The organism is Ruegeria sp. AF1, assembly GCF_056542125.1.
Genome location: NZ_JBQFZG010000003.1, coordinates 167,678 through 279,104, shown reverse-complemented (window position 1 = coordinate 279,104; position 111,427 = coordinate 167,678). Strand labels below are relative to the sequence as shown.

108 protein-coding genes, 1 tRNA gene and 1 pseudogene (1 of these 110 only partly in view) are annotated in these 111,427 nt (G+C 57.1%); 67 read left to right on the top strand and 43 right to left on the bottom strand.

Annotated elements, in window-relative coordinates; genetic code table 11:
* The first annotated feature begins 463 nt into the window (after positions 1–463).
* A pseudogene (locus ACR0BK_RS08215) lies at positions 464–1,908 on the top strand (IS1182 family transposase).
* Between the two features lie 414 nt (positions 1,909–2,322).
* Here the strand turns inward: ACR0BK_RS08215 and ACR0BK_RS08210 are convergent.
* Positions 2,323–2,721 (bottom strand): cupin domain-containing protein, encoded by a 399-nt coding sequence (locus ACR0BK_RS08210; RefSeq protein ID WP_480554290.1) that lies wholly within the window; start codon positions 2,719–2,721, stop codon positions 2,323–2,325.
* Between the two features lie 297 nt (positions 2,722–3,018).
* Entirely contained in the window at positions 3,019–3,930 is a 912-nt protein-coding gene (locus ACR0BK_RS08205) for a LysR family transcriptional regulator (protein WP_480518276.1), read from the bottom strand.
* Positions 3,931–4,051: 121 nt separating this feature from the next.
* On the opposite strand from ACR0BK_RS08205, the gene ACR0BK_RS08200 reads away from it, so the two are divergent.
* From ACR0BK_RS08200 to ACR0BK_RS08170, 7 genes are all read left to right on the top strand, one after another.
* Positions 4,052–5,107, top strand: a complete 1,056-nt coding sequence (locus tag ACR0BK_RS08200) for a dipeptidase (RefSeq protein ID WP_480482946.1) — start codon at positions 4,052–4,054, stop codon at positions 5,105–5,107.
* A gap of 34 nt (positions 5,108–5,141) precedes the next feature.
* The gene (locus ACR0BK_RS08195; RefSeq protein ID WP_480554289.1) at positions 5,142–6,737 is read left to right on the top strand and encodes an ABC transporter substrate-binding protein; all 1,596 of its coding nucleotides are present in this window, start codon (positions 5,142–5,144) and stop codon (positions 6,735–6,737) included.
* Positions 6,738–7,796, top strand: coding sequence for an ABC transporter permease (locus tag ACR0BK_RS08190; RefSeq protein ID WP_480554288.1), 1,059 nt, complete (start codon positions 6,738–6,740; stop codon positions 7,794–7,796).
* A complete protein-coding gene (locus ACR0BK_RS08185) occupies positions 7,793–8,704 on the top strand; it encodes an ABC transporter permease (protein ID WP_480474889.1) in 912 nt (303 codons plus the stop codon). The genes ACR0BK_RS08190 and ACR0BK_RS08185 overlap by 4 nt, the downstream gene beginning before the upstream one ends.
* Positions 8,701–9,549: an ABC transporter ATP-binding protein gene (locus ACR0BK_RS08180; RefSeq protein WP_209506685.1), complete on the top strand. Its 849-nt coding sequence runs from the start codon at positions 8,701–8,703 to the stop codon at positions 9,547–9,549. The genes ACR0BK_RS08185 and ACR0BK_RS08180 overlap by 4 nt, the downstream gene beginning before the upstream one ends.
* Before the next feature lies 1 nt (position 9,550).
* Positions 9,551–10,306 carry an ABC transporter ATP-binding protein gene (locus ACR0BK_RS08175; protein ID WP_480554287.1) on the top strand — a complete coding sequence of 252 codons (756 nt, stop codon included), beginning with the start codon at positions 9,551–9,553 and terminating at the stop codon, positions 10,304–10,306.
* A 209-nt stretch (positions 10,307–10,515) separates the two neighbouring features.
* Positions 10,516–11,256, top strand: coding sequence for an outer membrane protein (locus ACR0BK_RS08170; protein ID WP_480474891.1), 741 nt, complete (start codon positions 10,516–10,518; stop codon positions 11,254–11,256).
* Positions 11,257–11,565: 309 nt separating this feature from the next.
* Here ACR0BK_RS08170 and ACR0BK_RS08165 read toward each other — a convergent pair whose 3' ends face one another.
* The 8 genes from ACR0BK_RS08165 to ACR0BK_RS08130 all read right to left on the bottom strand — a co-directional run bounded on the left by ACR0BK_RS08165 (position 11,566) and on the right by ACR0BK_RS08130 (position 21,574).
* Positions 11,566–12,987, bottom strand: coding sequence for an AMP-binding protein (locus tag ACR0BK_RS08165; protein ID WP_480554286.1), 1,422 nt, complete (start codon positions 12,985–12,987; stop codon positions 11,566–11,568).
* Positions 12,980–13,825 (bottom strand): hypothetical protein, encoded by an 846-nt coding sequence (locus tag ACR0BK_RS08160; RefSeq protein ID WP_480554285.1) that lies wholly within the window; start codon positions 13,823–13,825, stop codon positions 12,980–12,982. The genes ACR0BK_RS08165 and ACR0BK_RS08160 overlap by 8 nt, the downstream gene beginning before the upstream one ends.
* The gene (locus ACR0BK_RS08155; protein ID WP_480554284.1) at positions 13,822–15,153 is read right to left on the bottom strand and encodes a hypothetical protein; all 1,332 of its coding nucleotides are present in this window, start codon (positions 15,151–15,153) and stop codon (positions 13,822–13,824) included. Before ACR0BK_RS08155 ends, ACR0BK_RS08160 begins: the two co-directional genes overlap by 4 nt.
* The gene (locus tag ACR0BK_RS08150; RefSeq protein WP_480554283.1) at positions 15,150–16,250 is read right to left on the bottom strand and encodes a BtaA family protein; all 1,101 of its coding nucleotides are present in this window, start codon (positions 16,248–16,250) and stop codon (positions 15,150–15,152) included. Before ACR0BK_RS08150 ends, ACR0BK_RS08155 begins: the two co-directional genes overlap by 4 nt.
* The gene (locus ACR0BK_RS08145) at positions 16,240–18,699 is read right to left on the bottom strand and encodes a PEP/pyruvate-binding domain-containing protein (protein ID WP_480554282.1); all 2,460 of its coding nucleotides are present in this window, start codon (positions 18,697–18,699) and stop codon (positions 16,240–16,242) included. The genes ACR0BK_RS08150 and ACR0BK_RS08145 overlap by 11 nt, the downstream gene beginning before the upstream one ends.
* Positions 18,696–19,607: a UbiA family prenyltransferase gene (locus ACR0BK_RS08140; RefSeq protein WP_480554281.1), complete on the bottom strand. Its 912-nt coding sequence runs from the start codon at positions 19,605–19,607 to the stop codon at positions 18,696–18,698. The genes ACR0BK_RS08145 and ACR0BK_RS08140 overlap by 4 nt, the downstream gene beginning before the upstream one ends.
* Positions 19,604–20,869 (bottom strand): hydroxymethylglutaryl-CoA reductase, encoded by a 1,266-nt coding sequence (locus ACR0BK_RS08135; protein ID WP_480554280.1) that lies wholly within the window; start codon positions 20,867–20,869, stop codon positions 19,604–19,606. Before ACR0BK_RS08135 ends, ACR0BK_RS08140 begins: the two co-directional genes overlap by 4 nt.
* A gap of 615 nt (positions 20,870–21,484) precedes the next feature.
* Positions 21,485–21,574, bottom strand: a tRNA-Ser gene (locus ACR0BK_RS08130).
* Positions 21,575–22,007: 433 nt separating this feature from the next.
* On the opposite strand from ACR0BK_RS08130, the gene ACR0BK_RS08125 reads away from it, so the two are divergent.
* Positions 22,008–23,990, top strand: coding sequence for a phosphatase PAP2 family protein (locus ACR0BK_RS08125; protein ID WP_480554279.1), 1,983 nt, complete (start codon positions 22,008–22,010; stop codon positions 23,988–23,990).
* Between the two features lie 184 nt (positions 23,991–24,174).
* The gene (locus tag ACR0BK_RS08120; RefSeq protein ID WP_480554278.1) at positions 24,175–25,383 is read left to right on the top strand and encodes a hypothetical protein; all 1,209 of its coding nucleotides are present in this window, start codon (positions 24,175–24,177) and stop codon (positions 25,381–25,383) included.
* An 8-nt stretch (positions 25,384–25,391) separates the two neighbouring features.
* Here the strand turns inward: ACR0BK_RS08120 and ACR0BK_RS08115 are convergent, their stop codons facing one another.
* Entirely contained in the window at positions 25,392–26,333 is a 942-nt protein-coding gene (locus ACR0BK_RS08115; RefSeq protein WP_480554277.1) for a YcaO-like family protein, read from the bottom strand.
* Positions 26,334–26,401: 68 nt separating this feature from the next.
* On the opposite strand from ACR0BK_RS08115, the gene ACR0BK_RS08110 reads away from it, so the two are divergent.
* Both ACR0BK_RS08110 and ACR0BK_RS08105 read left to right on the top strand, forming a co-directional pair.
* Positions 26,402–26,713 (top strand): hypothetical protein, encoded by a 312-nt coding sequence (locus ACR0BK_RS08110; RefSeq protein ID WP_480474903.1) that lies wholly within the window; start codon positions 26,402–26,404, stop codon positions 26,711–26,713.
* Between the two features lie 32 nt (positions 26,714–26,745).
* A complete protein-coding gene (locus tag ACR0BK_RS08105; protein WP_480554276.1) occupies positions 26,746–28,365 on the top strand; it encodes a hypothetical protein in 1,620 nt (539 codons plus the stop codon).
* Positions 28,366–28,371: 6 nt separating this feature from the next.
* Here ACR0BK_RS08105 and ACR0BK_RS08100 read toward each other — a convergent pair whose 3' ends face one another.
* The 3 genes from ACR0BK_RS08100 to ACR0BK_RS08090 form a co-directional block, all read right to left on the bottom strand.
* Positions 28,372–28,755 carry a carboxymuconolactone decarboxylase family protein gene (locus tag ACR0BK_RS08100; RefSeq protein WP_480474905.1) on the bottom strand — a complete coding sequence of 128 codons (384 nt, stop codon included), beginning with the start codon at positions 28,753–28,755 and terminating at the stop codon, positions 28,372–28,374.
* Positions 28,756–28,992: 237 nt separating this feature from the next.
* On the bottom strand, positions 28,993–30,081 hold the full coding sequence (locus ACR0BK_RS08095) for an aromatic ring-hydroxylating oxygenase subunit alpha (protein WP_480554275.1): 1,089 nt from the start codon (positions 30,079–30,081) through the stop codon (positions 28,993–28,995).
* Complete coding sequence (locus ACR0BK_RS08090) at positions 30,078–30,965, bottom strand: MurR/RpiR family transcriptional regulator (RefSeq protein WP_480554274.1); 888 nt, start codon at positions 30,963–30,965, stop codon at positions 30,078–30,080. Before ACR0BK_RS08090 ends, ACR0BK_RS08095 begins: the two co-directional genes overlap by 4 nt.
* A 68-nt stretch (positions 30,966–31,033) precedes the next feature.
* Between ACR0BK_RS08090 and ACR0BK_RS08085 the strand changes: the two genes are divergently transcribed.
* The 6 genes from ACR0BK_RS08085 to ACR0BK_RS08060 are packed head-to-tail and all read left to right on the top strand — an operon-like array spanning position 31,034 to position 38,620.
* Positions 31,034–33,487, top strand: coding sequence for an FAD-dependent oxidoreductase (locus ACR0BK_RS08085; RefSeq protein WP_480554273.1), 2,454 nt, complete (start codon positions 31,034–31,036; stop codon positions 33,485–33,487).
* The gene (locus ACR0BK_RS08080; protein ID WP_480554272.1) at positions 33,487–34,569 is read left to right on the top strand and encodes an alcohol dehydrogenase family protein; all 1,083 of its coding nucleotides are present in this window, start codon (positions 33,487–33,489) and stop codon (positions 34,567–34,569) included. Before ACR0BK_RS08085 ends, ACR0BK_RS08080 begins: the two co-directional genes overlap by 1 nt.
* The gene (locus tag ACR0BK_RS08075; protein WP_480554271.1) at positions 34,566–35,144 is read left to right on the top strand and encodes a dimethylsulfonioproprionate lyase family protein; all 579 of its coding nucleotides are present in this window, start codon (positions 34,566–34,568) and stop codon (positions 35,142–35,144) included. The genes ACR0BK_RS08080 and ACR0BK_RS08075 overlap by 4 nt, the downstream gene beginning before the upstream one ends.
* Positions 35,141–36,247, top strand: coding sequence for a mandelate racemase/muconate lactonizing enzyme family protein (locus ACR0BK_RS08070; RefSeq protein ID WP_480554270.1), 1,107 nt, complete (start codon positions 35,141–35,143; stop codon positions 36,245–36,247). The genes ACR0BK_RS08075 and ACR0BK_RS08070 overlap by 4 nt, the downstream gene beginning before the upstream one ends.
* Positions 36,244–37,347: a mandelate racemase/muconate lactonizing enzyme family protein gene (locus ACR0BK_RS08065; RefSeq protein ID WP_480554269.1), complete on the top strand. Its 1,104-nt coding sequence runs from the start codon at positions 36,244–36,246 to the stop codon at positions 37,345–37,347. Before ACR0BK_RS08070 ends, ACR0BK_RS08065 begins: the two co-directional genes overlap by 4 nt.
* Before the next feature lies 1 nt (position 37,348).
* Entirely contained in the window at positions 37,349–38,620 is a 1,272-nt protein-coding gene (locus tag ACR0BK_RS08060; protein WP_480474913.1) for an aspartate aminotransferase family protein, read from the top strand.
* Between the two features lie 223 nt (positions 38,621–38,843).
* Here ACR0BK_RS08060 and hemC read toward each other — a convergent pair whose 3' ends face one another.
* Positions 38,844–39,809, bottom strand: a complete 966-nt coding sequence (hemC, locus tag ACR0BK_RS08055; RefSeq protein WP_480554268.1) for a hydroxymethylbilane synthase — start codon at positions 39,807–39,809, stop codon at positions 38,844–38,846.
* Positions 39,810–39,915: 106 nt separating this feature from the next.
* Here hemC and hemE point away from each other — a divergent pair, with 106 nt between their 5' ends.
* Positions 39,916–40,950 carry a uroporphyrinogen decarboxylase gene (gene hemE, locus ACR0BK_RS08050; protein ID WP_480554267.1) on the top strand — a complete coding sequence of 345 codons (1,035 nt, stop codon included), beginning with the start codon at positions 39,916–39,918 and terminating at the stop codon, positions 40,948–40,950.
* 81 nt (positions 40,951–41,031) lie between these two features.
* Here the strand turns inward: hemE and ACR0BK_RS08045 are convergent, their stop codons facing one another.
* Positions 41,032–42,120 (bottom strand): CaiB/BaiF CoA transferase family protein, encoded by a 1,089-nt coding sequence (locus ACR0BK_RS08045; protein ID WP_480554266.1) that lies wholly within the window; start codon positions 42,118–42,120, stop codon positions 41,032–41,034.
* A 170-nt stretch (positions 42,121–42,290) separates the two neighbouring features.
* On the opposite strand from ACR0BK_RS08045, the gene ACR0BK_RS08040 reads away from it, so the two are divergent.
* The 6 genes from ACR0BK_RS08040 (at position 42,291) to uvrC (ending at position 48,978) form a co-directional block, all read left to right on the top strand.
* Positions 42,291–43,220 (top strand): ABC transporter ATP-binding protein, encoded by a 930-nt coding sequence (locus ACR0BK_RS08040; protein ID WP_480554265.1) that lies wholly within the window; start codon positions 42,291–42,293, stop codon positions 43,218–43,220.
* On the top strand, positions 43,217–43,978 hold the full coding sequence (locus ACR0BK_RS08035; protein WP_209598717.1) for an ABC transporter permease: 762 nt from the start codon (positions 43,217–43,219) through the stop codon (positions 43,976–43,978). The genes ACR0BK_RS08040 and ACR0BK_RS08035 overlap by 4 nt, the downstream gene beginning before the upstream one ends.
* A 114-nt stretch (positions 43,979–44,092) precedes the next feature.
* Entirely contained in the window at positions 44,093–44,890 is a 798-nt protein-coding gene (locus ACR0BK_RS08030) for a S49 family peptidase (RefSeq protein ID WP_480554264.1), read from the top strand.
* 171 nt (positions 44,891–45,061) lie between these two features.
* Positions 45,062–46,024 (top strand): calcium/sodium antiporter, encoded by a 963-nt coding sequence (locus tag ACR0BK_RS08025; RefSeq protein ID WP_480554294.1) that lies wholly within the window; start codon positions 45,062–45,064, stop codon positions 46,022–46,024.
* Positions 46,025–46,045: 21 nt separating this feature from the next.
* Complete coding sequence (locus ACR0BK_RS08020) at positions 46,046–46,825, top strand: SDR family oxidoreductase (RefSeq protein ID WP_480554263.1); 780 nt, start codon at positions 46,046–46,048, stop codon at positions 46,823–46,825.
* 290 nt (positions 46,826–47,115) lie between these two features.
* Positions 47,116–48,978, top strand: coding sequence for an excinuclease ABC subunit UvrC (uvrC, locus tag ACR0BK_RS08015; RefSeq protein ID WP_480554262.1), 1,863 nt, complete (start codon positions 47,116–47,118; stop codon positions 48,976–48,978).
* Here the strand turns inward: uvrC and ACR0BK_RS08010 are convergent.
* Positions 48,975–49,859, bottom strand: a complete 885-nt coding sequence (locus ACR0BK_RS08010) for a DMT family transporter (RefSeq protein WP_480554261.1) — start codon at positions 49,857–49,859, stop codon at positions 48,975–48,977. The genes uvrC and ACR0BK_RS08010 overlap by 4 nt on opposite strands.
* 174 nt (positions 49,860–50,033) lie before the next feature.
* On the opposite strand from ACR0BK_RS08010, the gene pgsA reads away from it, so the two are divergent.
* Genes pgsA through ACR0BK_RS07995 form a run of 3 tightly spaced genes read left to right on the top strand, consistent with a single transcriptional unit; the run spans position 50,034 to position 51,398 of the window.
* Positions 50,034–50,702, top strand: coding sequence for a CDP-diacylglycerol--glycerol-3-phosphate 3-phosphatidyltransferase (gene pgsA / locus ACR0BK_RS08005; RefSeq protein ID WP_480518324.1), 669 nt, complete (start codon positions 50,034–50,036; stop codon positions 50,700–50,702).
* 3 nt (positions 50,703–50,705) lie between these two features.
* Positions 50,706–50,951 carry a molybdopterin converting factor subunit 1 gene (moaD, locus tag ACR0BK_RS08000; RefSeq protein ID WP_480474923.1) on the top strand — a complete coding sequence of 82 codons (246 nt, stop codon included), beginning with the start codon at positions 50,706–50,708 and terminating at the stop codon, positions 50,949–50,951.
* 3 nt (positions 50,952–50,954) lie between these two features.
* Positions 50,955–51,398 carry a molybdenum cofactor biosynthesis protein MoaE gene (locus ACR0BK_RS07995; protein WP_480474924.1) on the top strand — a complete coding sequence of 148 codons (444 nt, stop codon included), beginning with the start codon at positions 50,955–50,957 and terminating at the stop codon, positions 51,396–51,398.
* 54 nt (positions 51,399–51,452) lie between these two features.
* On the opposite strand, the gene ACR0BK_RS07990 is transcribed toward ACR0BK_RS07995, so the two are convergent.
* From ACR0BK_RS07990 to ubiA, 3 genes are all read right to left on the bottom strand, one after another.
* On the bottom strand, positions 51,453–51,773 hold the full coding sequence (locus tag ACR0BK_RS07990; protein WP_267365430.1) for a hypothetical protein: 321 nt from the start codon (positions 51,771–51,773) through the stop codon (positions 51,453–51,455).
* A gap of 1 nt (position 51,774) precedes the next feature.
* Positions 51,775–53,694, bottom strand: coding sequence for an OmpA family protein (locus tag ACR0BK_RS07985; RefSeq protein ID WP_480474925.1), 1,920 nt, complete (start codon positions 53,692–53,694; stop codon positions 51,775–51,777).
* A gap of 64 nt (positions 53,695–53,758) precedes the next feature.
* Positions 53,759–54,721, bottom strand: a complete 963-nt coding sequence (ubiA, locus tag ACR0BK_RS07980) for a 4-hydroxybenzoate octaprenyltransferase (protein WP_209598711.1) — start codon at positions 54,719–54,721, stop codon at positions 53,759–53,761.
* Positions 54,722–54,732: 11 nt separating this feature from the next.
* Between ubiA and ACR0BK_RS07975 the strand changes: the two genes are divergently transcribed.
* The 8 genes from ACR0BK_RS07975 (at position 54,733) to pheT (ending at position 63,566) form a co-directional block, all read left to right on the top strand.
* Complete coding sequence (locus ACR0BK_RS07975) at positions 54,733–55,458, top strand: 16S rRNA (uracil(1498)-N(3))-methyltransferase (RefSeq protein WP_209506655.1); 726 nt, start codon at positions 54,733–54,735, stop codon at positions 55,456–55,458.
* The gene (locus tag ACR0BK_RS07970) at positions 55,455–56,300 is read left to right on the top strand and encodes a GNAT family N-acetyltransferase (protein ID WP_480494385.1); all 846 of its coding nucleotides are present in this window, start codon (positions 55,455–55,457) and stop codon (positions 56,298–56,300) included. Before ACR0BK_RS07975 ends, ACR0BK_RS07970 begins: the two co-directional genes overlap by 4 nt.
* The gene (locus ACR0BK_RS07965) at positions 56,297–56,824 is read left to right on the top strand and encodes a hypothetical protein (protein WP_480474930.1); all 528 of its coding nucleotides are present in this window, start codon (positions 56,297–56,299) and stop codon (positions 56,822–56,824) included. Before ACR0BK_RS07970 ends, ACR0BK_RS07965 begins: the two co-directional genes overlap by 4 nt.
* Positions 56,825–56,890: 66 nt before the next feature.
* A complete protein-coding gene (locus ACR0BK_RS07960; RefSeq protein ID WP_480494383.1) occupies positions 56,891–58,261 on the top strand; it encodes a glutamate--cysteine ligase in 1,371 nt (456 codons plus the stop codon).
* Positions 58,262–58,332: 71 nt separating this feature from the next.
* Positions 58,333–59,406 carry a phenylalanine--tRNA ligase subunit alpha gene (pheS, locus tag ACR0BK_RS07955; protein ID WP_480494381.1) on the top strand — a complete coding sequence of 358 codons (1,074 nt, stop codon included), beginning with the start codon at positions 58,333–58,335 and terminating at the stop codon, positions 59,404–59,406.
* Positions 59,403–59,972, top strand: a complete 570-nt coding sequence (locus tag ACR0BK_RS07950; RefSeq protein WP_480554260.1) for a hypothetical protein — start codon at positions 59,403–59,405, stop codon at positions 59,970–59,972. Before pheS ends, ACR0BK_RS07950 begins: the two co-directional genes overlap by 4 nt.
* Positions 59,973–60,284: 312 nt before the next feature.
* The gene (locus ACR0BK_RS07945) at positions 60,285–61,091 is read left to right on the top strand and encodes a CE1 family esterase (protein WP_480554259.1); all 807 of its coding nucleotides are present in this window, start codon (positions 60,285–60,287) and stop codon (positions 61,089–61,091) included.
* Positions 61,092–61,169: 78 nt separating this feature from the next.
* The gene (pheT, locus tag ACR0BK_RS07940; RefSeq protein ID WP_480554258.1) at positions 61,170–63,566 is read left to right on the top strand and encodes a phenylalanine--tRNA ligase subunit beta; all 2,397 of its coding nucleotides are present in this window, start codon (positions 61,170–61,172) and stop codon (positions 63,564–63,566) included.
* Positions 63,567–63,609: 43 nt separating this feature from the next.
* Here pheT and ACR0BK_RS07935 read toward each other — a convergent pair whose 3' ends face one another.
* Positions 63,610–64,494, bottom strand: a complete 885-nt coding sequence (locus ACR0BK_RS07935; protein WP_480554257.1) for a LysR family transcriptional regulator — start codon at positions 64,492–64,494, stop codon at positions 63,610–63,612.
* An 86-nt stretch (positions 64,495–64,580) separates the two neighbouring features.
* Between ACR0BK_RS07935 and ACR0BK_RS07930 the strand changes: the two genes are divergently transcribed.
* On the top strand, positions 64,581–65,213 hold the full coding sequence (locus ACR0BK_RS07930; protein ID WP_480554256.1) for a class I SAM-dependent methyltransferase: 633 nt from the start codon (positions 64,581–64,583) through the stop codon (positions 65,211–65,213).
* A 75-nt stretch (positions 65,214–65,288) separates the two neighbouring features.
* Positions 65,289–65,738, top strand: coding sequence for a YtoQ family protein (locus ACR0BK_RS07925; protein WP_480554255.1), 450 nt, complete (start codon positions 65,289–65,291; stop codon positions 65,736–65,738).
* Positions 65,739–65,785: 47 nt separating this feature from the next.
* On the opposite strand, the gene ACR0BK_RS07920 is transcribed toward ACR0BK_RS07925, so the two are convergent.
* On the bottom strand, positions 65,786–66,484 hold the full coding sequence (locus tag ACR0BK_RS07920) for a glutathione S-transferase family protein (RefSeq protein ID WP_480554254.1): 699 nt from the start codon (positions 66,482–66,484) through the stop codon (positions 65,786–65,788).
* 143 nt (positions 66,485–66,627) lie between these two features.
* Here ACR0BK_RS07920 and mscL point away from each other — a divergent pair, with 143 nt between their 5' ends.
* Positions 66,628–67,056 (top strand): large conductance mechanosensitive channel protein MscL, encoded by a 429-nt coding sequence (gene mscL / locus ACR0BK_RS07915; RefSeq protein ID WP_480474950.1) that lies wholly within the window; start codon positions 66,628–66,630, stop codon positions 67,054–67,056.
* A gap of 130 nt (positions 67,057–67,186) precedes the next feature.
* Positions 67,187–67,975, top strand: coding sequence for a mechanosensitive ion channel family protein (locus tag ACR0BK_RS07910; protein ID WP_480506817.1), 789 nt, complete (start codon positions 67,187–67,189; stop codon positions 67,973–67,975).
* A gap of 161 nt (positions 67,976–68,136) precedes the next feature.
* On the opposite strand, the gene ald is transcribed toward ACR0BK_RS07910, so the two are convergent.
* Complete coding sequence (ald, locus tag ACR0BK_RS07905; RefSeq protein WP_480554253.1) at positions 68,137–69,255, bottom strand: alanine dehydrogenase; 1,119 nt, start codon at positions 69,253–69,255, stop codon at positions 68,137–68,139.
* Between the two features lie 135 nt (positions 69,256–69,390).
* On the opposite strand from ald, the gene ACR0BK_RS07900 reads away from it, so the two are divergent.
* Entirely contained in the window at positions 69,391–69,849 is a 459-nt protein-coding gene (locus ACR0BK_RS07900; RefSeq protein ID WP_209506641.1) for an Lrp/AsnC family transcriptional regulator, read from the top strand.
* Between the two features lie 3 nt (positions 69,850–69,852).
* Here the strand turns inward: ACR0BK_RS07900 and ACR0BK_RS07895 are convergent, their stop codons facing one another.
* Positions 69,853–70,692: a CPBP family intramembrane glutamic endopeptidase gene (locus ACR0BK_RS07895; protein WP_480554252.1), complete on the bottom strand. Its 840-nt coding sequence runs from the start codon at positions 70,690–70,692 to the stop codon at positions 69,853–69,855.
* Positions 70,693–70,965: 273 nt separating this feature from the next.
* On the opposite strand from ACR0BK_RS07895, the gene ppk2 reads away from it, so the two are divergent.
* Positions 70,966–71,883 (top strand): polyphosphate kinase 2, encoded by a 918-nt coding sequence (ppk2, locus tag ACR0BK_RS07890; protein ID WP_209506639.1) that lies wholly within the window; start codon positions 70,966–70,968, stop codon positions 71,881–71,883.
* Positions 71,884–71,931: 48 nt separating this feature from the next.
* On the opposite strand, the gene ACR0BK_RS07885 is transcribed toward ppk2, so the two are convergent.
* Complete coding sequence (locus tag ACR0BK_RS07885) at positions 71,932–73,059, bottom strand: CAP domain-containing protein (RefSeq protein WP_480554251.1); 1,128 nt, start codon at positions 73,057–73,059, stop codon at positions 71,932–71,934.
* 297 nt (positions 73,060–73,356) lie between these two features.
* Complete coding sequence (gene rpsU, locus ACR0BK_RS07880; RefSeq protein ID WP_005614280.1) at positions 73,357–73,563, bottom strand: 30S ribosomal protein S21; 207 nt, start codon at positions 73,561–73,563, stop codon at positions 73,357–73,359.
* 111 nt (positions 73,564–73,674) lie between these two features.
* Here rpsU and ACR0BK_RS07875 point away from each other — a divergent pair, with 111 nt between their 5' ends.
* Both ACR0BK_RS07875 and ACR0BK_RS07870 read left to right on the top strand, forming a co-directional pair.
* Positions 73,675–74,367, top strand: coding sequence for a COQ9 family protein (locus tag ACR0BK_RS07875; protein WP_480554250.1), 693 nt, complete (start codon positions 73,675–73,677; stop codon positions 74,365–74,367).
* Positions 74,368–74,428: 61 nt separating this feature from the next.
* The gene (locus tag ACR0BK_RS07870; protein WP_480518350.1) at positions 74,429–75,415 is read left to right on the top strand and encodes an NAD(P)H-quinone oxidoreductase; all 987 of its coding nucleotides are present in this window, start codon (positions 74,429–74,431) and stop codon (positions 75,413–75,415) included.
* Between the two features lie 30 nt (positions 75,416–75,445).
* Here ACR0BK_RS07870 and ACR0BK_RS07865 read toward each other — a convergent pair whose 3' ends face one another.
* Positions 75,446–76,303 carry a DUF2189 domain-containing protein gene (locus tag ACR0BK_RS07865; RefSeq protein WP_480518352.1) on the bottom strand — a complete coding sequence of 286 codons (858 nt, stop codon included), beginning with the start codon at positions 76,301–76,303 and terminating at the stop codon, positions 75,446–75,448.
* A 193-nt stretch (positions 76,304–76,496) separates the two neighbouring features.
* Here ACR0BK_RS07865 and ACR0BK_RS07860 point away from each other — a divergent pair, with 193 nt between their 5' ends.
* A complete protein-coding gene (locus ACR0BK_RS07860; protein WP_480554249.1) occupies positions 76,497–77,480 on the top strand; it encodes a quinone oxidoreductase family protein in 984 nt (327 codons plus the stop codon).
* 141 nt (positions 77,481–77,621) lie between these two features.
* On the opposite strand, the gene ACR0BK_RS07855 is transcribed toward ACR0BK_RS07860, so the two are convergent.
* The 8 genes from ACR0BK_RS07855 to ACR0BK_RS07820 all read right to left on the bottom strand — a co-directional run bounded on the left by ACR0BK_RS07855 (position 77,622) and on the right by ACR0BK_RS07820 (position 82,934).
* Complete coding sequence (locus ACR0BK_RS07855) at positions 77,622–78,098, bottom strand: YHS domain-containing (seleno)protein (RefSeq protein WP_480486578.1); 477 nt, start codon at positions 78,096–78,098, stop codon at positions 77,622–77,624.
* Between the two features lie 192 nt (positions 78,099–78,290).
* Positions 78,291–78,560, bottom strand: coding sequence for a hypothetical protein (locus tag ACR0BK_RS07850; protein ID WP_480518356.1), 270 nt, complete (start codon positions 78,558–78,560; stop codon positions 78,291–78,293).
* Entirely contained in the window at positions 78,557–79,162 is a 606-nt protein-coding gene (gene plsY, locus ACR0BK_RS07845) for a glycerol-3-phosphate 1-O-acyltransferase PlsY (RefSeq protein ID WP_480554248.1), read from the bottom strand. The genes ACR0BK_RS07850 and plsY overlap by 4 nt, the downstream gene beginning before the upstream one ends.
* Entirely contained in the window at positions 79,162–80,442 is a 1,281-nt protein-coding gene (gene pyrC / locus ACR0BK_RS07840; protein ID WP_480554247.1) for a dihydroorotase, read from the bottom strand. The genes plsY and pyrC overlap by 1 nt, the downstream gene beginning before the upstream one ends.
* Positions 80,439–80,825: a hypothetical protein gene (locus tag ACR0BK_RS07835; protein WP_480474974.1), complete on the bottom strand. Its 387-nt coding sequence runs from the start codon at positions 80,823–80,825 to the stop codon at positions 80,439–80,441. The genes pyrC and ACR0BK_RS07835 overlap by 4 nt, the downstream gene beginning before the upstream one ends.
* Positions 80,810–81,328, bottom strand: a complete 519-nt coding sequence (locus ACR0BK_RS07830) for a hypothetical protein (RefSeq protein WP_480554246.1) — start codon at positions 81,326–81,328, stop codon at positions 80,810–80,812. The genes ACR0BK_RS07835 and ACR0BK_RS07830 overlap by 16 nt, the downstream gene beginning before the upstream one ends.
* On the bottom strand, positions 81,325–82,260 hold the full coding sequence (locus tag ACR0BK_RS07825; RefSeq protein ID WP_267366053.1) for an aspartate carbamoyltransferase catalytic subunit: 936 nt from the start codon (positions 82,258–82,260) through the stop codon (positions 81,325–81,327). Before ACR0BK_RS07825 ends, ACR0BK_RS07830 begins: the two co-directional genes overlap by 4 nt.
* 59 nt (positions 82,261–82,319) lie before the next feature.
* A complete protein-coding gene (locus ACR0BK_RS07820; protein WP_480554245.1) occupies positions 82,320–82,934 on the bottom strand; it encodes a scavenger receptor class F, member 2 in 615 nt (204 codons plus the stop codon).
* Positions 82,935–83,017: 83 nt separating this feature from the next.
* On the opposite strand from ACR0BK_RS07820, the gene ACR0BK_RS07815 reads away from it, so the two are divergent.
* From ACR0BK_RS07815 to ACR0BK_RS07790, 6 genes are all read left to right on the top strand, one after another.
* Complete coding sequence (locus ACR0BK_RS07815; protein ID WP_480554244.1) at positions 83,018–83,785, top strand: uracil-DNA glycosylase; 768 nt, start codon at positions 83,018–83,020, stop codon at positions 83,783–83,785.
* On the top strand, positions 83,782–84,381 hold the full coding sequence (locus ACR0BK_RS07810; RefSeq protein ID WP_480554243.1) for a metallophosphoesterase family protein: 600 nt from the start codon (positions 83,782–83,784) through the stop codon (positions 84,379–84,381). The genes ACR0BK_RS07815 and ACR0BK_RS07810 overlap by 4 nt, the downstream gene beginning before the upstream one ends.
* Positions 84,378–84,998: a LysE family translocator gene (locus ACR0BK_RS07805; protein WP_480554242.1), complete on the top strand. Its 621-nt coding sequence runs from the start codon at positions 84,378–84,380 to the stop codon at positions 84,996–84,998. Before ACR0BK_RS07810 ends, ACR0BK_RS07805 begins: the two co-directional genes overlap by 4 nt.
* Before the next feature lie 6 nt (positions 84,999–85,004).
* A complete protein-coding gene (gene moaB, locus ACR0BK_RS07800; protein ID WP_209506621.1) occupies positions 85,005–85,547 on the top strand; it encodes a molybdenum cofactor biosynthesis protein B in 543 nt (180 codons plus the stop codon).
* Positions 85,548–85,653: 106 nt separating this feature from the next.
* Positions 85,654–87,102, top strand: coding sequence for an efflux RND transporter periplasmic adaptor subunit (locus ACR0BK_RS07795; protein WP_480554241.1), 1,449 nt, complete (start codon positions 85,654–85,656; stop codon positions 87,100–87,102).
* A 5-nt stretch (positions 87,103–87,107) separates the two neighbouring features.
* Positions 87,108–90,509: an efflux RND transporter permease subunit gene (locus tag ACR0BK_RS07790; RefSeq protein ID WP_480554240.1), complete on the top strand. Its 3,402-nt coding sequence runs from the start codon at positions 87,108–87,110 to the stop codon at positions 90,507–90,509.
* Here ACR0BK_RS07790 and ACR0BK_RS07785 read toward each other — a convergent pair.
* Together ACR0BK_RS07785 and ACR0BK_RS07780 are read right to left on the bottom strand one after the other, a co-directional pair.
* Positions 90,506–90,925 carry an NUDIX hydrolase gene (locus tag ACR0BK_RS07785; protein ID WP_480474988.1) on the bottom strand — a complete coding sequence of 140 codons (420 nt, stop codon included), beginning with the start codon at positions 90,923–90,925 and terminating at the stop codon, positions 90,506–90,508. The genes ACR0BK_RS07790 and ACR0BK_RS07785 overlap by 4 nt on opposite strands.
* 4 nt (positions 90,926–90,929) lie before the next feature.
* Positions 90,930–91,730 (bottom strand): protein-disulfide reductase DsbD domain-containing protein, encoded by an 801-nt coding sequence (locus ACR0BK_RS07780; protein WP_480554239.1) that lies wholly within the window; start codon positions 91,728–91,730, stop codon positions 90,930–90,932.
* Between the two features lie 157 nt (positions 91,731–91,887).
* Between ACR0BK_RS07780 and ACR0BK_RS07775 the strand changes: the two genes are divergently transcribed.
* Positions 91,888–92,442: a YqgE/AlgH family protein gene (locus tag ACR0BK_RS07775; RefSeq protein ID WP_480474992.1), complete on the top strand. Its 555-nt coding sequence runs from the start codon at positions 91,888–91,890 to the stop codon at positions 92,440–92,442.
* Here the strand turns inward: ACR0BK_RS07775 and ACR0BK_RS07770 are convergent, their stop codons facing one another.
* Entirely contained in the window at positions 92,443–93,393 is a 951-nt protein-coding gene (locus ACR0BK_RS07770; RefSeq protein ID WP_480554238.1) for an L-threonylcarbamoyladenylate synthase, read from the bottom strand. It abuts the gene before it with no gap.
* A gap of 138 nt (positions 93,394–93,531) precedes the next feature.
* On the opposite strand from ACR0BK_RS07770, the gene ACR0BK_RS07765 reads away from it, so the two are divergent.
* The 7 genes from ACR0BK_RS07765 (at position 93,532) to ACR0BK_RS07735 (ending at position 100,036) form a co-directional block, all read left to right on the top strand.
* Entirely contained in the window at positions 93,532–95,235 is a 1,704-nt protein-coding gene (locus ACR0BK_RS07765) for an acyl-CoA dehydrogenase family protein (protein ID WP_480554237.1), read from the top strand.
* Positions 95,235–96,281 carry an MBL fold metallo-hydrolase gene (locus ACR0BK_RS07760; RefSeq protein WP_480554236.1) on the top strand — a complete coding sequence of 349 codons (1,047 nt, stop codon included), beginning with the start codon at positions 95,235–95,237 and terminating at the stop codon, positions 96,279–96,281. The genes ACR0BK_RS07765 and ACR0BK_RS07760 overlap by 1 nt, the downstream gene beginning before the upstream one ends.
* A gap of 4 nt (positions 96,282–96,285) precedes the next feature.
* The gene (locus ACR0BK_RS07755) at positions 96,286–96,738 is read left to right on the top strand and encodes a DUF6173 family protein (RefSeq protein WP_480475001.1); all 453 of its coding nucleotides are present in this window, start codon (positions 96,286–96,288) and stop codon (positions 96,736–96,738) included.
* 56 nt (positions 96,739–96,794) lie between these two features.
* The gene (locus ACR0BK_RS07750) at positions 96,795–98,636 is read left to right on the top strand and encodes a glycerophosphodiester phosphodiesterase (protein WP_480494341.1); all 1,842 of its coding nucleotides are present in this window, start codon (positions 96,795–96,797) and stop codon (positions 98,634–98,636) included.
* Entirely contained in the window at positions 98,623–99,162 is a 540-nt protein-coding gene (locus tag ACR0BK_RS07745; RefSeq protein ID WP_480483080.1) for a hypothetical protein, read from the top strand. Before ACR0BK_RS07750 ends, ACR0BK_RS07745 begins: the two co-directional genes overlap by 14 nt.
* A gap of 89 nt (positions 99,163–99,251) precedes the next feature.
* Entirely contained in the window at positions 99,252–99,386 is a 135-nt protein-coding gene (locus tag ACR0BK_RS07740) for an aa3-type cytochrome c oxidase subunit IV (protein WP_267364539.1), read from the top strand.
* A gap of 17 nt (positions 99,387–99,403) precedes the next feature.
* Complete coding sequence (locus ACR0BK_RS07735; RefSeq protein WP_480494339.1) at positions 99,404–100,036, top strand: hypothetical protein; 633 nt, start codon at positions 99,404–99,406, stop codon at positions 100,034–100,036.
* Here ACR0BK_RS07735 and ACR0BK_RS07730 read toward each other — a convergent pair.
* Complete coding sequence (locus tag ACR0BK_RS07730) at positions 100,025–100,357, bottom strand: AzlD domain-containing protein (RefSeq protein ID WP_209506607.1); 333 nt, start codon at positions 100,355–100,357, stop codon at positions 100,025–100,027. The genes ACR0BK_RS07735 and ACR0BK_RS07730 overlap by 12 nt on opposite strands.
* On the bottom strand, positions 100,354–101,064 hold the full coding sequence (locus ACR0BK_RS07725) for an AzlC family ABC transporter permease (protein ID WP_480554235.1): 711 nt from the start codon (positions 101,062–101,064) through the stop codon (positions 100,354–100,356). Before ACR0BK_RS07725 ends, ACR0BK_RS07730 begins: the two co-directional genes overlap by 4 nt.
* Here ACR0BK_RS07725 and ACR0BK_RS07720 point away from each other — a divergent pair.
* The 5 genes from ACR0BK_RS07720 to ACR0BK_RS07700 are packed head-to-tail and all read left to right on the top strand — an operon-like array spanning position 101,063 to position 105,798.
* Positions 101,063–102,001 (top strand): formate dehydrogenase accessory sulfurtransferase FdhD, encoded by a 939-nt coding sequence (locus ACR0BK_RS07720; protein WP_480494336.1) that lies wholly within the window; start codon positions 101,063–101,065, stop codon positions 101,999–102,001. The genes ACR0BK_RS07725 and ACR0BK_RS07720 overlap by 2 nt on opposite strands.
* The gene (gene mobA, locus ACR0BK_RS07715) at positions 101,998–102,654 is read left to right on the top strand and encodes a molybdenum cofactor guanylyltransferase MobA (protein WP_480554234.1); all 657 of its coding nucleotides are present in this window, start codon (positions 101,998–102,000) and stop codon (positions 102,652–102,654) included. The genes ACR0BK_RS07720 and mobA overlap by 4 nt, the downstream gene beginning before the upstream one ends.
* A complete protein-coding gene (mobB, locus tag ACR0BK_RS07710) occupies positions 102,651–103,142 on the top strand; it encodes a molybdopterin-guanine dinucleotide biosynthesis protein B (protein ID WP_480554233.1) in 492 nt (163 codons plus the stop codon). The genes mobA and mobB overlap by 4 nt, the downstream gene beginning before the upstream one ends.
* Positions 103,139–105,208: a molybdopterin-binding protein gene (locus ACR0BK_RS07705; RefSeq protein WP_480554232.1), complete on the top strand. Its 2,070-nt coding sequence runs from the start codon at positions 103,139–103,141 to the stop codon at positions 105,206–105,208. Before mobB ends, ACR0BK_RS07705 begins: the two co-directional genes overlap by 4 nt.
* Positions 105,205–105,798, top strand: a complete 594-nt coding sequence (locus tag ACR0BK_RS07700; protein WP_480554231.1) for a GNAT family N-acetyltransferase — start codon at positions 105,205–105,207, stop codon at positions 105,796–105,798. Before ACR0BK_RS07705 ends, ACR0BK_RS07700 begins: the two co-directional genes overlap by 4 nt.
* On the opposite strand, the gene ACR0BK_RS07695 is transcribed toward ACR0BK_RS07700, so the two are convergent.
* From ACR0BK_RS07695 to ACR0BK_RS07685, 3 genes are all read right to left on the bottom strand, one after another.
* Positions 105,795–106,790: a hypothetical protein gene (locus ACR0BK_RS07695; protein ID WP_480518397.1), complete on the bottom strand. Its 996-nt coding sequence runs from the start codon at positions 106,788–106,790 to the stop codon at positions 105,795–105,797. The two genes, ACR0BK_RS07700 and ACR0BK_RS07695, sit on opposite strands and share 4 nt — an antisense overlap.
* A 14-nt stretch (positions 106,791–106,804) precedes the next feature.
* Positions 106,805–107,275 (bottom strand): transcription elongation factor GreA, encoded by a 471-nt coding sequence (gene greA, locus ACR0BK_RS07690; RefSeq protein WP_480518399.1) that lies wholly within the window; start codon positions 107,273–107,275, stop codon positions 106,805–106,807.
* 234 nt (positions 107,276–107,509) lie between these two features.
* Positions 107,510–107,890 (bottom strand): VOC family protein, encoded by a 381-nt coding sequence (locus tag ACR0BK_RS07685; RefSeq protein WP_480518401.1) that lies wholly within the window; start codon positions 107,888–107,890, stop codon positions 107,510–107,512.
* A gap of 80 nt (positions 107,891–107,970) precedes the next feature.
* Between ACR0BK_RS07685 and soxR the strand changes: the two genes are divergently transcribed.
* The 3 genes from soxR to ACR0BK_RS07670 form a co-directional block, all read left to right on the top strand.
* Entirely contained in the window at positions 107,971–108,426 is a 456-nt protein-coding gene (gene soxR / locus ACR0BK_RS07680) for a redox-sensitive transcriptional activator SoxR (RefSeq protein WP_480554230.1), read from the top strand.
* Positions 108,427–108,562: 136 nt separating this feature from the next.
* On the top strand, positions 108,563–110,209 hold the full coding sequence (locus tag ACR0BK_RS07675; protein WP_480518405.1) for an electron transfer flavoprotein-ubiquinone oxidoreductase: 1,647 nt from the start codon (positions 108,563–108,565) through the stop codon (positions 110,207–110,209).
* Between the two features lie 103 nt (positions 110,210–110,312).
* Positions 110,313–111,427: the 5' portion of a tetratricopeptide repeat protein gene (locus ACR0BK_RS07670; protein WP_480554229.1), read on the top strand. Its footprint extends 598 nt past the window's final position; the window shows 1,115 of its 1,713 coding nt (coding positions 1–1,115); it begins with the start codon at positions 110,313–110,315; its stop codon lies off the right edge, out of view.

The following is a 111,427-nucleotide window of genomic DNA, read 5'->3' as shown; positions in this document are numbered from 1 at the left end:
AGCGACGCTTGCGCTTCCTGTCTCGATCCCATCATGGCTGATCCCTCCCTTTAGGAAGAATTGAATCAGCAACTTACCAACCGATCAAGCCCGAGTTTTTCAACAAAATAGGCCCGACCTTCGAATACTGGTCGGGCGAAGCGCCATGCTGATCGTGTCTGCTTTCGGGCTGACTGCTGTCCTCCGGACTAAAAATGCGGATGGCCGCAAAGTCCGCTCCTTGATTGCCGAAACCGAGCGCAGCGAAAGGGTAGTATAGATTTAGCTGAATTTCACACCGATGAGTGACCGAAAACGAAAAACCCTCTGCGATGCGACAAACCGTGTGCCGCACCTGCGAGCAAATGCTGCGTCAGCAAATACCCGAAAGGGCAACGGTAGCTTAGTCCGGAGGGTGTGTGAAAACTCCCCTATTTTGACCGGACTGATGGTATAATTTCCGTATTCGGTACGGAGGTTGTTGATGACGCAATTTATCGAGGGTCTGGACCGGCAGCAGGCGATGTTGCTGCCCGAATGTCTGGACGATTATGTTGATGAGAACAGTCCTGTCCGTGCCATTGATGCCTTTGCAGACCTGCTTGATCTTGCGGTGCTGGGATTCAATGCGATGCCAGCGGCAACTGGACGGCCTGGCTATCATCCTGGCTTGTTACTTCGGATTTATCTTTACGGGTATTTGAACCAGATCCAGTCATCGCGTCGTCTGGAGCGCGAGTGCGGTCGCAATCTGGAACTTGTCTGGCTGACGGGTCGGTTGAAGCCGGACTTCAAGACGATTGCCGACTTTCGGAAAGACAACGGCCCCGCGATCCGCAAGGTGTGCCAGCAGTTTGTCGCGCTATGCCGCAACATGAACCTGCTCGATGGGGATGTGGTTGCCATTGACGGTAGCCGGTTCAAGGCGCTGAACTCCAAGGCCAAGAATTACACGCGCGGTAAGCTGCGCCAGAAGTTGGTGAGATTGACAAGGCAATCGAGCGCTATTTGGGTGAGTTGGATCGCGCCGACGAAGTGTTTGAACAGACTGGCACGGTGCTGCCAGAGGCCCGCATGGAACGCACTTTGAGAAAGTTAGAGCATCTGCAAAAGGAGGCGGTGCGCTACAGATCAATCGGGCAGCGCATGGATGAGACCGGCGAAACCCAAGTCTCACTTAGTGATCCTGATGCCCGATCCATGGCAACAACGGCCCGGATGCCCCGCATTGTCGGCTACAATGTTCAAACGGCCGTCGAAGCCAATCACCACCTGATCGTTGCGCATGAAGTAACAATGCTTGGGTTCGACCGGGATGCCTTGTCGATGATGGCCGCGGCAGCAAATGATGTCATGACGACAGATCAGCTCACAGCAATCGCGGATAAAGGTTACTACAAGAGCGAGGAGATTGTCGCCAGCGAAGAGGCTGGTATCTCGGTTGTCGTTCCCAAACCCATGACATCAAACGCCGCTGCACGCGGTCAGTTTGACAAGGCTGACTTCGCATATGACAGCGGCAAGGATGTCTATGTCTGCCCGGCAGGCAAGCAACTGACCTACAGATTTACCGGCCAGCAAGACGGCAAGGCCATCAGAGCGTATTGGTCTGGGGCCTGCGCCGATTGCGTCATCAAGGACAAATGCACGGCCAGCAAGGAACGGCGCGTGCGTCGATGGGAGAAAGAGGATGTGCTTGAGCGAGTACAAGAAAGGTTGGACGCAGACCCAGCCCAACTGGCCGTCCGCAGCATGACCGTCGAGCATCCCTACGGCACGATCAAATCATGGATGGGCGCGACGCACTTCACGATGCGCAGGTTGAAAAATGTCGCCACCGAGATGGCGCTGAACGTACTCGCCTACAACATGACCCGCGTGCTGAAGATCATGGGCGTACCAGCGATCATCGCAGCTATGAACGCGTAAGAGCCCTCGTTTGCCCTGAAATTTGCGCCCAAAAGGCCCTATCCGTCTCAGATGGCTTCCGCCGACCTCACAATCCATCCTGTCCATCAAAATGATGATCCCAAGCCAAAAAAGGACACAAAAGTCAAAACCGATTGGACGCTCCGAGATCAACCAAGTTTCCACACACCCTCTCCGCAACGCGGAAGTCTAGTCGTAGAAACTATGAAGTCCGCTTGGCGCTTCAAATCTGACATCTCAATTGTGTTCGGCAACGGTGGTTATACCCTCCCGTAACCATTCTTCTAGGCCGAATATCAAACACTTAGCCTCGCAACCCGCGGGGCGTTTTGCATTGGAGCTTTGGCGCTGGAAGCACCGTGGAAGCAATAGGGGTTAGAAAACTGCACAGCTGGCCCCCAACAGTATTTTGCGTCACCTCGGTACAAGGTCCTCAAGTTCAGGCATCAGAACAACGCTTTCCTGTTCGTTCGGGTCCGTGCGTGCGATAACTGCAACTGCGGGTTCATTCCCATCGTTGAACGGAAGGTGCGGAGTGTTTGCCGGTATATAGATCAGGTCTCCTGCTTGCGTTTCCATAACGTGTTCCAGCCTGTCGCCCCAATACATCTTCGCTGACCCGGAAATCACATAAATCGCGGTTTCATGTGTCTCATGTTTATGCGCCCTGGCGCGCCCTCCGGGCGGGACCGTAAGCAGATGCATGCAGATAGCTTGGCTTCCTACCGTCTGTCTGGCGATGCCTTCGAAGTAATCGAACCCCTGTTTCCCGGTATAGGTTTCGCCGGGGCGCAGTTTCACACAACCCGCCATCTAGGTATTCCTTCCTAAGATTTGAGCGAGAGAATGATACGCCAGCTTCGCTAGGAAACGTAGGGAAATCAGAAGCGGGTTTTGGGCGGAGATCTAACGAGCCTTATGAACGAACCGCATACCGGGTGATACGGCCTGAGATACATAAGAACGAAGAAAGCCACGTCTGCGGACGTTACTCATAGCAAATTGTGCACGTAGCCATGACAGGTCCGCACCTCGAACACCTCCTTCAAAATCTTCCCTGTTGGGTGGTCAAATGGCGTGTTGCCAGTGAAGAACCTTGGAAAGATTTCATTATCTCGGGTCAGAAAAAGGGTCCGGAGGGGTGTTCAATCGCAGATGCCGCATGAATGCCCGTGCGATCCTTGGAACCGGTTTTTGATCCGAGACCACAAAATGGCCCCGGTACCGCATTGGAGATTCAAATCGGACAAATGCCAGATCGGGAGATCGGTAATGGTAGACGGGAAAGGGATTGATAACAGACAGCCCCAATCCTTCGCGCGCCATGTCGGCAGCGGCAAATGAGGTTGAAACTTCGGCAACGATCCTCGGTTTGGCCCGCACCTGTTGAAGCAACCGGTCCAGCTGCCCGCGCCGCCCGTGTCGATATGTCAGTGCGATCAACTCTTGCTCATGCAGGTCTGAAGGCGTCAGAACGGTGCGTTCAGACAGAGGATGTTCAGGGCGCATGACGCAAACGGCTGGTGACTCGCGAAATGGAATAAGTTTGATGCCAGCGCGGCTTTGTTCAATCCCGGTCACGGCAAGATCAAATCGATTCTCAAGCACGCCTAGCGTGACCATATCTGATGTTGTCACCTCAAGGTTTACGAAAAAACCGGGATTCCCGCGAATGAAACTGGCGATGAGGGAAACGATGTATCGATGAGCGTAGCTGGGTGGTGCAACGAGACGCAGTGTTTCTTGCACTGTTTCGCCCGGGCCATCGATCCTGTCCAAAGCCTCGAACAAAGGATCCAATCGCATATTCAGCCTTACGGCTTCTTGCGTCGGTCGCAATCTGCCTGCATCCCGTTCGAACAGTGTTCTACCCAACCGATCCTCTAGGCTGCTGACCGAGCGACTGACCGCAGACTGAGACAAGCCGAGCTGTCGTGCGGCGGCTGCTGTTGTTCCAGACTGCATGAGCGCACGGAGCGCCTGGTATTCCGGCAAAGAATGCCAGTTGCGAGGTTTCTTCATTGCTGGGCACCCGCATGATTCCGACTAGCTCTATGAGTAAAACTCATCAAGATTTTTTACAATTATGATGATTACGTCTGTTAGCGTGTGTCGAAATGACACTAACCTGGGTAAAGTGAGTTTGAGCACCTCCCCTCTTATCATTGATGGGCACAATGATGTTCTGTCAAAACTGGCCTCGTCAGGTGGTCTGCCCGAAGCGGGCCGTTTCCTGACCGGGCTCGAAGGTGCGATTGACTCTGTTAAATCCAAGGCCGGTGGATTTGGCGGAGGCTTCTTTGCCGTTTGGGTGCCTTCGCCTATCGATGCCGATGCAAAAATGGAAGAAATGGTCCAGCCCAGCTATGATCTGCCGCTTCCCAATCATATTGACGCTGAAGATGCTCTGCCCTCAGCGCTGGGGCAGATTGCGATCCTGCTGGAACTGGAACGTTTGGGGGCGTTGAAAGTGGTTCGATCGGTTTCGGATATCCGGAACAGCTTGGCACAAGGCCAGATGGCGGCCATTTTTCACATTGAGGGCGCCGAGGCGATTGATGCCGATCTGCATTCGCTTGACGTGTTTCATGCAGCGGGGTTGCGATCGCTTGGGCCAGTGTGGAGCCGACCCAACATTTTCGGCCATGGTGTGCCGTTTAGATATCCATCGGGGCCGGATACTGGCCCTGGATTGACAGATCATGGACTGCGGCTTGTGCAGCGTTGCAACGCGCTGGGGATCATGCTGGATTTGTCGCATCTCAATGAAAATGGTTTCTGGGATGTAGCGCGGTATTCGGATGCGCCTTTGGTCGCCACGCATTCGAATGCCCATGCCATCTGTCCGCACGCGCGGAATCTGACCGATGACCAGCTTCGCACCATCGCGGAAAGCGACGGGATGGTCGGGTTGAATTTTGCCACTGCGTTTCTGCGCGAGGATGGTCGGATGCTTTCCGATGTGCCGTTGACGCAGGTTCTGAAGCACCTTGACCACCTGATCGGGATAATGGGTGAAGACCGGGTCGGGCTTGGGTCCGATTATGACGGGGCAGTCGTGCCGGACGACGTGAAGGACGTCTCGATGCTGCCTCGATTGAGGGATGCCATGGTGACCCATGGATACGGCGAAGAGCTCATCAAGAAGCTCTGCCACGAAAACTGGTTGCGTGTTCTTGAGAAGACCTGGGGATCGTAACCGTTAGTGAAGACTTGATGACAGAGAGGACAAAATGAACGCATTTAACAGATTGCTTACCGGTGCGGCGCTGGGATTGGCGCTGGCCGTGACCTCGACTTCGGCAATGGCCGAAACGCCGCCGAACATGCTGGTTATTGCGCATCGTATCGACGATATCACGACGCTGGATCCGGCCGAAAGCTTTGAGTTTGCGGGTTCGGATGTCAGCCGGAATGTCTATCAGAAGCTGGTGAACTTCGACCCGCTCAATCTGGATGCCGGCTATCAGCCCGACATCGCTGAAAGTTGGGATGTGTCTGAAGACGGCAAATCGATTACCTTCAATATCAGGGAAGGACTGACCTTTCATTCCGGGAATCCGGTGACGGCCGAAGATGTTGAATTTTCACTGCGTCGTGCGATCATTCTAAACAAGACCCCGGCATTTATCCTGACCCAGTTTGGGTTCACGCCGGAAAATGTCGAACAAACGATTGTCGCGGATGGCAACACTCTGACAATCACAACGGACAAACCCTATGCGACATCCTTCGTTCTGAACTGTCTGACCGCTACCATCGGCGGCATTGTTGATAAGAAGACGGTGATGGAACACGACAAGGATGGCGATCTGGGCAACGAATGGCTCAAGACCAATACTGCTGGATCTGGTGCTTATAGCCTGGTCAGTTGGAAGCCCAATGAAAGCGTAACACTGAAGTCGAACCCTGATTTCTACTTGGGTGCTCCGGCCATGGAGCGTGTGGTTGTCCGCCACGTTCAGGAAAGCGCCAGCCAGCGCCTGTTGCTGGAACGTGGTGATATCGATGTCGCGCGCAACCTGAATCCAGAAGATGTTGCCGGTGCTTCATCCGTTGCCGGCGTAAAGATTGCAGACGAGCTTAAGGGCCGCCTGATGTATGTTTCGCTGAGCCAGAAACATCCCGAGCTGAGCAAGCCTCAGGTTCGGCAGGCGTTCAAATATCTGGTTGACTATGAAGGGATGCGCGACAGCTTCCTGAAAGGGCAATACACGATCCACCAGAATTTCCTGCCCCAAACCTATCTCGGTGCCTCTGACGAGACGCCGTTTAGCTTTGATGTGGAAAAAGCCAAGGCCCTGCTGGATGAAGCAGGTGTAAGCGGGCTTGAGATTGAAGTAGGTGTGCGTGAAGCGCAGGAACGGATCGAAATCGCCCAATCGCTACAGAATGCGCTGAGTCAGGTTGGCATCACGATGAACATCACCGTGGGGACCGCCAAACAAATTTTGGCGCGGTATCGTGCGCGGGAACTGGATGTTTACCTTGGCGCATGGGGGCCGGACTATCCCGACCCGCAGACGAACGCAGGTACCTTTGCCTATAACCCGGATAATTCGGACGAAGCCAATGCCACAGGATTGCTGGCATGGCGGAATTCTTGGGATACCGGCGGGCTGACCAAGAAAACGGATGCGGCTGTTGTCGAAAACGACACCGCGAAACGGGCTGACATGTACAAGGAAATCCAGGCCGAGTTCCGCGAGACTTCTCCGTTTGTCATCATGTTCCAGCAGATTGAGCAATCGGCCCTGCGTGAAAATGTGACGAATTTCTCAACCGGTCAGGCGATCACTTCGGCGTCGTATTGGCAGGTGACCAAGTAAATGGCACTGGCCGAAAGACCAACTGAGGGGCGCCGCTCGGCGCCTCTTATCCATTGGATCAAGAGTATCCTGAAAACTCTTGGCATCATCGCAATTACAATGCTAGGTCTGCTTTTCGTGACCTTCATCATCGGTCGCGTGATGCCGATCGACCCGGTGCTGGCAATCGTCGGTGAACGCGCATCGCAATCGACTTATGATGCGGTCTATCAACAGCTTGGTCTTGATAAGCCGCTGTTGGTTCAATTTGGATATTACCTTTGGGATGTTCTGCACGGTGATTTTGGCGATTCACTTCTGAATGCCCGCCCGGTTTCTCAGGATATTGCCCGCGTCTTCCCTGCCACGCTGGAATTGGCGACTTTGGGCGTTCTGATTGGAATCTTTCTGGGTGTTCCGCTTGGTGTGATCGCCGCAGTCAAGCGCGGATCATGGATCGATCAGATCGCCCGTGTGGTCGCGCTTGTCGGGTATTCAATGCCAATCTTCTGGCTGGGGCTCATGGGGCTTCTGGTCTTCTACGGGATACTCGGCTGGGTCGGTGGCCCGGGCCGCCTGGATATCTTCTACGAGGACATAGTGCCCTCACGCACTGGGCTGATTTTGGTAGACAGTGCCTTGGCCCAGGATTGGGATGTCTTCCGCAATGCGTTGTCCCATATCATCCTGCCCGCAGCTTTGCTGGGGTACTACTCGCTTGCCTACATCAGCCGGATGACCCGATCCTTCATGCTGGAACAGTTGTCAGCCGAGTATGTCATTACCGCTCGCGTTAAAGGGCTGTCTGAAAGACAAGTTATCTGGCGCCACGCCTTCAAGAATATCCGAGTGCAGCTGATCACAGTGATCGCACTCAGCTATGCCAACTTGTTGGAAGGATCAGTTCTGACCGAGATCATCTTTAGCTGGCCGGGGATCGGCAGCTATATCACGACGGCCTTGCTGAGCGCCGATATGAATGCCGTTCTTGGAGGAACCGTTGTGGTCGGGCTGATCTTTATCTGCCTGAACATATTCTCGGATCTTCTTTACCGTTTCTTTGATCCGAGGTCGAAATGAGCGACATGACCTTGCGCCAGTGGCTGCTGACCGACGAGCCGACTTCGCGCCGCCATGCCAGATTGGCCAGCTTCTACAAAGGCTGGCTGACTTTGCGATCAAACTCGATGGCAATGGTCGGGTTTGCGATCCTTGTCATCCTTGTTCTGACAGCGGTCTTTGCGCCTTTTCTCGCGCCGCATGATCCCTTTGTTCAGAGCCTGTCCAGCCGTCTTCTTCCCATCGGGGCTGAAGGGCACTTGCTGGGAACCGACAGCCTGGGGCGGGATATTCTGTCACGCCTGATCTATGGGGCCCGAATTACACTGTACATCGTGGCGCTTGTGGCGCTCATCGCACCGATTGCGGGGCTTCTGGTCGGGACGGTTGCGGGATATGTGGGGGGATGGACGGATGTAATCCTCATGCGCATCACGGATATTTTCCTCGCTTTTCCACGACTTGTTCTGGCGTTGGCGTTTGTCGCGGCGCTTGGGGCAGGGATTGAAAACGCGGTTCTGGCAATCTCGCTCACGGCATGGCCGCCCTATGCGCGTATGGCACGTGCAGAAACCCTGACCATCCGGTCAACCGACTATATCAACGCGATCCGCCTTCAGGGTGCCGGGCCGCTGCGCATCATCACCCGGCATATCTGGCCACTGTGCATCTCATCTTTGATCGTGCGGGTCACGCTGGATATGGCCGGGATCATCCTGGCCGCCGCCGGCCTTGGTTTTCTGGGGTTGGGGGCACAACCTCCAAGTCCGGAATGGGGTGCCATGATATCCGAGGGTCGACGTTTCATCCTTGATCACTGGTGGGTGGCAACGGTGCCGGGGCTAGCAATTTTCACGGTTTCGCTGGCCTTCAACCTATTGGGTGATGGCCTGCGGGACGCGCTTGATCCAAAGGACGGTGGCCAATGAACTTACTCGACATCGAAGATCTGTGGGTTCGTTTCCCAACCCGTCAGGGCGTGTTTGACGCCGTGCGTGGCGTGTCGTTTTCGCTCGGGCGCGAGCGTCTGGGGATTGTCGGCGAAAGCGGCTCGGGCAAGTCGATGACGGGACGGGCCATTCTGCGCCTGATCCGAAATCCGGGTATCGTCGAGGCCAAACACATCAATCTGGAAGGCCGAGACCTGATGAAGCTCAGCGAGCGCGAGATGCGTGAGGTGCGAGGCAAGCAGATCTCGATGGTGATGCAGGACCCCAAGTTTTCTCTGAACCCGGTGGTCACGGTTGGCGAGCAACTTATGGAGGCATACCTCCAGCACAATTCCGGCTCTAAGGCCCACGCGAAAAAGATGGCTATCGAGATGTTGGATAACGTCTCAATCCGTGATCCTGAGCGGGTGATGCGAGCATACCCGCATGAGGTGTCTGGGGGTATGGGGCAGCGCATTATGATTGCGATGATGTTGATTCCCAATCCCAAGATTCTGATTGCCGACGAACCAACTTCGGCGCTTGATGTCAGTGTTCAGCGGCAGGTGCTGAACATCATGGATGGATTGGTCAAGGAACGGGGGATGGGCCTGATATTCATCAGCCACGACCTGAATCTGGTGTCTGAGTTCTGTGACCGTGTCCTCATCATGTATTCTGGTCGGATCGTCGAGGTCTGCGAGGCTGACAAGCTGCATCAGGCCCAACATCCCTATACCCAGGGCTTGCTAAACTCGCTGCCGCGCCTTGATGAAAAATGCACCCACCTGAGTGTTCTCACACGCGATCCGTCTTGGTCCGAAGCCCCGAGCGTGAGGGGCTGAAATGAAGGCACTGGAAATCAACCATCTGAATGTCTGGTTTGGTCACGCGCACGACCGGGTCGATGCGGTGAAAGACGCAAACCTTGAAGTCGCGCAGGGCGAGAGTTTTGGCCTTGTTGGCGAAAGCGGTTCCGGCAAGTCGACAATTCTGAGGGCAATAACGGGGCTTGCACCGCAATGGTCGGGCACAATCCGCGTAGAAGGTCAGGCTATATCCGGGTCCCGGCGGGATCGGTCATTCTTTCGGACCGTCCAGATGGTGTTTCAGGACCCCTACGCGTCTTTGCATCCGCGGCACACTGTTGATCAGGTTCTCAGTGAAACAATTCATCTGCATGGGTTTGAAGATATCGATAAACGCGTGAGCGATTTGCTCAACGACGTCGGACTTGGGCGAAGATTCCGGTTTCGGTATCCACACCAGCTTTCCGGTGGTCAACGACAACGCGTGGCAATCGCAAGGGCCTTGGCAGGTGAGCCGGACATTTTGCTTTTGGACGAACCCACGTCGGCTTTGGATGTCAGCGTTCAGGCCGAGGTGCTCAACCTGCTGACTGACCTGCGCAAACAGCGCGGATTGACCTATCTGATGGTATCTCATGATCTTCCGGTTATCGCACATATGTGCGAGCAATTGGCAGTTATGAGAAATGGTGAAATAGTTGAGGTCATGTCCTCGGAAACTCTGCGTTTGGGGAACCCAAGCCACGAGTATTCCAAGCAATTGTTGACCGCATCTGTTGCCCCAAACCAGTAGCGACTTCGTTAGAAGCGGGATTTATCCTTCGTATGATCAGTTCGGGTGACGCACGACAGCGGCCTTTAGCATTTCCTGTGTGAACGCATCCTGTGATTAATAAGGACCGTGTTGGCGGTACAGCGATCGAGATATTGGAAAAGGCTACAAATTGTGCAACCGTGAAGTATGCAAGGAATGCAATATAAATTCTGGCAACGAGGTCACTGATGAAAAGCAAGGTGCAATACTTGGCGATAGCTTTTGCGTTACTGATCGCACCGCCTATTTCAGCCCAGCAATCTGACTGGTCTTTTGCGGGCACCGCTTATCTGTTCATGGCCGAAACGGATATTTCCCTTAGAACACCAAGTGGAACAATCGACGGCACGTTGAGTTTTTCAGACGCTCTCGAAAACCTGGACTTTGCGTTTATGGGCGGCATTTCCGCGTCTAACGGGCGCTGGTTGTTGCTTGCTGACTATAACTACACCGATTTGACGTTCAGTAATTCAACTCCCGGCCCAGCGTTTTCGAGTTTGGACACCTCCGCCACCACGCAATTTCTCAGCGGCTATGTCGGATACCGTGTTTATGAGACACCCGCGATCAGCGTGGCCCTTGCCGGCGGGTTCAGGTGGTTCAGCACGGAAACCACATTCCGATTGCAACCGGGGATCGTCGCCGGGCGAAGTGTGACGATCGACGACAACTGGACTGATCCGGTCGTCGCTGCCCGCGCACGAGTTCGGATTTCTGACAAATGGTCAGGGACCGGATTTGTGGATTACGGTGGATTTCGGAGCGGTAGCGAAACCTGGCAAGTTCTGCTGACCGCGGATTATGAAATCAATGACAGATGGCTGATCCGGGGCGGCTACCGCTATATCTCCTTTGATCATGAGATCAACGGCAATGATTTCAGGTTTGACCAGTCAGGCCCGTTGCTGGGGGCAACATACAGGTTCTGAAGATAACGTCAGGCGCATCCTTTGATACTAACCTGTTACGTGTTGGGGGTTGGACGATGACTTGGGGAAACGGATGGCGCTCGGATGGTGCCTGGCCATTGCGGATCGTGTTGACCAATTCTATGGGCCTGTCACGGAATTGTGCCGACCCTTTTACTTGGTATTTTGCCAAAATGGCGTGACATCATGGCATCAAAACCAACTCCGCAATTTCGCGCTGCAGCGGTGCGTGTAGCATTGCCGTTCGAATGTCAAAAAGTGTTCGACAGAGGTGTTCCGTTGGCACCTGCGTGGAATAACCCCGTCAAATTAGTTGCCCAATAAGCGGGCGAGTTTTACCCGATCAACTTTGGATCTGTGGCGCTTGTCCATTGGCATCTTCCTCACGTGGGTCACTTTGGCAATGCCAAGATCCTTCGCCAGCCTGGCCCAGTTTGACAACTGATGCGCGTCACCTTCAATGCATAAAGTGGAACTTCCATTTAGGCTCATGAGCGCGCAGTGCGTCACGCTCGGCCATTGCCGGGCAGCTATTTCGATGGCGAATGGAAAAGTGCGGCCAGCTGAGGTTGCCACATCGCTCGCTACTCTACCCCACAACCACAAACGACCTAGATCATCCAACCGCCCAGCGTCGCCGGTTCGATGCCAGATCGTAGTGTCGTCCTTGATCTTATTTTCCTTGGAGTGTGCGGGATCAAGATAGCCATCATTTACATGATCGCCCGCCACCTGTATTTCATCCTCTCGAATTCGGAGTTTGATTTGCGAAACCGGACACCCAACAAGTAGTCCCTTGCCCGCTGCCATTTCACGTTGGTCGGTTTCGGAGATGTCACGCGCATCAAGATGCGCAATCGGTTCAGCTTCGGTTGACCCGTAGACGCAGATCACTTCCAGGTCGAAATGGGCAAGAAGCCTTTCGACCAGGTCAGGGAACACCGGACCGCCGCCAGTGAAAACTGTGTGTAGGGAACCGATATCTGTACACTGTGTCAGTTTTTCGCATAATGACGGAGGGATCAGAAGCCGGGTAACGTGTTGCTTCGATATCCAATCCGCCAACTGTTCGGGAGAAAGCCGCTCCAGTTTGCTCATCTTCCAGTTCGGCAGAACAGTCATGCGCCCGGCCGCAAGGTTTATCAGGGTGAACACCGGGAACGCTACCAGATCCCGCTCTGCTTCATTACTGTCAAGAAGCGGTGCGATGGCATCATGTTGTGCCATCAGAAACGCATGACTGCGGGGGATGGCCTTTGGCTGACCTGTTGTCCCGGACGTAAAGGAAATGAGCGCCGTGTCACTGTCTTTTACAACAGCTTTCCTCAGGTCGCCCTTGGCATTGCCAGGTAGCAAAAGCCGCATCTTAATAAGTTCTGGCACAACAAACCCGAGCAGCGCAAAGAAACCCGATGCGCAAAAGGCCTTGGGTCGGGTCGCTCTCGCTGCATGACGCAGCCCAGCGAGTCCCATAGCTGGTTCAGGCAAAACCACCGTTGCCCCCAATGACCACAAGGCCGCAAGACTAGCGTATAAATCAGCATTGACCGGCATCGCCAACAAAACGCGATCGCCATGGCCAAGCCCCTTACGTCCCCACTTTCCGGCCAATTGCTGCGCGCGTAACTGCAACTCTCGAAAGGTGACCTCGCGACCGTTGCTCTCTACGATGGCCGTTCGGTCTGGAAATCGGTCGACGGCAACGGCAAAATGATCCAGCAGATTAATCATCCAGGCGCAACCCGAACAGGTTATACCGCCGGAATACCTTAGCCCCTTCGACAACGCTGCGGTCGGCGGATTTGTTATCATCATGTATCAGCGCGTGGATGGCTGTTTTAAAACCAAGATTTAGTGCCGATCTATGGAAATGACTGGCCAAATGACGACCTGCGCCGCGCTCAAGGCTTGCATACGTCTTTAAGACGGCCGCAGTTGGATTTGGGCCTTCTGCATAGTTAGGGATCCCAAACAGGAAACCTGCCAACGAGCCGTCCGGACGGCGAGCAAAGAAGATAAGCTCGCGCGTCAGAAGCGGAATGACGGGCATGTACATTGCAAGAAAATCACTCTCAGAAATAGGTTTATAGAAGGCGTTTTTGGAAAAAGCCTCAACTGACAGTTGGTACACTTGCCGGAACAATCCTTCAGGGTTGGTTCCGTCCCAGGGTTCGACATCAAACGCGTCGGTTGCAGAAAGAGGCGACCTAGACGTTTGTACCAAAGACACGCGCGCCGAGAAATACTTGCTGATGGTCGCAAATCCTGCCGCCCGAAACACATCGGGCTCATGTGGCTTGTTCGTCGGCTCCATTAAAAAAGGCGCTGAACCGTCGCTGTCGGATACGAACCGATAGCTATGCCATGTGTCACCAGACATCGGCCCAATGATCCGATCAATCCCAGCCCGCCGGACACGCGCAACCGCCGATTTCAAAGCCTCCAAACCGGCCTCTGGGGTCTGGCACGAAAAGTCGCCGATTGTTGCAGCGGGAACATCGTCCCAATCGGGGCCTTGCAAATAAACAGACAGTTTGGCGCCATCAGTATGAATGGTTTCTTTCGTCATGATACAACTCCTGAGACCATCCCACCGCCAACGGCCCCTGCTATGGACCAGAAATAATAGGCAAGCGGTGGAAACAGTGCCAACAGCGTGAGCCTGAAAACACGATTCTTTTGGAGCAAATGTGGAAGCAATAGGGGCACAATCGCCATTGTTGAGAGTGATACAAGTGCGAGTGCAGTCAGGGGTTCGGCCCAATTCGATTGGTCAGAATTCAGGGAAACCACCCAGGACCGGATGAAGAACAGGAGGGCGGCAGCAAACGGTATCGCAATTGGCGCGGGGCGCAACGCCACTGCAATGAGCCCCATGGCCAACCCCATCGCACTCAGCCCAAAAAAGGATATCGCATCCCATCCCGCTGCATTCCCCGCCGCAAGCCAACCGAAGCCCAACAGGCCCAGGGCGGCAACAACATCCAGATCGGGGTACTTACTGTCACACGGAGAGGCGGTGCGCGCCCAGCCGTGCGCGGCGAGAACCATGATCGGCAGCACTGTATTCTGGAGTTTCGCAGCTGCCAGTAACAGAAAGACCGCAACAACATAGACGCGGGTCGTATGTTTGGTCAGGCCCAGTTTGGTTCCCACGACACCGAAACTGGCAAGGGAGGCAAGAAACAAAACGGCCAACAACGCCAGCTCTGCCAAAGAGCTATGGTAGTGACTTTTCAGAAAAATCAGCAAACCAAGCGGCAGGAACAGGTTGTCAAACCCTCGCCAGCTTTGCGCCTCGACCAATGTGCCAAAGGCTGCAACCATAAGGCACAGCATCATGATGTTCGAGGGAGGGAGTTTCGACAAGAACAGGAAACAGATGATCGCAACCAATAGCGTTATGACAAAAAACACCACTGACCCTTCCAAACTCTTGTCGCCATCTTCGACCACGTAACGTTTGGTCCCGTAAGTGGTCCCGGCCAGCGCAGCTGCGGCATCAGCCAGTGTCAAAACAGCGATTGGAAGCAGGTAGTACAGAGCGTTGTCCCCGGCCAGCAAAAAGCAAAACCCAACGGACAAAGCCAAAAGGAAATCTCCGTATGAGGTGCGCTCGACGCTGTGTAGGGCCGCGCCTAAACCTTTCGAGAACCGGGGAAGTCTCAGGATCAGCATGACGAACAACGTTATTCCGATCAGCATGTAAACCGGCCAACGATCCGGAAACACCCAAGGTAGAACCAGGGTAAAGAGCCCAGTTCCAACATGCATCAGCTTGCGTTGTACTTCAGCGTTCAAGCCGACCTTTTGCGCCAACCGTCGGACAACTGCCATCAATCCCAACAGGACCAGAACAGACGTCAAGGCCAGCAGAATCTGTGCCGGAACACTCACACAAGCACCTCTTCCACGACAAAGTCCGAGTAGAAAAAGGCCATGTCGCGTGCCTTCAGTCGATCCTCGATCGCGTGACGTGTTTCTATTTTTCCCTTATGTACGACGGGCACGCGGCGGGGCGCCATCATGTTCCAATACACAAGGCGGGCCTTGGGCGCGGCAGCGGACAGGATAGACACGTAAACCTGTTCAAACACTTCGGGTGACATATATTCGAAGATATCCGACAGGTTGAAACCATTGGCCTTTTCGCCAGTCGAGACGAAGGCCTCCAACGACCCCGGACGGATATCCAGGCGGTCCAGGCGGGCGCGGATCGTATCAAAATGCTCGGGTCTCCAGGCCATTGGGAGCGCGTCGCCATGCGTTCCCTTCAGAATCCAGTGCAAATATGAATTTCGCGATGGGTCGGTATCAACACCTGCGTGGCGAATTCGACGAGCTACATGCTGGGCGGGGCTGCCCTCGACGTGATCAAAGAATGCCTTGTCGCGACCCATGCGCCCCATCACAAAACGCGAGAAGAACACATTCAGCAGCAGCCGCCATCTGAAGGTATCAAAGCGCGTGTCAAAGAAAACTTCGCGCGCTTCGGGTGTTCGGGGCGTAAAGACATCATCAATCGTGCGTCGGGAATGAACAAGCGGCAAAAGCCGGGTGCGGAAGATGCGAAAATACCGCTCAAACTTGCCGACCCCGCCTATCCCGTGGTGCTCGACATCCGGGACAAGACCGGTCCAAAAGGCACGTGTTTCAGGGTCGGTTTCCCGCAGGGCCTGCGATAGCAATGCAGCGCGCCTGTTGCTGGCGCGTGACCCGGTCAGTTCCAGAAACTCGGGGTGTGTCAAGTTCCGGAAGGCGCCGATCCGTAGCTTCAGGCAGGCGATCTGTGCCGGTGACAGATCAACTACCACAACTTTCGACGGGTTCAGCGTTAGCATAGCCAGTGCATTATCCCCGGCCGAACATATGGAAACCAGCGTGCCCCCAGCGCAATCGCCCAGCGCCTCGGTCAGAACGTCTGCGTCTTCCCATAGCTGCGCGTACCGGATGTGACCGAAATCTGCTTTGCCTTCGATTTCACTATACCCCATCGCACCGTTCCACTTTGCCACTTGCTCCGTCGACCGACAGGGTTTCACCATCCTTGATCCATTGCGTGGCGCCCTTCAGACCCACTACACAGGGAATGCCCAACTCGCGTGCCACGATGGCAGAATGCGACAATAGTGATCCCCGCTCTACTACAATGGCCGATGCATTCGAGAATACCGCAATCCAGCCCGGATCAGTGTGGCGCGCCACAAGGATATCGCCGGGCTGTAGCGCCTCGGTCCGCGGGTCGTGGATCACCCGAGCCTGCGCGATCACTTGCCCGGCTGAACACCCGGTGCCAGTTTTTATTCGCTCGGGCGTGCTGTTGACCTCGACGACATCAGCCCAGATCGGAGCGATAGCAGGGCCTCGAATTTCGATGCGGTCCGGTGGGTCAGCACGTTGGGATGCAGCTGCATCTTCGCTTTGACGCTGCGAGACTATGGCCTTCAGATTAGGCGACAGGCAGAACCCTTCGACGGCGCCCAGGACTTCATATGTCGTCAGATGAAAGACGTCGCGGGGATTTGTAAGCAGCCCCCTTGCAGCAAACTCTCGCCCGATGCCCAGAAAAACACGTCGGGCGTGGCCGAATATCCGGGTGCGTTCAAAGCGCAGATTCTCTCGATCACGTACCCGGGCCTTGGCCCACCCTACGATCCATTTGGAAATGTGGCGTTTCAGCGGGTTGGCTGGAAACAGGGATTTCCAGTCCGGTTCTGTGCTGATGTGCCGCTTACCCTCGGGGCGGGTGGCACTGGCGGCAATGGCCATCAGCAGACTGGTGGGATCATCGCGCAGTGGAATACTCTCCAGCTTCAGTTCCTCAGTACATCTGTCCCCGAATTTAATCAGATAAGACTGAACCTCGGCCCAAATCTGAGGATAAGATGCAAGGGTTTCCAATCGGCATTCCACGCATAGCTGTTCCGCAATCCCGGCTTCGCGGACCAAGTGAGCTATGCGGGCAATGCGCTGCGCCGGTTCGGCTGAGACGATATCACCCTGGCCAATCATAACATCGTTATGCAGCATAAGCCCGTCTTCACCCAACCACTTGTGCAGCAGGTTACGCGATGCGCCAAAGGCGATCATGCACAAGAAATCATTTATGAGCGGCGCGTCCCAGCGATCCAGCAGGGTACTTTCGATGTCACGGTATTCAGCGGCCAGTTCCGTCGCATTCGCAGCTTCTATGTCCAGTTCACGATTCAGGACATTGTTCAACCTAGTATAGAAATTGAGCCGGGTGCGCGGCAAGCGCACGGCCTGCCAAATCAAATTGCCCGCAACCGCAACCAGCTTGGTGTATTCCAATATCTTGCGCACGCCTTTCGCTGGAGCAGGTCCAATCCCATCAGTGATTTCGCGCGGCATGGGTTCTGACACGCCCATCATAGTTTCCATGTAGTCTCGGTTCAGCGAGAACCCCGGCAGAAGCGCCAGCGCACGGTACCAGTTGACCAGATTGTAATAGACACGCCCATCAATGCGCCCAAGCAAGTTGTCGAAGATGGCCGAGTTTTGCGTGACCGTTCTATCGGACACGCCCAGAAGCTGCACAAAGGCGCGATAGACCCGAGAGTAGACATGCAGGGCAAAGGAATAGGTTAGCGGGCTGACAATGCCCGGATAGCTTTCGACGATGTTCGAGTTGTCAAAGATGGTTAGCGTTTTATCCGGTATCGCCACTGGTCGCAGCTCGGTCGTAATTGGCCGTGCCTGAAGAATGTGCAACCCATCCGTATCGAATGCCCATTCGATGTCTTGTGGGACACCAAAAGCCTCTTCCGCTTTGCGAGCCAACTTTGCGATCTGAAGCGCTTGATCCCGTGTCAAAACCTGGGGCGTGTCTTGCGCGCATTCAGGCTGTCCGGCCTGTTCGATGGTCCAGTCCTCGCCATCGACCTCACCTGCCACCAGCGCATCACCCAAACCGTTCACTGCGGATACAACTACAGTGTTTCGTCGACCGGTTACCGGGTCGGCGGAGAAAGCAACACCGGCGGTCGTCGCATCAATCATGCGCTGTACGATGATCGCAGGGGCTTCTGCCTCTCCCCCGGACTTGACCATACGATAGGTGGTGATCGTATCCGCAAACCCTGAGTGCCAAACCTGTTTTGCGGCCTGTAACACCTTGCTTGCAGTGACGTTCAGGACAGTATCGAACTGCCCGGCATGGCTGTGTTCGAGACCATCTTCGGCCCGACCGGAGCTGCGCACCGCATAAGGTCCCGGACCCAGCGCATCCAATGCGGCAACAAGCTCGTTACTAAGCCCACGTGCCGCGATTGGTCCTGTCTTACCGGCGCTGAAAGCGGAATCGGTGATGACAAAAAACGCAGGTGGATTAAATCCGTAGCGGGAGAGGTTTGAAAGCGCCGCGGCTTTACCTCCGACCACTGTCGGGTCAGTTGCATCGGAATGATTGACGATAAAGATCATCCAGAGACTCCAACCAGAAACGGTAAAAAGCCCGCTGTGACATAACAGAAGAACACCCAAAGTCCCGCGACTGTGTCCATCCTGCATTGTGCCCTTGGCGTTGGCGCAATCACATAGCTGCGTACCGCAAGACAACAGGGCACAAACGCGACGGCCCCAAACACAACCGTTAGCATTCCGACGCCGGTCGCAAACCCAGTACCCACCAACAACAGAAAAGACAGTGCAACACTGCACAGCCAAACAATAGCGGCAAAGCGATACCCCCAAAGGCCCGAATAGGTATCTACCCCGTCAATTTCGTTTTCGGGCGCCCAAAGCTTGCGCCCAATTTCAAGAACGCAACCATTCACGAAAGACAATGCCAGAAACAACCATAGCTTCGATGCCGCACCACCGGCTGGAAGCCATTCTATACTGGTGAGCAGCAAATCGATCAGCGGCATAATCGCCATGTGGCTGCACAGATAGAGAACCGGTCGCGCCTTTAGCCAGACCGGCACCCCGAACTCGGCCGTCATTGCCGCCAGCCATACCCAAACCACAAAAAGGCACAACAGAACCGGGGGGTACCACAACCATGCAGCAGCGGCAGTCACCGGCAATGTCAGTAAACCAAGCACCAGCATCTCCGCCTGTGACACCAGCCCCCTTGGAATGGGGCGCTCGGGTCGGTAGCGACGGTCGTCCTCGGCATCCTTGAATTCGTCGCAAACGCGCATCTGAAAAAACAGCATTATCGCCAGGATGAAGCCGATCGCAAAGGCGAGCAATTCGGGCAAGGGGCGATCAGCAAGTCGAGCCGAGACACAGATGCTTGCCGCAGAAAACACCAGCAAAAGCGGAACGGTCTTCTTTAGCGGAAAGCGTTCGGATTGATAGATCCACAATCGAGCCAGCAAAGTCATCGTTGGCGGGCCAGACTCTCATGGGCTCGCGTGAAATGCCCCGCAGCGATTGCGGCGACAATCGATATCTCTCCGCACAGGCAAATCGCAGCAGCGACTTCTGCCAGCGCTGTGCCGTGACCAGCGCCCTTCAATCCAAGAATGTTCAGTGCCGCAGCCTGGCTGGGCAAGCCAGTACCACCTCCGACGGAACCGACAAGGATATTTGGAAGCGTCACCGAGCAGAAAAGATCATCTCCTCTGGGTTCCATCCGCGTCACCCCCATCGCACTTTCAGCGACACAGGCAGCGTCTTGCCCGGTTGCGATGTAAAAGGCCGCAAGCCCATTGGCATAGTGGGCCTGGGCCCCAAGCTGACCGGACAGATGTGACCCAAGATTGGCCACCCGACCATAAGCCAGCATTGCATCCACGGTGGTGCCGAGTGTCTTTTCCACGACATCTGCAGGCAAGGTTATCGATGCACTTGCTTTGCGGCCGCGACCCGTCACCAATCCAAGCGCCGAAGCTTTTTTATCGCCCGAAAAATTCCCCTCAATATACCAGTTTCCAATTGGTATTGGGCAACCGCTTTCAATTGCACGGCACAGCGCATCTGTTGCAATGGTTACCATGTTCTGACCTGCCGCATCACCTGTGGTGTAGCGGCAAATCAGAAAGACAATATTCGTGTCTATGAAAGGCTCAAGCGAGACGAGTTTACCATGTCGGGTTGTCGCATTAGCCGCCTTCTGGAGATCGTCGACATTGCTGACCACCCAATCCACGAATTGACCGGCCTGCAAAAGGCTTTCGAACACAAAGGCTGGCGTGCGCAATACACCTTCATACAATACTGCAGTGCTGACGCCTCCAGACAGCCCAGCAGCAAAAGCACCCCGAGCGTAAGAGGCCACAAGCGCAGCCTCGGTTGTCGCAAAAGGCACATAAAAATCCCCATTGGCATTCATACCATTCAAGCGCAATGGCCCAACGATGCCAACTGGCACCTTCACAGTTCCAATGAAATTTTCAATATTGGCGCTGTAGGTTTCCGAAGCCTCAATTGTTGCGGGATCCGCGATCAAGGCTTGATCTGCGTCGCTTGCCACAGGTTTCAACTGGTCCCAGAACCGCGCAACCGTCGCGCTGTTAGCCTTGCGAGAGGGGCGCAAAGGCGAAAAACTTTCGTTGCTTGGGGCCAATTGATGTGGTGTGCGTTCAACGTCATATCGCGCTTTTACACGCCGCAGCATCTCTCGCACGTGAAATGGAATAATCAAAAAGAAGCTCCGATAGACGCTGTTCAAAACGACTGCAGATTGAGTTCTGCACTGGCTGCACACTAACAAGAAAGTAAGCGATATCCAGAGAATATGTCCAAGGGGAAGGTTGTCGATGACCCAATCTTGGTTGGTTGATACGCCCTATGGTAGTGCTGCCGCAAAGGATCATCATTGACAAAAGGGGGGCTAATTCAGCCGGGATTAGGGCGCTCAACTAGATACTCAGGGGCTTTGGGCGCCCGATCCCGATCGAACTGACCGGGCGGATATCCCTCAATAACACCACATGGGTGAAGTAATCGTCCCGACCAACGGCATGAAGCTTTGGTTGTGACGCGCGTTCGAGGGCAACTGAGATGCGCTCGACATTCTGGCCTAGGTTCGCCGCAATGCGAGAACCGACGTATGCAAACTGCGGAAAGTTGATGCCGCCGAACTATCTGCCTGAACGCGTGGCTCGGGCTTTTTCCATTAATTTGGCAATGCTGCCTGTATTACAGCTGCGGCGAAGTGCAACAATTTCTAAGAGATGTCGACTCTCGTCAGACCGGGCGCGGACTGTCCGGTGTCTGGCAGGTTATTGTTTTTTGCAAACTTATTAGTTTGATTTGATGGCGGAGACGAAGGGATTCGAACCCTCGAGACCCTTCCGGGCCTACTCCCTTAGCAGGGGAGCGCCTTCGACCACTCGGCCACGTCTCCGCCGACGGGTATATCCGTGCAAGCAACGGATATACAAGGTCAATTCCGCAGTGTTTAGATTTTTTTACAGATCCATCCGAACTCTTTGAAATAGAACGGAATCGCACCGGCTTGCATCCGCCATTGGTACGAACTGGTTCACTTTCTTCCGGACTGATGCAGTTCGCAATGTCTTTAGAATCGCGGGCCTTGCCTGTGGCATCAGGCCTGGTTTGCGAGATTCTGAGACGTGGCAAGTCTACAGCGGCGTTCAAGTGCTCGGTTGGCTTTGCAACGTGAGACCGGGTCACGGTTTTTTGCGTGATAGCGTTCTGTACGCCGGCGTGAAGCTGGCAACTTATTGAAAAAAAGTAGAAAACACATTCCCTTTTTGGAAGTCACGATCCGGTAACGCCGTGATGCGATTCGTTCTGGTGTCGATGAGGAGAACATCATGTCGCAACATACCGTTCCGTCTGAACCATGGCAGAACCCTTATGAAGCCCATCAAAAGGTAGGCCGGGGTCGACGCCGTTTGAGTGTGTTGGCGCGTTCCTCTCAGGAGGTTTTCAAGGATCACAACGGTGAATCGGACCTTTTTGAAGGAACATGGCCCACGAATTTCTCGAAGGGGTTGCGTCATGACGTAAACGGAATTGTCGACGCGCAGGTCTATACCGAGTTTCTGGAAGAAGTGGCTGATCCGACCTGCACCGACAATTTTGGCAATCGGTTGGCGTTGTTCGACATGCCAGCCTATTCCGGGCCCTTCCGCACCGCGCCATCAGAGGGTGGTGAATTTAGGTGGCGTGCGTGGGAAGGGCCAATCCTGGGCCACCGGCTTGGTCTCAACGGATGTGACGCCGGGGGTTTGGGTATTGCCCCCGCGCCCCGGCTTGGCTCGGATGAGCTGGCGGCGGAGATGGCCGAGATCTACGCGATGGCCATTCTGCGGGATGTACCGTTCGAATCCATCAGGGATGGTGTCGGTGATGCGGCCAACGTGGCTGGTGCCCTTGGTCAGTTGGAATGGTTCCGGCGCGATGGCAGCCCTCGGGACGCCGATGGCGCTGAGATTGGAAAGGTTTCGGCGGCGCGGCGGGTTCGGGATGGTGGCGGCCTGACCCCTCCAACCCTGTTTCGTGGTTGCTCGCAGGGCTGTGCGCAGGGGCCGTATCTGTCGCAGTTCCTGGTACAAGGCCACGATCCACTGACAGCAGATCAAGCGCGCCGGCAGAAGCATAAGCTGACGCTGGCAATGGCCGCCGGGCCTGTTCCCTTCGGCGCTTTGAGGATCGACCAGAAGATCTTGCCGCAGGCGGCGGGCGTGGACTATCTGCGGGATTGGGCTGAGTGGCTGGACGTTCAGAACGGGGCGGACACGACGGCCGAACAAGCCTTTGAGAGCGACGGAACGAAATTCATTGAAACACCGCGCGACCTTGCCTCTTACGTGCATTTTGACAGAATTTATCAGACTTTTTTCAATGCCTGCCTGCTGATGCTTGGACAGGGCACTCCGACAGACGAAGGTCTGCCTGAGGATGGATATGCCGGTGTGCGTGATCCTGGCTCTACCTGGGGCGGCGCGCATGTTTTGTCCCTGCTGACGGAAGCCGGGGCACGGGCCCTGAGGGCCGCGAAACGTCAGACGTTTCAGGTGCACAATCGTGCCCGGCCTGAAAAGCTGGGCAGTGTGACGAGTTTGATGGCAAACGGTCACGGCGCAACTCTCGGCGCGGCCGAGCCTTTTGCCGCGGCTCATCTGAGAAAACTCGAAGCTGCGGCAAGCGAAGGTTTCAGTCTTATGGATGCAATCGCCGCCTCGCCTTCGGTGAAGAGGTTTGCGCATAACGCCATTTCCCATAAGGGCCTGCCGCGAAATAACCGTAACTTGCTGCTGCCGGTTGCTTATCCCGAAGGCTCGCCAATGCACCCGTCTTATGGGGCGGCTCATGGTGCCGTTGCCGGGGCATGCGTCACTGTGCTCAAAGCTTTCTTCAGAACGCACGCTTTGGATGGATCACGGGTGTCTTTGGCTTCGGCCGGTCTTCCTCGGGTCCTTGTGCCAGCTGCGGGGGGTAAGACCCTGATCGACACGACCCGACCGGAAGACAGTGCAGACTGCCTGACGCTAAATGGCGAGTTAAACAAGCTCGCTGCGAATATTGCACTTGGGCGCAACTTGGCGGGCGTTCATTTCTACAGCGATTATTTCGACAGTATCCGGATGGGTGAGCGTATCGCGGTCGGAATACTGGCAGAGCATATGGCAAAATCACCGGCGTCATCGAAAGTGTCGCTTGAGACTTTTGACGGCGATCATCTCAGCATCTTGGGTAATCGGTCTTCTGGCAGTGAAATCCACGTTGCCAATAGTTCGCCTGAGTTGTGGTGGACCCGCCATCTGCCAGAGCAGGCAGGTTGGGGCGGATGAGGTTTCAGATTTTTTCGGAGGGAGTTTTTTCATGATGCTTCCGTGCCCGTCAACGATGATGATCTCTCGAACCAGGCTGGAACTGCCGTGGCAATTATTGATGGCAGATCAGCCCTGCATTTCAGATACGGATCGGTGTTCGGTGATGGCTGTTTTTCAATCGCCAGGTTGCGCCGATAGGGGGGTGAGTGAAGCTGCCCTGTCGGATTGGAACTCGAGAATTGAAGGGATGTTCGATGGCAATGGAGTGAGCCCGTTCTTGGTCATGGACCCAGACGACATCTTCGACGGTCAGATATCGACGGGGTTCAAATGGTCTGCCAACCCGCGCGAACCCCGGGATTGTCTGGGCGAGGAGTTGGCCGCCAGTCTTTCGGATCAGGGATGGGCAAGCCGGGCTGAACTGCACAATGAATTTTTAGAATATGTGCTGATTTTACGTCCCGATTCCGACGGCAAAATGCGGCCGAAGCGCTTTGTCGCCACGACCGAACTGATGGAGTGGTGGAGAACCATGGCAGTGTTCGATCTGAATCACTTCCTTTCGGTCGTCGAAACCGTATCCAGATGTTCATATTCCTGCGAAGAGCTGTTCGAGGTTTCGCGAGCAGATTGGTGCGAGATGGATGTGCCTCAACGCATCGCTCGTTTTCACAAAAGACTGGTGGGAACAGATTTTGCCCATCCACCAGAGCATCCGTTGAATATCGAACATGCTTTGTTCATGACCACAGAGACAAACAGCCTGAGCGACCTGATCGCCACAATGCATCTTTCCTCATTCCCCTATGTTGTCGGCCATGGCGAAAGCAGAAGGCCCGCGCGGCTTTGTGAGGTGTTACATTTTGCCAACCGACAGGATCTGTATTGTCGCCATGCGGGATCTGGTTTGGCGGGTGAAGCCCTTGATCTGGCCTTCTCCATGGGAGCGGCGACACCGACAGGTCGTGCGATGGCATTCGTGAATCCTCTGGGGCTTTATTTTCGGGCGTTTCACATTTCCGAACTCTTCGTGGATGCGGTGAATGTGCCGACAGATTGGGTGCGTTATCCGCGCGGTGAAGCTGGAATGCCCATGCGCCTTGAGTTCGGGCCGGGCGACGATGATCCCCGGTTTCTGGACGATATCACCATGGGAACAGGGCCAACCGCACGGCCTGTGTCGGGTTACGCGCTTGCCAGCCTGATCGAAGTTGGCCCCTTGATAACAGTAGCGGCCAAACCACGCGCGATCACAAGGGTCGAATTTGTTGAAGTCCCGCCTGTTGATCCAGGCGCCATCGTTTGTGGACTTCCAGAAACCAAACGATGCAAACAGATTTCTGAATTTGCGGACCGGACCGAAACCGAGGTCTTTGGCAACGTAGCGCTAACTCGCCAATTCAGTCACTGACAAAGGTTTCAAACCGGCACGGCTTTGACCACGGGCAAAGGTATTTCCGGCGCCGTCATATCGAATATGGCAATCGGACGCCCGGCAGCGTTGGCCGCCGCTGTCAATACAGCCATTAGCGTCGGGTCGGGGCTTTTCCAGGCATCCACATCGAAAGAGGATGCCGGAGTTGGCGGGCGATTGGTTTGCGCGCCGCGATACAGTCGGAACAAGCGTGCCTGTTCCTCATTCATCGCGTCATCTGTCACGCCGGTGTGGTCAAGCGTCACCATATTGCGCCAGGACACAACCGCCTCGCATGCCGCGTGCCAGACACCTGTCGCCAGATCGGCGGAAAAAGCCGTTCCATAGGTTGGCCGCCCGCCATCCGCATCGGCGCAGACCGCACGCAGTAGCAAGCCGACCGCCGGAACCACGCGAAGGTGAACGCTCAGATTGCGCAGGTAGGTGTTCAGCCAGCGGGTCAGATCGCGCGGCAGCGCTGTTTCGGGCAACACTTGGTCGAACCCACGTGGTCCAAGCGCGTGTTCCAGACATTCAAGCGCGGCCCATAGCGCAGCGGCCTCATGCGTTGGTCCCGCTGCGGCCCCCTTCGACGTGATCTGCCCGTCGCTGCCCGGCGCACCCAGAGCAAGGGCATCACGTGGCAGAAAATGCGTGGCACCGTCCGATGAAATCAGGCTCTCGCGGGTTTCAGGCGAATCCGCGCTGTATTGCAGCGCATAACGTTCGATCGCCTCGAAACCCGAAAGCCGCGCGGCTTCGTCCCGGTTACGCGCAGTGCCGAAGGACACGCGATGTTTCATTGCGCCAGCGGGTGGCACTGTTCCGTTTCGCAAATTGATCATGCGAAAGGCGGTGTGGATCGGAGCACCTTTGGGAAATTCAGCAAAAGAAGGTCCGGAAATAAGCCCTGCGTTTTCGGCCAGTTCAATCAGCGCGTCGGTCATTTTTGTTTCCGGATAGGTATGTAACGAGTTATACAAATGGTTGTGGTTGTTAAGAAAGGACTTTTAGTATGGCTCGTTTGACTATTAATCCGAAATACACACTTAAGGATCTTGGGTGTGAAGTTTTGAACGCCGCCCGGAGCAACGCGCTGGGGTCGCCAGAAGATCGCGATGCGGCTGAGCAGAAGATACATGACATCCTTTCGGATGTCGGTAATCCTGCGGTGGAGTTCGTCTATGATTCCAAGGACAGGGTTCACATTGTCATCCCCGATCTGAGCGAAAAAGAGCCAGACCCAAATCCCGATCACCAGTCATGGTGCTGCAAGCTGGCCTATGAAGCGATGGGTGGCATTGTCGTTTATGGCTGTGGTTCCTGACCGCAGTGTCTGAACTTGTCTGAGGAGTTTATTTGAGTAAGGCAAAAACCAAGATATTCCTGACCGGTCCGTTTCAGGTGATTTGCGACGACGGCCAGGATGCAACACCACGCGGCACCAAGGCGAAAGCGCTTCTCGCCTTGGTGTTGTTGTCTAAAAATGCTGTTCGCAGCAGGGCCTGGCTGCAAGACAAGCTTTGGAGCAAAAGCTCACCCGCACAGGGTGCGGCATCGTTGCGCAAGGAACTTAGTGTCTTGACCAAGCATCTGGCCGGGTTCGGTCTGGGGTTTCTGGACATCGGGCGCGAGAATGTCTCCATCGACCTGAAAGCGCTTGAAATTGATTTGTTTGATGAACCGCTTCAACCGGATCGCGCCGAGCTTCTGGAAGGGTTGGATGTTGCAGACCCGGAATTTGAAGACTGGTTGGCCGTTGAACGGCAAGCTTATTGGGATGTTGGTTTTGATGAAAACGCGCCCGTTCCGGTTGGCGCGCGCTTTCCATCCCATTGGGGGCGCCAGAGACCAGCAATTGTTGTCGAGCCGTTTGAAGTAATTGGTGACGATAACAACATCAACGTGGCGGCGGCCTCGATCCGGGACGAATTGCTTTTCCTTTTGGGCACGTTGTCGGATGTCGTTGAATTGCGCGATGCGCGAAGACAGGAAGGGCCTGTCGACGGTTATATGCTAAGCGGCAGCGTGGTAGGGGCCGAAGGGCTGCGCGTGGCAGCACAATTGACGTCAACTGTGGATCAGGTGTGCCTGTGGACCGAACGTTTCCGGTTTCGGGAAAAGGATACGTTTGACGCCGTTGAAGAAATCGCAATGAAAGTTGTCGAAGCGCTTCAGTTGCGGCTGCGGGATGGTCACTGGTCCGATATCTGGTCAGCACACGCTACATCCACCGAAGTTTGGACGGCATTTCAGAATGGCCGCATTCAGGAAAGCCTTACGACCAAGGACGGCCTGTTTCGTGCCATCCGCCAGTATGAGGTCTGTTTGCGGCGCGATCCGGACTATCTGCCTGCGCGGATCGCTGTCGGATTCTGCCGCCTGGATCTGATCCGGTTGGGCATGGAAGATTCGCCGGAACAAACGCTGGCTCTGGTCGAGGCCGACTGCGCCATCATGCGTGAAAAACACCCGGCGGATCCCTATTGTGCCGCGCTCGAAGCGTTTACCCAAAATGTTGCTGGCCATACTGCCAAGGCTTGCCAGCTGATGCGCAAGGTTCTTGAGCGGTTCCACAGCAGCCCCGAATTGCTGGGCTATTATGGTGTCTTGTTGATGTATGACGACCGGCTTGAGGACGGAATAGCCACGTATCGGCAAGCTCTTGCGTTAACTCCGCACCCGCCGATCTGGATCGAGGCGAACTTGTCAATGACCCTTGCCCTCTCGGAAGACAAGGCAGCATGGCAGCACGCGCATAATGTCTTGCGAGTGGACCCCGGCAGCGTGCGGGCGCGGGTCGTGTTATGCATGTTGTCCGCTGCGGCAGGCAACCAGTCACTGGCACGTCGGCACGCCCGTCGCATCCTGGAATTGCAGCCCGGATTTACGGCCGAGCGCTGGGCCTGGCCCGGCTGTTTCAAAAACAGAAAATACTATGACGAAGGCGCGCGACTGTTGGCCGAAGCTGGTCTTTGATGGCGTTTATTTGTCTTCCAGCACTTTACGGGCGACGCGGAAACACTCCAATGCTTGCGGAACGCCGCAATAAATCCCGACCACGTGGATGATGGCGCGTATTTCTTCTTTGGTGACCCCGTTGGTGATGGCGCCGCGGCAGTGGATTTCCCATTCATGCATCTTTCCCAAAGCGCCGATCATGGATAGGTTCATCATCGACCGCGTTTTTGCGTCGATCACGTCATCCCCCCAGCCAAAACCCCAGCACCAGGCGGTCATGGCTTCCTGAAACGGGCGGGTGAAATCGTCAGCCGCTGCAAGGTTCTTTTCTACATACTCTGCGCCCAGTGTATTCTTCCGTTGTTCCAACCCTTTCAGGAACAGGTCTTCGTCAAATAAGTCGGCCATTGTGGGTCTCCGGTTTGTCAGCGTGTCAGGCGGTGTTTGTATGCAGGATCGTAGTGCGAAATTATCAACTGGTGCATCTGTTTTAACCGGTGTGGCTGGTCCACTATGTCGTTATACCTGCGTGGCTTTAGGCCAGGGCCGGTCGATTTCGCAAGGGTGCCATTCCTTGAGCATCAGCGTGGTTGATCTATCCGCTCAAGGGCAGGGCAAACAGGTTATGTCTGCCAAGGGCGGGTTTCATTCCACGGCCTCGCGCATCCATTGTTGCAACTTGGCGATTGAGTGTTCGGACATCACACCGCAACCCGGATCCAGCACCAGCGGGCCGGGGCGGTAACCGCGAGATCTGAGGCCGCGATGGACGGATTCCACAAGCCGGATGTCTTCTTCGACCGTTGTTTCCCTGTCCTGAACGGCCAGTTGCCGGATCACCGCGCTTTCCGAACCACCTTCAGTGTACCAACCGCGCCAGACGGTGCAGTGATCCGTGTCACTTGCGTGCCAGTGATATGTGTTCAGCACATTGCCCGGGTAGCACTGGAACGAAAACATAGGCCACAGGAACCAAGACTGGTAATCGCCCGCATGAGGCACCGACAGGTCGATAGGGTAAGTCATCTTGTCGAGACTTTGACATTCGGTCGTGTGGCGCAGCACGAAACCGCCGCCTGCATCGGGTTGGATGTCGTAGGTTTCGGGCTTGACGACACCTTCAGCAAAAGTCGGGTGGTTGGTCGGGCAGTGATAGCATTCCGAATAATTCTCGACGCTGACCTTCCAGTTGCAGTGTTCAGGGATCTCGACCCATTCCAGCGGCTCAAGCTCGTCGATATGTGGGACAAATGTACGGATTTCCTGCCGCACTCCGGGATACCAGTCATCCATCGGGGCTGCGTTTTCGTCGAGATTGACGAAGATGAACCCATTGAAGATTTCGGTCCGGACCGCCGTCAGGCAGATTGCACTGCGGTCAAATCCGGGGACGGATTTGATATTTGGACCCGCGCGCAGCTGGCCGGACAACTCGTAAGTCCACGCGTGGTAAGGGCAGACGACGACGCGGGTGTTTCCTGCGCCCGAGACCATTTCGTGCGCGCGGTGCTGGCAGACGTTATAGAAAGTGCGAATTTCGCCATCGCGTCCGCGAATGCAGAACAGGTTTTGCCCGGCGATCTCAAAAGCAAAGTAATCCCCTGTTTCCCGAACCTGCGCGACATGGCCTGCGAACTGCCATGTTCGGGCCAAAAGCCCCTGTATCTCCTTCTCGAAAATGGCGGGATCCGTATAGTAGCGCGCGTCCAGTGAATGGGTCAGGGGTACATTCATTCGGGTTCCTCCGCATAGATGCCAAGCTGATGGCGGCGACGATGGAAACGTTCGACCCGTTCGACGATCTCGTCGCTGGATACCGCGATCACGAAAGACAGCAGCGTTTCCAGCAGCGCGATGGTCGAAACGGATGATGGGAAAAACTGCGGCGTATCTGCTGCGACGACAAACCCGTGATGGGCGTTCCGGATCACAGGGCTGGCCGGGCTGTCTGAGATACCTATGACAGTCAGGCCCTGCTGACGTGCCAGTTTGACCGCCTCGATCACTTCGGTTCGGTAGGGATGACAGGTGATCGCAATCAGCACGTCCTGTTCATCCGCCCATGCCAGATCGTCTACCGGGGTTGAACCGGGGCGGGGGATTGCATGAAACTGCTTCATCCCGGTCGAAGCCAGATAGGTAAAGTTGCGCGCGTTGGAATTGTTGACGCCCACGCCGAGTGTGAAAATCTGGCGACAATTCCAGATAACTTCGGCAGCAGATTTCAGGCGGTTCGCGTCGATCCCTGCAAATGTTTCCTCGATATTCCGGATCGCGGCGCCGATCATATCGGCATACAGGCCGCCCAATTCACCGGATTTGCCGATGTCCTGAAGCCATCTGGCACGGTCTGGAAACGACACGCGCCCTTTTCGGATCGCGTCGCGAAAGGGTTCGCGAAAATCTTCGTACCCTTCAAACCCCACTTGCCGTGCCATGCGCACGAATGTGTTGGGTTTGACCTTTGCCGCCTCGGCAATTTCGCGCACGGTTGAGACCCCTACATCCGCAGGGTTTTCCAGAACGTAACGCGCGGCTTTCTGCGCCTCAGGGGTCAGGGCGTCCCACTCTTCGGTCAGGCGGTCCAGAACAGTGGATGATACATTTGTGTCATTCATGATTGACGATGGTACAAATGTGGAATTAGCCTGTCGAGCAGAAAAGCGACTCGGGAAGAGGAAAAATCATGTCCGGGAATGAACTGCCGTCACACGCACGCGTGGTCATCGTCGGAGGCGGCGTCATGGGCGTTGGTCTGGTCTACCATCTGGCCCATGAAGGCTGGGGCGAAGAGACTGTTCTGCTGGAAAAGGCCGAGCTGACCAGCGGCAGTACATGGCATGCGGCAGGGCAGATTACGCATTCAACCTCAAGCTTTGGTCTGGGCAAATGCGTCGATTACAACATCAGTTTGTATTCCGGCCTGCTTGAGGCCGAGACAGGTCAGCCTGTCACATGGCATGGCTGCGGCTCGTTCCGTCTCGCATATACCGAGGATGAGATGGATTGGCTGCGCCATACCCTGTCGGTGGGCCGGTCGCTGGGTTTCAATATCGAACTTGTCGGTCCCGAGAAGGTGGCTGAACTGCATCCGTTTTATAACCTCGAAGGTGTTCTGGGCGCGCTGCATACACCGGATGACGGGCATGTGGACCCGACCAATGTGACCATGGCGATGGCAGCCGGGGCACGCCAGAAGGGCGTGCGCATCTTCCGCAGCTGCCGGGCGACGAACATCACGCAGGGCGCAAACGGCGAATGGATTGTTGAGACCGAACAGGGCACCATCATCTGTGAGCATGTGGTGAACGCGGGCGGCACCTACGCGCGCCAGATGGGCGAATGGTCCGGGCTGCAACTGCCCATGACGTCAATGACGCACCATTATTTCGTGACTGAGCCAGTGCCCGAATTCCAGAACTTGGACAAGGAACTGCCGGTGATCCGCGATGACCGCAAAGTCTCGGGCTATATCCGGATGGAGCAGCAGCGCGGCCTGATCGGAATATACGAGAAAGAGAATCCGAACTCGGTCTGGCATGATCATTGCCCTTGGGAGTACGAGAACTGGTTGTTCGACGCGGATTATGACCGGGTAATGCCATGGCTTGAGGAAAGTCTGAACCGGATGCCGATTTTTTCCGAACTGGGCATTCAACGTGATGTGCATGGGGCGATATCACATCCGCCGGACGGCAACCCCTTGATCGGTCCTGCGCCGGGTGTGCGAAATTACTGGTGCTGTTGCGGGACGCAGATCGGCATCGGCTGGGGGCCGGGTCTGACCCGTGAACTGGCCCGCTGGATGGTGCATGGGGCTGCCGATATCTCGATGCGGGATTTCGATCCGCGCCGCTTTGGCAGCTATGCCAGCAAAGACTGGCAGGTGATCAAGGCCGAGGAAGATTATTGCTTACGTCACGAAATCCCGTTTCCACACTTCAATCGACTTGCAGGGCGTCCGATCAAGCCGTCGCCACTGTATGAGTTGTTGAAATCAAAAGGCGCGGTACATGAAGAGGTCTATGGCTTCGAACGCCCCCGCTGGTTCGCCCGCGATGGCGTGGAACAACGCGATCACTATTCCTTCCGCCGCACTCCTGCCGACGATATGGTCGCGACCGAGGTCAAAGCCGTGCGGGAACGTGTCGGGATCATGGATGTCACTGCCTTCACCAAAGTCGAAGTATCGGGGCCCGATGCTTATACTCTGCTGGATCGGTTGACTGCTAACAGGATGCCGCAAAAGGTTGGCTCGATCACACTGACCCATATGCTGAACCGCCGTGGCCGGATCGAGTTGGAGACTACGATTGTCCGCATGGCCGAAGACCGCTTCTATCTGGTCTGTGCTGCGTTCTTCGAACAGCGTTTGCTTGATCATTTGGCGCATCAGCGCAAGGGTGAAGATTTGCAGATCACCGCGCTGTCTTCTGATTGGTCTGCCTTGTCGCTGAACGGCCCCAGATCACGCGAAGTTCTGGCGCGCTGTACGGATACCGATCTGAGCAATGCCGGGTTCCGCTGGCTGTCGGCGCAAGAGGTCACGATTGCCGGTCATAAACTCTGGGCGTTTCGCATGTCTTATGCGGGTGAACTGGGTTGGGAGCTGCATATGCCCAACGCCGCCTGCCTTGATGTCTACAATGCGCTATGGGCTGCGGGCGAGGCGTATGGCATCGCAGACTATGGCAGTTTCGCCATGAACGTGATGCGGATGGAGAAGGGCTTCAAAGGGGCAGGTGAGCTGACCAACGAGGTCACGCTGGCCGAAGCTGACGCGCTGCGCTTTGCCCGTACGGGCAAGGACTACCTGGGCAGGGACAAGACGCTGAACGCCGATTTGCCATGGATATGTGCCTATCTGCAAATCGAGCCGGATGGCGAAATTGACGGCCATGGAGGCGAGGCGGTGATGCTGGACGGGCGTGTCATAGGCTCGACGGCTTCGGTCGCGTTCGGTCACACGGTCGGTAAGATATTGGCCTTTGCATACATCAAACCCGAAGCAGCAAAAGCGGGAAACGAATTGGAGGTCGTGATTCACGGCAAGCCGCGTCCGGCCCGAGTACTGGATAAGCCCGCCTACGATCCAGACAGCCTGCTGCCCCGCATAGACGCAGTAGTGGAGACCGCCTGATGAACCTGCCCACCACAATGAAAGCCATGGTCACGATGGGCCATGGAGGTTTAGAGCAGATAGTTTGGCACGATAACTGGCCGCGTCCTGAACCTGCGGAGGGTGAAGTGCTGATCAAGGTTGCGGCATGTGGGCTGAACAATACGGACGTCAACACGCGATCAGGTTGGTACTCCAAGACGGTCACAGCCGCGACGACCGGTGGTGCGTTTGAAGAGGTTGGCGAAGATGATCCCACCTGGGGCGGTAATCCGATCACCTTCCCGCGAATTCAAGGGGCCGATATCTGCGGGCATATCGTTGCCGTCGGCGAAGGTGTTGACCGGGGGCGTATTGGAGAGCGTGTTATCACGGATGGCTGGCTGCGCGACCCGGTGGAACCCGACAATATGGACAAGACTGGCTATTTCGGCTCGGAACGGGATGGCGGATTTGCCGAATACGCGACAACTCTGGCGGTGAACGCTGTGGCAATCACCTCGGACCTGACGGATGCTGAACTGGCAACTTTTTCCTGCTCTTACTCCACCGCCGAAGGCATGTTGACCCGTGCCAATGTGACCGGCGAGGATACGGTTTTGGTTCCAGGTGCTTCCGGCGGTGTGGGCGGCGCGCTTGTGCAACTGGCCAAACGGCGCGGTGCGCGGGTGATCGCGATGGCATCCGAATCCAAACACGCGGACGTGGCCAGACTTGGCCCCGACGTCATTCTGCCACGCGCACCTGCGAACCTGCGCAAGGTGCTGGGCTCGGAAAAGATCAGTGTGGTTGCCGATGTCGTGGGCGGGCCATACTGGCCGAACTTGATCGACATATTGGAACGGGGTGGCCGTTACACCTGTTCGGGCGCAATTGCAGGCCCGATCGTCGAACTTGATCTGCGCACATTCTACCTGCGCGACCTGACCTTCACCGGTTCGACCGTCATTGATCCTCAGGTCATGAAGAACCTCGTAACATACATCGAGGCTGGTGAGATCAAGCCAGCGCTTGCCGCGACATACCCGTTGGAGGATCTCCGAGATGCGCAAGCCGCGTTCATTGCGAAAGAGCACACCGGCAACATCGTGGTGATGCCATGACGCTTGACGATGTTCTTAAAGCTGCCCGGCAAATGCACCATGCGCATCCGGATCTGGCTGCGTTCGCGCCTTGGCCGGGTGATCTGACCCCGACGGGGTTGGATCCCGCACCCATTCTTGCAACGAGACTGGTGGCAGCCTTCGATCTTCTTGAAGACGCGCCAACCCGTGACCTGATCACGGCGGTCAAAGCGACGGCGCATCTGGCACATTGGAAACACACCTACACTGAAGACGAAGTTGGTGCGGATTTCCTGAACCGATACGGCTATTATGAGCTGTTCGGTCCAACCGGACATTTTCACTCGACCCTGCTGCGCGGCTACATCGCGTATTGGGGGGCTGGCCTGAATTACGATTGGCACAGCCATCAGGCCGAAGAACTCTACCTCGTTCTTGGCGGAGGTGCGTTGTTCAAGGTCGATGGGGACGAAACTTATATTGGTGCCAATCAAACGCGCTTGCACGCAAGTTGGCAAAGTCATGCCATGGTCACCACAGATCAGCCGATCCTGACCTATGTCCTGTGGCGCGGTGAAGGCATGGGTGACTTGCCCCGGATGGATATCGCATGAAGATCAAAGCTATCACTGTATATCACATCGATCTCCCGCTTGAGCATCCATATTGGTTGTCTGGTGGGCGGCTGAAATTCGAAACCCTTGACGCGACACTCGTGAAAATCGAAACCGATGCGGGGTTTGTTGGCTGGGGTGAAGGGACCCCATGGGGCCATACCTATGTGCCCGCGCATGGACCGGGTATCCGCGCCGGAATTGAAACGATGGCGCCGTTCATTCTGGGCCTGGATCCGCGACGGGTTTTGGAGGTGGAACGGGCGATGGATCTTACCTTGCCCGGGCACCTTTATGCCAAAAGCCCAATTGATATGGCCTGCTGGGATATCGCGGGTCAGGCGGCGGGTGTGCCGATTGCCGATCTGATGGGGGGTGGATCGCGGACACCGCGCCCGATTGCGTCCTCGGTCGGGGCGAAATCCGTCGATGAAACGCGCGCGGTCATAGAGCGGTACCGCCAGCGGGGCTACATCGCCCATTCCGTGAAGATCGGTGGTGACGTTGAAAGGGACATCGCGCGTGTTCGCGATGTCGAGAGTATTCGGCGACCCGGCGAGATCGTTCTTTATGATGTCAATCGTGGCTGGACGCGTCAGCAAGCGTTGCGTGTGATGAGCACCTGCGCGGACCTTAATGTCATGTTCGAACAACCTTGTGAGACGCTGGATGACATTGCTGCAATCTCGGGGCTTCATTCGTCGCCCGTTTCAGTGGACGAAAGCCTTGTGACTTTACAGGATGCGGCCCGTATCGCCCGCGATGGTCTGGCTCCGATTTTCGGGATCAAGTTGAACCGCGTCGGCGGGCTGACCAAGGCTGCGCGCATGCGGGATATCGCGTTGGCCCATGGGATAGACATGTTCGTAATGGCCACTGGCGGTACGGTTCTGGCCGATACCGAAGCATTGCATCTGGCCGCGACCATCCCAGATAACAACTGCCTTGCCGTATGGGCCTGTCAGGACATGATCACGGTCGATATTGCCGGGGGACGTGGGCCTCGGAATGTTGATGGCCACTTGCACCTGCCAGAAGAGCCTGGACTTGGCGTTCATCCGGATGAAAGCACATTGGGTGATCCAGTGGGAGTATACGATTGAAAATCAACAAGATAACGCTCTGGTCTGTCGATCTGACAAGTCACGAAACGTACCACATGGCTGACGGCAAGACTTGTGCCACTGTGAAATCCCATATTCTGAGCCTTGAAACGGATACCGGTCACAGGGGATGGGGTGAGGTCTGCCCGATCCCGCATTACCTGCCGGCCTATGCGGATGGGGTGCCGGGAGCCATTGCTGAGATGGGGCCTGAAATCCTCGGGATCACTCCTTTTGGTATAGACGCCCCAATGCGCAAGCTGGACGGGCTATTGCAAGGGCATCAATACGCGAAATCAATCGTCGATATCGCGCTTTGGGACCTGTTCGGTCAGGCGGCAGGGTTGCCGGTTTATGCGGTGTTGGGTGGGCGAACGCAGGCAAATATGCCACTCTATCATTCAATTACTTGCATTGCACCGGACGAGATGGCGCGCATTGCCAAATCCGCTTTTCAAACCGGCATCCGCCAGTTTCAGGTCAAGCTGGGCGTCGAGGGAGATTGGCAGGCGGATGCCGAACGGTTGATCAAAGTGCGCGAAGCCGTGGGAACCGGGCCGTTGGTATATGGTGACTGGAATTGTGGGGCATCGCGCTTGCAGGCGACCCGAACCGGGCGTGCGGTGGCACATCTGGACGTGATGTTGGAACAGCCCGGCAAAACGCTGGAAGACTGTGCCGCTGTCCGTCAGGCTACCGGTCTTCCGATGAAAATCGACGAGAGTGCCTTTGATCTTGCCTCGCTTATGCGTGCGCATGAACTGGGGTGCATGGATGCAGTGGCGCTGAAACTTTCGAAATTCGGCGGATTGTCGGCAATGCGTCGTGCTCGGGATCTGACCGTGCATCTGGGCGCCGAGATATGCGCGGAATGCACATGGGGGTCTGATATTATTACTGCGGCTTCACTTCACTTTGCGGCGTCGACGCCGAAAGGTTCTCTGATGAACACGTGCGACTTGTCTTCTTACGTGGCCCCACATCTGTGTCCTGATGCACCAATTCGTGAAAACGGCCGGATTGCTCCGCCCGAAGGTCCGGGTTTAGGTGTTGTGCCGGACCTCGATATTCTCGGCACCCCAATTATGGAGATCGACTGAGATGCTGAAAATCCGAACACAATCCGAGTGGATTGCACGCGCGAATGACGTTCTGCCCGCCGGGGGGTTTGGCAACTTTGATCCCGAAATCATCATCGCCCGTGGTGAAGGCAGCCGAGTCTGGGACGAGGACGGCAACGAATATGTCGATTATCTGATCGGGTCGGGTCCGATGCTGCTGGGCCATGGCCACCCCGAGGTGATGGAAGCCGTATTGGAACAGCTGCCCAAGGGGATGACGTTTTTTGCAAACAACAGCAAGGGCATCGAACTGGCCGAAGCGATCATCGACGCCGTTCCCTGCTGCGAGCAGGTGCGCTTTGTCGCGTCGGGCGGCGAAGCCGACATGTATGCGATTCGCCTGGCGCGGGCTTATACCGGGCGCAGCAAGATCCTGAAGTTTGAAGGCGGTTATCACGGTATGAGCGCCGAGGCGCAGATGAGCCTTGCCCCAAGCCGCAGAGTCAATTTCCCGCAGGCAGTTCCCGACAGCGCCGGTATCCCCGACAGCGTGGCCGAGCAAATGCTGATCGCGCCCTTTAACGATCTGGAAGCCGTCGCTGCTTTGCTGGATGAAAATGACGACGTTGCCGCGATTATGGTCGAGCCTTTACAACGGATTATCCCGCCAATACCAGGATATTTGCAGGGCCTTCGAGCCCTGTGTGATCAACATGGTGTGCTGTTGATCTTTGATGAGATTGTCACCGGATTCCGGCTGGCTTATGGCGGGGCGCAGGAACGATACGGGGTCACACCGGATATCTGCACTTTGGGTAAGATCACGGGCGGTGGCTTCCCTCTGGCTGCGCTCGGTGCCAGCGTCGAGATCATGAAGCATTTCGATAAATCGAAGGTCGGGGAAGAAGGTTGGCTGATGCAGTTGGGGACCCTATCGGGGAATCCGGTCGCCTCGGCAGCTGGTCTGAAGACGATGGAGATTCTGCGGCGTGACGGCGCGTATGAGCGTTTGCGCGCAATTGGAAAACACTTGCAGCAGATTCAGTCGGACGCCTTGAATGAAGCGGGCATCGCGCATCGGATTTGCGGTGACGAGACTTTGTTTGACATCTATTTCACCAACGCTGAATGCCGTGATTATCGCAGTGCAAACCATGATGATCAACAGCGTAACGCCACTTACAATGCGGTGCTGCGCGCCCATGGAATCTTCAAGTCTCCGGGCAAGCTTTATCCGTCGCTGGCGATCACCGATGCGGATCTGGAACAGACCCGCCACGCTGTCCGTCACGCTGTTGATGCCATTTCCTGAAGGTTGGATGTATACAACGTAAACGGGTCGCCGTTGAATTCAACAGCGACCCGCTACCTTTGGAAGTCGGGGGTCAGCCTCGCCCCCTCGAATACTGATTAAATCACCGGCAATCTGAAAACTTTTCGATACTTTCGAGACTGACCCGACTTCCTCATCGGTATGTCACATTAATGCCTGAGATTCCTGGCAGCCACAGTGATCAAGTTCACACTGCCTCAATTTAATTTGATTTTTTCCAATCGAAAAAACCCGGACCCGCCTGTTCCAGCAGTTCCGCCGCCATCGCGCGGGCCATTTCCGGCCCGTCTTTGACAGCACCGGTCACATCTCTGTTCACGGTTTCCGATCCATCGGGGCGCAGGACTTCGCCGCGCAGCCTTAAGTTGTCTCCGTCCAGTTCTGCCAGACCGGCGATCGGAGTTTCGCAAGACCCGTCCAGCGCGGCCAGCAAGGTGCGTTCGGCGGCCAGCCGCCATCCTGTTTCCGCGTGATGAATCGCTTCAAGCATTTCAGCTGCGCGCATGTCGTTGCTGCGCCGTTCGATGCCAATGGTACCCTGTGCAATCGCGGGCAGCATGTCATCCGGAGAAATGGCGTTGGCTGGAACCTCGTCCATGTCCAGACGGCGAATGCCAGCCATGGCCAGAAAAGTGCAATCCGCGACCCCGGCTTCCAGTTTTTTCAGCCGCGTCTGCACGTTCCCGCGAAACTCGACCACTTTCAGATCCGGCCGCCGATTCAGCAGTTGTGCCCGGCGCCGCAAAGACGAGGTGCCCACAACGGCCCCTTCGGGCAGATCGTGGATTGAGTTAAGGCGCGGTGAGATGAAAGCGTCACGCACATCTTCGCGCGGGAGGAATGTGTCCAGAACCAGCCCTTCGGGCTGTTCAACAGGCATGTCTTTCGTTGAATGCACGGCGATATCGATTTCAGCGCGCAACATCGCCTCTTCGATTTCCTTGGTGAACAGGCCCTTGTTGCCGATTTCCTTCAGGGGACGATCCGCATCGATCATTGCGCGATTGTCGCCGGTTGTTTTGATCACGACGATTTCAAAGGCCGCTTCGGGCAGATCGAAAGCATCGCTCAGGCGTTGGCGGGTTTCATAGGCCTGAGCCAGAGCCAGCGGTGAACCACGGGTGCCAATTCTGAGGGGCGATGCGGGAGTGGGCAGGGTCAAAGTCATGTGCACAGCTTTAGTCGCGTCACATTGCCCTGACAATGGGGGCTGAGCTTGACAAATTGCCGCCGAAGGACGACCCGTTGCCAAAACCGGAAGATTGGGGGCGAATATGGCCGAGACAAAGAAGCTGCTGCGGGCGCTGGCGGGTGAAGTACAGGATGTGCCGCCAATCTGGATGATGCGCCAGGCGGGTCGGTATCTGCCGGAATACCGGGCCACCCGTGCCCAGGCCGGGGATTTTCTGTCTTTATGCTATAACCCGGAACTGGCCGCCGAAGTCACATTGCAGCCAATCCGGCGCTATGGGTTTGACGCTGCGATCCTGTTTGCCGATATCCTGCTGGTGCCGCAGGCGTTGGGTGCGGATCTGTGGTTTGTGACCGGCGAAGGCCCACGTTTGTCGACGATCACGCGGCAAGCCGAGTTTGACGCGCTGAAGCCGGTGGACGCGATTCATGAGACATTGTCGCCCGTTTATGAAACGGTTCGGTTCCTGTCGCGAGAATTGCCGTCTGAGACCGCGCTGATCGGGTTTGCCGGCGCGCCCTGGACGGTCGCGACCTACATGATCGCCGGGCGTGGAACACCCGATCAGGGACCAGCTCACGCTCTGCGAGAGAGCGATACTGCTTTATTCGAGGCGCTTCTGGATCGCATCACGGAGGCAACAATTGAGTATCTGTCAGCTCAGATCGACGCTGGGGCCGAGGTGGTCAAGATTTTCGACAGCTGGGCGGGTTCCCTGAAAGGTGACGCGTTTCGCAAATACGCGGTGGAACCGTGTCGTGTGATTACACAGGCCATCAAGGAGCGTCACCCCGGCATCCCGGTGATCGGTTTCCCGCGCGAGGCGGGGGAGGGGTATGTCGGGTTTGCCAAGACGACGGGTGTGGATTGCGTCGCGCTGGACAATTCGGTGTCGCCCGATTGGGCCGCCAGACATGTACAGATTGATGGTTGTGTACAGGGAAACCTGGCCTCGTCGCATATGGTGACCGGTGGGCAGGCTCTGGTGGATGAGACGCGGCGGATTGTCGAGGCGTTCTCTAAGGGACCGCACATCTTCAACCTGGGACATGGGATCACGCCGGATGCCGATCCTGAGAATGTTCAGCTGATGATCGATACGGTACGCGCGCAGTAAGCAGGTTAAAGGGGGCCAGCCCCCTTCTTGGCCTGAGGCCAATCCACCCCCCGGGATATTTTGGGCCAGATGAAGTACGGATCAGCGCAGGCCGTCGAGCTCTGCGAGGATCTCATTAGTATGCTCGCCGCGCTTGGGGCTGGGTTTCGGGGTCCAGTCATGGCCTGAAAACCGTGGGGCGGCGGCGGCCTGGAACGTGCCGTCAAAATCCTGCCAGCTGTTGCGATGGCGGTTCATCGGGTGTGAGCGGGCTTCGTCCGGGCTGAGGACAGGAGCAACGCAGGCATCTGTTCCGCGAAACAGGGCCTCCCAATGGTCGCGCGGTTGACTGGCGAAGATGTCGGTTAGACGGCGTGAAAGCGAAGGCCACAGAACACGGTCGTATTGCCGCTGAAACTCGGTATCGTTTGTGAGGCCCAGTAAGTTCAGAAACTGCTTATAGAATTTTGGTTCGAGGCATTGCACGGAAATAAAGCCGCCGCAGGCGCAGGCGTAGGTGCTGCTCCAGTGGGGACCGTCCAACAGGCTTTGACCCTGGGTTTCAGACAGGTTGCCGGTTTGGCGCATTGTCATAAGCAGGTTCATCATATGGGCTGAGCCGTCATAGATTGCCGCATCAACGACAGTACCTGCGCCAGTTCGCTGTGCATTGATCAGCCCGGCCAGAATGCCCGCCACAAGATACATGGCCCCACCGCCGATATCACCTACCAACGTTGGCGGGGTCTGCGGTGCATGGCCGGGATGCGAAGCATACCAGAGCGCACCGGACAGGGCGATGTAATTCAGGTCATGCCCCGCCGTGTCGGCCAGCGGGCTATCCTGCCCCCAGCCCGTCATGCGCCCGTAGACCAGTTTTGGATTGCGGGTCAGGCAGACATCCGGGCCGAGCCCCAGTTTTTCCATCACACCGGGACGGAATCCTTCGATCAGCGTATCGGCTGTGTCGATTAGGCGAAGCGCGATATCCAGATCATTGGCGTCCTTCAGATCAAGTGCGATGGATCTTTTGCCGCGGTCCAGCAGGGAACGTTCCGGCATACCCGGTGTTGCGGCGCCCCCTTTGCGGTGGATTGTTATCACGTCAGCGCCCAGATCTGCCAGTAACATGGCACCAAACGGGCCGGGGCCCAGACCTTCGAGTTCGACAACACGTATTCCGTTCAGCATCAGGGCCCTCCGTTCCCGGCAGAGTTTGCTGGCTGGTGTCGGGATTGCAAGCCGGATGATTGCCGACGAGGACGGTCTTCCTTTTGGCAGTTGTTCATCACATGGTACGGAATGGGCCTGTTATCCCTGTGTTCGGGGCGATAGGGTCTGGGCCAGAACGGGGAGCGGATATGACGACCATTTTATCCATCAGAGATCTGCGCAAATCTTACGCCGATGGATTCGAGGCGCTGAAAGGTGTGTCTCTGGACATTGAAGAAGGCGAAATTCTTGCGCTTCTGGGGCCGAATGGGGCGGGGAAAACCACTCTGATCTCGACGATCTGCGGAATAACCACGCCAACATCCGGTGCGGTTTCAGTCGGCGGGCACGACATTCAGTCGGATTATCGCGCAGCGCGCAGGATGATCGGGCTTGTCCCGCAAGAGATCGCGCTGGAACCGTTTGAAAAGGTCTGGAACACGGTTCGGTTGTCACGCGGGTTGTTTGGGCTGGGCAAAGACAACGCCCGGATAGAGGACATTCTGCGCAAGCTTTCGCTATGGGACAAGCGCAAGAACGCCATCAAGGAGCTGTCGGGCGGCATGAAACGCCGCGTGCTGATCGCCAAGGCTCTGGCGCATGAACCACGTGTTTTGTTTCTGGATGAACCGACGGCAGGTGTGGATGTCGAGCTGCGCAAGGATATGTGGGAAATCGTGGCCGAGCTGAAACGGGTTGGTGTCACCATCATTCTGACCACCCACTATATCGAAGAGGCCGAAGCCATCGCGGATCGCGTCGGCGTCATTGACAAGGGTGAATTGCTTTTGGTGCAGGACAAAGACACGCTTATGGCGCAGATGGGCAAAAAGCAGATTGTCGTCATGCTGACCGAGCCAATCGCCAAGATTCCCGATGATTTGGCCAACCACAATCTGACCCTCAATGGCGCCGGGGATAGCCTGATCTATACCTACGATACCCATGCGGATCGCACGGGGATAACGACCCTGTTGAATGACGTGTCGCAGGCCGGGCTGGTATTGCGCGATGTGCAGACACGGCAATCGAGCCTGGAAGAGATATTTGTCAATTTGGTATCCGGAGAGGCGGCATGAACTGGACCGCAATTGCTGCAATCTACCGGTTCGAAATGGCCCGCTTCTTTCGCACCCTGGCGCAAAGCTTCCTGTCGCCGGTTCTTTCCACTTCGCTGTATTTCGTGGTGTTTGGCACCGCCATCGGCAGTCGAATTCAGGAGGTCGAGGGCGTATCCTACGGCGCGTTCATCGTGCCGGGCTTGATCATGCTGTCTGTAGTGATGCTGTCGATCTCGAACGCGTCTTTCGGAATCTATTTTCCCAAGTTTCTGGGCACTATCTACGAGCTGTTGTCGGCGCCCGTGAATTTTATCGAAATCGTGATTGGGTATGTCGGTGCGGCGGCCACCAAAGCGCTGTTTGTGGGACTGGTCATTCTGGCCACGTCGACCTTCTTCGTCGACATACGGATCGAACACCCCTTTGCCATGGCGGCGTTCTTGATCCTGTCATGTCTCAGCTTCTCGTTGCTGGGGTTCATCATTGGCATATGGGCCAGTAATTTTGAACAGATGTCACTGGTGCCGCAGCTTGTGGTCACGCCACTTATCTTCCTTGGCGGTACGTTTTATTCAATCTCGATGCTGCCGCCTCTGTGGCAGACGATCACGTTGTTCAATCCGGTCGTCTATCTGATTTCGGGGTTTCGCTGGTCGTTTTTCGGGCTTGCGGATGTGCCCATTGCCCTGAGTTTGCTGGCCATCATAGCCTTTACTGGGGTGTGTCTGGCGGTCATTGGCTGGATCTTCAAAACCGGCTGGCGCATTCGCAGCTAACCCGCGCCGGGGCGTTGCATTTTTGCCCGTCGAGTGTGCGAATCTGGTTCACGTCGCGTTCAAGGTTCGAAGAGTCCCTTGTTTACGGGTTGGTGGCACTCTACATCGGCACCCATGAAGCTCAGCCTGCCGTTCGTCAAAAATCACCCCTGTGTGGCCATCGTCCGCCTGTCCGGCGCCATTGGAATGGCCGGGCGCGGATCTTTGAACGACGCCACGCTGGCGCCGGTTCTCGAGAAAGCCTTTCGCAAGGGAAAACCTGCGGCCGTGGCGCTTGAGATCAATTCACCGGGCGGATCCCCTGTCCAAAGTTCAATGATCGGTGCGCGCATTCGGCGTTTGTCCGAAGAACTGGACGTGCCGGTCATCGCTTTTGTCGAAGACGTCGCTGCATCCGGTGGGTATTGGCTGGCCGCCGCAGCGGATGAGATCTGGGCCGATGACAGTTCCGTACTGGGATCGATCGGTGTGATCTCGGCTGGATTTGGTGCGCATGTCTTTCTGGCGCGGCAAGGGTTTGAGCGGCGGGTCCATACCGCCGGGAAATCGAAGTCCATGCTCGATCCGTTTTCACCGGAAAAGAAAGAGGATGTGGCCCGCCTGCAAGGGTTGTTAGGTGATATCCACGAGAATTTCATTGCGCATGTCAAAGATCGGCGCGGGGACAAGCTGAATCAGGAAGCTGATCTGTTCACGGGCGAGGTTTGGCTGGCGCGACGCGCGCAGGAATTGGGGTTGATCGACGGCATCGCACATCTGAAGCCAAAGATGCAGGACCGTTTCGGCGACAAGGTCAAATTTCGCCGCTATGGCGTGAAAAAACCGATCTGGACCCGGTTTGGGGCCAGCTTGGCGCAGGACGCCATCGCAGGGTTAGAGGAGCGGGCAGCCTACGCGCGTTTCGGTTTGTGACGTGATCGTAAAGGCTGTCACTCTTTTTCTGATCGCAATGGGCGTATTGGCAATGTTCGGCAAGTTGCGGTTTCCCGGGCAGAAAAGGCTAAGCTCGGCAAAATGTCCGCGATGCGGTCGGTACCGCATCGGAAAGGGCCCCTGTGCCTGTGAAAAAGGAGGCCGGGCTTGATCACAACGTGGCTGCTGTCTGGTCTTGGCCTGTTGATCCTGTTGCTGGCAGGCGATGCCTTGGTGCGGGGCGCAGTGAACCTGAGCCTGCGTTTGGGTGTCCCAGCCCTGATCGTCAGCCTTACGATTGTGGCCTTCGGCACGTCAGCGCCCGAGTTGCTGATTGCTATCAGCGCCGTCAAGGAACACGCACCGGGTATCGCGCTGGGCAATGTTGTCGGATCAAACACGGCCAATATCCTGTTGGTTCTTGGTCTTCCAGCGATGCTGGCAACGATCCATACCAGCGAATGCGACAGCCGTAGGAACTATGCCTTCATGCTGATGGCGACGGCCCTGTTCATAGGGTTGGCGTTTTGTGGAACATTCACCGTCGTCAGCGGCCTGATCCTGCTGGCGGCTTTGGGCCTGGTTCTGACGAATGCCTTTCGTGAAGCAAAGGCGCACCGCAAGGCCTGTGGCAAAGCCTGTGCGGATGATGACGATCTAGACGGCCTGGAAGAAGCCGATCCTGACATGCCTTACTGGAAGGTATCGGTTTACCTGATCCTCGGGCTTGTGGGTCTTCCGATGGGGGCGCACCTGCTGGTGGAAAATGCGACGGTCATCGCCCGGAACTATGGTGTCAGTGAAACGGTTATCGGTCTGACCTTGATTGCGGTCGGAACGTCATTGCCCGAATTGGCAACGACTGTCATGGCCGCTTTGCGCCGGCAGGCTGATGTGGCCCTAGGCAACGTGATTGGCTCAAACATGTTCAATCTTCTGGCCATTATCGGGATCGCAACCTGGTTCGGGCGTATCCCGGTCGATCCCGGTTTCCTGCATTTTGACCTTTGGGTCATGTTGGGCGCATCACTGCTTCTGGTTCCCTTTGTTGTCTTCAAGCAGGATATCTCTCGCGTTTGGGGTCTGGTGCTGACCCTCCTTTATGCGCTTTATGTCACTGTATTGCTGGTGTGATCTGACGAAACGAGGTGAAGCATGACCCGAGCTTTAGTGACCGGTGCCGGTATTCGTCTGGGTCGGGCCATGGCGCTTTATCTGGCGGGTCGTGGATATGATGTCGCCGTTCATTTTGCGTCCTCAGAACGCCCCGCGCACGAGACCGTGGCGGAGGTACAGGCATTGGATCGACGGTCGGTGGCATTGCAGGCCGATCTGCTGGACGAGGCACAGGTGCAGGACCTGCTGCCCAAAGCAGCCGAGGCTCTGGGTGGGCCGATCACCTGTCTGGTAAACAACGCATCGATCTTTGAATATGACAGCGTTCACACAGCGACCCGCCAAAGCTGGGACCGCCATCTCGACAGCAATCTGCGCGCACCGTTCGTTTTGACCCAAGCCATGGCCGGGCAGGGGCTGGTCCCGGATACAGACGAAAACGGTGAACCCCTTGCGACCGGTCTGATCATCAACATGGTGGACATGCGCGTACGCAAGCTGACACCCGAGTTCATGTCTTACACCATCGCCAAAATGGGGTTATGGACGCTGACCCGTACCTCGGCACAGGCGCTGTCCCCGGCAATCCGAGTCAATGCCATTGGGCCCGGACCGACGGTACAGGGGCATCGTCAAAGCGCCGAGCATTTCCAGGCGCAAAGATCGAATACGGTTCTGGAACGCGGGTCAAATCCATCGGATATCACCGCCGCCATGGGGTATTTTCTGGATGCGCACGCGGTAACGGGACAACTTATTTGCGTGGATGGCGGTCAGCACCTTGGGTGGAAAACGCCGGATGTTCTGGGAGTTGAATAAGCAATATCGCTGCAAGTTTTGCACCGCGCACGTTTGTGTTACCCGCGTGTTACAAAAATGTCTTTTTTTTCATACACTTGCTAAATGTGTGAAAAAATATTGTTAAAAATCAATATCTTGAAAATGTGCCTATTTTTTGTGCATGTTAATGAAGTGGTAATGAAACAAGGGAAATTCTATGGCTGTGAAAACTTATCTTCACACTTATCCACAGGAATCGTGGATTTGTTTTCTCTTGATCTGAGGCCCGCAAGATTGCAGCCAGTAAAAGAGAATCATATCGGAATCCCATGACTACCCACAGTGAATCGTCCCTGACCGGTTATGCCTGCATTCAGCGCTACGCAAAGACGCTGGACAGCTCACCCGGGGTGTACCGGATGCTGGATGCCGACAGTCGGGTTTTATACGTGGGTAAGGCGCGAAACCTGAAGGCGCGGGTGTCGAACTATACAAGGCCGGGTCATTCGGGCCGGATCGAGAAGATGATCGCTTCGACCGCTTCGATGATGTTTCTGACCACAAGAACTGAAACCGAGGCGCTGCTGCTGGAGCAGAACCTGATCAAGCAGCTTAAACCGAAATACAATGTGCTGCTGCGGGACGACAAAAGCTTTCCGAATATCCTGGTCGCCAAGGATCATGAGTTTCCGCAGATCAAGAAACACCGTGGGGCCAAGAAGGAGAAGGGCGCCTATTTCGGACCATTTGCCAGCGCGGGTGCTGTAAACCGCACATTGAACCAGCTGCAAAAGGCATTCCTGCTGCGCAACTGTTCGGATTCCATGTTCGACAGCCGCACGCGGCCCTGTCTGCTTTATCAGATCAAACGGTGCTCGGGGCCCTGTGTCGGTTTGATTTCGGAACAGGATTACAGTGAAAGCGTGAAGGATGCAGAACGTTTCCTGTCGGGGCGCTCGACCAAGGTTCAGGAGGAACTGGCCGAACAGATGATGGCTGCGTCCGAGGCCATGGAGTTCGAACGCGCCGCCGGTCTGCGCGACCGTATCCGGGCGCTGACGCAGGTACAGACCGCACAAGGCATCAACCCTCGTGGTGTGACCGAAGCAGATGTGATCGGCCTTTATATGGACAGCGGGCAAGCCTGTGTTCAGGTGTTCTTCATCCGTGCCAACCAGAACTGGGGCAACAAGGATTTTTACCCGCGTGTAGGACCAGATGTATCTCCGGCCGAGGTGATGGAAGCTTTCCTTGGCCAGTTCTACGACAACAAGGAACCACCACGGCAGTTGATTTTGTCGGACGGGATCGAAAACGCCGATCTGATGCAGGAAGCTTTGACGGAAAAAGCCGGTCGTAAGATCGAGCTTCTCGTGCCGCAGCGCGGGGAAAAACAGGAACTGGTTGCAGGTGCATTGCGCAATGCGCGAGAGTCTCTGGCCCGGCGCATGTCGGAAAGCGCGACACAGGCCAAGTTGTTGCGCGGTGTGGCCGAAGCATTTGATCTGGACGGCCCGCCCGGTCGGATCGAGGTCTACGACAACTCTCACATTCAGGGTACCAACGCTGTTGGCGGCATGATCGTGGCAGGGCCCGACGGGTTCATGAAGAACGCCTATCGCAAGTTCAACATTCGTGGCGATGACCTGACCCCGGGTGACGATTTCGGCATGATGAAAGAGGTTCTGAACCGTCGCTTCACCCGCCTGCAAAAAGAAGACCCGGATCGGGATAAGGGGCTTTGGCCCGACCTGCTGCTGATCGATGGCGGTGCCGGGCAGGTCAGCGCTGTGCACGAGATCATGCAGGCTCACGGGGTCGAAGACATTCCGATGGTCGGTGTTGCCAAAGGGGTCGACCGTGACCACGGCAAGGAAGAGTTTCACCGGATCGGTCAGCGCCCCTTTGCGCTGAAACGCAACGATCCCGTCTTGTACTTTATTCAACGGCTAAGGGACGAGGCGCACCGTTTTGCCATTGGCACCCACCGTGCGAAACGCGCCAAGGCCGTTGGTGCCACGCCGCTGGATGAAATCCCAGGTGTCGGGGCAGCACGCAAGCGCGCCTTGCTGACTCACTTCGGCAGCGCCAAAGCGGTAAGCCGGGCCAATCTGGCGGACCTGAAAGCGGTCGAGGGGATCTCGGCCGGGTTGGCTCAGAAAGTCTATGATTTCTTCCACGACAAGGGTTAGACCTGTCGCCCCCGCCACAGGATATAGAGGCCCGAGGCTACAATAAGCGCGCTGCCGACCCACATGGTACGGTTCAGGCTTTCGCCGAACAGGGCGATACCCAACCCAATACCGAACAGCAGTCGGGTATAGCGGAACGGGGTTACGGCAGACACTTCTCCCGTGCGCATCGCGTTCATGAGCGAGGCATAGGCCATGACGCCCATCAGAACCGCGCCCGTCAGATGCAGGCTGGTGTGCAGGCCAACCGGTGTCATGGGCAGGCCTTCCCACACTTGATAGGCAACGCCCGCGAAGATAATGCTGAGGAAACCATAAAACCCTAGAACTTCGGTTCCAAGCGTGGCAGGGGCCGCGCGGCTGGCCAGATCGCGCCCTGCGAACCCTAACATACCCAGCACGGCCAGTATCGACAGCAGCGAAAAACTGTTTCCAGTGGGTTGCAGAATAATGACGACGCCGATCATACCGACAAAAATTGCGCTCCATCGCCGCCAACCAACCGTTTCACCAAAGAACAACGCCGCGCCTGCGACCACAACTAACGGCGTCGCTTGCAGGATCACCGTGGCCGAGGACAAGGGCGTCAATGCGATGGCGAGCACATAGAACAGCCGACCAAAGACTTCGAACAGCACCCGAACTTTCATCGGGCGGGAAAGAACGTCTGGGTGCATCAGGCGTTTTCCACGAGCTGACGCCAGCGCGGCAAAGATAACGGACCCGCCCGTCCCGAACAGCACCATTACCTGCCAGATCGGAAGCGCGGTCGAAGCTGCTTTCAGCAACGCATCCTCCAGCGCAAAGCCCGCCATTGCGGCCACCATCCACAGGCTGCCGACCATGTTCGACCGGGCGTCGGTTTGAATATGCGCTGTCATCCTGTACGTTCCGCTTTGCAGTTGACGGGCAATCTGACCGCAAAGACGTGAAACGCCAAGTGCACAAGGTCCAAAGCGTCGGACCTGCGGCGCTTTGACCAAGCTGTTGTGAGTGATGTAGTTTTTTACCAGTTTGTCTTTTCTGTCTTGAACCGGCGATATAGGGTCCAAGCCATGAAGTGGAATTTGCCCAATATCCTGACGGTTCTACGCCTGCTGGCTGCGCCCGGTCTGGCCGTTATGTTTTTGTACTTCACGCGGCCCTATGCGGACTGGTTCGCTTTGATCCTGTTCCTGTCGGCGGCGATCACCGATTGGTTTGATGGCTATCTGGCCCGTGCGTGGAAACAGGAAACCAAGATGGGTGCGATGCTGGACCCTATTGCCGACAAGGCAATGGTGGTGATCGCGCTGATGATTCTGGTTGGCTATTCGACCGAACACTGGACGCCATGGCTCGTGCTACCCGCCACCGTAATCTTGTTCCGCGAGGTTTTTGTCTCGGGCCTGCGCGAATATCTGGGCGATGTTGCGGGGACGCTGAAGGTTACAAAGCTGGCTAAGTGGAAAACAACAGCGCAGATGATCGCCATTGCCGTGCTGTTCTCGCAGGGTATCTTTGAACACTATGCTGTGATGGCGAGTTTCGGCATGGACGCTGCGCTGGTAGAACAGGTCATCGCGGGCCAGGTTGAAGATGTGAACCACCTGCGCTGGAACATCCATGGCATGTTTTGGGCGGGCCAGATCGGGCTGTGGTTGCTGTGGATTGCGGCGACGCTGACATTGATCACCGGCTATGATTACCTACGTAAAGCCATGCCACATCTGAAGGAGATCTAAGGGATGGATGTGCTGTATTTTGCATGGGTTCGCGAGCGTATCGGCTTGCCAAAGGAAAAGGTCGAGACGCAGGCAGTCACAGTCAATGACCTGGTGGCCGAGTTGAGCGCGCGGGAAGATCGCTATGCCGCGGCATTTGCCGATTTGTCCGCCCTGCGCGTTGCACTGGATCAGGAGTTGTCGGATTTCGACGCCTCGCTGTCGGGCGTTCGGGAAGTGGCATTTTTTCCACCAATGACAGGCGGCTGACCCATGCGGATCGCTGTTCAGCAGGAAGCATTCGATCTGGGGGCCGAGGCCAATGCTTTTGCCGCCGGGGATGATGCCAACGGAGCCATTGTCACCTTCACTGGCGTTGTGCGCGACTTGGCAAGCGGTGATCTGGACGTGATGGAGATTGAATACTATCCGGGTATGACGGAACGGGCCCTGACCAAGATTGCCCGGGAAGCCAAGGAGCGGTGGTCATTGGGTGACGTCCTGGTGATTCACCGTCATGGCCGACTGGCCCCGGGGGACAGGATCATGATGGTGGCCACCGCTGCGCCGCATCGTAAAGATGCGTTTGAGGCAGCGGAATACTTGATGGATTATCTGAAGTCTCGCGCACCCTTCTGGAAGAAGGAAATCACCCACTCTGGTGCGGAATGGGTCGCAGCCAAAGACGAAGACGAAGACGCGCTGACCCGGTGGTAGTACTTAGCGACCGTTTATTCTTGCAAACTTCGGCGACGGCGCAAGGTCGTGCGCTTAATCCGCGTTGTTGATCCGTCCGCGCAGTTCTTCGGCCTCCTGACGCGCGGCCCGCAGGCCATCCATTGCGGCTGCCAGCTCGGCCTCTGTCTGGGTTAGCTGGTTCGTCAATTCGGCCTCACGTTGCTGCAAATAGGTGATGGCCTGATCGCGGGTTTCCTCGGCCTCGTGCAACTCCTGACTCATCCGGTCCAGATCAGCGACATCGCTTTGACTTACGCGGGACAGGCGGTGCGCCAGCCAGTTGGCAAACCAGCCCATGCAGAAGGCCGCGAACAGGATAATGGCAGTGACAATGACGAATTCTGTTCTGTTCAACTTACTGGTCCCCTGCATCCGCATCAGGTGCGGTCGTGTCGGTTTGGTCCTCTGCGGATGTCGCAGCCTCGGTCTCAAGCGCTTCAAGCCCTGTTTTGGTACTTGCAACAGGCTCAGGGCGGATCAGACGGAACTCGATCCGGCGGTTTTCTTCCCGGCCCTCTTCTGTGTCGTTGTCAGCGATGGGTTGCGTTTCCCCATATCCCACAGCGGTGTAGCTGCTGGTAGGAATGCGCCGCCCGCGCAATTCGTTCAGAATGGATTGTGCCCGCGCCTGGCTGAGTTGTTGGTTCATCTCTTCCCGGCCCTGACTGTCAGTGTGGCCCTGAATCTCCATACGGATTGGACCGCAGTCGCGCAGGATATCCGCAATCTGGTTCACCACATCGCGCGAGTCTGATGCAATCGTGGCCGATCCGGGCTCAAAGGCGATCTTACCGGTGGCCTGAATTTCGGCGATCTGGGCCTCGCAGACTTCCGGGTCGGGCAGGGCGTCCTCGGGTTCCGGTGGGGGCTGATAGGTGATGGTCAGGGTGTATTCCTGCCCCTCGCCCAGCTTGTCGGACAGTTGACCTGCGATACGGGCCTTGGCGTCTTCTTCGTGGCTGAGGCCGATCAGTTCGACCGTATCGGGTGTTACGGTCAATACGCCGTTGTGGAGCTGACCCAAAGCCTCCAGACCGGCCAGTACACGTACTGGCCAGTCCGCCGGAAGATCCGAAACGATGCGGGTGGCAGTATACACCTGATCGGACCCAAAGGCCGCGCGCGCGTAGCTGTCGACCATGTCGCGCAGAGTTTCATCACCCAGCCGTCCGCGCAATTGCACCAGCCCTTCAGGGCTGCGGGTGGCCGAGAACTCGACCGGGCCGTTTGCGTTCGTTGTTTCAGGCTCTGGCAAAACGGCGTGCAGTGCGAAAACCGCAGGCAGCTCGGTTTCAAGCTCGCCCACAACCCGGTCGAACACCGTAGGATCGGTGCCCTCGGCAGCAATCAGGGTAATGTCTGCGTCGGAAATGGTGACCGAACCCTGGCCGATCCTGAACAGCGCCTGAATGCTTTTCTCGGCTGCTTCTGGCCAGCGTGGCGATGGTTCGCCCAAGGCGACGGTGCAGGAATAAGACCCCGTCAACCCCGCGTTCTTCGCGGCGGCCACGATACGGTCACGTGCCTTCTCATCCTGGGCGGAACAGGCGTCAAAATGCCCACCTCCTTCGTCGATCAGGTAACGCAAAGTAAAAGGCGTGACGACCGGGCGAGGTGCTGAAATTGCCAGCCCAACCCGCAGGCTGGGCGGTGCCGTACGGGTCAGGTCGCGTTCCAGTTTTTGTTTTTCTTGCTGACTGTTGGCAATTGCCGTGATCCTGACCAAATCCGGGTTGGCGGAAATTTTGGCGCGGGGCAGGTGGGTTAGGGCCTCTAACGCGTAAGAAATTGCGGCATCCCATCCTTTGGGCTTTGGATAATCCGCTGTTTCCATCAGGTCCGACACGGCAACGGATCTGTCCAGATTGCCCAGCCGTTGGATCAGCTTGTCCCTGTTCTCACTGGCCGGGATCAGACCAATCACCGAGATTCCACTGTCATTGCGCAGGATTTCTACCGAAAAGCGCGGTGCTGCGAGGGCAGAAGTTGCGATAACCTCCATTTCATCGATTACGCGAGATGTATCAACTTCGGTTCCCGCGGCGGTCAGAGCGTTAAAGCGGGTCGCCTCATCTGGCGCTGTACCGGTCAGGACCACCCGCAAACCATCGGCCTCGACCTCGGCCCAATCATGTCCTTTTAGGTCCAGCGAGCGCCGTACAGCCAGTTCTGATGATTCTTCGATCTCGGTAACGGCATAGCTGGCTGCCAGAAGCGACAGGCCTGCTGATACGAGAAAGATCAGGGAAACAGCGATAAAATACGGCAGACGCATGTTTGGGTTTGGCACTCCTCAGGCGTTTGCGCCGATCTTTACAGGCCCCGTACAGCGGGTGCAATCAGAGCAGCAAGGCGACGCAGAGGAAGATCAGCGGAATAAAGCCGGTATCGCGGTTGGCCCGAAACAGCAGCAGTAGTTTGGCGTTGTCTTCGGTATCTAGCCCGCGCAATTGCCACATCATGTGCCAGCCCATGGCCCAGGGACCGCAAAGCGCGATCCCCAACGCCAGAATCGACGCGTCAGGCACCCCGGCATCAATAATGGCCAGCCCCATCAGCGATACTGTTGCGACCAGAAAATACTTCAGCCATTTCGCCGTGTCGGTGCCGAACAGGCGCGCGGTGGATTTGATGCCGACCAGTTCATCATCCTCGGTATCCTGATGTGCATAGATCGTGTCATAGAACAGGGTCCACGCGATGCCGGACAGGTACAGTGTGACAGCAGGCCAGCCGAGCGACCCGCTATGCGCCGTCCAGGCCAGCAATGCGCCCCAGTTGAAGGCCAGACCCAGAAAAACCTGAGGCCACCAGGTAAACCGCTTGGCAAACGGATAAACGGTCACCGGCAGCAAAGATAACACACCCATGGCAATGGCCGCCTGATTGAAGCTGAGCAGAATGCCAAGCGCCAGAAGACTTTGCAGGATCATCCAGGCCGCAGCTTGCCGGACACTGACTTGCCCCGACGGTATCGGGCGTGATCGTGTGCGTTCAACCTGTGCGTCGAATTCCCGGTCTGTAATGTCATTCCACGTGCAACCGGCACCTCGCATCAAAAAGGCTCCGAATGCGCAGCCTAGGGCAATCCACAGATCTTCCCAACGCGGTTGGCCGTCATGCAGGATGGCCAGCGCCAGCCCCCACCAACATGGAAGCAGCAACAGCCATGTGCCGATGGGCCGGTCCGCGCGGCTGAGGCGCAGATACGGACGGGCAAAGGCTGGGGCATGGGTGTCGACCCAATTGCCGGTGACGGCATCGGCGACTTGACCATCTGGTGTTGGGGCATTGCCTTGCATATGTAGGTCTCATGAGTGCGAAAATCAGACTGTATGTAGAGCAGCCCTTGGGTCAGGGGCAATCGGTTCCTTTGACACGCGATCAGGCGCACTATCTGTTTGGCGTCATGCGACTGCCGGTTGGCGGAGCAGTGGCGCTATTTAACGGCAAAGATGGAGAGTGGCTAGCCGAGGTGGCTGAGTCCGGAAAACGTGGCGGCGCTCTGACCTGTATCAGGCAGACCAAACCTTTGCAGCTGCCCCCCGATCTGTGGTTCCTGTTTGCGCCGATCAAAAAGGCGCGCACCGATTTCATTGTTGAAAAAGCCGCTGAAATGGGCGCGGCTCGCATCCTGCCAGTTCAGACCGAATTCACCAACGCAGACCGTATCCGGCAAGACCGGCTTCAGGCTCATGCAATCGAAGCCGCTGAACAATGCGGAGGAACCTACGTGCCCGAAGTGGCAGACCTTCAGCGGCTGGACCGTGTGCTGAAGACCTGGCCTGAAGGTCGGCAGTTGATGTTCTGCAACGAAGCCGAGGTCGGCTCGGCCTTGCGGCTGGCAGCGAATGAAAAAGGGCGCCCCTGGGCTATTCTCATCGGCCCGGAAGGCGGGTTTTCCAACGCTGAGCGCGCACGGCTATCGGCTTTGCCCTATGCGCATGTGGTCAGTCTTGGCCCGCGTATTCTGCGGGCGGATACAGCGGCGGTGGCCGCGTTGACCATGTGGCAGCAGGCATTGGGAGATTGGTCGTGATTCGCGAGGCGGTTCAATCGGATGCCCCGGCGCTTGAGAGGTTTCTGGCCCGCTACCCTGACAGTTCAATGTTCTTGCGTGGCAATTTGGCGGCTCATGGGGTGGGGTTGAATGCGAATGAATATTCCAGCCGCTACTTCATCTGGGGTGAGGATCAGGTTCAGGGTGTCTTCGGGCTCAGCAAGAAGGGCTATCTGATGGTTCAATTGCCCAACGCTGAAACCGAAGCTGCCGAGTGGTTCGCTCGGATGATCGAAGGCGAAACCGTTTTGGGTATGACGGGGGATGCACCTCAGGTCGAGTTGACGTTGGGCGCTCTGGGATTGGGGAAGGCGAAGTACCGGTTGAATCACGATGAACCGCTTTATCGACGTGACCTGCGCGGTCTGACTGAGGTACCTGTTCCTTATCGCGCTTTGCGCGCCGAGGATCGAGCAAGGCTGCACACTTGGTTTGCGGATTACATCGAGGATACCGGACAAGCCGCAGGCGAAGAGGCGCGTGAGCTTGCCGCAGAGCGCGTCGAGGCGGAAATGACCGCAGGCAGGGCGATTGTCCTGATGGAAGGCGACGCGCCGGTTGCCATGGCGTCTGTAAATGCCAGGGTTCACGACCAAGTTCAGGTCGGTGGTGTTTTTGTTCCACGTAAAAACAGAAACCGTGGCCTGGGTCGACGGGTCACGACCGCATTGATGCAGAAAGCAAAATCCGAGGGCGCGGCGGCCGCGATCCTGTTTGCGAACAACGCACCTGCCGCCCGTGCCTATGAGGCGATCGGGTTCCAACAGGTGGGCTGGTACAAGGTCGCTTTGCTTCAGGAACCGCAAAGGGTGCTCTCATGAGTTTCATCCGACCCGAAGCAAAACTGGCGCTTTGGCGTTGGCGCGAGGTTCTGGTCGCGGCTTTTGTCCTGATCCTTGGTCTGAGCTGGATCAGCGGGCCGGGTGGGCTGTTGGCCTGGGTAGGCTGGTTTCTGATTGTCGTGTCAGCGGCTTTGGCTGTGATCGGCATTCAGCGCGCGCGTTTCAGAACAGGGGCGGGTGGGCAAGGTGTCGTGACGATTGATGAAGGCCAGATCACTTATCTGGGTCCCTTGGATGGCGGCATCGTCGCGTCCCGCGAAATTGAGCGTCTGGCCCTTGACCCGACCTCCGACCCCGCACATTGGGTTCTGGATCAGCCGGGCCAGCCAGCGCTTCACATTCCTGTGAATGCAGAAGGAGCCGAGGCGTTGTTCGACGTATTCTCAAACCTGCCGGGCCTCAAAACCGAGCAAATGCTGTCGGAACTCAACGGCAAATCGCAGCATCCGGTCGTTATCTGGGAACGTACACCGTCGCGCCCGGCGCATTTGCCGTTGCATTGACACTGGCGCCATTTACGACCACCACTTGACCTTCAAAACAGACACAGCAGGATCGGAGCACGGTTCATGTCCATCCCTCAGTCCGGCGGCGGTCCGATCGAACGCCATGAACAACTGGCCGAATATCTGGAATCGGGTTGCAAACCCAAGCAAGATTGGCGCATCGGCACCGAGCATGAGAAATTCGGCTATTGCAAGGACACGCTGAAACCTCTGCCTTTTGAAGGAAAGCGATCCATTGTCGCCGTGTTGGAGGGGTTGCGGGATCGCCACGGCTGGGGAGAGGTCCGTGAATCCGGTCATCTGATCGGTCTGGAAAAGGACGGCGCAAATGTCAGCCTTGAACCGGGTGGCGCGCTGGAGCTGTCGGGCGCCCCTCTGGAGACGATCCATGAAACCTGCGATGAGGTGAACACTCACCTGCGCGAGGTGAAGGATATCGCCGATGAGATCGGCGTGGGATTCATCGGTCTGGGCGCGGCGCCGATCTGGACGCATGACCAGATGCCGCTGATGCCCAAGGGGCGGTATCGGCTGATGAACGATTATATGGAAAAAGTCGGCACCATGGGCCGCGCCATGATGCGGCGGACGTGTACCGTTCAGGTCAATATCGACTTCGGGTCCGAGGCCGACATGGTACAGAAACTGCGCGTGGCGCTGGCGTTGCAGCCGGTGGCGACGGCGCTGTTTGCCAATTCTCCGTTCTTCGAAGGCAAGGTGAACGGCCAGAAAAGCTGGCGCAGCCATATCTGGAGACATCTGGACGATGCGCGCACGGGCATGTTGCCCTTCGTGTTCGAGGATGGCTTTGGATTCGAACGCTATGTCCAATACGCGCTCGATGTTCCGATGTATTTTGTCTACCGCAATGGTCAGTACATCAACGCGCTGGGTATGTCGTTCCGCGATTTCCTCAAGGGTGAATTGCCTGCATTGCCGGGAGAAACGCCGACCCTGTCGGATTGGGCCGATCACCTGACGACGGCCTTCCCCGAGGCGCGGATCAAGAAGTTCATGGAGATGCGCGGTGCGGATGGTGGCCCTTGGCGACGGCTTTGCGCCTTGCCGGCCTTCTGGGTTGGGCTCACCTATGACCAAACCGCGCTGGATGCAGCGTGGGATCTGGTCAAGGGCTGGGATGCTGAAACGCGCGAGGGGCTGCGTGTTGCGGCGGCTAAAGACGGGCTTCAGGCGCAGGTTGGCAACGTCAACATGCATGATCTGGCGCGTGAAGTCGTGGCGATCTCCGAGGCGGGCCTGAAAGCCCGCGCGCGCCCCGGTGCTGGTGGGCTGGTCCCGGATGAGACGCATTTCCTGAACGCGTTGAAGGAAAGCATCGACACCGGCAAGGTTCCGGCAGATGAGTTGCTGGAACACTACAATGGCGACTGGAATGGAGACCTGACCCGGATTTATCCCGAATACAGCTATTGATGCGCACCGTCCCGCTTGCATTCGCGGGGCGGGGCCGATAGCAGGTTCTCGACCAAATTCAGAGGGCCGTCATGGACGATCTTAAGGCAAAGTATCTGGGCCAAATCGCCGAGGCAGGCGACGAAAACGCGCTTGAGGCGATCCGCGTCGCGGCTGTTGGCAAAAAAGGCGAGGTCGCGTTGAAGATGCGCGAGCTGGGCAAGATGACGCCCGAGGAACGTCAGGTCGCAGGCCCGGCGCTGAATGCCCTGAAGGATGAGATCAACTCGGCGCTGTCCGCCAAAAAAGCCGCGCTGGCCGATGTTGCACTGGATGAGCGCCTGCGGACCGAATGGCTGGACGTCACCCTGCCGACCCGCCCGCGCCGTCAGGGGTCAATCCACCCGATCAGCCAGGCGACCGAGGAACTGACCGCGATCTTTGCTGAACTGGGCTTCTCGGTGGCCGAAGGGCCGCGTGTTGAAGACGACTGGTACAATTTCGACGCGCTGAACATCCCCGGTCACCACCCCGCACGGGCCGAGATGGACACGTTCTATATGCACCGCGCCGAGGGTGATAACCGCCCGCCGCATGTGCTGCGCACCCATACCTCGCCTGTCCAGATTCGCTCGATGGAGAAACAGGGCGCGCCGATCCGCGTGATCTGTCCGGGCGGCGTCTACCGCGCCGATTATGACCAGACCCACACGCCGATGTTCCATCAGGTCGAGGGGCTGGCCATCGACAAGGACATCTCGATGGCGAACCTGAAATGGGTTCTGGAAGAGTTCGTGAAGGCGTTCTTCGAGGTCGACGATGTCGAACTGCGCTTCCGCGCCTCGCACTTCCCCTTCACCGAGCCGTCGGCCGAGGTCGATATCCGCTGTTCGTGGGACAACGGTCAGCTGAAGATCGGCGAGGGCGACGACTGGATGGAAATCCTTGGTTCCGGCATGGTCCACCCCAAGGTGATCGCCGCTGGAGGGATCGACCCCGAGGTCTATCAGGGTTTTGCATTCGGGATTGGCATCGACCGTCTGGCGATGCTGAAATACGGCATTCCGGATTTGCGGGCGTTCTTTGATTCTGACCTGCGCTGGCTGCGCCACTATGGGTTCGCGGCGCTGGATATGCCGAACCTGCATGGTGGTTTGTCGCGGTGAGCGAAATTGAGGTGATCACGGCGTGCGAGAACGTGTGCCGTGATTTCCATTGGATCGTAAGTCTCGACCCTCGAGTTATACAAGGGATCCTTACTCTACTAGCGGCGCTTGTTGCGGCTCTAACGGCACTACACATCGCTAAGAAAATCTACCCTATTCAAAAAGATAAAGACCGTGACATTAAGATCGATGAAGAAAAGCGATCAGTTTATCGGGACTATCTCAAAAGCGTCGATCTTATCGTCAATCAAAGACTTTACGAGAGCCAAAATGATAAACTCAAGGCATTTGCAGATTGTAAATCAGCTTTAAACGAAGTTCTGATTTTTGCTGACCAGAAAACAGCGGCAGCAATGTGGGCGCTATACAAGTCAGCTTCAATTCTCGCGAATAAAATGTCCGAAAAGCACGAAACAGACGATGTTAGTGTCGATGAGTTTTCAGATGTAATTCGGGCAGCAAACAGAGATTTTCAGCTTGCTGTTAACGCCGCGAGAAGTGAACTTAACGGGGAAAAGCTGGGCTTCAATTTAGACCTCGCGATTTTGGCTAGCAAACGCAGTTAGATGTCCCGGCGCGGAGCAAAGGCCGATAGGCCACCGCGCTATCGCCAGACCACCCGCACGGGTTGGCGATTTGTCCCCGACAGTACAACGCTCGAACAGCGCTCGGACTTGGCCAGCATAAACTGCCCACCACAACCCAAGGATCGCCATCCCGCGGTCTGGCCATAGCGCGGCTTGGTGTTTTGACCTGATGTAGGGCGGGCTTCAGCCCGCCATGTGCGATGGGTGGGTGCCGGGCTGAAGCGCGGCCTGCGTTCGGACCACACCGATATGTTAAGTGACAGGGCGGAATGCCTCGTTAGGGTCGGGCGCATGATCTGTCGATTGCTCTGCCCTTTCCTGTTAATTGCCTCGCCCGGCTTTGCCATGGGTCCCTGGAAAACCGAATGCCACGGCGATATTGCCTGTGATCTCGGTGACCGCTCGTATCACGTTCTTGAACCTGATGGCTGGGATGGTGAAACACCTCTGCCGGTGCTGCTGCATTTCCATGGTTGGGCGCGGCAGGGCGCCGTGGTCGTGAACCACGAACGGATTGCAGGGGCCACGAAGCGTCGGGGTGTGCTGCTGGTGGCCCCTAACGGTTTGGGCAAAAGCTGGGATTTCTGGTCCGCAAGCTCGGATGATGTGCCTTTTGCCGACCGGGTGCTTGAGGATATCGCCAGGCGCTATCCGATAGACCCGACCCGCATCTATGTATCAGGCTATTCCTTTGGCAGTGCGATGGCGTGGCGCTTTGTCTGCGAAACCGGCGATGATATCGCGGCACTGCTGGGTGTGGCCGGTACACTCCGCCAGACCGAGACCTGCCCGCAAGCCCCGCGAGTGGCGCGGCATGTCCATGGGACGGGCGACACGGTGATGGATTTCCCGTTCGGTCCGGGTGGCGATACAACGTATCCAGTGGCGCTGTGGCGTGAGAAATATGGCTGCGGTGCAGAGACCCTGCGCGGGGAGTGGAGTGTGGAACCGTTCCTGACGCTCAGACGAGTGGAATGGACCGATTGCACGCAGGGGCAGGTGACGCTGGACACGCATCCCGGTGGGCATTTCATCCCCCATGGCTGGATCGGATGGCAGCTGGATGAGCTTTTGGGCCGCACCCCCACCTATCCGTGACGCGCAGAGCTTGCACCCCGGCGCATTCTTTGCCATTGCCTGTGCCGACTGGATGTTTGCCAAAAAAGGCCCCGTGCAATGAAATTCACTCTGTCCTGGCTGAAAGACCACCTCGACACTGATGCTTCGGTTGATGAAATCGCCGAGGCGCTGACCGATCTCGGGCTTGAGGTCGAAGAGATCGTGAACCCGGCCGAACGGCTGGCAGGCTTTACGCTGGGCTATGTGAAACACGCCGAAAAACACCCTGACGCAGACAAGCTGCGCGTTTGCAAGGTCGATACAGACGAGGGCGAGCTACAGATCATTTGCGGTGCACCCAATGCGCGTGAAGGGATCACGGTCGTGGTCTGCAAACCGGGCATGTACATCCCTGGCCTGGACCTGACCATCAGCGTCGGCAAGATCCGCGGTGTCGAAAGCTTTGGCATGATGGCGTCCGAGCGTGAGCTGGAACTGTCGGATGAACATGACGGCATCATCGAACTGCCCTCGGGCGAAGTGGGTGATACATTTGTGGACTGGCTTGCAGAAAACGACCCTTCCAAAGTCGACCCGATGATCGAAATCGCGATCACTCCGAACCGCCCGGATGCGCTGGGGGTTGAAGGGATTGCGCGCGATCTGGCCGCGCGTGGAATTGGCACGTTGAAGCAGCGTGACTATACGCATGTTCCGGGTGATTTCGATTGCCCGATCAAGGTGACGATCGACGAAGACACGCTGGATGGCGCGCCACATTTCACTGGCCGTCTGATCCGTGGCGTGAAGAATGGCCCCAGCCCGCAATGGCTGCAGGATCAGTTGAAGGCCATAGGTCTGCGTCCGATCTCGGCGCTGGTGGATATCACCAATTACATGACCTACGATCACAACCGCCCGTTGCACGTGTTCGACGCCGACAAGGTGCAGGGCAACCTGCGGGTGCACCGCGCCAAAGGCGGAGAGACGCTGGTCGCGCTGGATGAAAAAGAATACACGCTGCAACCCGGAATGATGGTGATTTCGGATGACAAAGGCCCGGAATCGATTGCGGGCATCATGGGCGGTGAGGAAACCGGATGTACCGAGGAAACGGTAAACGTTTTCCTCGAAAGCGCGTTCTGGGATCATGTGCAAATCGCGCTCACAGGCCGTGCGCTCAAGATCAATTCCGACGCGCGCTATAGGTTCGAGCGCGGTGTTGACCCGGAATACACCCGCGAGGGGCTGGAACACGCGACCCAGATGATTCTGGATATCTGCGGCGGAGAAGCCTCCAACGTGGTAGAGGCTGGCAAAGCGCCGAACCATGCGCGCGCCTACAAGCTGAATGCGGAAAGGGTGCAGTCTCTGGTCGGGATGGATATTCCCGAAAGCGAACAGCGACAGACCCTGACCCGTCTGGGCTTTCGTCTGGAAGGCGAGATGGCCCATGTCCCCAGCTGGCGCCCGGATATCCTGGGCGAGGCTGATCTGGTGGAAGAGGTCGCGCGGATTGCTTCCTTGACCAAGCTGCAAGGCCGGCCGTTGCCGCGCGTGACCGAGGGGATACCGAAACCGGTGATGACCCCGGCGCAGCGCCGTCAGTCCATGGCGCGCCGTACCTGCGCGGCGCTGGGTTATAACGAATGCGTCAGTTATACGTTCATTGATCAGGCCTCGGCGGCTTTGTTCGGTGGTGGCGATACTACGACCATGCTCGAAAACCCGATTTCATCCGAGATGAGCCATATGCGCCCCGATCTGCTGCCTGGCTTGTTGCAGGCTGCGGCCCGCAATCAGGCGCGCGGTTTCGCGGATGTCGCCTTGTTCGAGGTCGGCCCGGTCTTTCACAATGGCGAGCCGGGTGATCAGAAAACCCAGATCACCGGCCTGCTGGTTGGACGTTCGGGCCCCAAGGATGTGCACGGTGCTGCGCGTCCGGTGGATGTGTTCGATGCCAAGGCTGATGTCGAGGCTGTACTGGCTGCCATTGGTGCGCCCGAAAAGGTTCAGATTTTGCGCGACGGCGATCCATGGTGGCATCCGGGTCGCCATGGCAAAATCTGTCTGGGTCCGAAAAAAGTACTGGGTGTCTTCGGAGAGCTGCATCCGCGCGTTTTGCAGGCGATGGACATAAAAGGTCCGGCAATGGCGTTCACCATCTGGCCGGACGAAGTGCCTTTGCCCCGCAAATACGGTGCCACTCGCGCTGCGCTGGAACTACGCGACTTGCAGGCGGTCGAGCGTGATTTTGCCTTTGTCGTCGATGCCGATGTCGAAGCGCTGACGTTGGTGAACGCAGCCGCGGGTGCCGACAAGGCGCTGGTCGAGAGCGTGCGTGTCTTTGACGAATTCATCGGCGGCAGCCTTGGCGAAGGCAAAAAGTCTCTTGCCATTACCGTGCGCCTGCAACCGACTGAGGCGACGCTGAAGGAAAAAGACATCGAAGCCGTGGCCGAGAAGATCATTGCTAAGGTTGCCAAGGCGACGGGCGGAGTTCTGCGCGGTTAGAGCTCTGAGGCTCCAATGGAAAGCGCGCCTTCGGGCGCGTTTTTTATTTGGACAGGAACTTGGTCAGTAAGTCATAGACCAGCCGGATGCGGCGGCTGGTGTGCAACTCGCGATGCGTGGTCAACCAGATCGGAAATGTGATAGCCTCCATCCCGGGGCATACACGCTCCATACCTGGTGTCGCATCGCCGACGGTCTGCGACATGGGCGCGATGCCAAAGCCTTGTTTGGCGTATTCCCAAGCCACTATTCCGTTCTGAGACCCAAGCCGGAAATTCTCGTTGGTCAGATGAATGCCAAGCGGCTTCAGATAGGCGATCATCTGATTGTTGTCGCCAAAGCTGATGAACTCATGCCGTGAAAGGTCCTGCTTTGATTTTGGGCGTCCCGCACGGTTGAGATACTCTGTGGTTGCATAGAAATGCCCCGACGCCTCCTGTACCAGCTTCGCGATTAGGTCGGGTTGATCAGGACGGACATGGCGGATCGCGATATCTGCCTCGCGCCGCATAAGATCCTGAATATCGTTTGAGGCAATCACGTCAATCCGCAGGCGCGGGGCTTGCGCCCGGATTTCGCGCAGCAGGTCGGGCAAGACATAGGCCGACATCACGTCACTGGCGGTGATGCGAACCCGGCCTTCAATGGATTGTGCCTGTCCGGATGCCGTCAGCGCGATGCGGTTGGCGGCGTCCCCCATTTTGCGAGTATGATCCAGCAGCTCCAATCCGGCCTGAGTGATCTCAAGGGTTCTGCCAACCCGTTCAAACAGCATCACGCCCAAGTCCTGTTCAAGCGCTGCTATCTGGCGACTCAGGGTAGGCTGCGTTTGCCGCAGCTGCCGTGCCGCCGCGGAAAATGACCCAGTTTCAGCCGTCGCCAGAAAGGCCCGGATGTGGTTCCAATCAAAATCGCCAAACTCATTCATACAAAAATGTATAGTAAACCTGCAAATTTCGGCAATTTATATTCGGTCTGCGCATGAATAAATTCTCGCCGAAAGGAGACTCCTCAATGACCACCACTGCGAAATTCTGGGATGGAGTGGCCGAGAAATATGCCCGCTCGCCCATAAAAGACATGGCTTCGTACGAGCATACGCTGGAACGGACAGCGTCTTACCTGAAGAAAACCAATGATGTTCTGGAACTAGGGTGCGGCACAGGCATGACTGCTCTGAAGCTGTCCGGATATGTAGGATCTATCACTGCAACCGATGTGTCCCCCGGTATGTTGGCCGTTGGACGTCGAAACGCCGCTTCGCAAAGCATCGAAAACGTCACCTTTACCGAGGCTGATGCAAATCGACCGCCTGAGGGTTCTTTTGATGCGGCGCTGGCATTCAATCTTTTGCACCTGGTCGAAGATCTGGATCTGACATTGAGCCGAGTACATTCGGTCCTTAGACCCGGCGGACTGTTTATTTCGAAAACATTTTGCCGACCGTCCAGCGGAGCGAGCCTGAAGTATTACGCTATTCGTCTCGCGCTTCCGATCATGCAGTTCTTTGGTAAGGCTCCGTTTGTGCGATTCCTGTCTGAGGCGGATCTTGATGCGGCCATTGAACACGCCGGGTTCCGCATCATCGAGAGCGACAGTTTCCCCGTACGTGACGCTCGCCGATTCCTAGTGGCTCGCAAAATGTAGGGGTTTTTCCGGAATCCGCGTTGGGCTTTGGGTGTGGGACCCTTAAATTGCTCGGAAACAACAGCGGAGTTTGCCATGGGCCTGAACGTTTATCTTTCCGGAGAAATCCACACTGACTGGCGTGAACAGATCATCGATGGGGCGCAAGGCTTGGACATGACCTTCAACAGCCCTGTTACCGATCACGCGGCTAGTGATGATTGTGGTGTGGCCATTCTGGGGGCCGAGCCGAACAAGTATTGGCACGACCACAAGGGAGCGATGGTCAATGCGATCCGGACCCGCAAGGGGATTGCAGATGCGGATGTTGTCGTCGTCAGGTTTGGCGACAAATACAAGCAGTGGAACGCCGCCTTTGACGCGGGTTATGCTGCAGCATTGGGCAAGTCGATCATCGTTCTGCATGGCTCGGATCACCAGCACGCGCTGAAAGAGGTTGATGCCGCCGCGTTGGCTGTGGCGGAAGAACCCGTTCAGGTGGTCGAAATTCTGCGTTACGTGCTGACAGGCGCTCTGCCCGGCTGATCGATAAAAGTGGCGCCGGTTTGGCGCCCCATTTCTTTTAACTGTTATCAGTCTCGTGCGGGTATGGCTTTGCCGCGCTGAACCGCTGGGCGTTGGAAGAAACGATCGACATAAGCGACGACATTGGAATAACCGTCCCAGTCAACAACATCCTTAGAACCATAGAAATCCAGTGCATTCAGCCACGGAGCAAGAGCGATATCCGCGATGGAATACTCGCCCGCGATCCAGTCCTGTCCTTCCAGTTGCGTATTCACCACGTTCAGCAGGCGCTTGGCTTCGTTGATGTAACGCTCGCGCGGTCGCGGATCTTCTATCGCGCTGCCTGCGAATTTGTAGAAAAAGCCTAGCTGGCCAAACATTGGCCCGATGCCGCCCATTTGAAACATCAGCCATTGTGTGATCCGGTGCTTGTCTGCCGCGTTTTGGCCAAGGAACTTACCTGTTTTCTCGGCCAGATACAGAAGGATGGCACCGCTTTCGAACAGGGCCAGCGGCACGCCATCCGGACCGTCGGGGTCGATTATCGCCGGGATCTTGTTGTTCGGGTTCAGCGACAGGAACTCAGAGCTTTTGACATCCGCATCTGCCAGTGTCACCAGATGCGCCTCATAGGGCAGGCCGGTTTCCTCAAGCATGATCGAGGCTTTGACGCCGTTTGGCGTTGGATAGGAGTAAAGTTGAAGGACGCTGGGGTCCTTCGCAGGCCATCTGTCGGTTACAAAAAAAGGCGTAAGTTGAGACATGAAACCTCCTGAGTAATGCCGTTTGGGGAAAAGTAGGGTGGCTTTCCCCTAAAAAACATACCCTTCTTCATGCGTTTAACGCACAATTCCTATGCGCTCATGCGTGAACAGAGGCGTGGTCTTAAAAAAGCAAGAGGGATGCTATGCTGGAAGAATTCAAGACGTTCATTGCCAAGGGCAATGTCATGGACATGGCGGTCGGTATCATTATCGGTGCCGCATTTACCGCAATTGTTACCTCGTTGGTGGGCGACCTGATCAATCCGCTTATTGGATTGTTCACAGGGGGTATCGACTTTACGAACAACTACGCCGTTCTGGCAGGCGATGTGGCCGAAGGTGCGAGCCTTGAAGCGGCACGTGAAGCAGGCGCATCCGTCTTTGCCTATGGTGCTTTCATAATGGCGATCATCAATTTCCTGATCATCGCCTGGGTTGTCTTCATGCTGGTAAAAATGGTGAACAAGGTCAAAGACGCGGCCGAAGCAGAGGAAGAAGCGGCTGAAGAAGCCCCCACAGGTCCTAGCGAATTGGACATCCTGATGGAAATCCGGGACGCTTTGAAGAAGTAGGCCTGTCGTTTCATCGCGACATCGGGCTCCGCACAAATCGCGGAGCCTGTTTTATGAGAATTGACGAACAGAAAACACGAGGAAATTCGAGATGGAACAAACCGCCGACTTGGCCGAGCAGGCGATTGGTATGGCCAATCAATACTTGCCCATTGCCTTGAATGCAGCGAAAGCTCTGATCGTTCTTGTTTTGGGTTGGATCGCCGCCCGAACGATCGCGGGTGTAGTACGCCGCCGGATCAACAAAACACCACAGATCGACCCGACACTTGGGAATTTTGCCGCCAGTGTGATCAAGTGGGCAATTCTGGCCATAGTTCTGGTCGCCGTTCTAGGGATCTTCGGGATAGAAGCCACCAGTATCGTCGCCATTCTGGGTGCTGCCTCGCTGGCTGTCGGGTTGGCACTTCAGGGTACGTTGAGTGATCTTGCGGCCGGTGTAATGTTGGTGGTTTTCCGGCCCTACAAGCTTGGACAGTATGTGGATATCGGTGGCACGGCAGGAACCGTTATGGACCTGAGCCTGTTCACGACCGAGCTTGTGACCCCCGACAATGTGCAGATCATTGTTCCAAACGGTCAGGCATGGGGGTCGATCATCACCAATTATTCAGCCCATGACACACGACGTGTCGATCTGGTGTTTGGAATTGATTACGGGGACAGCGCAGATACCGCCATGCAGATCATTCTGGATGTGGCCAAGGCCGACCAGCGAATTCACAGCGACCCTGAACCCTGGGTGCGGGTCACGAATCTGGGTGACAGCTCAGTCGATCTGACTGCGCGGCTATGGTGTGCGGCAGCCGATTACTGGGACGTCAAGTTCGAGCTTACGAAGGCGGTGAAAGAGGCGTTTGACGCCAAAGGTGTTTCGATTCCGTATCCGCATTCGGTCGAAATTCAAAAACAGGGGTGACTGCTGGCGCCCATTGATCGGGCAGTCATTCATACCTTCCGCGTATCGAAAAGGGCACCGTGCTGAAACCCGGTGCCCTTTTTTGTGAAAGTCGTCGGTTCGGTACCGACCGCGCCACCCTGAGAATTACCATCAACAGGCAACTTCGGGAGTGGAGGTACTTACGATTTGACCACCACATTTGGCGAAACGACGTCGATGCCAAGGGCCTTGCCAACGGCATAGTAGGTCAGTTTGCCAGCATGAACGTTCAAACCTTCCAGCAAGTGCGGATCGTCCTGACATGCCTGTTTCCATCCCTTGTCGGCCAGCGACAGCATGAACGGCATCGTGGCATTGCCCAGTGCGATGGTCGAGGTGCGCGCAACAGCGCCCGGCATGTTGGCCACACAGTAGTGCATGATACCATCGACATTGTAGATCGGGTCGGCATGGGTAGTGGCTTTTGACGTTTCAAAGCACCCGCCTTGGTCGATGGCGACATCCACCAGTACTGCGCCGGGTTTCATCGTCGACAGTTGAGCACGCGACACCAGTTTCGGTGCGGCAGCGCCGGGGATCAGAACAGCACCGATGACCATATCAGCGTCCTGGATCAGTTCAGCGGTGGCGCCCGCTGTCGAATACTGGTTCTTGAAAGTTCCGCCAAAGACATCGTCCAGATAGCGAAGACGCGGCAGTGACCGATCCAGAACGGTGACATCAGCCCCCATTCCGGCGGCAATCTTGGCCGCATGTGTCCCGACGACGCCGCCGCCAATCACAACTACTTTGGCCGGGCCAACGCCGGGAACGCCGCCCATCAGAACCCCACGGCCACCATTTGCCTTCTGCAAGGTCCAGGATCCAACCTGAGGTGCCAGCCGACCGGCGACCTCGGACATGGGTGCCAGCAGCGGCAGACCGCCGTTAGCATCCGTTACGGTCTCATAGGCGATTGCGGTACAGCCCGACTCCAGCAGGTCGTGCGTCTGATCCGGGTCCGGAGCCAGGTGCAGATAGGTGAACAGCAACTGCCCTTCACGCAGCATCTTGCGTTCAACCGCCTGAGGTTCCTTGACCTTGACGATCATGTCAGCGGTGGCAAACACCTCTTCTGCGGTGTCAACGATTTGCGCGCCTGCTGCAACATAGGCGTCATTGTCGAAACCTGCGCCGATGCCTGCACCGGATTCGATCAGGACTTGGTGTCCGCGTGCAACCGCTTCCTGAGCGGCATTGGGCGTCATCCCGACGCGGAATTCCTGAGGTTTGATTTCCTTGGGGCAACCGATTTTCATTGGGCTCTCCGTTCATAAGCTGCTTAAATTATGTGCATTTCGTGGCGCAATTTCTGTGAAAGAAAACGTGCTAATGGACTTTTCTTTGGAAGAATTTCCCGTACTATTCAAAAAACTCGCAAAGGAATTGCAGGAATGAGCCTGGACACGACCGATCGAAAGATTCTGGCCGCACTTCAGAAGAATGGCCGAATGTCGAATTCCGAGTTGTCTGAACAGGTCAACCTGTCTCCGTCTGCGTGCCACCGCCGCGTTCAACGGTTGGAGGTTGACGGCTATATCCGCAACTACGTGGCTCTGCTGGATGCGCGGAAAATGAACGTGCCAACCACCGTTTTTGTCGAAATCACGTTACAAGGTCAGGCCGAAGAGGTTCTGGATGTGTTCGAAAAGGCGGTGGCCCGAATACCGGATGTGCTGGAGTGTCATCTGATGGCAGGTACCGCAGATTACATTCTGAAAGTTGTGGCGGAAAATACAGAAGATTTTGCGCGTATCCACCGGCAATACCTGTCGCGCTTGCCGGGGGTGGCGCAGATGCAAAGCTCATTTGCGTTGCGTACCGTGTTCAAGACCACGGCCTTGCCGGTCTGACCGTCATAATGAGCCGGGATAGGTGAACAGCAGCAGGTGGGTCAGGTTAAACCCGAAATGCATCTCAACAGGCACCCAGAGCCGACCGGTAGCATAATATCCCAACCCGCACCCCAGCCCGAGAAGGGCTGCGAATACTACAAGCGCGGGTCCTCCGCCGATATGCGCCAATCCAAACAGCAGGCTGGCGGAGACCAGACCGCCTGTTACTCCAAGGCGCGAGGTAATGGCCGACTGCAAGTAGCCGCGAAAGAACGCCTCTTCCGTAAGACAAGTCAGAAACAGGTTGGACAGGCAAAATACCATCCACCAATAAGGGGTTGAGAGGTCCAAGCGCACCGCGCCCAGCGATAGACCCAGCAGAAACAGGCCAGGCAAAATCAGCAAACCCGCTAGCAAAGGTCTTATTCTGGTCTGGATTGCGCTGTTCAGCATTCCGGGCCTGGCCAGAAGAACAGCAAAGAAGACCATGGGTTTGTCCAGATTCAGGTGCAGTGTGAAACTTGTGCTGAAAACACTTGCCTGCACCTGATCCAGCAGTTTCAAATTGTTGAACCCTGGGAACAGATGTGCCCCCAATGCCAGGCACCACAGGATCAACAGCGTATGCCCTGCGATAGCGAGCAGACCTGTCTGGCGTGGGAGGAAGAAGGCCACGATCAGACCAAGCGCCACCGCCACGATTGCTGTCGGTGACATCAGCCCGGCAACCCAAGCAACACTGACGAACAGAACCAGCAGGGCAAACGCAAGGCCAGTTCGACGCACCATCGCCGCGACTTGCGCTGTGATCAGGATCAGCCAGGGCCAGATGACAGGCAATGTCGAAAAGAATAACGTCACGGCGTTCTCGTCTGAATTGTGGCCCCAGTCATGCCGCACAAAAACAAGGCAATGCAAGCAACTAGAAAGCGCGCGACTGATGCCTTGTGTCAATTCTTGTGCTTGTATCCTTTGGGCCAGACGTACACATTCGGGTAAAAGACCATATACCCGTCCAGACGCTGATTTCCGATTGAGACTGCTGCAACGGATCGGCTTCAATTTACCTGATGACATCAGGCGGTTACACAGGCCCGATATGGTTCGAACCCGATGACTGAGAAGGAGCTGATCTTGGCTTACGAAAACGATGGGGGCACCAAGAACTGGCTTGAGGCCGAGTTGGAAGACACGCTGGACGAAGATTTCGAGATCGAGTTCAGCGAGCCTATGCTGTCCATGGAAGTCCGCAAAATCTATCGGGACCAGCACCCCGAAATGCTGGATCGCAAGGTCTATTTCCGAAACCTGCTGCGATTGCAGGCCGAGTTGATCAAGGTGCAGGATTGGGTGCAGCACACTGGTGCCAAGGTTTGTATCCTGTTTGAAGGCCGTGACAGTGCGGGCAAGGGGGGCGTGATCAAACGGATCACGCAGCGTCTGAACCCCCGTGTCGCCCGTGTGGTTGCCCTGCCAGCGCCCAGTCGCCGCGAGCAGAGCCAATGGTACTTTCAACGCTACGTGCCGCATCTGCCTGCGGCCGGTGAAATCGTGTTGTTCGACCGCTCGTGGTACAACCGGGCAGGGGTTGAACGTGTGATGGGCTTTGCGTCCGAGGACCAGGTTGAACAGTTCTTTCAGGACGTTCCCGAATTTGAACGGATGCTGGTCCGGTCAGGGATCATTCTGCTGAAATACTGGTTTTCGATCACGGATGAAGAGCAGCAACTGCGGTTCCTCATGCGTATTCACGACCCGATGAAACAGTGGAAACTGTCACCGATGGATCTTGAATCCCGTATTCGCTGGGAGGCGTATACGAAGGCCAAGGAAGACATGTTGTTCCGAACCAACATACCCGAAGCGCCGTGGTATATCGTTGAGGGCAATGACAAGAAACGCGAACGTCTGAATTGTATTGAGCATCTGTTGACCAGAATCCCCTACGAAGACGTGCCACAGGAAAAGGTCAATTTGCCGGACCGTCGGTACAATCCTGAATACGAGCGGCGGGTTTTGCCAGACGAGCTTTACGTTCCAAAGATTTACTGAGCAACGCATGCGAGGTCGGCAGGGCCGACCTCGCACAATTTCAAGTGATCAGGCTGCATCCATCATGCAGTCATGGGTGAAGATATTGATCATGAAGACATCGCAGCTATCGTCTTCGGATGTTTCGGTGTCGACAGGCTCAATCTCGGTCTCCGGGGTGGTATCTAGGGTCGGCATGATATCGACGTCGTCGACATCTGCCACATCAGTGCCGCCATTCATGTCGTCGGCCCAATCAAACTCGTCAAACTGCGCTTGCAGGTTTTCAAGGAAGCTGGCGATTTCATCCAGGAAGGCCTGAATGTCAAAGCAGAAGGCTTCCGGCTCACCGCCATCGACGACTTCGGTATCGGGCGTTTCAGGTTGCGGTTCCCCGGTTTCGGTTACGTCAGTATCGGGCGCTTCAGGTTCCGGTTCTTCAGTTTCGGTTACGTCAGTGTCCGGTGTCTCGGGTGTCGGCTCCTCGGTATCGGGGGTTTCAGGTTCCGGTTCTTCGTTCTCAGTGACGTCGGTATCAGGCGATTCGGGGTCCGGTTCTTCCGTCTCTGTGACGTCGGTGTCCGGTGTCTCGGGTGTCGGCTCCTCGGTTTCGGGGGTCTCAGTCCCAGGCTCTTCGGTCACGGTGACGTCAGTATCTGGGGTTTCGGTTTCCGGTTCCTCTGGCTCTGCAACTTCATCCGGTGTTGTCGGGGGAACGGGCGGTGTGTTTGTATTGCCGTTGTCCAGCATGACAGCCGCGTCAGTCGCAGCAAAGTTTTGCGTGACCATCACCGCATCGAAGCCCTGCATGTCACCGGTTTCGATCCCGATCCCGACATACTTGAAATCCGGGTTCAGGATATTGGCGCGGTGACCCGGACTGTTCATCAGGTTTTGATGCAACTGGGCGACATCGTCGCTGATACCCGGCGCGCCGCGTTCGGACTGCCATGCGATGTTTTCCCCGGTGCGCCAGCTTCCTTCAAGATCGAACCCCGCGTTTTGCATCCGCTGGGTTGCGCTGGAACCGCCTGAACCGGTGTGGCTGAAGGTGTCTGTATTCAGCATCCAGGTGCTGTGATCTTCGGACGAGTCGTTCAGCTGCGTTTCAAGTTGCAGCGGGTTGAGACCGCGGGACGTGCGCTCCTGGTTTATCAGCGCCAGCATCTCGCGTTCGTTTGTACTTGCAGTCGACATATTTGCCTCCGTTTGTGTTTGTGTCCTTGCGGACGGGCTCACTTAGAGGCGGGGACGTCGCGGGTGATAGAGGGCGGCGCAATTCAGGCGAGTTTTGGCGGCCCGATGCTACCGAGACGAGATTCGCTGCGCTGCAAAGCGCCGGGCAAAACACTGCCTGTACGGAAATGGCAGCTTGCCGCACAACCTGAACCACGAGTCGGCGGATTGTATCCGAGCCCTGAAACGACAAACCCCCGGGCCATGCCTCGGGGGTCGTCAAATAGTGTCATCCAAAGCTGGACGAAATCAAAGATCTCAGAGCAGACCTTCGCGCTGGGCTTTCTTGCGCGCCAGTTTACGGGCACGGCGAATCGCTTCAGCTTTCTCGCGCGCTTTCTTCTCGGACGGTTTCTCGAAATGTTGCTTGAGCTTCATTTCACGGAACACGCCTTCGCGCTGCAGCTTTTTCTTCAGGGCACGAAGCGCCTGATCGACGTTATTGTCGCGAACACTAACCTGCATGTGGTTGTCACCACCTTTCTAGATAGAGTTGCAAGGAAATTGCAGGAGTTGGCCGTATAGCAAAGCCGCCCTAACTTGTCTAGTACTGGACCTGACAACCGGAGAACCGTCATGACCACAACATATGAAGATGCAAAACGGCAGCTTTTGGACGCGATGCTGAATCATGTTCCTTTCGACGGCTGGTCGGAAACCAGCTTTCGCGCCTCGGTTTCCGATTGTGGTCTGGATGACGGTTTGGCACGTGCAATTTGCCCGCGCGGGGCGGTTGATCTGGCACTGGCCTTTCATGCGCGCGGCGATAAGGTGATGCTGGACCGCCTCAGGTCCGAGGACATGAGCGGTCTAAAATTCCGCGATAAGATTGCCGCTGCGGTCCGGTTCCGGTTGCAGGCTGTTGAAGACAAAGAACTGGTGCGCCGGGGCATGACGCTGTTTTCCCTGCCAGCATATGCGGCCGATGGAGCCAAGGCCTTATGGCAGACCTGCGACCTGATATGGGACGCGCTGGGCGATACGTCGGAAGATGTGAACTGGTATACCAAACGGGCAACCTTGTCGGGGGTCTATTCCTCGACCTTGCTGTTCTGGCTGGGTGATGACAGCCCTGACCATCAGCGCACGTGGGAGTTTCTGGATCGCCGGATCGCAAATGTCATGGAGTTCGAAAAGCTCAAGGCTCAGGTGCGTGACAACCCGGTGTTGAAACCCTTTCTTGCAGTTCCGAACTGGCTGGCGGGTCAGGTGAGGGCACCGGCCAAGATGCGGGGTGATCTGCCTGGCATGTTGAACCCCCGAAAGTAACGCGTCTTGGTGCTGGGCCTTGCCTCTGATGCCTGTTAGGCATTGGGCAAAGGAGGTGCCTATGACCCAGATGATGCGTGCTGTTGAGATCACTCAACCGGGTGGTCCCGATGTATTGCAGCTGACCGAACGTCCTATCCCTAAGCCGGGGGCCGGACAGGTTGTATTGAATGTGGCCTATGCCGGGGTGAACCGCCCCGACGCTTTGCAACGCGCGGGCGCTTACGATCCGCCGCCGGGCGCCAGTGACCTGCCGGGGCTTGAAGCTTCGGGCGAAGTGGTCTCGGTCGGTGTGGGGGTCGAAGGACTGTCTGTCGGTGATCAGGTCTGCGCACTGCTGCCCGGCGGTGGCTATGCGGAATACGTTTCGACCCCAGCGGCTCATTGTTTGCCTGTGCCCGCGGGTATGGGAATGAAAGAGGCAGCGTGTCTTCCCGAGACCTTCTTCACAGTCTGGTCCAACGTGTTCATGCGTGGCGGGTTGAGGGCAGGTGAACGTTTTCTGGTTCACGGTGGGTCCAGCGGTATTGGTACGACGGCAATCCAACTGGCCAATGCCTTTGGCGCGCGCGTTTTCGCCACGGCTGGCTCGGATGAGAAATGTGAGGCTTGCATCAAGCTGGGCGCCGAAAAAGCGATCAATTATCGCGATGAGGATTTCGTAGCAGCCATGCGCGCCGAAGGTGGGGCAAACCTGATCCTCGATATGGTCGGCGGTGATTACATCCCCCGCAACGTCAAGGCCCTGGCCGAAGATGGGCGGCTGGTGCAAATCGCGTTTCTGCAAGGGCCTGTGGTCGAACTGAACTTTGCCCTGATGATGGTCAAGCGCCTGACCCTGACCGGCAGCACCTTGCGCCCACAAAGTGATCTGGCCAAGGCGCTAATCGCGCAGGACCTGCGCGAAGCTGTCTGGCCTCTGTTGGATGCCGGAAAAGTTGCGCCCGTGATGGACAGCGAGTTTGATCTGACCGAAGCCGCCGCCGCCCATGCGCGCATGGAAAGCTCGGGTCATATTGGCAAGATTGTTCTGAAGATCGCGGGTTGAGTTTAGAATGCGCGGGCGTGTCCCGCGCGTTCACGCAACGGCGCGGCGATACAGATGCCACGTGGCATGACCCAGAACGGGCATCACCACGATAAGCCCCAACAGCAGTGGCAAAGCCCCCAGGAACAAAAGCACCGCTACGATGAATCCCCAGGTCAGAATGACGCCGGGGTTGTGACGCAGCACCCTGAATGATGTCACAACAGCAACCGGCAGGCCTACTTTACGGTCCAGCAGCAAGGGAAAACTGACGACGCTGATCGCCAGTGCGCAAAGCGCAAAAACGAATCCAACCGCTGTTCCAACAATGACCATCGTCCAGCCCGCGGAGGTCGTGAACACCTGCGTGGCAAATGTGCTGAGCGACGCTGGAACCTCGGGGCCCATCGTGTAGGTGTGAATGCTTTGTGCCACCATCAGCCAAAGCAGCAGCAGCATCACAAGGTAAAAACCCAAAACCAGAATTGCTCCGAATGACGGCGAGCGGAGCACACCAAATGCGTCCAGCCAGTGAACCTCGCTGCCCTGTTCACGCTTGCGGCTGATCTCATAGAGGCCCACGGCCGCAACTGGCCCGATCAGCGCGAAGCCAGCGACCAGAGGGGCCAGAAGCGGAACCAGGTTGGCATTCAGGGCAAAGCCGAACATCAAAAGCCCGGCAACCGGGTAAACCAGGACAATGAATACCACATCCGCTCGGGTTTCGAGAAAATCCTGATACCCCGCCCTCAGGCAGGCGCGTAGGTCTTGCAGGGTCAAGGTCTGCACCATTGGCACTTGCGTTGGATCTGCACTACCAAGTTGCGAGACGCTTTCTGTAACGTGGTCACCTGTGGCGCCCAGAGCCTGGGCCGCCCAGCTGATCGGGTTTCCGATTGTCTTAGCCATTTCTTCACCCTTCCCTGGCGAGACTTGCGCCGCGGAACGGATCCGGCATTCAGTTGCCCGTGGCCGGCCCAACCGGCAACGCCATGCCTCAGTATAACATAAATTTTCGAAATCTGGATCAATACTCCGGCATCGGACGGATTGCCCTGTGTCACAGTCATGTTAGCTTGATGGCAGGCAAGAGGAGGTCAGGATGCAGAAAACAGCGAAAACGGTTGTGATTCACGAATTTGGTGGGCCTGAGGTTTTGCGGATCGAAGACAGGCCTGTAGGTGACCCCGGTCCGGGTGAGATACGTATTCGGCATCAGGCCTGCGGGTTGAACTTCATCGACGTATATCAACGCACCGGCCTGTATCCCCTTGATCTTCCCCATGCTTTAGGCATGGAAGCGGCGGGAACCGTTGAGGCGGTTGGGGATGGGGTGACCCACCTTCAGCCGGGGCAGCGGGCCGCTTACGCCGCAGCCCCGCCCGGCGCTTATTGTGAGGCGCGCGTGATGCCCGCTGCGCAGGTTTGCCCGCTACCGGATGGCATCACATTCGAAGCCGGTGCAGCGATGATGCTGAAAGGTCTGACGGTTGAATACCTATTTCACCGGACCACACCATTGAAACGGGGTGATACGGTCCTGTTCCATGCGGCAGCTGGCGGGGTCGGGCTAATCGCATGCCAATGGGCTAAATCCGAAGGCATCACCTTGATCGGAACGGCGGGGAGTGACGAGAAATGCAGCCTTGCGCGGTTTAACGGGGCCGCGCATTGCATCAATTACAGGTCCGAGAATTTCGCAGAACGCGTGGCTGAGATTACAAAGGGTCAGGGCGTAGACGTGGTGATGGACTCGGTCGGAGCGGACACGTTCGAAGGATCACTGGATTGCCTGAAACCGCTGGGCATGATGATTTCCTTCGGCAACGCCTCGGGCCCGGTTCCACCGTTCAACCTTGGGGTTCTGGGCCAGAAAGGCTCGCTCAAGATCACCCGGCCCACGTTGTTTACTCATATCGCGGATCATGCGGTGTGTCAGGCAATGGCACGTCGCCTGTTTGGCAAAGTCGAGGGGGGTGAGGTCAAAGTCCATGTCGATCAGCGTTTTGCCTTGGATCAGGTTGCTGATGCGCATCGTGCGCTTGAGGCGCGGCAAACGACTGGCAGCACAATTCTGGACCTGTAACTCTGGACCTGTAACGCAGTATCCAAACGATATTGCCCATTGAATTGGGACACTTGATGCGCTGAATGGGAAGGGCAAGAGGTCTTCAGTAACATACGGCGGCGGAAAACCCGCCGCCGCGGTGCCTGAAATAATCAGGTTTTACTGCGATTGCAGCTCTGCCGGGGATTTTTCAGCAATCGTTTCCCAGTTTGCGCTCGCGCTTTCGATGAAACCCGGGATGTCGCCTTCCCAGCGCTCCTGAATGTCTTTGGACAGGTTCAGATACAGCTTGTTGTCAACGATCTTCCAGTGGTTCGGGTCGCCGTCGAATTTAAAGCCCATGGCCGCGCCGAAGGCACAATAGCCGCCATATGCGGGCAGATATGCATCAGGATTGGCTTCAAAGGCTACTTTGTTTTCTTCCGACGAAAACCGGTACAGTGCATCATCGTGCAATGCAGTAATGCGGTAATCGCCCTTGGTCGCTTCGCCAGCGGTGAAGTACGCCACCGGATCATAGCCCTGCATGGCCAGACCAGTCGAGCTTGCGTTGATTTCGACGCCAGCCGCCAGTGCGGAGGTTGCCAACGTGACAGACAGTGCCACGCCACTGATCAGAGATTTAAACTTGTTCATTGCTTCACCTTTCGTGAAATGAGCCCGTTCAGCACCGCAATAATTGCCGCCGTAAGGCCCAGATTGTTGTCCTGTGTGGCCCGTAATTGACCGTCACGATAGCGATTTGGGAAGCGGGATGATCACGTTCAAAACAATGAATTGTGATTGTGCGCAGGTGATAGAGCCACTGTTCTTTTTTGCCGAGCCGCCTCAGGTATCCGGCGTTAGGTTCAGGACAAATGCGATGACTTTGTTTGCGGGCATTTCACAGGGTCGAAGCAACGCGCCGCTGCCCTGGGTCTGATACAGGTTCAGGCTGATATAGTCGGTTCCGCCTAGCTCGTGCGCAACCAGCTTGTGGGATTTACCACGCGCCATTTGTTGACGCACAACAACATAGCGTCGACCGCCGGAGGTTCCGGTGAAACTGCCCAACGGCAGTGCAAAAAGGGCAGACAGAAACGCGTCTGACGCAGTCACGGTTTTCCGATTCTGGGTTCCGTTCCGGCCTTGATCCGGGCAACGTTCGAGCTGTGCCGCCAGTAGACAAGAAGTGTCAGAGTTATCCCAAGGATAAATGTAGTCCCGTTTGTCAGCAACAACACCCAGGTTGTGGAAAGCGCAGCAGCTGCCAGTGCACCAACTGAAGATATTCGCCAGATTGCCGCCGCGACCAGCCAAGTGAGGCAGCAGGCAACACCGACGCGCCAGTCCAGTGCCAGCCAAAGCCCCAGAAAGGTCGCCACGCCCTTGCCGCCCTTGAAGCTCAGCCAAACCGGAAAGCAATGGCCCAAAAACGCCAATAGTGCAGCCACTTGGGCCGCATCTTCACCCGCATAGGCACGTGCAATCAGAACGGCCGCCGCGCCTTTACCTGCGTCAAACAGCAAGGTCAGCGCCGCAGCGGCCTTGTTGCCGGTGCGCAGGACATTTGTCGCCCCGATATTGCCGGACCCGATCTCGCGCAGATTTCCCAGCCCCATGATCTTGGCAAGCAACAAGCCGAAGGGAATGGAGCCCATCAGGTATCCAACCACCGCCCATTGGAGCAGTTCGCTAGTCGAGTTGTCGATTGGGGGCATCAGGGTCTCCGGAACACTTCATTACCTGCTACATAGGTCGAAATGACCTTACCTTGCATCCGCTGGCCGTCAAATGGAGTGTTCTGAGATTTTGATTTTAGTGCAAACCGATCAAGCACAAAAGGCACATCCGGATCGAACAGAACCAGATCGGCTGGCGCGCCTTTCGACAGGCGACCGCTGTCCAACCCAAGCCGCTTGGCCGGGTTAAGGGCCATGGCCCGAAACAGCGTCGGCAGATCCAGCTGGCCCGCGTGATACAGGCGCAAGGCCGCGGGCAGAAGCGTTTCCAGTGCGACCGCACCCGAGGCCGCTTCTTCAAACGGCAGGCGCTTGCTTTCTTCGTCCTGAGGGGTGTGCATCGAGCTGATGATATCGATCAGCCCGGTGCGAACGGCTTCGATAACCGCTTGCCTGTCGTTTTCTGATCGCAGCGGCGGCTTGACCTTGAAGAAGGTGCGATAGTCGGCCACGTCAAGCTCGTTCAACGTCAAGTGGTGGATCGACGTCCCTGCGGTTATGTCCAGCCCATTGTGCTTGGCGCGCTCCAGTGCAGGCAGCGCCCGGGCCGTGGTGATCTGGTCGGCGTGATAGGCGGCGCCGGTCATCTCCAACAGGGCAATGTCGCGGTCCAGCCCCATTCGTTCCGCCATTGGCGAAACCGCAGGCAGGCCGCGTAATGCTGCGAACTTGCCGCTGGTCGCCGCGGCCCCGGCGCTCAGCCCCGGCTCTTGCGGATGGGCTATCACAAGCGCGCCACAGGACTTCGCATAGGTCAGGGCGCGGTAAAACACCTTTGTATTGGTGATGACGTGATCGCAATCGGTGAAGGCGATCGCGCCCGCGTCCAACAAAAACCCGATTTCGGTCATCTCGCGCCCTTCGCGCCCTTTGGTCAGGGCAGCCATCGGCAGAACATTGACCGGCGCATCGGCCTGCGCCCGGCGTGTCGCGAATTCCAGCGTTTCCGGTGTGTCGACTGCTGGCAGAGTATCTGGTCGGGTGACAATCGTCGTGACACCGCCAGCCGCGGCAGCAAGTCCTGCTGACCGATAGCTTTCCTTATGACGTTCACCGGGTTCACAGACCTTGACGCCAATATCGATGATGCCAGGGGCGAGGCACTTGCCGTTGCAATCTACGATATGCCCCTCCGTACTCGGAGCAATTCCTTCGCCTCGGGCGGTAATCCGGCCATCGTTCACCTGCAACCAGCCAGTTGACTCTGCTCCCGCTTCGGGGTCGATCAGGCGTGCGTTGGTGAAAAGAACGGTATTCATGGAACAGCCCTTTCGATGGCGGCCTTCGTGGCGGCGGGATCGGCCTGATACTTGATCAGGTGTTTGTCTCCGCCCTTGGTAACGACTTGCACGAAACTGCCCATGGTTTTGACCGCCTCGATCTGATTCAGCGCAACTTTTCGCTCGCCGGGACCGGTCAACAAAGTGTCGGTCATCTTCCAGTTTGCGGCCAGTTCTTCCGATGCCAGATACCACGCGCGGATGCCGATAGCGGCGAGGCCAGCAGGTGCTCCGGTCCAGACATAAGGGTTGCCGGTCAACCACAACACAGCCATTGCACCGGCCATGGCAGCGGCCGCAAGCCACGCATTGGTGCGGATATACGCGCCCTTGTCCGGGGCAAAGACTACAGGATCAGCCATAGAATCCCTCCGGTGATCAAAAGTACTACCAATGCCATAACAGCCGAGCCTATGCGGAGCGGTTTGTTGTCAACCGGCGCGGTTTGCGGGGCCGAGAAAGGTCTGGCGCTTTCGGTTTCGATCGTTCCGCCGGTCCAATTGGTCGCCTCTTCCGTGAAAAGGCCCGTCAGGTGCAGCCGGGGATCGGGTTCAAGTGTCATGGTCTGGTCTTTGAACGCTGCGCTGCGCAGGACCATGACCCATCCGCCGATCTGCGCCAGCGCGGCACGGTCCAACTGATCCTCGGACACGCCACACCCTTCGTACAGATAGCCGTAAAGCCCAAGTTCCTCGAGGTCGGACACCGGAAAGACGTCGATCTGCTCGGGGTCCAGCCCGTCGACGCCAAGCACCTGATCGGCGGCACCCGGTTCGCGCAGGAACTTTGCCTCTTCTGGGCGCATGTCCAGCGTGAACAGGCGCAGGACGCCGCGTTCATGGGGGGCGACCTTCAGATTGTTCATGCAACCTCGCGCAGGTTGCGGGCCAGAAGGTCCATGGCGGCCATCCGGACAGCGACCCCCATCTCCACCTGCTCCTGTATAACGGATCGATTGATGTCATCAGCCAGGGTTCCGTCGATCTCAACCCCGCGGTTCATTGGGCCGGGGTGCATGACAATGGCATCGGGTTTGGCCAGCGCCAGTTTTTCCGCATTCAGGCCGTACCGGTGGTAGTACTCGCGTTCTGACGGGATGAAGCCCCCATCCATTCGTTCTTTCTGAAGGCGCAGCATCATGACCACATCGACGTCTTTGAGGCCTTCGTTCATGTCGTCATATACCTCGGCCCCGAACTCGGCGAATTGCGACGGCACGAGTGTGGGCGGGCCGATCAGACGAATGCGGTTTTCCATCTTGCCCAGCAGGATCAGGTTCGAGCGTGCAACACGGGAGTGCGCGACATCGCCGCAAATGGCGATGTTCAGACGGTGCAGGCGACCTTTTGCGCGGCGGATCGTCAGCGCGTCCAGTAGCGCTTGTGTCGGATGTTCATGCCGCCCGTCGCCTGCGTTCAGAACAGCACAGTTGACCTTTTGCGCCAGCAGATCGACCGCGCCCGAATGCGGGTGACGCACCACCAAAAGGTCGGGATGCATCGCGTTCAGGGTCAGCGCAGTGTCGATCAACGTCTCACCCTTTTTGATCGAACTGGCCTGCATCGCCATGTTCATCACGTCCGCGCCCAGACGCTTGCCAGCCAGCTCGAAGCTTGCCTGCGTTCGGGTTGAGTTTTCAAAGAACATGTTGATCTGGGTCAGCCCCGACAGAACGTCCGAATGCTTGGTCGACTGGCGGTTCATGTCGACATAGGTTTCGGCCAGATCGAGAATTTCGGTGATATCGGATTGCGACAGATGCTCGATGCCAAGAAGGTGACGATGGGCGAAACGCATGGGCGGGCTCCTGTCTGACAATCGGGCCGCTTATAGAAAGCCACGCGGGGCAAAGCAACCTAAGGATCAGAACCCTCTGGCAGTTTTTCGCAGCCACCCTCTGGCAGGCATTGTTCACCCGGTTTGCACCATTTGCCGTATCCGCAGTCGATGGCTTTGATCGGCACGCAACCCTGATGGGCCGAGCATTTGAATCCCGGACGGCACTGCGAGCCTGTTTCCTCGCACAGGAACCATCCCGGACGGGAACACCCCCCGCCCGGCAAGCAGGACGAGCCGCGCGCGCAGGTGCGGCCATCCTCGCATATCGTGGGAGGGGCCGAACCCGGATCTGGTATGGTCCGTTCACATTCGCCGCGCCCATTGCAAAAACTGTCACCGGGGCAATCCAGACGCGATGTGCATTTGTTCGCGCCTGCGGGTGCACAACGCGCTCCTCCCGCCACGCAGCGTTCAAACGGGCCGCAACTGCGCCCGCCACCGCAATAGGTGCCGCCCAGCGGTATGCAATGCCCATCAAAGCTGCATCTTTGACCACCTGAACAACAGGTGGTGCCGCATTTGAACTGGCCCGCACGGCATTGGCCCTGTGCGTCGTGGAACGTCGCCAATACCGGATCGCCGGTAAGCACCAGCCCAAGCCCGATCAGGAGGATTCGCAAGGTTCTGAGCATCGTGCCCTGATGGTCGGCGCGACAGAGCGACCAATCAAGCCCAATTCGCTTTCCATCAGCCCTCAGGCGGGTAAATTATCCATATGGAATCGGGCTTGGACTATTACTCTGCACGGGCCTTGCTGGAATGGCAGGTCGAACTGGGCGTGACCGAGGCAATCGGGGACGCTCCGGTTGATCGATATTCGGTGCCGGATATGTCACCAAAGCCCAAGAAGGCAGAGGTTGCGGCAGCCATCCCGTCAAAGCCCGGACAGGCCGACCCGGTAACGGTTGCGCAAGCAGCAGCCAAGGGGGCGGGGTCACTGGATCAGCTGCGCGATGCGATGGAAGCTTTTGATCACTGCGAGCTGAAGCGCGGGGCGCGGCAGTTGGTTTTTGCTGATGGAACGCCCGGTGCCCGGGTGATGATCATCGGTGAGGCACCGGGCCGCGACGAAGACCGCGAGGGCAAACCCTTTGTCGGGCGCGCAGGCCAGTTGCTGGATCGCATGCTGGCTGCGATTGATCTGGATCGCCGACAGAACGTCTATATCACTAACGTGCTGCCATGGCGGCCCCCACAGAACCGTGACCCAAAGCCCGAAGAAATCGGGATGATGAAGCCGTTTCTGGAACGTCACGTGGCGCTGGCCCGGCCCGAGGTTCTGGTGGTGATGGGCAATATCAGCTGTCAGGCTGTTCTGGGCAAACGCGGGATTACCCGATTGCGCGGCCAGTGGGATCAGGCGATGGGCCTGCCTGTGATCCCGATGTTTCATCCAGCTTATTTGCTGCGCCAGCCGCAAATGAAGCGGCAGGCTTGGGCTGATCTGCTGGAGTTGAAAGCCCGGCTGCGAGGTGAGTCATGAAGATCTTGGCGTTTTCCGATCTTCATATGGCGCGCAACCGCGCCGCTGATCTGGTAGCCGCCAGCGCTGATGCCGACCTGGTCATCGGCGCAGGGGACTATTGCAACATGCGGCAGGGTCTGGATGAGGCGATGCAAATGCTTTCGGGCGTTTCAGCGCCGCTGGTCCTGATACCCGGGAATGCAGAAAGCGCAGAGGATCTGGGCAAAGCTGTGCCCGAGGGTGTGCATGTTCTGCATGGAACGGGAATGACAGTGGATGGATTGCGCCTGTTCGGGCTTGGCTACGGTGTTCCACCCACACCGTTTGGTGATTGGTCCTGTGATCTGACCGAAGGTGAGGCCGCCGAACTGCTGGCGCGCTGCGGCGGAGCAGATATTCTGATTTCGCACTCGCCGCCCAAGGGTCATGGGGATGTGACCTCGCAGGGCATGGCTGTTGGTTCGGTCGCTGTTCGAAACGCGATCGAGCGGATACAGCCTCGTTTCACGTTTTGCGGCCATATTCACGACAGCTGGGGATATCGCGGCTTGATCGGCCGCACCCGGATCGCCAACCTTGGTCCCAAGGTAAACTGGTTCGAGGTCGCCGTATGATTGAGTTGGTAACGCTGCTGGCCTTCATTCCCGCTGCGCTGGCGCTGAACCTGACACCGGGCGCGGATATGATGTTCTGTTTCGGTCAGGGTTTGCGATCAGGTCCGCACGCAGCAATTGCCGCAAGTGCCGGGATTTCCGCGGGTGGAATGATACAGGTCCTTCTGGCTGGGCTGGGCCTTGGCGCGGCGGTTGCGACCTTGCCATGGCTGTTTGATGTCATTCGCTGGGTTGGTGTTGCATACCTGCTGTACTTGGCCTGGGGTGCCGTTCGAAATGGCGCAGTGTCAGCCGAGGCACCCGTTAAACCGACCCGGTTGTCTTTTCGGGACGGGATGCTTGTCAATCTGACGAACCCCAAGGTTATTCTGTTCGTTCTTGCCTTTATCCCGCAGTTTGTAGACCCGTCGCGGGGATCGGTCCTGGTGCAGTTTTTGATCTTCGGTGCAATCATAGGCATCGGCGGGTTCGTGGTGAACGGGCTGGTTGGTGTATTCGCCGGAAGCGCGGGGCGTCATCTGGTCTCGAATCCGCGCGCTTCACGTATTCTGGGCTGGATTACAGGGGGCATTTTTTCGGCCCTTGCGGTCCGGCTTGCCATCCTGGAAAGGGCCTGACACCACATGTCGCGCATTGACGAAACCATGGAGTTCATCCCGGTTAAGATCGCCGTACTGACTGTCTCGGATACCAGATCGCTGGAAGAGGACCGCTCGGGTCAGACATTGGTGGACCGGATCGAAAAGGCGGGCCATGTCGTCGCGGATCGGAGAATAATTCGGGACGAGCGCAAACAGATCGTAGATCAGTTGCGCGCGTGGGTGGCGGATGAACAGATCGACGTCGTGATTTCGACCGGCGGTACGGGTCTGACCGGGCGCGATGTCACCGTCGAGGCGCATCGCGATGTTTATGAAAAAGAGATCGAAGCCTTTGGCACCGTCTTCACGATCATCTCGATGGAGAAGATTGGAACTTCCGCAGTGCAATCGCGGGCGACGGGGGGCGTTGCCGGGGGGACATATCTGTTCGCCTTGCCCGGCAGCCCGGGGGCCTGCAAGGATGCGTGGGACGGTATTTTGGAAAAACAGTTCGATTATCGCCATCGCCCGTGCAATTTTGTGGAAATAATGCCCAGATTGGACGAACATCTGCGACGGAAGTAGACTGGTCATACGTTCCATTCCGTATAACCGCCTTGTGGCTTGGCATATTTCCAGATCCAGCTACATGTTGTGGACGGCAGCGTGGTGCAACCGGGGTAACTGATCGATGCGATTTCTGCGGCATAGTCTTGTCGGTGTTTTTCTGGCGTTTCTGGCGCTGGCTTTGTTGTTCGTTGCTGCACAGATGATCGTTGGGGCCGTTCAGGAGGCTTTGACGCGTGAGGGCGCAACACCGCCAGCACGAGAAAGGGTCTTTGCTGTTGCAGTTCGGCCTGCCGAGGCGGAAACCGTAACCCCATATCTTGAAGCTTTCGGAGAGGTTCAAAGCCGCCGCAGGCTGGAGCTGCGCGCGGCGCTCGGCGGTCGCGTTGTCGCGCTGGCCGAAGATTTTGAAGATGGTGGAATTGTTGAGGCTGGCGAAGTGCTGGTCGAACTGGATCCGGCAGATGCACAATCCGCGCTGGATCGGGCAAAGTCCGATCTCTTGGACGCCCAATTTGAAGAGCGAGATGCAGAACGCTCGTTGCTGCTGGCGCAGGACGAGCTGAAATCGGCCGAGGCTCAGGCGGAACTGCGGGAAAGGGCGTTGCAACGCCAACGGGATCTGGAATCACGGGGCGTGGGGGCCGCCGCCAGCGTGGAAGAGGCCGAACTGGCCGCAGCATCATCGCAACAGGCCGTTCTGGCGCGGCGTATTGCGCTGGCACAGGCTGAATCCCGTGTGGATCAGGCATCAACCCTGTTTGCCCGAGCCATGATAGCACTGGAAGCTGCGGAGCGCGATCTGGGCGACATGACAATCCGGGCGGGCTTTGGCGGCACTTTAACGGATGTTACGCTTGTGGAAGGGCGGCTGGTATCTGCAAATGAAAAGCTTGCTGAACTGGTTGATCCCAACGACTTAGAGGTGGCGTTTCGGGTGTCGACCGCGCAATATGTGCGGCTTCTGGATGGCGGCGATCGTCTGATCAATGCGCCGGTCACCATATCTCTTGAAGTCACAGGGACCGATCTGACCGCAATTGGCCAGATTAGCCGCGATAGCGGGTCTGCCGGTGAAGGCCAGACCGGGCGGTTGATCTATGCCCGCCTGCAAGAGGCATCGGGGTTTAAACCTGGAGATTTCGTTACGGTTTCAGTTCAGGAACAGCCCCTTGCCGGAGTTTACCGACTGCCGTCTTCGGTCCTTGATGCATCCGGAACAGTTCTGGTTCTTGGCCCTGATGACCGATTGGAAAGTCTGCCGGTTCAGCTCATCCGCCGCCAGGGGGATGAAGTTCTGCTGCGGGGCGACGGGTTGGAAGGGCGTGAGGTCGTCGTCGGACGAACCCCCCTGCTTGGGTCGGGCGTGCGTGTTCGGCCCCTGCGGCTTGAGGCGGGTGCAGACCCCGGAATGGTCGAGCTGACGGACGAGAAACGCGCCGAACTTGTAGCTCAAGTCGAGGCGAACAGTGCGATGCCACCGAAGGAAAAGACGAAGGTTCTAACCCGGCTGCGCGAAGCTCGAGTGCCGACATCTTTGGTGCGCAGTATTGAAACCAGGGCTGGGGGATAAACGCCATGATGCGCGAGATACCTGGCGCGGCGGGTGGCCTTCTCAGTTATTTCACGCGGCATCGGACAGTTGCCAACCTGCTGTTGCTTGTCATGCTGGTTCTTGGCGCGGCGGCAATCCCGAACATGCGTGCACAGTTCTTTCCGGACGTCATTCTGGAACGCGTCGATGTATCCGTAACCTGGGATGGTGCCGGGCCCGAGCACATGGACGCCGGGATCGTGCAGTTGCTGGAACCTGCGCTGCTGGCCGTCGAAGGGGTGACCAGTACCGAGGCTTCCTCGCATCCGGGCTGGACCCGTATCAGGCTGGAATTCGAACCCAACTGGGATGTGTCCCGCGCTGTTGAGGAAGTCCGGACCGCCGTAGACGCTGTCACAGATCTGCCGGAAGACGCTGAGGAGCCCAAGATTCAACGCGGTGCGTGGCGTGATCGGGTGACGGATGTGGTGATTACCGGTCCGACCGATACTGCTCAGCTGGCTAAGCTGACGGATGAGCTTATCAATCGTTTATTCGCATCAGGTGTGACCCGCACGACAATCCGGGGTATTGCCGCACCGCGCATCGTTGTCGAGGTCACCACCGCTCAGTTAATCGCAAACGATATAACGATGGCCGAAATCGCGGCAGCGATAGGTGCCGAAGTCAATACGGACCCCGCTGGCAATGTCGAAGGTGCGGGTGCTCGTGTCCGGGCGGGAACTGAGAAACGCACGCCAGAACAGATCGAAGGCATCGCTCTGCGGACGAACGAAGATGGGTCGAAACTGAAGGTTGGTGACATTGCCAGAATTTGGGTAGAAGGCGTCACCCGCGACCGCAGCTATTATGTGGGCGACAATCCCGCCATGTCGATCAGAGTGGACCGGTCGAACCTGGGCGATGCGATAGGTATTCAGCACACGGTGGAGGACGTTGCCCGCGAGATGCAGGCCAGCCTGCCTGAAGGTGTGAGAATTGATCTGATCCGCACCCGGGCGCAAGCAATTACCGACCGGTTGAACATCCTCGTGGATAACGGGCTGATGGGGCTGGGGCTTGTTGTCATCCTGTTGTTCCTATTTCTCAATGCGCGCATTGCGTTTTGGGTTGCTGCGGGTATCCCGGTGGCGATGTCGGCGGCGATTGCGCTGATGTATCTGGGCGGTCTGTCGCTGAACATGGTTTCACTGTTTGGTCTGATCATTACGTTGGGGATCGTTGTAGATGATGCCATTGTCGTGGGGGAGCACGCTGATTTTCGCTCCCGCCGATTGGGCGAGACACCAGTGGAAGCCGCAGAGCGCGCCGCGCGTCGAATGGCAATGCCGGTTCTGGCCGCCACGGTAACGACGGTGATTGCGTTTTTCGGCCTGACGTTGGTTGGAGGACGTTTCGGAGAGCTGATCCGCGATATCCCTTTCACGGTGATCGCAGTACTGGTTGCATCGCTGGTGGAATGCTTCCTGATCCTGCCCAATCACATGGCGCATGCAATTGCGCATTCGGCCAAAGAACACTGGTACGATCTGCCGAACCGTGTCGTCAATCGTGGCTTTCGTTGGGTTCGGGATCACTTGTTCCGTCCGCTGATCGCCTGGGTGATCTGGGCGCGTTATGTGGTGGCCGCGCTGATGATCGCCATCCTGGCCAGTCAGGTCGCATTGTTCATTCGTGGCGACGTGAACTGGCGGTTCTTCAACGCGCCTGAACGCAGTTCGGTTAGCGGCGGGTTTATTATGCGCGAAGGGTCGAACCGGTCAGATACACTTGAGATGATGCGCATTCTACAGGATGCAACCAACGAACTGGGCCGGATCTACGAAGAGCGTCATGGCCGAAATCCAATTGACTATGTCCTGGCTGAAGTTGGTGGCAATGCCGGGCGTGCGCTTGCTGCGGCTGACGGCAAGGACGGCAGTGTGCTGGGAGGTATTTCGATTGAATTGATCGACGCCGATCTGCGCCCATATTCGAGTTTTGAGTTTGTGGGCGAGCTACAGGATTTCGTACCGCGTCACCCCAAGGTCGAAGTGATCAGCTTCCGCGGTTGGCGGTCCGGCCCCGGCGGCGATGCAATCGATGTGCAATTTTATGGCTCAGACGTAAATGTCCTGAAAGCCGCATCTGAAGATCTGCAAACTGCGCTGTCGAAGTTTCCTGAAGTTTCGGCACTTGAGGACACTTTGGCATATGACAAGGAAGAGTTTCTTCTTGACCTGACGGCGCAGGGTCAGGCGCTGGGCTTTCGGATCGAAACGCTGGGGCGGGCTTTGCGCAACCGTTTGAACGGGATTGAGGCCGCAACCTTCCCTGACGGGCCGCGCAGTGCCGAGATCCGTGTCGAACTGCCCGAAGGTGAACTGACAGCAGATTTTCTGGAACGAACTCTGATGCGTTCTCCTGATGGGGTCTACGTACCTTTGGCTGATATCGTTTCGGTCGAGCGCAAGTCCGGGTTTTCGACGGTTCGGCGTGAAAACGGCCTGAGGGTGGTTTCGGTAACAGGCGATATTTCGGAAGACGATCCGGCACGGGCCGCCGAAATTGAACGCGTGATGCAGGACGAGATCCTTCCCAATATCGCGGCCGAAAGGCAGGTTGAGTGGCGCATGTCGGGTCTGAGCGAACAGGAAAACGAATTCCTGTCCGAGGCCCGCAACGGTCTGATCCTGTGCCTGACCGGTATTTATCTTGTACTGGCCTGGGTTTTTGCCAGCTGGACACGACCCCTTGTGGTTATGGCGATTATTCCCTTTGGCCTGGTCGGGGCAATTTGGGGCCATTACATCTGGGAGGTTCCGCTGAGCATGTTCACGGTTGTCGGGTTGTTGGGCATGACAGGGATCATCATCAACGATTCGATCGTTTTGGTGACTACGATCGACGCATACCAGCAGGATCGCGGGTTGATTCCGTCTATTCTGGATGGCACGGCAGACAGGTTGCGCCCCGTGATGCTGACCACGCTGACGACGGTTCTTGGCCTTGCGCCCTTACTATATGAAGGCTCTCAACAGGCGCAATTCTTGAAACCGACTGTAATCACACTGGTATACGGGCTTGGTTTCGGAATGTTGCTGGTGTTGGTTCTTGTACCTGCCTTGCTGGGAATTCTTAATGACGTGGCACGTCCGATGACAGCCATGCGCCGTGCTGCACGGGCCCCTGACAAGGTTGTTCGTGGCGCGTTGGCCGGAACCGGCGTGATACTTGGGATCTGGTTTGCCTTGACGATGATCTGGCCCGCTGTCAACGGTGCACCGCTTGCCATGCTACAAAGCCTTTATCCCGGTGATGATGGCATTGCCGCATTGAAAATGGGGCTGGGCGCGTTTGTTGCCGGCGCTGTACCGATTGTGATTCTAAGCATTGCTGCCTCAGGTATACTCTATGGTCGCCTCACGAAATCGGCAGGTACTTAAACCGCAAGCAAGGCATATTCCAAAAGCTCAATGACCCGCGCGCTCATGGGCAGGTTGCCCTGGCGTATCTGATCGATGGGAAACCACCGGGCATCAAGTGCGTCGTCACCGGCCCTCGGCGTGCCCGAGCGATACTGACATGCGACCCCGACCAGCAGGTAATGGGACACGACCAGCCCATCTGGGGTTCGGCGCAGAAGGTCCAGATTGTTCAGATAATGTGACGGTTGCGCGATCACCGAGGTTTCTTCCAGCAATTCGCGTTGCGCCGCTTCCAATACGGTTTCACCCCATTCGACATGGCCACCGGGAAACCCCCACAGCCCGGCGTCGGGCTGCTTGCTGCGCTGAACCAGAAGAACCTGATCCTGGTGCAGAACAACGGCCAGGGCACCGATTTTTGGCGATTGGGTCATGAATTCAGCCTGCGCTGCAACCCTGAATATCAACTGCGTGATTGGCGCCCAGAACTGTAATCCGGATTTCAGACCGATCCAGCGCAAAGGGTGTACCCGATGCATTGATAATCTCGGCCTCGGCCACCAACGTATCGCCCTGCCGTTGCGCAACCGGCTGCGAAGCCCAGAGGGTGGGATTGCCGGGTTCGATCACAGCAACTTCATGACCACCTGCCGATGGCATGGTCACTCGTGCTTCGATACGCATACCATCTTTCGTTGGCGTCAGACGACACGTGGCACTGGACACGCGAGCTTCCTGCGCGGAATAGGGACGTTGCGCCAGTGCCGCGGCAATCGCGGGATGGCGCCCGGCATTGGCGTCGAGCGTGTGGTCAAAGCCCAGACGTTCCGGAATACAAACGTCTTTGCAGACGCCCAGATCCATTTCGCCCTGCAATCGGACCGGCTTGGCAGGGTTGCGCGGCGTAATCTCAATAGGAAGGACCAGTTGGTTCTTGTAACCGATCGACTGCAACCCGTTCTGATCAAAGACATCGGGGGCAGGCCATGTGATCTCAATCCGCCCGACATTGCTTGACCGTTTCCAGTTGATTTCCGGCGGGATGCCAGCGTCTCCGGGCGCGCGCCAGTAGGTTTTCCAACCATCCTCGAGCGTCAGCTTTAAGGCGGTAAGATAAGTGCCGTTTGCAGTCCGGCCACCATCCAGAACATCCAGCTGAACGACACCATCCAGACCCTGTGCGGCAACCGGGGCGGACAGATGCAGGCAAGCAAGTGCGGCGACAGCAGTGTGTTTCATCGACATCTTCATCCCTCTTAAATGCGCGGCGTTGGCCCGGATTCCAAGTCACGTTCTGTTCACTGGGATGAAATCCGCCAAAATACCCGTTGTTCTCTTGCCAATAGACATGCTGCGGGGCCATTGTTGAGGTGTTCTGAGAAAGAGATGGCGGCCCATGGACCTGACCGGAAAACTGTTGATTGCGATGCCCGGTATGGGGGATCCGCGATTCGACCATTCGGTGGTGTATGTGTGCAGCCACGGCGACGATGGAGCCATGGGTTTGATTGTGAACAAGCCCTCGGACCTGCGGATAAAGACCTTGCTGGGTCAACTGAACATCGCCTGCCGTATTCCGATTGTCGGAGAGCGCCTTGTGCATTTCGGTGGGCCGGTCGAGATGTCGCGCGGCTTTGTCCTTCACAGCGCCGATTACGAGGCCAACCTGCATTCAATGCAGATTTCTGAGGACTTCAGCATGACGGCGACACTTGATGTGCTCGAGGATTTGGCGTCAGGCAGCGGGCCGCTGAACTCGATGCTGGCGCTGGGTTATTCCGGCTGGGGGCCCGGTCAGCTTGAGGATGAAATTGCCATGAACGGTTGGCTGACCACCGACGCGACACCCAAGCTTGTTTTCGATGTGCCCGATGATGCGAAATGGGAGGCAGCGTTGGCTACTTTGGGCGTGGACCCGCTAACCCTTTCTGCCAGCGCAGGGCGGGCCTGATCAGCTGTCGCGAGGTGCTGCAGCGCGCCGCAGCCGGTCATTGATTGCCGCCCCCAATGCCGTGCCTGGGATCGGAGAAACGGCAATCGGTCGCCCGGTTTCGTTCAGTTGATGCAGAAACGCAAACAGATTTGCCGCCGCTTCGGTCAGGTCGCCAATGGCGGACAAGTTCAGGTCGCACTCAACCTGTCCAAATCCCAGCAACACCTCGTCACCCTGACGGGTTTCGGCATTCAAACGGACCGGAGCATCCGGCGCATAATGCGATTGCAACTGGCCGGGGGCGGTCAGAAGGTCACCGGATTGATGCAGATGTAGGTGTGTTTTCAGCGTCTCTTCGATTTGCTCCAGCGCGATGCCACCTGGACGCAAAAGCGCGGGTTCCCCAGCCAGACCGATGATGGTGGATTCAAGCCCGACACCGCACGGCCCGTCATCCAGAACAGCCGCGATCTTGCCGCCAAGACCTGACCAGACATGACTTGCCTTGGTCGGACTGATCTGACCCGACGGGTTTGCAGATGGCGCAGCAACCGGGCCATCAAATTCGGCCAGCAGCGCGTGCGCTGTCGGATGTGCCGGAACGCGCACGGCCAGCGTGTCCAAACCTGCCGTCACTAGCGAAGAAATCCCGTGCCCTTCGCGCAAGGGCAAAACCAAGGTAAGCGGACCGGGCCAAAAGGCCTGCGCCAGATGCTCGGCCTGATTTGACCATAGCACATACCGTTGCGCCGCGGCGACCGATGCGACATGTGCGATCAGGGGGTTGAAACTGGGCCGCCCCTTGGCCTCGTAGATCGACGCCACCGCCTGCCCGTTGCGTGCATCGCCGCCCAGGCCATAGACCGTCTCGGTCGGGAAGGCGACCAGAAGGCCCTGTCGCAACATATCTGCAGCCCGCGCGATACCGCCGGGATCCACCGTCAATTCCTGAGTGCCGGTTGAGATCATAACTGGTGACGCCGCGTTTTGGTTGCTTGAAACATAAGGGACAGTAGGTAATTGATCCAAGCTCATACGCTTACCGGCGCTTGCCCACAATTCCAAGCCTGCCGATATGTTCTGAATTGTTAGCCTTCGAGAGTGATCATGCCCTATCGCACCCCAATTTCAGATTACCAGTTCCTGCTGGACCATGTGGTCGGGTTCGACCAGGTCGCTGCGACGGATAAATTTGTTGATGCCAGCGGGGATGTGGTCAATGCGATCCTGACCGAAGCTGGAAAAATGTGCGAAGAGGTGATGGCCCCTCTGCAGCGCCCCGGTGATCTGGAACCTGCACGACTTGAAAATGGCGTGCTGCGAACTTCTCCGGGATATGCAGACGGTTGGAAGGCAATTGCCGAAGGTGGCTGGATCGGGATCAGTGGCAATCCTAAATACGGGGGGATGGGGCTGCCTATGACCATCACCACGGCGGTCAACGAGATGATGAGTGCTGCTTGCCTGTCGCTTCAACTTGCGCCGCTTATGTCTCAGGGCCAGATTGAGGCGTTGGAGCATCACGCCAGCGACGAATTGAAAGCGCTGTATCTGCCTAAGATGATGACGGGGGAATGGTCGGGCACCATGAACCTGACCGAAGCTCAGGCCGGATCGGATGTTGGCGCGCTGTCTGCGAAGGCTGAGCCGAACGGTGACGGGACATATTCGATCACCGGTCAAAAGATATTCATCTCGTGGGGCGATACCGATTTTACCGAGAATGTCTGCCATCTGGTACTGGCTCGCCTTCCCGATGGAGTGCCCGGCACCAAAGGGATTTCATTGTTCCTTGTCCCTAAATTCCTGCCTGACGCAAATGGTGACCCGGGCGCGGCCAATGATCTAAAAGTGGTTTCGCTGGAACACAAGATGGGTTTGCACGGATCGCCCACCTGCGTGATGCAATATGACAGAGCCAAAGGCTGGCTGGTCGGTGCCGAACATGGCGGTATGGCTGCCATGTTTACCATGATGAACAATGCGCGTCTTGGTGTTGGCGGACAGGGCGTGGGCGTGGCCGAAGGTGCATACCAGCACGCGTTGGCCTATGCCCTGGAACGGAAACAAGGCAAAACGCCGTCCGGGACGATCATCGATCATGCGGATGTGCGCCGCATGCTTTTGGATATGCGTGCTGATGTTTATGCCGCGCGCGCGATCCTGTTGGCTAATGCGGTCGCGATCGATATGGCAGAGGCCACTGGTGACGCCGATTGGGCTGCGCGGGCCGCGCTGTTGACGCCGATCAGCAAGGCGTTTGGTACTCAGACCGGGATGCGTGTGGCTGAAACCGGGGTCCAGGTGCATGGTGGCATGGGATATATTGAGGAAACCGGCGCGGCACAGTTCTATCGCGATGCGCGTGTCACCGCGATCTACGAGGGCACCAACGGTATTCAGGCGATGGACCTTGTTGCGCGGAAGATGATGGACGGGGGCGAGGCTGCTTCGAACTTGCTGGATGAGATCGAAGACCAGGCCGAACGCGCCCGTGCAATGCTGCCTGATCTGGCGGGTCCGGTCTGGGAAGCCACCGAAACACTGCGCGAGGCGACAGAGTGGCTGGTCGCACAGGACGATTTGAATAACCGCTTTGCAGGCGCAGTTGCTTATTTGCAGGCTTTTGCCCGGGTGCTGGGCGGGCATTATCACCTGACCGCAGCCCTTGCCGACCCAGAGGGACCGCGGGCGAAACTGGCGCGATATTATATCAACGCCCTGTTGCCCGAACATTCGGGCCTTTTGGCGCGGGCGCAGAACGGGGCGGATGACCTTTTCGCGCTGAGCACGGACGAGTTTGCAGCCTGATGGATGGGGATCACGTCTTGGGGATCAGATATCCGTGGGCTGAACCGCCCGCGCAGGGCGCAGCCACCGAGATTGCCCAAGGTGTTCTCTGGATGCGCTTGCCCCTGCCGATGGCGCTGGACCATGTAAACATCTACGCTCTGGACGATGGCGACAGCTGGACCGTGATCGATACGGGGCTGTCCTCGAACAAGACGCGGCGCATCTTGGAAGCGTTGATGGCCGGGCCACTTGCAGGCAAGCCGATCAGGAGGGTGGTGGTGACTCACCATCATCCCGACCATGTTGGCAATGCCGGATGGTTTCAGACGGAACACGGCGCCGAGCTGGTGACAAGCCGCACCTCGTGGCTGTTTGCGCGGATGCTGACGCTGGATGTGCAGGAAACCTGGCCGCAAGAAACGCTGGAATTCTATCGCAGTGCGGGGATGGCATCCGATGTTCTGAACAAACGGATGGCGGACCGGCCCTTTAATTTTGCCGACACGGTCTATCCCATGCCGCTGGGTTTTACCGGGATCAAGCAGGGTGACGTGATCCGTATGGGTGGACGTGACTGGGACGTTCATATGGGCAATGGCCATGCGCCGGAACACGCCACCTTCTGGAGCCGCGATGACAATCTGGTACTCAGCGGTGATCAGATCCTCAGTTCAATCAGTCCCAATCTGGGTGTCTATGCGACCGAACCCATGGCAGATCCGGTGTCAGGATGGATGGAGGCCTGTGAGAGGCTTCAGGTACTCGCCCGTCCCGATCATCTGGTTTTAGGCGGGCACAAATTGCCCTTCACCGGTCTGCCGTTGCGCATGAAGCAGTTGATTGACAACCACCATGGCGCGCTGGAACGGTTGCTGGATCATCTGGATCAGCCCAAATCTGCCGCTGACTGCTTTATACCGCTGTTCAAACGTACAATCCAAGAGGGTGAGTATGGCCTTGCGCTGGTTGAGGCGGTTGCACATGTAAATCACCTCTACCACATTGGTGCAGTAACCCGGACGCAACGCGCGGACGGGGCATGGCTGTATCAGCGCAAAGGGTAGACGAATGCAGGACCAGATCGAAACCTCGGCCGAGGCCGCAGAAGCCGCAGCGTTGCCAAGATGTTACGAGGTGCACGCTGATCCAAAAGCGGAATCCGGAACCAAAAAACTGCCAGAGACGTTGAAAAAACCGGTGGCCAGCAAAAGCCCCGCACAATGGGCCTACGAGCGGCTAATCCTGTATATCCAGAATTTCGAACAGACATTGGACGGCGATCATGAGGTCGCCATGGGTTTCACTGGCGGCGATGCAGGCGTGATGCGGATCGAGGGGATGGGTTATTTCGACCCCGACATGATAACCTTTTACGGGTCCGACGGGACCGGAGCCCGCACGCAACTGGTGCAACATGTCAGCCAGTTGAACGTGATGTTGCGTGCGCTTCCCAAATCGGTTGAAGACAAGCCAGCCAACCGCATCGGGTTCCGCCTGGCTGCGGACCTGAAAGACAGCTGACTTGCAATTCACGTTTGCGCGCCTTTGAATGAATGTATCAGTTCGGAGGCGACCGCGTGAACAGATATTTCCATGCCGTAACACATGCCTACGCGGGGGCTTGGGCCCGGCGTCGGGTTTTTGTGCCAATTTATATCGCTGTGCGATTACTGCTTGTTGCGCTGATTGCGCCAGGGGTGGCACTGACGGTCAATCTGGCAGTCTCTCTGTCTGACCAGACGGCCTTGACGGATCAGGACATTGCCATGTTCCTGCTGTCTCCGGTCGGGTTTATCTCGTCTGTTGTAGTTCTGAGCCTGTTTCTGCTGGCCGAGGTCTTTGTGTTCTCGGTCATGGCCGGGTCGCTGCGTATGGGCGAACAAGATCCCTGGCGCGCTGGCAGTGCGGCGCTCGCGTTGATCCTGTCCCGTTTCCCGGCGTTGTTCGGATTTGCCGTGCGTTTCATCCTGCGTGTCCTGTTGCTTGCCCTGCCATTCGTGGCTGTCGCTGGCCTGATCGCTTGGTGGACGCTGACTGAATACGACATCAACTATTACCTGACCTTCCGCCCCCCCGCCTTCAAGGTGGCGGTTCTTCTGATCGGAGTGGTTGTTCTTGTACTGGCGTGGCTTTTGATCCGTCGCCTGTCCGCCTGGGCGCTGGCCCTGCATTTGGTCCTTTTCGAACGAACTGCGCCCCGAACGGCGTTTGCCCAAAGTGCGCAGAAGATGGAAGGCAGGCGCGGGCGGTTGAAGATCGAACTTGCCCTTTGGCTGGGGATGCGCCTTGTCATCGCCGCTTTGATTGCCGCAGTGGCCAGCCTTTTGTTTACTTTCGTACCCGTGCAGGACGGCAGCAACCTCAAGCTGGCCCTGACCTTCAGTTTTGTCGTCGCAGGGCTGTGGTCATTGGCGGGGCTGGTTCTGGCGGCAACGGCGCTGGGCGCGTTGGCCGTCTTGTTGGACGGGTTTTTCGATATTGACGCAAAAAAGATCGCCCACCCAGAACCCCGGAAAATTCGGGCGCCTGTATTTGTGACAGTGGGCGCATCCCTTGCCGCGTTGGTTATTGGCCTTTGGTCAGGTCAAAGTCTGCTGGAACGTGTGCAGGCCCCGGATCATGCCGAGGTCATTGGCCACCGGGGTGCAGCGGCCTTGCGGCCGGAAAACACGATGGCCTCGGTTCTGAAAGCCATCGAGGACGGCGCGGATTGGGTTGAAATCGACGTTCAGGAATCTGCGGATGATGTGATCATCGTGGCCCATGACAGCGATTTCATGAAGCTGGCGGGTGTTAACCTGAAGGTCTGGGATGCAACGATGGCGGATGTGGCAGATATCGACATCGGCAGCTGGTTTGATCCGGAATACGCCTCGGAACGAACGCCAACTCTGCGTGATGTGCTGGAGGCGGCCAAAGGCAAGTCCAGGGTTCTTATCGAACTGAAATACTATGGCCATGATATTGATCTGGAAAACCGGGTGATCAATCTGGTGGAAGAGTTGGAGATGCAGGACGAGGTCGCCACCATGTCGTTGAAATATCCGGCCGTCCAAAAGATGAAGAAACTGCGCCCGGACTGGCGTTCGGGTGTATTGGCGGCCACAGCCATTGGTGATCTGTCGGGGTTGGAGGGCGAGTTTGTCGCAATCAATGCAGGGATGGCAACTCCGGGCCTGATCCGAAAGGTTCACGATGCCGGTAAGGATATCTATGTCTGGACAGTGAACGATCCGCTGCAAATGTCCAAAATGGCGTCTATGGGCGTTGATGGTCTGATCACCGACCGCCCGGCCATGGCCAATGAGGTTCTGCGCGTGCGTGCCGAAATGGGACCAGCAGAGCGGCTGATGTTGTGGTTGGCCACGACTTTCGGATTGCAGGTCGACACCAAGGCGATGCGCGATGAAAGCCCTTAATCTTTCGCTGCTGTTGCTCGTTATTCCGCACGCCGCCTTGGCACAGGACTTGATGCGCCGGTTCGAAATGCCTGCCCATCGCGCCTTGATGGACCAGAGCGAAAGCGCCGAGCTGCAACCATTCGAAACAGACGGGTGTTCGGGTGGGTTGTCCGCAAGCTGGCGCTGGGTGGCAAAGCAGTTCCCGCAGGTTGGCGAGCTTTTTGAAGAACATCCGCCTTGGGAAAACTGTTGTGTGATCCACGACCGGGCATATCACAATGCCGGCGGCGCGGATTCGGCCGAGGAAAGCTATGACGCGCGTTTGGCGGCGGATGATGCCCTGCATGCCTGTGTTAAGGCGCATGGAGATCTGTATGCCGACGAATACGCGGATCGCTATGATATGGAACCTGACCAGATCCGAACCATTCACGCGATCACCGCGGATGCCATGTATGGGGCGGTTCGTTTCGGTGGCGGGCCGTGCAGCGGCCTGCCCTGGCGATGGGGGTTCGGTTATCCCGGATGCTCGGTCCTCAAGTAAGCGCGCCCTGCGCGCGAATGACGTGGTGACAGGCGTTTTGTTTTCCATTATCCAACAAGTCAAACACGCGAATTGGGATTCTGAGACTCATGGCTGAATACAAGCACGGCGAAATGAACATCGATGTTCAAACCAAAACTTTCAACGGTTTCATCAAAGCCACCACCTGGTGTGTGGTTGCAATCGCCTTGTTGTGCCTGTTCCTGGCCGTTTTCGCCTCGTAAGCAACTCGGGGGCGGCTTTGCTCAGGATATTGACTGCGTGCCTTGTGGCCGCAACGTTGGCTGGTTGCGCTGCATCACAGCGCCCGCAAGCGGATCAGACTGAAATTACGTCCCGCTCCTATCGCGATCCGGGGCCATCGACCCTGACCTTGTACACGATGATCAGCACCCGGACCGGTTCGGGTGCGCATACGTCGCTGATGATCAGTGGCAGTGAGCGGGTTATTTTCGACCCGGCAGGATCGTTCCGGGCGGATGTTGTACCGATCAGGAACGACGTGCTGTATGGAATCACTCCGAATGTCGAACGTGCGTATCGCAGCAGCCACGCCCGCGAAACACATTATGCGCGCATCCAGACGATCGAGGTCACTCCGCAACAGGCCGAAATTGCATTGCAACTGGCCAAGCAGATGGGCCCGGTGGCTGGTGCTTTCTGTGCGAACTCTACTTCGCAACTGTTGCAGCAGGTTCCGGGGTTCGAACAGATCACGACTACATTCTATCCGGTCAAACTGTCGGATCAGTTTGGAGCGTTGCAAGGTGTTCAATCGGCGGAATACCGTGAAAACGACGACGCGGACCTGCAAAAGGGACTGGCGTTCAACAATGCGCGCCTGAACCAGCTGGACGCGGCTTCATCCAACTAGATACAGCAATGTGTAAAGTGTTGCCGCCCCGGTAAAAATGGCCGCCAGCACGTTCTTGGTTAGAATGCCCACAGACAATGCAACCGCTGCGGCCGACATACGGGGTATATCCGGTTGTCCTTCGGTGGCCGCAGGCCAAACCACCAGCGGCGCGATCAGTGCGGGCAGGATGGCCACGGCTGTATATCGAAGGTGACGTAACAACCAGGGCGGCATTGGGCGATCACCGACGAGACCGATGAAGGTAAAGCGCAAAGCATAGCTGCCCACCGCAAGACCCACGATGATGATCCATATTGTTGTCTGATCGATCTGGTTCATGGCGTGTTCCGCTTTAGCATCAATTCCGCCTGCGCGCCGGCCATCATCCCTGCAGCGCCTGCGATCAGCAGGCCCAGATTGAACGGCACACTCACGGTCAGCAGGGCAACGACAATGGCGACCAGGGCGGCGATGACATGGGCCAGCGTACGCATCATTGGTCCGATCATCGCCAGAAAGGTGATCGGCAGGGCAAAGTCCAGCGCCCAACTCTCTGGGATCTGAGCGCCCAGCACGGCACCCAGACAGGTTCCCAGAACCCACAGCGGTGTGATCGGAGTGACCGAACCCAAGAAATAGGCCATTCGCTGGGGGATCGTTAGATCAGGCTCTTTTTCGAACTGCGCGATTGAACAGGCGTAAGACTGATCCACGATCAGGTAAGCCGCACATGCTCTTTGCCACAAGGGGGCGGCACCCAAGAACGGCGTCAGCGATGCGGAATACATCGCAACCCGCAGGTTCACTGCCAGAGCCGAAATCAAAACGATGGTTGTAGGCGTTTCATCCTGCAGAAGTTGCAGAGCTGTGAACTGCGCCGCGCCTGCAAAAACGGTGACGGAGAAGGCAATGGTCTGCACGATATTCAGCCCGGCTTCTGTCGCGAAGACACCAAACAACAGGCCAAAAGGCACAGCCACGAAGACAAACGGCGTGCCGTCGCGAAAACCTTTCCAGAAGTATGACTTGGATGTGGCAGAGGCCATGGCTAAATCCTATGGTGACGCCAGCAGCAGTATCGGTCTTGTGGAGGGGTTGCAATTGGTCACCGAAACCGACGTGTCAGACTATGTAATCGCTCCTGATCCGGGCGCGGCCCGCCTGACCCGCGCGGTCGAGGGGGTGGACCAGAATGGCGAGGTCAGTCAGATTTCAGTGGTTGAAGAGCGCCCACTGACGATCTTCCTCAACGCGCAGGAAATTGTGACGGCGATGACGATTGGTGACTATCCCGAATATCTGGCGCTGGGTTTCCTGCGAAATCAGGGCATGTTGCTGGCCGATGATGAGATTACCCGTGTCGATTACGATGATGATCTTGAAACCGTTGTTGTCCGCACCGCACGCGCGACTTCGTACGAGGACAAGCTGAAGAAAAAGACGCGCACCAGTGGCTGCGCTGTGGGAACGGTGTTCGGGGACATGATGGAGGGTCTTGAGGGCGTTCAGCTGCCGCAAGTGCAGGTGCGTACCTCGTGGCTTTACGAACTGGCGGCCAAGATCAATCGCACCCCGTCGCTTTATCTTGAGGCCGGGGCAATTCATGGGACTGTATTGTGCCGCGAAAACCGTCCGCTGGTTTATATGGAAGACGTGGGTCGCCATAATGCCGTCGACAAGATCGCAGGTTGGATGCTTTCCGAGGGGGCGACGGCGGAGGACAAGATCCTCTATACCACCGGTCGCCTGACATCCGAGATGGTGATCAAAACGGCGATGATGGGTATTCCTGTGTTGGCGTCCCGTTCCGGCTTCACCGCCTGGGGTGTCGAGATCGCGCGTGAGCTCGGCCTTACGCTGATCGGCCGGATGCGCGGACAGCGCTTTGTTTGTCTTTCCGGTGAGGAACGGTTGGTTCGCGATGTGGACCCGTCGACGGTTGTGGCCGAAGACAGGAAACACCGGCGGAAGAGTAGCCAATGAATGATGAAAACAGAAAACCTCTCGGCGTCATCCTCGCAGGCGGGCAGGCCACCCGGATGGGTGGTGGTGACAAAGGTTTATTGCAGATTGGCGGGCGGAGCCTGCTGTCCCATGTGGTTGATCGGCTGTCTCCTCAAGTCGATGGTTTGGCCCTGAACGCAAATGGTGACCCCAAGCGTTTCAGCGATTTGACGCTACCCGTTCTGCCTGACACGATTGAAGGCTTCGCTGGCCCTTTGGCCGGTGTTCTGGCGGGGCTCGACTGGGCGGCAGATCAGGGGGCCGACAGTATCGTAACGGCTGCCGCAGATACACCGTTCTTCCCGCGTGATTTGGTGGCGCGCCTGCAAGAGGCGGCAGAGGGGCAGGTGCATCCTCTGGTCTTGGCCACTACTCCGCGAACGGGCGACGAAGCGCTGAAATCCGGAGGGGGCGGGCGGGTCAACCGGCACCCGACCTTTGGGCTCTGGCCTGTGGCTCTGCGCGATGATCTGCGGGCGGCTCTGACGGACGGGTTGCGCAAGGTCGTGCTGTGGACTGATAAACATGACGGACGCGAGGCTATGTTCCAGGCTGACCCGTTTGATCCGTTCTTCAACGTCAATACACCTGACGATTTGGACCGCGCCCGGACACTGTTGGAGCAGGTATGAGAGTCTACGGTGTCACTGGCTGGAAAAACGCAGGCAAAACCGGGCTGATGGAACGACTGGTGGCCGAGATCACGGGGCGGGGTTTTACCGTCTCAACTGTCAAACATGCGCATCACGGCGTCAATGTGGACCAGCCGGGCACGGACAGTCATCGTCACCGCGTTGCTGGTGCCAGCGAGGTGTTGCTTGCGTCGGGGCAGCGCGTCGCCTTGATGCAAGAGCTGCGCGGTGCGCCCGAGCCAACTTTGGCCGAATTGCTGGCGCGGCTTTCTCCGGTTGATCTGGTGCTGGTCGAAGGCTTCAAGCGGGAAGGCCACCCAAAGATCGAGGCGTTTCGCGCCGAGGCGGGAAACCCTTTGATCGCGATTGAAAACGATACCGTTCGAGCCGTTGCCAGCGACACGGCGCTGGAACTGGATTGCCCGGTTTTCGACTTGAATGATACAGTCAGGATCGCGGACTTCATATTGGATGAAGTCGGTTTGTGACCCTGTTCCAGACCTTTGCCATGGTGGACTGGTCTGGTGGAAATGACACCGGGCCAACACCGCGCAAAGACGCGATCTGGGTCTGTATTGCGCGTGAAGGGCGGGCACAGGGACCTGAATACCTACGCAACCGGGCGCTTGCCGAGGCGTGGCTGGATGCCCTGATCCACACCGAACTGAAAGCAGGCCGACGCCTATTTCTGGGGTTTGACTTCCCTTTTGGATACCCGAAGGGTTTTGCCCGCGCGATGACCGGAACGGATGACCCCTTGGTCTTGTGGGATTGGTTCGAACAGCATGTCGAGGACGGTCCGAAAACGAACAATCGTTTCGACTTGGCAGGCCGGATCAATCGACAATTCGGAGGAAGAGGCCCATTTTGGATGAATGGCCTTGGGCGCGAAATTGATGGTTTGCCGCGAACCAAGACGGGCTATTCCAATCCGTTTTCCGACCGTCGTGCGGTTGAAGCCTCGGCAAAAGGCAGTTTCACCTGCTGGCAGATGGCGGGTGCAGGCGCGGTCGGTGGGCAGGTGATGATGGGGCTTCCAGTCCTAAGCAGGCTCCGCCATCGCTTTGCCGGACAAGTCGCGGTCTGGCCGTTCGAGCCGTTGGATAAACCCGTCGCCTTTGTGGAGATCTGGCCGTCGCTCACCTTGGGAGCGCAACCAGACGGGCGGATCAAGGATGCTTGGCAAGTCGAACAGGTCGCCTTGACTCTGTCGCGTTTGACAGAGCAGGAGTTGAATGCGCAATTAGATGTTTCTGCGGCAGAGGAAGGCTGGATATTGGGTGTTACACAGAACAAGCCGAACATAGCCCCGCCACCGTTGCGCAACGATTGTTTTGCGCTGCCAGCGGGTGTGGAGTGGACGCCGGTTGATGACGCCTTGGCCTATTTGCGCGACAGGTTGCATCCGATTACCTCGGTTGACACGGTCGCGCTGAATAAGGCGAGTGGGCGCATTCTGGCAGAAGATGTTACAGCCCAACGTTCCAACCCGCCGCAACCGAATACAGCCGTGGATGGGTTCGGGTTCGCTGGTCCGGTTTCAGATGGGCCACAGATCCTGCCGCTGGTCGATGGGCGCGCAGCAGCCGGTATCCCGTTTGAAGGTGACGTTCCCGTGGGCCAGGCATTGCGCGTTCTGACGGGTGCGGCGCTGCCTGACGGGGTGGATACGGTTATTCTGGAAGAAGATGTCACAGTTAAAGACGGGCATATCGCGTTCCATGGTCCGCTGAAAAAGGGGGCAAATACCAGGCAAGCGGGCGAGGATGTGGCCGCAGGCGATCTGGCCCTGCCTACAGGACGCCGATTGACACCGGCTGATCTTGCGTTACTCACCGCTTTGGGCATTGCCGAGGTGAATGTGCGCAAGCCGCTGCGTGTCGCCGTGGTATCGACCGGCGATGAACTGATCGACGCCGGAGCGCGCGCCGGACCGGGTCAGATATTCGACGCCAACCGCCCGATGCTGTTGTCTCTGGTCGAAAGGCTGGGGTTTGTACCTGTGGATATGGGGCGTGTTTCAGATGATCGGGACGCCCTGCGGGAACGGCTGGATCAGGCTGCGGAACAGGCAGATGTGATACTGACGAGTGGTGGCGCATCTGCTGGTGACGAAGACCACGTATCTGCCTTGCTGCGCCAGGCGGGGGCGATGCAACACTGGAGGATCGCCTTGAAACCCGGTCGCCCTCTGGCTTTGGGGTTGTGGTCCGGAACCCCTGTCTTTGGACTGCCCGGCAATCCCGTTGCCGCCTTGGTCTGCACCTTGATCTTTACGCGACCGGCGCTGGGCCTGATGTCTGGCGAAGGCTGGATCGAACCGCAAGGGTTCGAAGTTCCCGCGGCCTTTGAAAAGCGCAAGAAACCGGGCCGCCGCGAATACCTGCGCGCGCGCATACGGGAAGGCCGGGTTGAAGTCTTCAAGTCAGAAGGATCGGGCAGGATCAGCGGGCTCAGCTGGGCCGAAGGGCTGGTCGAAATTGAAGATGGAGCTCGGCACATCCAACCCGGGGATATGGTTCGCTTCATACCGTATGGAAGTTTCGGATTGTGAAAATCACGGTCTCACGCGGTTTTTCTGATGCTGAACGCCCACTGGTGGCGACCCTGTTCTGGCAGGCATTTTCGGCGAAACTGAATAAAGTCATGGGCCCGGATGAAAAGGGGCTGGCTTTCTTCGAAACTTCGTTGAACCCGGATTATGCGCTGGTTGCACGGGACAAGGAAGACCGGGTTTTGGGGCTTGCAGGTTTCAAGACACGCGATGGTGCATTGGCCGGAGGCAGAATGTCAGACCTAGCAAAGGTCTATGGCTGGTTTGGGGCCATTTGGCGCGCCCTCATCCTCAGCATTTTGGAGCTCGAACTGAAACCCGGCGTGTTTCAGATGGATGGCATATTTGTGGCCGCGGGCTCGCGTGGCAAAGGTGTTGGTACGGCCTTGCTGGATGCCGTTAAGCGTGAGGCGCGGAAACAAAACATGTCAGTCGTTCAGCTTGACGTTATCGACACAAACCCCCGCGCCCGCGCTTTATATGAGCGCGAAGGATTTCGGCCTGTGGGTGAAGAAAAAACCGGACCTTTAAGTTACGTGTTTGGTTTCAGCAGCGCGACCAAGATGTCTTGGGTCGTCAAATCGGACTAATCAAACGTCCCGGCCACGCGTCCCAGCAACATGAACGCCCGCGCCGTGCGGGTCTCACCCAAAGCGCTCAGTTCTGCATCGCTTGCGTTGGGCTCGAACTCGGCCATCATCTTGTCGAAGCGGCGGAGAAAATGGTGGGCGGCGTCGCGGAAAATCGGATCCTGTTTCATCCGCGCAGCTGTCAGTGCCAGCGAGGACCTGTCCCGTACACCCCCCAGCGCGGCAACGGCGCGACCCCGCGCGCCCTGCGCGAACTGGCGCCAGATTTCGGGCCGGGCCATGTCAGGGCGCAAGTCGTCCATATAGATGCCTTCCTGGCTGAGCAGTGTAAGAACATCCTGCGAGGCTTGCACGATCTGTGCCGTCTTGCGGTCTTTCAGCGCCACGCGCAGGGCGTTGAACCCTTCGGTGTCATTCTGAGTTTCCGGAAAATTCAAGGCGCGGATAAAGATATCGGTGCTCAGCGGTGGCGCAATTTCTTCCGCAGATGTGCCCAGTTCAAGCGAGGTCTGAGCACCCGCAACGAGTGGTTTTGCCGGGGCATAAGGGGGCGTTGTGCGCTTGGTCGAAAATGTTGCCAGCGTGCTTTCGGTTTTCCGCGTCGCGGCTGCGATCTCATCCAGTTTCTTGGCCACTGCCGGTTCGTAGGTGCTGGATGCGCGCTGCTGCTGCGCCACATAAGCCTGACGGATCGCATCAATCGCAGTTTGCAGCCGCGCGCTTTCCTCGCGCATCACGCGGCTGGCACGCATGGCAGTGGCCGCGACCCAGATCATCGCCACAGGCATGAAAACGGCCAGAAAGGTGACAACAAAACCACCGCTTTGCGCCTTATCTGGCAACACCAGAAAAACAACCGACACCACCAGCCAAATTAGGCTGAGCACCAGTGCGGCAATCTCAATCTCGGTGACAGACGGTGCCTTTGGGCGGTCATAGATGCCCAGCGAAGTCGGTCTTTCAGTTTCCGGGTCAGGTTTGGGCCCCGACATTACATGCGCTCCGGTCAGGCGTACTTGATACTCAGAATTTCATAAGAACGCACGCCGCCAGGGGTGCGCACCTCGACGCTGTCACCTTCGTCCTTGCCGATCAGGGCGCGGGCGATGGGGGATTTGATATTCAAAAGGCCGGCTTCGATATTGGCTTCATATTCACCGACGATTTGCCACGTCTTTTCTTCGTCGGTATCTTCGTCAACCAAAGTAACCTTTGCGCCAAATTTGACTGCGCCGGACAGTTTTGTTGGATCAATTACATCCGCCAGCGACAGGATACCTTCCAGTTCTTTAATGCGGCCTTCGATAAACCCCTGCTTTTCGCGGGCTGAATGGTATTCGGCATTTTCTTTCAGGTCGCCAAGTTCACGCGCCGATGCGATGGCTTCGATGATCGCAGGGCGTTCAACGGATTTGAGGTTCTTCAGCTCAGCTGCGAGTGCGGCATTGCCCGCAGGCGTCATAGGGATCTTTTCCATACTCTCTACGTCCACGCATAAACTGACTCGCCCCGCCGCACAGAAGCGTCGGGGCGAGTCCTAGGTTGACGATTACCTGACCCAAATACCACGTGAATTGCAAGAGGTGTCAGCAGGTGCAGCGATCAATTCGCAACATCGTGCCGTCTGGATTGTTTCGGGTGTGGCCTGTGGCGATGGTCCGGTTGCCCGCCCTTGCACCATCGCCTCGAAGGCGTGCAGAGCCACAGCATCTCAATCATATTGAACCACTTCAAACTCGATGCCGTTGTCATCCCTGAAATAGAACCGACGCCCCGGTTCGTAATCGGCATGATTATGGGGTTCGAACCCGGCCTTGCGCACCTTGACCTCGGTTGCGTCGATATCTTCGACCAGAACACCAACATGGTTCAGCCCGCCGACGACATCGTAGCTGCTTTCGACCAATGGTTTCGGCGCATCGGGTTTGTAAAGCGCAAGATAGGTGTGGGCCGATCCGACATGCACTGTATATCCGCCTGATATTGCGGGTCCTTCCCACCGTGTTTTCCAGCCAAAGACCTGCTGCATCCAGGCGGCCGAGGCCTGTGGATCGCTGACAGTGAAATTGGTATGCTCAAGCGTTGCCATCATGGGATCTCCTTTTTGGCTTGTTTCGACTCACCGTAATTTATAAACCTAACTTTAGGTCAAGGTATTTCTTCGAGGGTGACATGGCTGTTTCAGAAGGGTTGGCAATCGGGGCATTGGCCCGACGTACGGGGTTGGCCGTTTCAGCGATACGGTATTACGAAGCACAGGGTTTGATTGCGCCCTGGCGCAATGCGGGTGGGCAGCGACGTTACCAGCGGGCAGATATCCGGCGGCTGAGCTTTGTCATGATCGCGCAGCAGTTCGGCCTGACCTTGCCTGAAATTCGCGAGGTCTTGTCGGGCTTGCCGGGAAAGCGAACACCGACACCACAGGATTGGAAAGCCATAAGCGTGCGGTTGCGCACTCATCTGGACCAGCGAATCGATATCCTGATGCGATTGCGCGACAATCTGGACGGCTGCATCGGATGCGGGTGCCTCAGCTTGCCGAAATGCAAGCTTTATAACCCCGATGACAGGGCAAAATCCCATGGTAGCGGTCCCAGATACCTGATGGGTGATGCACCAGAGGACTGATGTGTCGAATAGCGCCCTTGTTACGCCGTGTTTCGATTGACCAAAGTCTTTCTGACCATGTAATCAGCCGTGAAACAAAATTGCGCAGATCCTGCAGTGACAGCGCCAATTCGGAAAGTAAGCTAGGGAGCCCGCGATGGCCGAGATTGAACGCGAAGCAATGGAATATGACGTGGTGATCGTAGGCGCAGGTCCTGCGGGCCTGTCGGCGGCCATTCGACTGAAACAGTTGGACGCGGATCTGAATGTTGTCGTGTTGGAAAAAGGCTCAGAAGTGGGCGCTCATATCCTGTCTGGCGCAGTTCTCGATCCCTGCGGGCTGGACGCTTTGATCCCGGATTGGAAGGCAAAAGGTGCTCCGCTGAACGTGCCGGTGCATGAAGACAATTTCTACATGCTGGGTGAGGCAGGCAAAATCCGAATCCCCAACTTCCCGATGCCGCCGCTGATGAACAACCATGGCAACTATATCGTGTCGATGGGCAATGTCTGCCGCTGGATGGCCGAGCAGGCCGAAGAGCTGGGCGTGGAAATCTTCCCCGGCATGGCCTGTTCCGAGCTGGTTTACGGCGACAATGGCGAAGTCAAAGGCGTCGTGGCCGGCGTCTTTGGTCTGGAAGCGGATGGCTCTTATGGCCCCAATACTGAGCCGGGCATGGAACTGCACGGCAAATACGTCTTCCTGTCGGAAGGTGTGCGCGGATCACTGTCCAAGGAAGTCATCGCCAAATATGACCTGTCTGTCGGCAAAGAGCCGCAGAAATACGGCGTCGGCATGAAAGAGATCTGGGAGATTGACCCGGCCAAGCACAAGGAAGGTACGGTCACGCACACAATGGGCTGGCCTCTGGGCGGCAACGCAGGCGGCGGATCGTTCATCTACCATCTTGAAAACAATCAGGTCTATGTCGGCTTTGTGGTTCACCTGAACTACAAGAACCCGCACCTGTACCCCTATATGGAATTCCAGCGCTTCAAGCATCACCCGATGGTGGCCGAGCTGCTGAAAGGCGGCAAGCGCGTGGCATACGGTGCCCGTGCGATCACCGAGGGTGGTCTTCAGTCGATGCCCAAGCTGGTGGCGCCGGGCGTAGCGCTGCTGGGCTGTTCAGCGGGCATGGTCAACGTGCCGCGCATCAAGGGCAACCACAATGCGATGCTATCGGGCAAGGCTGCCGCCGAGGCCGCCTATGACGCGATCAAGGCTGACCGTTCGGGCGATGAGCTGACCGCTTACGAGGCCGACGTTCGCAATGGCGCGATTGGCAAGGACCTGAAGAAGGTGCGCAACGTCAAGCCGATGTGGTCCAAGTGGGGCATGATCCCCTCGCTGGTGCTGGGTGGCCTGGACATGTGGACCAACACATTGGGCTTTTCGTTCTTTGGTACGCTGGGACACGGCAAGAACGATGCCCAGTCGACTGAGGAAGCCAGCAAGCACAAGCCGATCGATTATCCCAAGCCCGATGGGACGCTGTCCTTTGACCGTCTGACCAACGTGTCCTTTGCGGCAACCAATCACGAGGAAAGCCAGCCCTGCCACCTGCGCCTGACGGACCCGGATATCCCGGTCAAGGTCAACCTGCCCAAGTTCGACGAACCGGCGCAGCGCTATTGCCCGGCAGGCGTGTACGAAATGGTCGAGGATGACAACGGTCCGCGATTCGTCATCAACTTCCAGAACTGCGTTCACTGCAAAACCTGCGACATCAAGGATCCAAGCCAGAATATCACCTGGACCACGCCGCAGGGTGGCGACGGACCAAACTATCCGAACATGTAAGCAAAAAACCGGTAATGGCAGGGTCGTGAAGGCTCTGCCATTGCCTCTTGCCGACCGAAGCCCTAGCTTAACCGTCAGTCAACGATAGCAAGGCAGGATTTCGGTGGTTTCCCTGGTTCGTCGCGCGGCATTGTCCGTGCTGCTCATGTCGTCGGTCGCAGTTCCGGCCTTTTCAGAATCGGGTGCCGGTTCTTATCTGGCCGGGCGTCAGGCGATTTACGAAAGCGACTATTCTGCGGCGGAAAGATACTACGCCCAGGCTCTCAGGTTTGATCCGGAAAACGCGCTGCTCTTGGAAAGCGTTGTTGTCGCCCGCCTTGCGCTGGGGGAAATTGCCCGTGCTTTGCCTGTTGCAAAGCAGATCGAGGAAGCCAACATTCCAAGCCAGGCCGCGCGCATGGCGATTTCGGCCAATTTGATCGCAGACGGCAAGTTTGACGAACTTCTGGCGCGTGACCCTGAAACGCAGGGGATCGGTCCTTTGGTTGATGGGCTGATGATCGCATGGGCCCATCTGGGGCAAGGTGAAATGACAAAGGCCATGGATCAGTTCGATGCCGTGGCAACGCAGGAAGGCCTCAGGGAATTTGCGCTGTATCACAAAGCCATGGCACTGGCCTCTATCGGCGATTTCGAAGGTGCCGAGGTGATTTTTGCGGATAACAACGGCGCGGTTGCGCGGTTCTCGCGTCGGGCCGCGCTGGCCCGTACAGAGGTGCTGTCGCAGCTGGATCGCAACGAAGACGCCATACAATTTCTGGACGATGTGTTTGTTTCCGGTAGCGATCCGACCATTGAAGCCTATACCGGCCAATTGACCGCGGGCGAGACGCTTCCGTTCACTCACGCGGGCTCTGCGCTGGATGGAATGGCGGAAATATTCTTTACCGTTGGTGCCGCATTGAACAGCGAGGCTTCGGCTGACTACGTCCTGCTTTACGCACGACTGGCGAGTTTTCTGCGCCCTGACCACGTGGACGCCATTCTGCTGAGCGCGGAATTGCTGGACAAGCTGCAACAGTATGATCTGGCTGTTGCCGCCTATCGCATGGTCCCGGCCGGCAGCAATGACCACCATGCCGCAGAACTTGGGCGGGCCGAAATCCTGGACAAGTCCGGAAAAACCGATGCGGCCATTGAAGTTCTGCAAAACCTGGCGCTGCAAAATCCTGATTTGCCCAGCGTCCATGTTTCTCTGGCAGATCTTCAACGTCGTCA

Excerpts from the sequence above, each read along its gene's own strand:
- ACR0BK_RS07930 (WP_480554256.1), top strand. The coding sequence starts at position 64,581 with ATGACCACCACTGCGAAATTCTGGGATGGAGTGGCCGAGAAATATGCC.
- ACR0BK_RS07760 (WP_480554236.1), top strand. The coding sequence starts at position 95,235 with ATGGATGGGGATCACGTCTTGGGGATCAGATATCCGTGGGCTGAACCG.
- ACR0BK_RS07925 (WP_480554255.1), top strand. The coding sequence starts at position 65,289 with ATGGGCCTGAACGTTTATCTTTCCGGAGAAATCCACACTGACTGGCGT.
- ACR0BK_RS08170 (WP_480474891.1), top strand. The coding sequence starts at position 10,516 with ATGAAAAGCAAGGTGCAATACTTGGCGATAGCTTTTGCGTTACTGATC.
- ACR0BK_RS07765 (WP_480554237.1), top strand. The coding sequence starts at position 93,532 with ATGCCCTATCGCACCCCAATTTCAGATTACCAGTTCCTGCTGGACCAT.
- ACR0BK_RS08165 (WP_480554286.1), bottom strand. The coding sequence starts at position 12,987 with ATGATTAATCTGCTGGATCATTTTGCCGTTGCCGTCGACCGATTTCCA.
- moaB (WP_209506621.1), top strand. The coding sequence starts at position 85,005 with ATGTCGCGCATTGACGAAACCATGGAGTTCATCCCGGTTAAGATCGCC.
- ACR0BK_RS07775 (WP_480474992.1), top strand. The coding sequence starts at position 91,888 with ATGGACCTGACCGGAAAACTGTTGATTGCGATGCCCGGTATGGGGGAT.
- ACR0BK_RS07740 (WP_267364539.1), top strand. The coding sequence starts at position 99,252 with ATGGCTGAATACAAGCACGGCGAAATGAACATCGATGTTCAAACCAAA.
- ACR0BK_RS08195 (WP_480554289.1), top strand. The coding sequence starts at position 5,142 with ATGAACGCATTTAACAGATTGCTTACCGGTGCGGCGCTGGGATTGGCG.
- ACR0BK_RS07885 (WP_480554251.1), bottom strand. The coding sequence starts at position 73,059 with ATGTCGACTGCAAGTACAAACGAACGCGAGATGCTGGCGCTGATAAAC.
- ACR0BK_RS08020 (WP_480554263.1), top strand. The coding sequence starts at position 46,046 with ATGACCCGAGCTTTAGTGACCGGTGCCGGTATTCGTCTGGGTCGGGCC.
- ACR0BK_RS08080 (WP_480554272.1), top strand. The coding sequence starts at position 33,487 with ATGAACCTGCCCACCACAATGAAAGCCATGGTCACGATGGGCCATGGA.
- ACR0BK_RS07985 (WP_480474925.1), bottom strand. The coding sequence starts at position 53,694 with ATGCGTCTGCCGTATTTTATCGCTGTTTCCCTGATCTTTCTCGTATCA.
- ACR0BK_RS07870 (WP_480518350.1), top strand. The coding sequence starts at position 74,429 with ATGACCCAGATGATGCGTGCTGTTGAGATCACTCAACCGGGTGGTCCC.
- ACR0BK_RS08210 (WP_480554290.1), bottom strand. The coding sequence starts at position 2,721 with ATGGCGGGTTGTGTGAAACTGCGCCCCGGCGAAACCTATACCGGGAAA.
- ACR0BK_RS07720 (WP_480494336.1), top strand. The coding sequence starts at position 101,063 with ATGGCTAAATCCTATGGTGACGCCAGCAGCAGTATCGGTCTTGTGGAG.
- ACR0BK_RS08060 (WP_480474913.1), top strand. The coding sequence starts at position 37,349 with ATGCTGAAAATCCGAACACAATCCGAGTGGATTGCACGCGCGAATGAC.
- ACR0BK_RS08150 (WP_480554283.1), bottom strand. The coding sequence starts at position 16,250 with ATGGGGTATAGTGAAATCGAAGGCAAAGCAGATTTCGGTCACATCCGG.
- ACR0BK_RS08140 (WP_480554281.1), bottom strand. The coding sequence starts at position 19,607 with ATGACTTTGCTGGCTCGATTGTGGATCTATCAATCCGAACGCTTTCCG.
- ACR0BK_RS07975 (WP_209506655.1), top strand. The coding sequence starts at position 54,733 with ATGAGTGCGAAAATCAGACTGTATGTAGAGCAGCCCTTGGGTCAGGGG.
- ACR0BK_RS07755 (WP_480475001.1), top strand. The coding sequence starts at position 96,286 with ATGCAGGACCAGATCGAAACCTCGGCCGAGGCCGCAGAAGCCGCAGCG.
- ACR0BK_RS08145 (WP_480554282.1), bottom strand. The coding sequence starts at position 18,699 with ATGATCTTTATCGTCAATCATTCCGATGCAACTGACCCGACAGTGGTC.
- ACR0BK_RS07875 (WP_480554250.1), top strand. The coding sequence starts at position 73,675 with ATGACCACAACATATGAAGATGCAAAACGGCAGCTTTTGGACGCGATG.
- ACR0BK_RS07960 (WP_480494383.1), top strand. The coding sequence starts at position 56,891 with ATGTCCATCCCTCAGTCCGGCGGCGGTCCGATCGAACGCCATGAACAA.
- soxR (WP_480554230.1), top strand. The coding sequence starts at position 107,971 with ATGGCTGTTTCAGAAGGGTTGGCAATCGGGGCATTGGCCCGACGTACG.
- ACR0BK_RS08040 (WP_480554265.1), top strand. The coding sequence starts at position 42,291 with ATGACGACCATTTTATCCATCAGAGATCTGCGCAAATCTTACGCCGAT.
- ACR0BK_RS07855 (WP_480486578.1), bottom strand. The coding sequence starts at position 78,098 with ATGAACAAGTTTAAATCTCTGATCAGTGGCGTGGCACTGTCTGTCACG.
- ACR0BK_RS08095 (WP_480554275.1), bottom strand. The coding sequence starts at position 30,081 with ATGAATGTACCCCTGACCCATTCACTGGACGCGCGCTACTATACGGAT.
- uvrC (WP_480554262.1), top strand. The coding sequence starts at position 47,116 with ATGACTACCCACAGTGAATCGTCCCTGACCGGTTATGCCTGCATTCAG.
- mscL (WP_480474950.1), top strand. The coding sequence starts at position 66,628 with ATGCTGGAAGAATTCAAGACGTTCATTGCCAAGGGCAATGTCATGGAC.
- ACR0BK_RS07790 (WP_480554240.1), top strand. The coding sequence starts at position 87,108 with ATGATGCGCGAGATACCTGGCGCGGCGGGTGGCCTTCTCAGTTATTTC.
- ACR0BK_RS07860 (WP_480554249.1), top strand. The coding sequence starts at position 76,497 with ATGCAGAAAACAGCGAAAACGGTTGTGATTCACGAATTTGGTGGGCCT.
- ACR0BK_RS08180 (WP_209506685.1), top strand. The coding sequence starts at position 8,701 with ATGAACTTACTCGACATCGAAGATCTGTGGGTTCGTTTCCCAACCCGT.
- ACR0BK_RS08205 (WP_480518276.1), bottom strand. The coding sequence starts at position 3,930 with ATGAAGAAACCTCGCAACTGGCATTCTTTGCCGGAATACCAGGCGCTC.
- ACR0BK_RS07810 (WP_480554243.1), top strand. The coding sequence starts at position 83,782 with ATGAAGATCTTGGCGTTTTCCGATCTTCATATGGCGCGCAACCGCGCC.
- ACR0BK_RS07685 (WP_480518401.1), bottom strand. The coding sequence starts at position 107,890 with ATGATGGCAACGCTTGAGCATACCAATTTCACTGTCAGCGATCCACAG.
- mobB (WP_480554233.1), top strand. The coding sequence starts at position 102,651 with ATGAGAGTCTACGGTGTCACTGGCTGGAAAAACGCAGGCAAAACCGGG.
- pyrC (WP_480554247.1), bottom strand. The coding sequence starts at position 80,442 with ATGAATACCGTTCTTTTCACCAACGCACGCCTGATCGACCCCGAAGCG.
- mobA (WP_480554234.1), top strand. The coding sequence starts at position 101,998 with ATGAATGATGAAAACAGAAAACCTCTCGGCGTCATCCTCGCAGGCGGG.
- ACR0BK_RS07725 (WP_480554235.1), bottom strand. The coding sequence starts at position 101,064 with ATGGCCTCTGCCACATCCAAGTCATACTTCTGGAAAGGTTTTCGCGAC.
- ACR0BK_RS08035 (WP_209598717.1), top strand. The coding sequence starts at position 43,217 with ATGAACTGGACCGCAATTGCTGCAATCTACCGGTTCGAAATGGCCCGC.
- moaD (WP_480474923.1), top strand. The coding sequence starts at position 50,706 with ATGGATGTGCTGTATTTTGCATGGGTTCGCGAGCGTATCGGCTTGCCA.
- ACR0BK_RS07770 (WP_480554238.1), bottom strand. The coding sequence starts at position 93,393 with ATGATCTCAACCGGCACTCAGGAATTGACGGTGGATCCCGGCGGTATC.
- ACR0BK_RS07865 (WP_480518352.1), bottom strand. The coding sequence starts at position 76,303 with ATGGCTAAGACAATCGGAAACCCGATCAGCTGGGCGGCCCAGGCTCTG.
- ACR0BK_RS07910 (WP_480506817.1), top strand. The coding sequence starts at position 67,187 with ATGGCCAATCAATACTTGCCCATTGCCTTGAATGCAGCGAAAGCTCTG.
- ACR0BK_RS07730 (WP_209506607.1), bottom strand. The coding sequence starts at position 100,357 with ATGAACCAGATCGATCAGACAACAATATGGATCATCATCGTGGGTCTT.
- ACR0BK_RS08125 (WP_480554279.1), top strand. The coding sequence starts at position 22,008 with ATGTCGCAACATACCGTTCCGTCTGAACCATGGCAGAACCCTTATGAA.
- ACR0BK_RS07675 (WP_480518405.1), top strand. The coding sequence starts at position 108,563 with ATGGCCGAGATTGAACGCGAAGCAATGGAATATGACGTGGTGATCGTA.
- ACR0BK_RS08175 (WP_480554287.1), top strand. The coding sequence starts at position 9,551 with ATGAAGGCACTGGAAATCAACCATCTGAATGTCTGGTTTGGTCACGCG.
- hemE (WP_480554267.1), top strand. The coding sequence starts at position 39,916 with ATGGCCGAGACAAAGAAGCTGCTGCGGGCGCTGGCGGGTGAAGTACAG.
- ACR0BK_RS08070 (WP_480554270.1), top strand. The coding sequence starts at position 35,141 with ATGAAGATCAAAGCTATCACTGTATATCACATCGATCTCCCGCTTGAG.
- ACR0BK_RS08075 (WP_480554271.1), top strand. The coding sequence starts at position 34,566 with ATGACGCTTGACGATGTTCTTAAAGCTGCCCGGCAAATGCACCATGCG.
- ACR0BK_RS07780 (WP_480554239.1), bottom strand. The coding sequence starts at position 91,730 with ATGAAACACACTGCTGTCGCCGCACTTGCTTGCCTGCATCTGTCCGCC.
- ACR0BK_RS08110 (WP_480474903.1), top strand. The coding sequence starts at position 26,402 with ATGGCTCGTTTGACTATTAATCCGAAATACACACTTAAGGATCTTGGG.
- ACR0BK_RS08045 (WP_480554266.1), bottom strand. The coding sequence starts at position 42,120 with ATGCTGAACGGAATACGTGTTGTCGAACTCGAAGGTCTGGGCCCCGGC.
- ACR0BK_RS07795 (WP_480554241.1), top strand. The coding sequence starts at position 85,654 with ATGCGATTTCTGCGGCATAGTCTTGTCGGTGTTTTTCTGGCGTTTCTG.
- ACR0BK_RS07695 (WP_480518397.1), bottom strand. The coding sequence starts at position 106,790 with ATGTCGGGGCCCAAACCTGACCCGGAAACTGAAAGACCGACTTCGCTG.
- plsY (WP_480554248.1), bottom strand. The coding sequence starts at position 79,162 with ATGCCCCCAATCGACAACTCGACTAGCGAACTGCTCCAATGGGCGGTG.
- ACR0BK_RS07745 (WP_480483080.1), top strand. The coding sequence starts at position 98,623 with ATGAAAGCCCTTAATCTTTCGCTGCTGTTGCTCGTTATTCCGCACGCC.
- ACR0BK_RS07935 (WP_480554257.1), bottom strand. The coding sequence starts at position 64,494 with ATGAATGAGTTTGGCGATTTTGATTGGAACCACATCCGGGCCTTTCTG.
- ACR0BK_RS07830 (WP_480554246.1), bottom strand. The coding sequence starts at position 81,328 with ATGAACAATCTGAAGGTCGCCCCCCATGAACGCGGCGTCCTGCGCCTG.
- ACR0BK_RS07995 (WP_480474924.1), top strand. The coding sequence starts at position 50,955 with ATGCGGATCGCTGTTCAGCAGGAAGCATTCGATCTGGGGGCCGAGGCC.
- ACR0BK_RS08190 (WP_480554288.1), top strand. The coding sequence starts at position 6,738 with ATGGCACTGGCCGAAAGACCAACTGAGGGGCGCCGCTCGGCGCCTCTT.
- ACR0BK_RS08085 (WP_480554273.1), top strand. The coding sequence starts at position 31,034 with ATGTCCGGGAATGAACTGCCGTCACACGCACGCGTGGTCATCGTCGGA.
- ACR0BK_RS08185 (WP_480474889.1), top strand. The coding sequence starts at position 7,793 with ATGAGCGACATGACCTTGCGCCAGTGGCTGCTGACCGACGAGCCGACT.
- hemC (WP_480554268.1), bottom strand. The coding sequence starts at position 39,809 with ATGACTTTGACCCTGCCCACTCCCGCATCGCCCCTCAGAATTGGCACC.
- ACR0BK_RS07945 (WP_480554259.1), top strand. The coding sequence starts at position 60,285 with ATGATCTGTCGATTGCTCTGCCCTTTCCTGTTAATTGCCTCGCCCGGC.
- ACR0BK_RS08100 (WP_480474905.1), bottom strand. The coding sequence starts at position 28,755 with ATGGCCGACTTATTTGACGAAGACCTGTTCCTGAAAGGGTTGGAACAA.
- ACR0BK_RS08090 (WP_480554274.1), bottom strand. The coding sequence starts at position 30,965 with ATGAATGACACAAATGTATCATCCACTGTTCTGGACCGCCTGACCGAA.
- pgsA (WP_480518324.1), top strand. The coding sequence starts at position 50,034 with ATGAAGTGGAATTTGCCCAATATCCTGACGGTTCTACGCCTGCTGGCT.
- ACR0BK_RS07785 (WP_480474988.1), bottom strand. The coding sequence starts at position 90,925 with ATGACCCAATCGCCAAAAATCGGTGCCCTGGCCGTTGTTCTGCACCAG.
- ACR0BK_RS07900 (WP_209506641.1), top strand. The coding sequence starts at position 69,391 with ATGAGCCTGGACACGACCGATCGAAAGATTCTGGCCGCACTTCAGAAG.
- ACR0BK_RS08030 (WP_480554264.1), top strand. The coding sequence starts at position 44,093 with ATGAAGCTCAGCCTGCCGTTCGTCAAAAATCACCCCTGTGTGGCCATC.
- ACR0BK_RS07815 (WP_480554244.1), top strand. The coding sequence starts at position 83,018 with ATGGAATCGGGCTTGGACTATTACTCTGCACGGGCCTTGCTGGAATGG.
- ACR0BK_RS07825 (WP_267366053.1), bottom strand. The coding sequence starts at position 82,260 with ATGCGTTTCGCCCATCGTCACCTTCTTGGCATCGAGCATCTGTCGCAA.
- ubiA (WP_209598711.1), bottom strand. The coding sequence starts at position 54,721 with ATGCAAGGCAATGCCCCAACACCAGATGGTCAAGTCGCCGATGCCGTC.
- greA (WP_480518399.1), bottom strand. The coding sequence starts at position 107,275 with ATGGAAAAGATCCCTATGACGCCTGCGGGCAATGCCGCACTCGCAGCT.
- ACR0BK_RS08160 (WP_480554285.1), bottom strand. The coding sequence starts at position 13,825 with ATGACGAAAGAAACCATTCATACTGATGGCGCCAAACTGTCTGTTTAT.
- ACR0BK_RS07805 (WP_480554242.1), top strand. The coding sequence starts at position 84,378 with ATGATTGAGTTGGTAACGCTGCTGGCCTTCATTCCCGCTGCGCTGGCG.
- ACR0BK_RS08010 (WP_480554261.1), bottom strand. The coding sequence starts at position 49,859 with ATGACAGCGCATATTCAAACCGACGCCCGGTCGAACATGGTCGGCAGC.
- ACR0BK_RS07835 (WP_480474974.1), bottom strand. The coding sequence starts at position 80,825 with ATGGCTGATCCTGTAGTCTTTGCCCCGGACAAGGGCGCGTATATCCGC.
- ACR0BK_RS07820 (WP_480554245.1), bottom strand. The coding sequence starts at position 82,934 with ATGCTCAGAACCTTGCGAATCCTCCTGATCGGGCTTGGGCTGGTGCTT.
- ACR0BK_RS08115 (WP_480554277.1), bottom strand. The coding sequence starts at position 26,333 with ATGACCGACGCGCTGATTGAACTGGCCGAAAACGCAGGGCTTATTTCC.
- ACR0BK_RS07965 (WP_480474930.1), top strand. The coding sequence starts at position 56,297 with ATGAGTTTCATCCGACCCGAAGCAAAACTGGCGCTTTGGCGTTGGCGC.
- pheT (WP_480554258.1), top strand. The coding sequence starts at position 61,170 with ATGAAATTCACTCTGTCCTGGCTGAAAGACCACCTCGACACTGATGCT.
- ACR0BK_RS07920 (WP_480554254.1), bottom strand. The coding sequence starts at position 66,484 with ATGTCTCAACTTACGCCTTTTTTTGTAACCGACAGATGGCCTGCGAAG.
- pheS (WP_480494381.1), top strand. The coding sequence starts at position 58,333 with ATGGACGATCTTAAGGCAAAGTATCTGGGCCAAATCGCCGAGGCAGGC.
- ald (WP_480554253.1), bottom strand. The coding sequence starts at position 69,255 with ATGAAAATCGGTTGCCCCAAGGAAATCAAACCTCAGGAATTCCGCGTC.
- rpsU (WP_005614280.1), bottom strand. The coding sequence starts at position 73,563 with ATGCAGGTTAGTGTTCGCGACAATAACGTCGATCAGGCGCTTCGTGCC.